Annotated in this window: 101 protein-coding genes, 2 pseudogenes and 1 riboswitch (2 of these 104 only partly in view); of the genes and pseudogenes, 67 read left to right on the forward strand and 36 right to left on the reverse strand. The window is 60.9% G+C overall.

Annotated elements, in window-relative coordinates; genetic code table 11:
• From SOP95_RS02845 to SOP95_RS02855, 3 genes are all read left to right on the forward strand, one after another.
• Positions 1-694, forward strand: the 3' portion of a protein-coding gene (locus SOP95_RS02845; protein ID WP_442967715.1) for a Dyp-type peroxidase. It extends 254 nt beyond the left edge of the window; 694 of the gene's 948 nt are visible here — the last part of the coding sequence; its start codon lies off the left edge, out of view; its stop codon occupies positions 692-694.
• A gap of 176 nt (positions 695-870) precedes the next feature.
• Complete coding sequence (locus SOP95_RS02850; protein WP_323605974.1) at positions 871-1,953, forward strand: bifunctional transcriptional activator/DNA repair enzyme AdaA; 1,083 nt, start codon at positions 871-873, stop codon at positions 1,951-1,953.
• A 39-nt stretch (positions 1,954-1,992) separates the two neighbouring features.
• Positions 1,993-2,610, forward strand: a complete 618-nt coding sequence (locus SOP95_RS02855; protein WP_274076345.1) for a DNA-3-methyladenine glycosylase family protein — start codon at positions 1,993-1,995, stop codon at positions 2,608-2,610.
• 113 nt (positions 2,611-2,723) lie between these two features.
• Here the strand turns inward: SOP95_RS02855 and SOP95_RS02860 are convergent, their stop codons facing one another.
• From SOP95_RS02860 to SOP95_RS02870, 3 genes are all read right to left on the reverse strand, one after another.
• Positions 2,724-3,821: an extracellular solute-binding protein gene (locus tag SOP95_RS02860; RefSeq protein ID WP_323605976.1), complete on the reverse strand. Its 1,098-nt coding sequence runs from the start codon at positions 3,819-3,821 to the stop codon at positions 2,724-2,726.
• Between the two features lie 3 nt (positions 3,822-3,824).
• The gene (gene aguA, locus SOP95_RS02865; RefSeq protein ID WP_323605978.1) at positions 3,825-4,934 is read right to left on the reverse strand and encodes an agmatine deiminase; all 1,110 of its coding nucleotides are present in this window, start codon (positions 4,932-4,934) and stop codon (positions 3,825-3,827) included.
• Positions 4,935-5,034: 100 nt separating this feature from the next.
• Positions 5,035-5,919 (reverse strand): LysR substrate-binding domain-containing protein, encoded by an 885-nt coding sequence (locus tag SOP95_RS02870; protein WP_274076342.1) that lies wholly within the window; start codon positions 5,917-5,919, stop codon positions 5,035-5,037.
• A gap of 202 nt (positions 5,920-6,121) precedes the next feature.
• Between SOP95_RS02870 and SOP95_RS02875 the strand changes: the two genes are divergently transcribed.
• A complete protein-coding gene (locus tag SOP95_RS02875; protein WP_274076341.1) occupies positions 6,122-6,526 on the forward strand; it encodes a PaaI family thioesterase in 405 nt (134 codons plus the stop codon).
• 45 nt (positions 6,527-6,571) lie between these two features.
• Positions 6,572-7,060: a GFA family protein gene (locus tag SOP95_RS02880; protein WP_323605981.1), complete on the forward strand. Its 489-nt coding sequence runs from the start codon at positions 6,572-6,574 to the stop codon at positions 7,058-7,060.
• Here SOP95_RS02880 and SOP95_RS02885 read toward each other — a convergent pair.
• The gene (locus SOP95_RS02885; protein ID WP_323605982.1) at positions 7,049-7,663 is read right to left on the reverse strand and encodes a tRNA-(ms[2]io[6]A)-hydroxylase; all 615 of its coding nucleotides are present in this window, start codon (positions 7,661-7,663) and stop codon (positions 7,049-7,051) included. The two genes, SOP95_RS02880 and SOP95_RS02885, sit on opposite strands and share 12 nt — an antisense overlap.
• A 161-nt stretch (positions 7,664-7,824) precedes the next feature.
• Between SOP95_RS02885 and SOP95_RS02890 the strand changes: the two genes are divergently transcribed.
• Positions 7,825-8,688 (forward strand): universal stress protein, encoded by an 864-nt coding sequence (locus SOP95_RS02890; protein ID WP_274076338.1) that lies wholly within the window; start codon positions 7,825-7,827, stop codon positions 8,686-8,688.
• Positions 8,689-8,774: 86 nt separating this feature from the next.
• On the opposite strand, the gene SOP95_RS02895 is transcribed toward SOP95_RS02890, so the two are convergent.
• Positions 8,775-9,245: a DUF1289 domain-containing protein gene (locus SOP95_RS02895; RefSeq protein WP_274076337.1), complete on the reverse strand. Its 471-nt coding sequence runs from the start codon at positions 9,243-9,245 to the stop codon at positions 8,775-8,777.
• Positions 9,246-9,652: 407 nt separating this feature from the next.
• On the opposite strand from SOP95_RS02895, the gene acnB reads away from it, so the two are divergent.
• Positions 9,653-12,253: a bifunctional aconitate hydratase 2/2-methylisocitrate dehydratase gene (acnB, locus tag SOP95_RS02900; RefSeq protein WP_274076361.1), complete on the forward strand. Its 2,601-nt coding sequence runs from the start codon at positions 9,653-9,655 to the stop codon at positions 12,251-12,253.
• Between the two features lie 154 nt (positions 12,254-12,407).
• Here acnB and SOP95_RS02905 read toward each other — a convergent pair whose 3' ends face one another.
• Positions 12,408-13,688 carry a serine/threonine transporter gene (locus SOP95_RS02905; protein ID WP_323605985.1) on the reverse strand — a complete coding sequence of 427 codons (1,281 nt, stop codon included), beginning with the start codon at positions 13,686-13,688 and terminating at the stop codon, positions 12,408-12,410.
• Positions 13,689-14,030: 342 nt separating this feature from the next.
• Between SOP95_RS02905 and SOP95_RS02910 the strand changes: the two genes are divergently transcribed.
• From SOP95_RS02910 to SOP95_RS02930, 5 genes are all read left to right on the forward strand, one after another.
• Positions 14,031-14,414, forward strand: coding sequence for a tautomerase family protein (locus tag SOP95_RS02910; protein WP_323605987.1), 384 nt, complete (start codon positions 14,031-14,033; stop codon positions 14,412-14,414).
• A gap of 29 nt (positions 14,415-14,443) precedes the next feature.
• Positions 14,444-15,037, forward strand: a complete 594-nt coding sequence (locus SOP95_RS02915; RefSeq protein WP_323605989.1) for a TetR/AcrR family transcriptional regulator — start codon at positions 14,444-14,446, stop codon at positions 15,035-15,037.
• Between the two features lie 138 nt (positions 15,038-15,175).
• On the forward strand, positions 15,176-16,138 hold the full coding sequence (locus tag SOP95_RS02920) for a 2-hydroxyacid dehydrogenase (protein ID WP_323605991.1): 963 nt from the start codon (positions 15,176-15,178) through the stop codon (positions 16,136-16,138).
• 146 nt (positions 16,139-16,284) lie between these two features.
• Positions 16,285-17,352 (forward strand): phosphotransferase family protein, encoded by a 1,068-nt coding sequence (locus SOP95_RS02925; protein WP_274076333.1) that lies wholly within the window; start codon positions 16,285-16,287, stop codon positions 17,350-17,352.
• Between the two features lie 116 nt (positions 17,353-17,468).
• On the forward strand, positions 17,469-18,236 hold the full coding sequence (locus tag SOP95_RS02930) for an SDR family oxidoreductase (protein WP_007976320.1): 768 nt from the start codon (positions 17,469-17,471) through the stop codon (positions 18,234-18,236).
• A 487-nt stretch (positions 18,237-18,723) separates the two neighbouring features.
• Here the strand turns inward: SOP95_RS02930 and SOP95_RS02935 are convergent, their stop codons facing one another.
• The 5 genes from SOP95_RS02935 to SOP95_RS02955 all read right to left on the reverse strand — a co-directional run bounded on the left by SOP95_RS02935 (position 18,724) and on the right by SOP95_RS02955 (position 24,274).
• On the reverse strand, positions 18,724-18,975 hold the full coding sequence (locus SOP95_RS02935; protein ID WP_323605999.1) for a DUF1652 domain-containing protein: 252 nt from the start codon (positions 18,973-18,975) through the stop codon (positions 18,724-18,726).
• A gap of 172 nt (positions 18,976-19,147) precedes the next feature.
• A complete protein-coding gene (locus SOP95_RS02940) occupies positions 19,148-20,644 on the reverse strand; it encodes a helix-turn-helix transcriptional regulator (protein ID WP_323606000.1) in 1,497 nt (498 codons plus the stop codon).
• Positions 20,645-20,691: 47 nt separating this feature from the next.
• The gene (locus SOP95_RS02945; protein ID WP_323606001.1) at positions 20,692-21,600 is read right to left on the reverse strand and encodes a LysR substrate-binding domain-containing protein; all 909 of its coding nucleotides are present in this window, start codon (positions 21,598-21,600) and stop codon (positions 20,692-20,694) included.
• A gap of 5 nt (positions 21,601-21,605) precedes the next feature.
• Entirely contained in the window at positions 21,606-23,810 is a 2,205-nt protein-coding gene (locus SOP95_RS02950; RefSeq protein ID WP_323606002.1) for a xanthine dehydrogenase family protein molybdopterin-binding subunit, read from the reverse strand.
• A complete protein-coding gene (locus tag SOP95_RS02955) occupies positions 23,810-24,274 on the reverse strand; it encodes a (2Fe-2S)-binding protein (RefSeq protein ID WP_323606003.1) in 465 nt (154 codons plus the stop codon). The genes SOP95_RS02950 and SOP95_RS02955 overlap by 1 nt, the downstream gene beginning before the upstream one ends.
• Positions 24,275-24,392: 118 nt before the next feature.
• On the opposite strand from SOP95_RS02955, the gene SOP95_RS02960 reads away from it, so the two are divergent.
• The 9 genes from SOP95_RS02960 to SOP95_RS03000 all read left to right on the forward strand — a co-directional run bounded on the left by SOP95_RS02960 (position 24,393) and on the right by SOP95_RS03000 (position 34,992).
• Positions 24,393-25,283, forward strand: a complete 891-nt coding sequence (locus SOP95_RS02960; protein WP_323606004.1) for a LysR substrate-binding domain-containing protein — start codon at positions 24,393-24,395, stop codon at positions 25,281-25,283.
• 305 nt (positions 25,284-25,588) lie between these two features.
• Entirely contained in the window at positions 25,589-26,518 is a 930-nt protein-coding gene (locus tag SOP95_RS02965; protein ID WP_323606005.1) for an amidohydrolase family protein, read from the forward strand.
• A gap of 4 nt (positions 26,519-26,522) precedes the next feature.
• Complete coding sequence (locus SOP95_RS02970) at positions 26,523-27,428, forward strand: amidohydrolase family protein (protein ID WP_323606006.1); 906 nt, start codon at positions 26,523-26,525, stop codon at positions 27,426-27,428.
• Between the two features lie 126 nt (positions 27,429-27,554).
• A complete protein-coding gene (locus tag SOP95_RS02975; RefSeq protein ID WP_323606007.1) occupies positions 27,555-28,940 on the forward strand; it encodes a UbiD family decarboxylase in 1,386 nt (461 codons plus the stop codon).
• The gene (locus SOP95_RS02980; protein WP_274076324.1) at positions 28,937-29,575 is read left to right on the forward strand and encodes a UbiX family flavin prenyltransferase; all 639 of its coding nucleotides are present in this window, start codon (positions 28,937-28,939) and stop codon (positions 29,573-29,575) included. The genes SOP95_RS02975 and SOP95_RS02980 overlap by 4 nt, the downstream gene beginning before the upstream one ends.
• A gap of 73 nt (positions 29,576-29,648) precedes the next feature.
• Complete coding sequence (locus SOP95_RS02985; protein WP_323606008.1) at positions 29,649-30,695, forward strand: CobW family GTP-binding protein; 1,047 nt, start codon at positions 29,649-29,651, stop codon at positions 30,693-30,695.
• 245 nt (positions 30,696-30,940) lie between these two features.
• The gene (locus tag SOP95_RS02990) at positions 30,941-32,302 is read left to right on the forward strand and encodes a nucleobase:cation symporter-2 family protein (protein WP_274076322.1); all 1,362 of its coding nucleotides are present in this window, start codon (positions 30,941-30,943) and stop codon (positions 32,300-32,302) included.
• Positions 32,303-32,314: 12 nt separating this feature from the next.
• Positions 32,315-33,703: an amidohydrolase family protein gene (locus SOP95_RS02995; RefSeq protein ID WP_323606009.1), complete on the forward strand. Its 1,389-nt coding sequence runs from the start codon at positions 32,315-32,317 to the stop codon at positions 33,701-33,703.
• A 143-nt stretch (positions 33,704-33,846) separates the two neighbouring features.
• A complete protein-coding gene (locus SOP95_RS03000; RefSeq protein WP_323606010.1) occupies positions 33,847-34,992 on the forward strand; it encodes an XdhC family protein in 1,146 nt (381 codons plus the stop codon).
• A gap of 53 nt (positions 34,993-35,045) precedes the next feature.
• On the opposite strand, the gene SOP95_RS03005 is transcribed toward SOP95_RS03000, so the two are convergent.
• Both SOP95_RS03005 and SOP95_RS03010 read right to left on the reverse strand, forming a co-directional pair.
• Positions 35,046-36,329, reverse strand: a complete 1,284-nt coding sequence (locus SOP95_RS03005) for a Zn-dependent hydrolase (protein WP_323606011.1) — start codon at positions 36,327-36,329, stop codon at positions 35,046-35,048.
• A 141-nt stretch (positions 36,330-36,470) separates the two neighbouring features.
• Positions 36,471-37,955: an NCS1 family nucleobase:cation symporter-1 gene (locus SOP95_RS03010; protein WP_274076318.1), complete on the reverse strand. Its 1,485-nt coding sequence runs from the start codon at positions 37,953-37,955 to the stop codon at positions 36,471-36,473.
• A 541-nt stretch (positions 37,956-38,496) separates the two neighbouring features.
• Here SOP95_RS03010 and hydA point away from each other — a divergent pair.
• The 4 genes from hydA to SOP95_RS03030 all read left to right on the forward strand — a co-directional run bounded on the left by hydA (position 38,497) and on the right by SOP95_RS03030 (position 44,057).
• A complete protein-coding gene (gene hydA, locus SOP95_RS03015) occupies positions 38,497-39,936 on the forward strand; it encodes a dihydropyrimidinase (RefSeq protein WP_323606012.1) in 1,440 nt (479 codons plus the stop codon).
• Positions 39,937-40,089: 153 nt separating this feature from the next.
• The gene (locus tag SOP95_RS03020) at positions 40,090-41,457 is read left to right on the forward strand and encodes an NAD(P)-dependent oxidoreductase (RefSeq protein ID WP_274076316.1); all 1,368 of its coding nucleotides are present in this window, start codon (positions 40,090-40,092) and stop codon (positions 41,455-41,457) included.
• Complete coding sequence (gene preA / locus SOP95_RS03025) at positions 41,458-42,732, forward strand: NAD-dependent dihydropyrimidine dehydrogenase subunit PreA (RefSeq protein WP_323606013.1); 1,275 nt, start codon at positions 41,458-41,460, stop codon at positions 42,730-42,732. It begins immediately after the preceding gene.
• Positions 42,733-43,028: 296 nt separating this feature from the next.
• Entirely contained in the window at positions 43,029-44,057 is a 1,029-nt protein-coding gene (locus SOP95_RS03030; RefSeq protein WP_323606014.1) for an RHS repeat-associated core domain-containing protein, read from the forward strand.
• Positions 44,058-44,072: 15 nt separating this feature from the next.
• Here the strand turns inward: SOP95_RS03030 and SOP95_RS03035 are convergent.
• Positions 44,073-44,384: pseudogene (locus SOP95_RS03035) on the reverse strand (TetR family transcriptional regulator C-terminal domain-containing protein); the annotation flags it as partial.
• Between the two features lie 194 nt (positions 44,385-44,578).
• Between SOP95_RS03035 and SOP95_RS03040 the strand changes: the two are divergent.
• A complete protein-coding gene (locus tag SOP95_RS03040; protein ID WP_323606015.1) occupies positions 44,579-45,514 on the forward strand; it encodes an RHS repeat-associated core domain-containing protein in 936 nt (311 codons plus the stop codon).
• Positions 45,515-45,669: 155 nt separating this feature from the next.
• On the opposite strand, the gene SOP95_RS03045 is transcribed toward SOP95_RS03040, so the two are convergent.
• Positions 45,670-46,290, reverse strand: a complete 621-nt coding sequence (locus tag SOP95_RS03045) for a TetR/AcrR family transcriptional regulator (protein ID WP_046817413.1) — start codon at positions 46,288-46,290, stop codon at positions 45,670-45,672.
• Positions 46,291-46,428: 138 nt separating this feature from the next.
• On the opposite strand from SOP95_RS03045, the gene copC reads away from it, so the two are divergent.
• From copC to SOP95_RS03090, 9 genes and pseudogenes are all read left to right on the forward strand, one after another.
• Positions 46,429-46,794: a copper homeostasis periplasmic binding protein CopC gene (gene copC / locus SOP95_RS03050; protein WP_323606109.1), complete on the forward strand. Its 366-nt coding sequence runs from the start codon at positions 46,429-46,431 to the stop codon at positions 46,792-46,794.
• 3 nt (positions 46,795-46,797) lie between these two features.
• A pseudogene (locus SOP95_RS03055) lies at positions 46,798-47,139 on the forward strand (copper homeostasis membrane protein CopD); the annotation flags it as partial.
• A gap of 301 nt (positions 47,140-47,440) precedes the next feature.
• Complete coding sequence (locus SOP95_RS03060) at positions 47,441-48,739, forward strand: OprD family porin (protein ID WP_442967717.1); 1,299 nt, start codon at positions 47,441-47,443, stop codon at positions 48,737-48,739.
• Between the two features lie 276 nt (positions 48,740-49,015).
• Positions 49,016-49,840, forward strand: coding sequence for an NAD-dependent epimerase/dehydratase family protein (locus tag SOP95_RS03065; protein WP_323606017.1), 825 nt, complete (start codon positions 49,016-49,018; stop codon positions 49,838-49,840).
• Between the two features lie 38 nt (positions 49,841-49,878).
• Positions 49,879-50,766 (forward strand): SMP-30/gluconolactonase/LRE family protein, encoded by an 888-nt coding sequence (locus tag SOP95_RS03070; protein WP_323606018.1) that lies wholly within the window; start codon positions 49,879-49,881, stop codon positions 50,764-50,766.
• Positions 50,767-50,826: 60 nt separating this feature from the next.
• Entirely contained in the window at positions 50,827-51,798 is a 972-nt protein-coding gene (locus SOP95_RS03075; RefSeq protein WP_323606019.1) for a TRAP transporter substrate-binding protein, read from the forward strand.
• A gap of 78 nt (positions 51,799-51,876) precedes the next feature.
• The gene (locus tag SOP95_RS03080) at positions 51,877-52,404 is read left to right on the forward strand and encodes a TRAP transporter small permease (protein ID WP_323606020.1); all 528 of its coding nucleotides are present in this window, start codon (positions 51,877-51,879) and stop codon (positions 52,402-52,404) included.
• Complete coding sequence (locus SOP95_RS03085; RefSeq protein ID WP_056852883.1) at positions 52,405-53,685, forward strand: TRAP transporter large permease; 1,281 nt, start codon at positions 52,405-52,407, stop codon at positions 53,683-53,685. It abuts the gene before it with no gap.
• A gap of 130 nt (positions 53,686-53,815) precedes the next feature.
• Complete coding sequence (locus SOP95_RS03090) at positions 53,816-54,682, forward strand: aldose 1-epimerase (RefSeq protein ID WP_323606112.1); 867 nt, start codon at positions 53,816-53,818, stop codon at positions 54,680-54,682.
• Between the two features lie 67 nt (positions 54,683-54,749).
• Here the strand turns inward: SOP95_RS03090 and SOP95_RS03095 are convergent, their stop codons facing one another.
• Positions 54,750-55,556 (reverse strand): sulfite exporter TauE/SafE family protein, encoded by an 807-nt coding sequence (locus tag SOP95_RS03095; protein WP_274076359.1) that lies wholly within the window; start codon positions 55,554-55,556, stop codon positions 54,750-54,752.
• A gap of 161 nt (positions 55,557-55,717) precedes the next feature.
• Between SOP95_RS03095 and SOP95_RS03100 the strand changes: the two genes are divergently transcribed.
• Entirely contained in the window at positions 55,718-56,581 is an 864-nt protein-coding gene (locus SOP95_RS03100) for an MBL fold metallo-hydrolase (protein WP_323606021.1), read from the forward strand.
• A 121-nt stretch (positions 56,582-56,702) separates the two neighbouring features.
• Here the strand turns inward: SOP95_RS03100 and bkdR are convergent, their stop codons facing one another.
• Positions 56,703-57,191 (reverse strand): Bkd operon transcriptional regulator BkdR, encoded by a 489-nt coding sequence (gene bkdR / locus SOP95_RS03105; RefSeq protein ID WP_008005367.1) that lies wholly within the window; start codon positions 57,189-57,191, stop codon positions 56,703-56,705.
• Between the two features lie 185 nt (positions 57,192-57,376).
• Between bkdR and SOP95_RS03110 the strand changes: the two genes are divergently transcribed.
• The 5 genes from SOP95_RS03110 to SOP95_RS03130 all read left to right on the forward strand — a co-directional run bounded on the left by SOP95_RS03110 (position 57,377) and on the right by SOP95_RS03130 (position 63,607).
• Complete coding sequence (locus tag SOP95_RS03110; RefSeq protein WP_323606025.1) at positions 57,377-58,612, forward strand: 3-methyl-2-oxobutanoate dehydrogenase (2-methylpropanoyl-transferring) subunit alpha; 1,236 nt, start codon at positions 57,377-57,379, stop codon at positions 58,610-58,612.
• Between the two features lies 1 nt (position 58,613).
• A complete protein-coding gene (locus tag SOP95_RS03115) occupies positions 58,614-59,672 on the forward strand; it encodes an alpha-ketoacid dehydrogenase subunit beta (protein WP_274076305.1) in 1,059 nt (352 codons plus the stop codon).
• The gene (locus tag SOP95_RS03120) at positions 59,673-60,944 is read left to right on the forward strand and encodes a dihydrolipoamide acetyltransferase family protein (RefSeq protein WP_323606027.1); all 1,272 of its coding nucleotides are present in this window, start codon (positions 59,673-59,675) and stop codon (positions 60,942-60,944) included.
• An 18-nt stretch (positions 60,945-60,962) separates the two neighbouring features.
• Positions 60,963-62,345 (forward strand): dihydrolipoyl dehydrogenase, encoded by a 1,383-nt coding sequence (lpdA, locus tag SOP95_RS03125; protein WP_323606028.1) that lies wholly within the window; start codon positions 60,963-60,965, stop codon positions 62,343-62,345.
• A gap of 242 nt (positions 62,346-62,587) precedes the next feature.
• Positions 62,588-63,607: a branched-chain amino acid aminotransferase gene (locus SOP95_RS03130; protein WP_274076302.1), complete on the forward strand. Its 1,020-nt coding sequence runs from the start codon at positions 62,588-62,590 to the stop codon at positions 63,605-63,607.
• A 62-nt stretch (positions 63,608-63,669) separates the two neighbouring features.
• Here the strand turns inward: SOP95_RS03130 and SOP95_RS03135 are convergent, their stop codons facing one another.
• A complete protein-coding gene (locus SOP95_RS03135; protein ID WP_274076301.1) occupies positions 63,670-64,011 on the reverse strand; it encodes an FKBP-type peptidyl-prolyl cis-trans isomerase in 342 nt (113 codons plus the stop codon).
• Positions 64,012-64,156: 145 nt separating this feature from the next.
• On the opposite strand from SOP95_RS03135, the gene SOP95_RS03140 reads away from it, so the two are divergent.
• The 4 genes from SOP95_RS03140 to SOP95_RS03155 all read left to right on the forward strand — a co-directional run bounded on the left by SOP95_RS03140 (position 64,157) and on the right by SOP95_RS03155 (position 68,594).
• A complete protein-coding gene (locus SOP95_RS03140; RefSeq protein ID WP_323606030.1) occupies positions 64,157-65,212 on the forward strand; it encodes a M4 family metallopeptidase in 1,056 nt (351 codons plus the stop codon).
• Entirely contained in the window at positions 65,209-65,532 is a 324-nt protein-coding gene (locus SOP95_RS03145) for a protealysin inhibitor emfourin (protein WP_323606033.1), read from the forward strand. The genes SOP95_RS03140 and SOP95_RS03145 overlap by 4 nt, the downstream gene beginning before the upstream one ends.
• A gap of 104 nt (positions 65,533-65,636) precedes the next feature.
• A complete protein-coding gene (locus SOP95_RS03150) occupies positions 65,637-67,445 on the forward strand; it encodes a monovalent cation:proton antiporter-2 (CPA2) family protein (protein ID WP_323606035.1) in 1,809 nt (602 codons plus the stop codon).
• A gap of 48 nt (positions 67,446-67,493) precedes the next feature.
• Positions 67,494-68,594, forward strand: coding sequence for a DNA alkylation repair protein (locus SOP95_RS03155; RefSeq protein ID WP_323606036.1), 1,101 nt, complete (start codon positions 67,494-67,496; stop codon positions 68,592-68,594).
• A gap of 180 nt (positions 68,595-68,774) precedes the next feature.
• On the opposite strand, the gene SOP95_RS03160 is transcribed toward SOP95_RS03155, so the two are convergent.
• A complete protein-coding gene (locus SOP95_RS03160) occupies positions 68,775-69,680 on the reverse strand; it encodes a LysR family transcriptional regulator (RefSeq protein WP_274076296.1) in 906 nt (301 codons plus the stop codon).
• Between the two features lie 120 nt (positions 69,681-69,800).
• On the opposite strand from SOP95_RS03160, the gene SOP95_RS03165 reads away from it, so the two are divergent.
• Positions 69,801-71,447 (forward strand): GMC family oxidoreductase, encoded by a 1,647-nt coding sequence (locus SOP95_RS03165; RefSeq protein WP_323606037.1) that lies wholly within the window; start codon positions 69,801-69,803, stop codon positions 71,445-71,447.
• 204 nt (positions 71,448-71,651) lie between these two features.
• Positions 71,652-73,274, forward strand: coding sequence for an MFS transporter (locus SOP95_RS03170; RefSeq protein ID WP_274076294.1), 1,623 nt, complete (start codon positions 71,652-71,654; stop codon positions 73,272-73,274).
• A gap of 167 nt (positions 73,275-73,441) precedes the next feature.
• Here SOP95_RS03170 and SOP95_RS03175 read toward each other — a convergent pair whose 3' ends face one another.
• On the reverse strand, positions 73,442-73,810 hold the full coding sequence (locus SOP95_RS03175; RefSeq protein WP_272606185.1) for a DUF427 domain-containing protein: 369 nt from the start codon (positions 73,808-73,810) through the stop codon (positions 73,442-73,444).
• A 243-nt stretch (positions 73,811-74,053) separates the two neighbouring features.
• Here SOP95_RS03175 and SOP95_RS03180 point away from each other — a divergent pair, with 243 nt between their 5' ends.
• A complete protein-coding gene (locus SOP95_RS03180; RefSeq protein ID WP_323606041.1) occupies positions 74,054-75,997 on the forward strand; it encodes a DNA topoisomerase III in 1,944 nt (647 codons plus the stop codon).
• Positions 75,998-76,091: 94 nt separating this feature from the next.
• On the opposite strand, the gene SOP95_RS03185 is transcribed toward SOP95_RS03180, so the two are convergent.
• The gene (locus tag SOP95_RS03185) at positions 76,092-76,967 is read right to left on the reverse strand and encodes a LysR substrate-binding domain-containing protein (protein ID WP_323606043.1); all 876 of its coding nucleotides are present in this window, start codon (positions 76,965-76,967) and stop codon (positions 76,092-76,094) included.
• A 109-nt stretch (positions 76,968-77,076) separates the two neighbouring features.
• Between SOP95_RS03185 and SOP95_RS03190 the strand changes: the two genes are divergently transcribed.
• The 8 genes from SOP95_RS03190 to SOP95_RS03225 all read left to right on the forward strand — a co-directional run bounded on the left by SOP95_RS03190 (position 77,077) and on the right by SOP95_RS03225 (position 87,560).
• Complete coding sequence (locus SOP95_RS03190) at positions 77,077-78,603, forward strand: ABC transporter substrate-binding protein (RefSeq protein ID WP_323606044.1); 1,527 nt, start codon at positions 77,077-77,079, stop codon at positions 78,601-78,603.
• Between the two features lie 75 nt (positions 78,604-78,678).
• Positions 78,679-79,350 (forward strand): dimethylsulfonioproprionate lyase family protein, encoded by a 672-nt coding sequence (locus SOP95_RS03195; protein WP_323606046.1) that lies wholly within the window; start codon positions 78,679-78,681, stop codon positions 79,348-79,350.
• The gene (locus SOP95_RS03200; protein WP_274076289.1) at positions 79,347-80,300 is read left to right on the forward strand and encodes an ABC transporter permease; all 954 of its coding nucleotides are present in this window, start codon (positions 79,347-79,349) and stop codon (positions 80,298-80,300) included. The genes SOP95_RS03195 and SOP95_RS03200 overlap by 4 nt, the downstream gene beginning before the upstream one ends.
• On the forward strand, positions 80,297-81,190 hold the full coding sequence (locus tag SOP95_RS03205; RefSeq protein WP_274076288.1) for an ABC transporter permease: 894 nt from the start codon (positions 80,297-80,299) through the stop codon (positions 81,188-81,190). The genes SOP95_RS03200 and SOP95_RS03205 overlap by 4 nt, the downstream gene beginning before the upstream one ends.
• A gap of 23 nt (positions 81,191-81,213) precedes the next feature.
• The gene (locus SOP95_RS03210; protein WP_323606047.1) at positions 81,214-83,256 is read left to right on the forward strand and encodes an ABC transporter ATP-binding protein; all 2,043 of its coding nucleotides are present in this window, start codon (positions 81,214-81,216) and stop codon (positions 83,254-83,256) included.
• A 275-nt stretch (positions 83,257-83,531) separates the two neighbouring features.
• The gene (locus SOP95_RS03215) at positions 83,532-85,271 is read left to right on the forward strand and encodes a dipeptidase (protein WP_323606049.1); all 1,740 of its coding nucleotides are present in this window, start codon (positions 83,532-83,534) and stop codon (positions 85,269-85,271) included.
• A 479-nt stretch (positions 85,272-85,750) separates the two neighbouring features.
• On the forward strand, positions 85,751-86,728 hold the full coding sequence (locus tag SOP95_RS03220; protein ID WP_323606051.1) for an alpha/beta fold hydrolase: 978 nt from the start codon (positions 85,751-85,753) through the stop codon (positions 86,726-86,728).
• A gap of 271 nt (positions 86,729-86,999) precedes the next feature.
• Positions 87,000-87,560 (forward strand): lipid-binding SYLF domain-containing protein, encoded by a 561-nt coding sequence (locus tag SOP95_RS03225; RefSeq protein ID WP_274076284.1) that lies wholly within the window; start codon positions 87,000-87,002, stop codon positions 87,558-87,560.
• Between the two features lie 74 nt (positions 87,561-87,634).
• Here the strand turns inward: SOP95_RS03225 and SOP95_RS03230 are convergent, their stop codons facing one another.
• The 4 genes from SOP95_RS03230 to SOP95_RS03245 form a co-directional block, all read right to left on the reverse strand.
• The gene (locus SOP95_RS03230; protein ID WP_323606052.1) at positions 87,635-88,888 is read right to left on the reverse strand and encodes an OprD family porin; all 1,254 of its coding nucleotides are present in this window, start codon (positions 88,886-88,888) and stop codon (positions 87,635-87,637) included.
• A gap of 92 nt (positions 88,889-88,980) precedes the next feature.
• A complete protein-coding gene (locus tag SOP95_RS03235) occupies positions 88,981-90,285 on the reverse strand; it encodes a CitMHS family transporter (protein WP_323606054.1) in 1,305 nt (434 codons plus the stop codon).
• 125 nt (positions 90,286-90,410) lie between these two features.
• Positions 90,411-91,730: a dicarboxylate/amino acid:cation symporter gene (locus tag SOP95_RS03240; RefSeq protein WP_323606055.1), complete on the reverse strand. Its 1,320-nt coding sequence runs from the start codon at positions 91,728-91,730 to the stop codon at positions 90,411-90,413.
• A gap of 42 nt (positions 91,731-91,772) precedes the next feature.
• Entirely contained in the window at positions 91,773-92,855 is a 1,083-nt protein-coding gene (locus SOP95_RS03245; RefSeq protein ID WP_323606056.1) for a 4-oxalomesaconate tautomerase, read from the reverse strand.
• Positions 92,856-93,015: 160 nt separating this feature from the next.
• Between SOP95_RS03245 and SOP95_RS03250 the strand changes: the two genes are divergently transcribed.
• Entirely contained in the window at positions 93,016-93,906 is an 891-nt protein-coding gene (locus tag SOP95_RS03250) for a LysR family transcriptional regulator (protein WP_274076279.1), read from the forward strand.
• Positions 93,907-93,956: 50 nt separating this feature from the next.
• Here SOP95_RS03250 and SOP95_RS03255 read toward each other — a convergent pair whose 3' ends face one another.
• From SOP95_RS03255 to SOP95_RS03270, 4 genes are read right to left on the reverse strand one after another with little or no spacing between them, the layout of a single operon-like run.
• On the reverse strand, positions 93,957-94,850 hold the full coding sequence (locus SOP95_RS03255) for a polysaccharide deacetylase family protein (RefSeq protein ID WP_323606059.1): 894 nt from the start codon (positions 94,848-94,850) through the stop codon (positions 93,957-93,959).
• Positions 94,851-94,902: 52 nt separating this feature from the next.
• The gene (locus tag SOP95_RS03260; protein WP_323606061.1) at positions 94,903-95,811 is read right to left on the reverse strand and encodes an NAD-dependent epimerase/dehydratase family protein; all 909 of its coding nucleotides are present in this window, start codon (positions 95,809-95,811) and stop codon (positions 94,903-94,905) included.
• Positions 95,812-95,861: 50 nt separating this feature from the next.
• Entirely contained in the window at positions 95,862-96,596 is a 735-nt protein-coding gene (locus tag SOP95_RS03265; RefSeq protein WP_323606062.1) for an SDR family NAD(P)-dependent oxidoreductase, read from the reverse strand.
• Between the two features lie 42 nt (positions 96,597-96,638).
• Positions 96,639-98,057: an APC family permease gene (locus SOP95_RS03270; protein ID WP_323606063.1), complete on the reverse strand. Its 1,419-nt coding sequence runs from the start codon at positions 98,055-98,057 to the stop codon at positions 96,639-96,641.
• Positions 98,058-98,490: 433 nt separating this feature from the next.
• On the opposite strand from SOP95_RS03270, the gene SOP95_RS03275 reads away from it, so the two are divergent.
• The 6 genes from SOP95_RS03275 to SOP95_RS03300 all read left to right on the forward strand — a co-directional run bounded on the left by SOP95_RS03275 (position 98,491) and on the right by SOP95_RS03300 (position 102,421).
• Positions 98,491-99,306: a winged helix-turn-helix domain-containing protein gene (locus SOP95_RS03275; protein ID WP_274076274.1), complete on the forward strand. Its 816-nt coding sequence runs from the start codon at positions 98,491-98,493 to the stop codon at positions 99,304-99,306.
• Positions 99,303-99,785 carry a hypothetical protein gene (locus tag SOP95_RS03280; protein ID WP_274076273.1) on the forward strand — a complete coding sequence of 161 codons (483 nt, stop codon included), beginning with the start codon at positions 99,303-99,305 and terminating at the stop codon, positions 99,783-99,785. The genes SOP95_RS03275 and SOP95_RS03280 overlap by 4 nt, the downstream gene beginning before the upstream one ends.
• Before the next feature lie 153 nt (positions 99,786-99,938).
• Complete coding sequence (locus SOP95_RS03285) at positions 99,939-100,211, forward strand: hypothetical protein (RefSeq protein ID WP_323606064.1); 273 nt, start codon at positions 99,939-99,941, stop codon at positions 100,209-100,211.
• A gap of 83 nt (positions 100,212-100,294) precedes the next feature.
• Positions 100,295-100,666 (forward strand): hypothetical protein, encoded by a 372-nt coding sequence (locus SOP95_RS03290; protein ID WP_323606066.1) that lies wholly within the window; start codon positions 100,295-100,297, stop codon positions 100,664-100,666.
• Complete coding sequence (locus SOP95_RS03295) at positions 100,663-101,649, forward strand: AraC family transcriptional regulator (protein ID WP_323606068.1); 987 nt, start codon at positions 100,663-100,665, stop codon at positions 101,647-101,649. Before SOP95_RS03290 ends, SOP95_RS03295 begins: the two co-directional genes overlap by 4 nt.
• A gap of 271 nt (positions 101,650-101,920) precedes the next feature.
• Complete coding sequence (locus SOP95_RS03300) at positions 101,921-102,421, forward strand: outer membrane beta-barrel protein (RefSeq protein WP_274076269.1); 501 nt, start codon at positions 101,921-101,923, stop codon at positions 102,419-102,421.
• Positions 102,422-102,480: 59 nt separating this feature from the next.
• Here SOP95_RS03300 and SOP95_RS03305 read toward each other — a convergent pair whose 3' ends face one another.
• From SOP95_RS03305 to mhpA, 7 genes are all read right to left on the reverse strand, one after another.
• Positions 102,481-103,800 (reverse strand): OmpP1/FadL family transporter, encoded by a 1,320-nt coding sequence (locus SOP95_RS03305; RefSeq protein ID WP_323606069.1) that lies wholly within the window; start codon positions 103,798-103,800, stop codon positions 102,481-102,483.
• A 148-nt stretch (positions 103,801-103,948) separates the two neighbouring features.
• On the reverse strand, positions 103,949-105,841 hold the full coding sequence (locus SOP95_RS03310; protein ID WP_323606070.1) for an acyl-CoA synthetase: 1,893 nt from the start codon (positions 105,839-105,841) through the stop codon (positions 103,949-103,951).
• Entirely contained in the window at positions 105,841-106,797 is a 957-nt protein-coding gene (locus SOP95_RS03315) for a fumarylacetoacetate hydrolase family protein (protein ID WP_274076266.1), read from the reverse strand. Before SOP95_RS03315 ends, SOP95_RS03310 begins: the two co-directional genes overlap by 1 nt.
• A gap of 64 nt (positions 106,798-106,861) precedes the next feature.
• On the reverse strand, positions 106,862-107,953 hold the full coding sequence (locus tag SOP95_RS03320) for a VOC family protein (protein ID WP_274076265.1): 1,092 nt from the start codon (positions 107,951-107,953) through the stop codon (positions 106,862-106,864).
• An 88-nt stretch (positions 107,954-108,041) separates the two neighbouring features.
• On the reverse strand, positions 108,042-108,656 hold the full coding sequence (locus SOP95_RS03325; RefSeq protein ID WP_323606073.1) for a TetR/AcrR family transcriptional regulator: 615 nt from the start codon (positions 108,654-108,656) through the stop codon (positions 108,042-108,044).
• Positions 108,657-108,847: 191 nt separating this feature from the next.
• A complete protein-coding gene (locus tag SOP95_RS03330) occupies positions 108,848-109,492 on the reverse strand; it encodes a TetR/AcrR family transcriptional regulator (protein WP_323606074.1) in 645 nt (214 codons plus the stop codon).
• Positions 109,493-109,494: 2 nt separating this feature from the next.
• Positions 109,495-111,153: a bifunctional 3-(3-hydroxy-phenyl)propionate/3-hydroxycinnamic acid hydroxylase MhpA gene (gene mhpA, locus SOP95_RS03335; RefSeq protein WP_323606076.1), complete on the reverse strand. Its 1,659-nt coding sequence runs from the start codon at positions 111,151-111,153 to the stop codon at positions 109,495-109,497.
• A 231-nt stretch (positions 111,154-111,384) separates the two neighbouring features.
• Between mhpA and SOP95_RS03340 the strand changes: the two genes are divergently transcribed.
• The 4 genes from SOP95_RS03340 to SOP95_RS03355 all read left to right on the forward strand — a co-directional run.
• Entirely contained in the window at positions 111,385-112,557 is a 1,173-nt protein-coding gene (locus SOP95_RS03340) for a DUF1624 domain-containing protein (protein WP_323606079.1), read from the forward strand.
• Positions 112,558-112,590: 33 nt separating this feature from the next.
• A riboswitch (cobalamin riboswitch) is annotated at positions 112,591-112,785 on the forward strand.
• A gap of 138 nt (positions 112,786-112,923) precedes the next feature.
• Entirely contained in the window at positions 112,924-113,937 is a 1,014-nt protein-coding gene (locus SOP95_RS03345) for an ABC transporter substrate-binding protein (protein WP_323606080.1), read from the forward strand.
• 8 nt (positions 113,938-113,945) lie between these two features.
• A complete protein-coding gene (locus SOP95_RS03350; RefSeq protein WP_323606114.1) occupies positions 113,946-114,950 on the forward strand; it encodes a FecCD family ABC transporter permease in 1,005 nt (334 codons plus the stop codon).
• Positions 114,947-115,343: the 5' portion of an ABC transporter ATP-binding protein gene (locus tag SOP95_RS03355; RefSeq protein ID WP_323606083.1), read on the forward strand. Its footprint extends 395 nt past the window's final position; 397 of the gene's 792 nt are visible here — the first part of the coding sequence; it begins with the start codon at positions 114,947-114,949; its stop codon lies off the right edge, out of view. The genes SOP95_RS03350 and SOP95_RS03355 overlap by 4 nt, the downstream gene beginning before the upstream one ends.

Raw genomic sequence — 115,343 nt, forward strand, 5'->3', positions numbered from 1 at the left:
CCGCGAATTCGGGCCGGAGGAACGTCGCGCCATTTCCACCCCTGGCGACCTCCTGCTGCACATCCGCGCTGAACATATGGACTTGTGCTTCGAACTGGCGACGCAACTGCTCTCGGCGCTTGACGGTGCGGTTGCGGTCGTCGATGAAGTCCAGGGTTTCCGCTACTTCGACATGCGCAGCATCATCGGTTTTGTCGATGGCACCGAAAACCCCATCGGGCGCAAGGCTGTCGGCTTCACGATTGTCGGCGATGAAGACCCGTCGTTCAGCGGCGGCAGCTATGTGCTGGTGCAGAAGTACCTGCACAAGATGAATGCCTGGAACGCGTTATCCGTCGAGGCGCAGGAGGGCATTATCGGGCGCACCAAACTGTCGGATATCGAACTCGACGACTCGATCAAACCGGACAATTCCCACAGCGCCCTGACGACCATCACCAACGATGGCGAAGAAGTGAAGATCCTGCGCGACAACATGCCGTTTGGCCGGCCCGGTGCGGGAGAATTCGGCACCTATTTCATCGGCTATGCGCGCTCGCCCGATCCGCTGGAACAGATGCTTGAGAACATGTTTGTCGGCAAGCCTGCGGGTAATTACGACCGCTTGCTGGATTTCAGCACCGCTGTCACTGGCGGCTTGTTTTTCACGCCCTCGGCGGATCTGCTGGAAGAACTGGCGGATCGCGAACCCTGAGACTGAAAAGGTTACCCTTGTAGGAGCTGCCGAAGGCTGCGATCTTTTGATCTTTTTTTTCAAGATCAAGATCAAAAGATCGCAGCCTTCGGCAGCTCCTACAGGTCATTGCAAAACCGGAATTCTCTGTTCATTTTCCGGTGGAGACTGTCCCTGCCCCGTTCTATGCTTCGCCCATGAACCTACCACACACGCTGCTTCCGCCCCACGCAGAGATGGTCCGCGCCATGCTCGAACGAGACACCACCTACGAAGGGGTGTTTTTTACTGCGGTCAAGACCACCAGGATCTTCTGCCGCCCCGGTTGCACCGCGCGCAGCCCGAAACCGGAGAACGTCGAGTTCTTCGCTCACGCCGACGAGTGCCTGGCGGCGGGCTACCGAGCCTGCCTGCGATGCAAACCCATGGACGCCGCCGCGATTGCGCCGGACTGGGTGCAGAAGCTGCTTAAATCGGTAGAGCTTGATCCGGACATTCGCTGGACCGACGCCCAATTGCAGGCCGAAGGCATCGAAGCGCTGAAATTGCGGCGCTGGTTCAAGCAGCATTTCGGCATGACTTTCCACGCTTGGCTGCGCACCCGCCGCCTGGGCATGGCATTGGGCGGCATCAAGCAGGGCGACTCGATTGACAGTGCGGCGTTTGACTCAGGCTACGAATCCTTGAGCGGCTTTCGCGATGCGTTTCAAAAGTCCTTCCACATCACCCCGGGACGCGCCGCCAACAGTGAGCCGCTGCTGTTCACCCGGTTGACGACGCCGCTGGGGCCGATGATCGCCATGGCCGAGCGCCGTGGGCTGGTGCTCCTGGAATTTCTCGACCAGCCTTCGCTGACCCGCGAAGTGCAAAGCCTGCAAAGTCGCCATGGTTATGCCGTGGCGCCGGGACACAACGGGCATTTGCAGCAAGTCGAAGAGCAACTGGCCGAGTATTTCGCCGGCGAGCGTACTGAATTCAGCGTGCCCCTGCACATGCCCGGCAGCGAGTTCTCCCGCCAGGTATGGGCCGAGCTGGCCCACATCCCCTACGGCCACACCACCACCTACGGCGCAATTGCCGCCACCCTGGGCAAACCCGGCGCCAGCCGCGCCGTCGGCCTGGCCAACGGTCACAACCGACTTTCGATCATCGTGCCCTGCCATCGGGTGATCGGCGCCGATGGCTCGCTGACCGGCTACGCTGGAGGCCAGCCGCGCAAGGCGTTCCTGCTCAGGCTGGAAAAGGCCGCGGTGCAGATCACCGAGCAATTGGCCTTCTGATCACAGGCTGCGTTCGCCCAGCCCCGCCAAGGATGCTTCATGCCTGACCCCTACCGCCTGGCCAGCCAATGGCTGGCAAATCTGGATGATGACTGGCGTCGGCACATCGACGCTGTCGGCCCGTGCCTGCATCAACCCCACGCCGCCCGCGATCCCTATGAGTCGCTGGTGCGGGCGATTGCCTACCAGCAACTGCACGCCAGGGCCGGGGATGCGATTGTCGGTCGATTGCTGGCGCTGTACCCCTCGGTGGCGTTTCCGCGGCCTGAGCAGATCGTGGCGACAGATTTTGATCGACTGCGCAGTTGCGGCTTTTCCGCCAGCAAGATTGCGACCATCCAGGGCATCGCCCAGGCGGCGCTCGATGGCGTAGTACCGGATTACGCCACAGCGCTGGCCATGGACGATGAAGCGCTGATCGAGCGCCTGGTCACCCTGCGCGGCGTGGGTCGCTGGACCGTGGAAATGCTGCTGATCTATAGCCTGGAACGGCCGGACATTTTGCCAGCCGATGACTTTGGCGTGCGCGAGGGCTATCGACGGCTCAAGGGGCTTGAGGTGCAGCCGACGCGCAAGCAGATGATCGAAATCGGCTTGGCGTGGAGTCCGTATCGGACTGTGGCTGCCTGGTATTTGTGGCGCGTGCCTAACAGGTAGACCGCGTTATCGTTCATCGCCAGCAGGCTAGCTCCCACAGTGTACCGCCTAACCTGTGGGAGCTAGCCTGCTGGCGATGACGGCATTCCAGGCGACACATCACCCGACGCCAATCACAACCCTGATTTCAACCGTGTAAACGCCCGGATCAACGCCTTGTTGAACGCCTTGCCATTGTCATTCTTGCTGTACAACGAAGCCCGCACCGCCTGCGCCGGATAGGTCCCCGGATCATTGCGAATCGCCGGGTCGATCAAGGTGTCCGCCGCCGTGATCGCATTGGCGTAGTGGATGGTGTCGGTGATCGGCGCGATCACTTCAGGTGTCATCAGGTAATCCATCAAGGCCAGCCCTGCCTCGGGGTGCGGGGCGTCCTTGGGGATGACCATGGCATCGAACCAGATCAGCGTACCCTCCCTGGGTATCCGGTACTGCAACGAAAACGGTTTGCTAGCCGCTTGCGCCTGCCCCGCCGCAATGGCCACGTTGCCATTCCACGACATCGCCACACAGGTATTGCCGTTCGCCAGGTCGCTGATGTTCAGGTCATTGTCGAAGTAGCGAATGTACGGGCGGATCTTCGCCAGTTGCTGCTCGGCCAGTTTCAGGTCATCGAGGCTCTGGCGGTTGATGTCCAGGCCCATGTACTTCATCACGGCAGCGAACACTTCATTGGGATCGTTGAGCAGGCTGACCCCGCAATCGGCGAATTTTGAGACCACCTCCGGATCGAACAGCATGGCCCAGCTGTCCGTTGGCGCATCGGCCAGGCGCTGCTTCACCGCCTCTTCCTGATATCCCACGCCAGTGGTGCCCCAGGCGTAGATTCCGGCATAACGGTTGCCCGGATCGAACACCGCCATGTGCTGGCGGAACTCTTCGCCGACTCCGGCGAAGTGCGGTATCTGCTGCTTGTCCAGGGTCTGGATGGCACCGCTCTGGATCGCCCGGGACAGATGCTGTCCCGCCGTCAACACCAGGTCATATCCGCTGCGACCGGTGAGCAATTTGGTCTCGACGGTTTCCAGGGAGTCGAAGTGATCGGCGACGACATGGATACCGGTTTTTTTCTCGAAGTTGGTCAGCGTGTCCGGGGCCAGGTACTCGCCCCAGATGTACAGGTTTACCACCGGTTTGGCGGTGTCGGCGGCCTGCACACACAGGGGGGCAAGCACCAGCATTAACGCTTGGGTCAGTTTGTGCAGGCGCATTTTTTAAACTCCTTTGCCGGCGTACTGCGGCATGGTGATGCAGGCGACGTTGCCGCCACCGAGAAGAATTTCCCGGGAGTTTTCGATGCCGACGATCTTGTGCCGGGGGAACAGTTCGGCCAGGGTCGCCAGCGCGACCTGATCATTGCGGTCGCCAAACAGCGGTACCACGATCGAGGTGTTACCGGCGTAGTAATTGATATAGGAGGCGCATATTTTCGTACCCGCCTGACGGGTATGGGTGCTGTCCTGCTGATCCAGGCCCTCGGCCTCCTCCAGGGTCCACTCCAGCACGTCCGGTTGCGGCAGCTTGTGCACGATCAACTCGCGACCACGACTGTCGCGGGTACTGCGCAGGATGTCGTAGGCCTCCTGGTAGATTTCCCACTGCGGGTCGTCGCGATTGTCGGTCCATTGCAGCACCACTTCACCGGGGCGCACGAAGCACGCCAGATCGTCGACGTGGCCGTCGGTTTCGTCAAACTTGCACCCCCGTGGCAGCCAGATGACCTGTTCGGCGCCGAGGTAATCGGTCAAGCGGCGAGTGACTTCGTCCTTGCCCAGGTGCTGGTTGCGATTACGGTTGAGCAGGCATTGCTCGGTAGTGAGGATGCTGCCCTGGCCGTCGCTCTGGATGCCGCCCAGTTCGGCAATCAACGGTGCGCGGTAGCGATCGAAGCGTTCGATTTCGAGGATTTTGCTGGCGATCTGGTCGTCCTTGTCCCAGGGGTAGTACAAGCCGCCGTCGAGGCCGCCGTAGGCGTTGAACTCGAAGTCGACGCCGCGCACTTCGCCGCTCTGGTCATTGACCACAAAGCACGGCCCGCTGTCACGGAACCAGGTGTCGTTGCAGGTCATTTCCACCACCCGTACCTGCGGCGGCAATTGTCGGCGGGCGGTGGCGAATTGCGCGGCCGAGGCGCAGACGGTGACCGGTTCACTCTGGGCGATGGCGCTGACGATCTGCACCCAGACTTTCTGTGCCGGCTTGGCACCATTGCGCCAGACATCGGTGCGCTCCGGCCAGCCGAGCCAGCAGCCGGACTTGGCTTCGAATTCTCCGGGCAAACGGAAGCCGTCGGATTTAGGCGTGGAATCGAGCAAACGAGCCATGGGCAAACCTCATCAGTGAGCATTGGAATGACCACAGGCTAAGGTGGCTGGCCCTCTGCTCGCCAACGATGATTATTTCGGAATACTTGAATTCAACTCATCAATCAACCAGTTGATCGTTGAACCATTCCAGCATCTGCGTAACCGCTGGCCGCTCCAGGCGCACGCGCTCACACACCAGCGCGTATTGACCCAGGGCGGTCATGCTTGAGGTGAAAGGACGGACCAGGCGACCGCTGAGCAGATCTTCCTGGGCCGTCAGGTTATCGCCCATGGCCACGCCCTGCCCTTGGGCCGCGGCTTCCAGAGCCAAGCCGGCGTGGGCGAAGTACAGTTGCCGTTCGGGGCGCTGATCACCGGCATGGCTGGTGAGCCAGGCGGTCCAGGTCTTGCCGTCCTGATCGTCGTGCAGCAGGCAGTGGCGCGCCAGGTCCCTGGGGTTTTTCAGGGTGCCCTGGTTGAACAGCCCGGGACTGCACACCGGGAAAAACTGCAACGCCGGCAAGGGCCGGACGAAATAGGCACTGCTGTCCACGGGACCCGTGCCATAGGTGATCGCCAGGTCGATGTCCTCGCCCGGCGCCGTGGCGTCGATCGGTTGCTCGTAGAGGTGCAAGGTGATGTGCGGATACCGCGCGTAAAAATCCGTGAGACGACTCATCAACCACTTCTGCGCGAGTTCAGCGGTGACCGCCAGGCGCAAGACTGCCAGGGACGATGGATCGCGTAGCTCGTCGCAGGCATCGCCGATCAGCTCGAAGGCTTGCTGCAGGCTTTGCATCAGCCGTCCAGCGGCCATGGTCGGGCGAATCTGCCGGCCTTCACGGACGAACAGCGACACACCGAGTTGTTCTTCCAATTGGCGGATCTGGTGGCTGACGGCGCTGTCGGTGACGCACAGCTCCGCCGCCGCCCGGCCGAAATGGGCGTGGCGGGCGGCGCATTCGAAGGTTCGCAGGGCTGCCAGGGAGGGTAGACGTCGCATGAGGGTCTTGTCCGGGTTCGAGGCGTCCATGCTGACCCGGTGGATCGTGGGCGTCCAGTGAGTCCGCGTTATCGTTCATCGCCAGCAAGCCGGCTCCTACAGGCCATTCACCGCTCACCCAACTGCCCATCACCCAGGCTAATGGTCGATGACGCCCCCGGAGTTGAGGCGCATGGTCAATCCTCAATCGGAGGGATTCGCGATGCTCAACACACTCAAACAGATCAATTCAACCTCAGCTTTCAACCGCTGGGCCGGCTTCGAGGTCACCCGCGCCGAATCGGGCGAAGCCGAAATCACCCTGGCTTTTCGCGAAACTGACATGGCGCAGTATGCAGGTTTCCTGCATGCCGGGCTGATCGGCGCATTGCTCGATACGGCCTGTGGCTTTGCCGCTGGAACGGTGGCCGGGAACGTATTGGCATCGCACTTTTCAGTCAACTGCCTGGCGCCCGCGGTCGGTGAAGTGTTCATTGCCCGGGGTCGCGTGGTGAAGGCTGGCAAGAAGCAGGTATTCGCCCATGCCGAGTTGTTCGCGCAAACCGGCGATCAACTGAAACTGGTGGCGACCGGTGACGCGATTCTGGTGCCTGTCGAGGAGCGCTGAGGGTCTAGGCTGTCTTGAGCTCGCTCAAGACAGCCGGAGGTTCTCATGCAACTCGAAGGTTCCTGCCATTGCGGCACGGTGTCGTTCAGCCTCACCAGCGCCCACCCCTACCCGTACCAGCGCTGCTATTGCTCGATCTGCCGCAAGACCCAGGGCGGTGGCGGTTATGCGATCAACATCGCCGGTGACGCAAACAGTCTCAAAGTGCGCGGGCGCAAGAACATCGCGATCTACCATGCCCTGCTCAAGGGCGAAGGCGAGAAACGCGCCCATCGCAGCAGTGCCGAACGGCATTTCTGTTCGCTGTGCGGTTCGGGATTGTGGCTGTTCAGCCCGGAGTGGCCCGAGTTGATCCATCCGTTTGCGTCGGCCATCGATACACCGCTGCCGGTGCCGCCGGAGCACACGCACTTGATGCTCAGTTCCAGTGCGCCCTGGGTGGAAGCCGAGGTGCGGCCGGGGGATAAACAGTTTGATGTTTATCCCGAGGAGTCTATCGCCGAGTGGCATGAACGTCTGGGTTTAAGCCGCTGATGCTGCGGGGACACCGCTGTGGAAACGAAATTCCACATCCGGCGACTCGATCAAGTCCTGCTCGGCGGCGCGGACCTTGTCGATCACCTGGGCGATGTCCTTGGCGTCCCCGTACTGATAGGCCAGCTTCAGGTACCCCTGGAAATGCCGGGCCTCGCTCTTGAGCAGGCCGAAGTAGAACTTGCCCAGTTCGTCGTCCAGATGCGGCACCAGTGCTTCAAAACGCTCACAACTGCGGGCCTCGATGAATGCGCCAACCACCAGCGTATCAACCAGTTTCACCGGCTCGTGACTGCGCACCACCTTGCGCAGCCCCGAGGCGTAACGCCCAGCGGACAGCTGGCGCAGCTCGATCTTGCGTTTTTTCATCAGGCGCATGACCTGCTCATGGTGCACCAGCTCTTCCCGGGCCAGGCGCGACATCATGTTGATCAATTCGACATGGGAGTGATACTTGGCAATCAGGCTCAACGCCGTGCTGGCGGCCTTGAATTCGCAGTTCTTGTGGTCGATCAGCAGGGTTTCCTCATCGGCCAGCGCGGCTTGAACCCAGCCGTCAGGGGTGCGGCAGCCGAGGAACTCGTGAATTTCGGGAAGGATCATGGGGCTCACGGAAAAATAGGTATAAATCGAAGGGCGCCGATTATACCGGCCTGCCCGCAGACCACCAGCCACTACCGTTGATATGCATCAAGTCACCGAATGTCGCGCAGCAACTATAGTTGTGCAACGCCATGCTTTTTCATTTTCAGGAGATCCCGATCATGCAAGCCATTCGCAGCATCCTGGTGGTCATCGACCCCGAGCATTCGGAAAGCCTGGCACTCAAACGCGCCAAACTGATTGCTGGCGTGACCCAGGCACACCTGCACCTGCTGGTCTGTGATCCCAAGCATGATCACAGCGCCATGCTCAGCGTGCTCAAGGCGGCGTTGCTGGAAGACGGTTACAACGTCACCACCGAGCAGGCCTGGAACCAGAGCCTGCACGAAACCATCGTCGACGTGCAGCAGGCGGAAGGCTGCGGGCTGGTGATCAAGCAGCACTTCCCCGACAGTTCGCTGAAAAAGGCCCTGTTGACGCCGGTGGACTGGAAACTGCTGCGCGCCTGCCCTACCCCGGTACTGCTGGTGAAAACCTCCGGTTCCTGGAAGGACAAAGTGATTCTGGCGGCCGTCGACGTGGGCAATATGGAAAGTGAGCACCGCCATTTGCACGACACCATCATCGATTACGGCTATGACATCGCCAGCCTGGCCAAGGCGCATCTGCATGTGATCAGTGCTCACCCGTCGCCCATGCTGTCGGCGGCCGACCCGACCTTGCAGCTCAGCGAAACCATCGAGGCGCGCTATCGCGAACAGTGCCGGGCGTTCCAGGCGGAATTCGACATCGACAACGAACACCTGCACATCGCCGAAGGCCCGGCGGATGTATTGATTCCGTTCATGGTGCACAAACTGCAGGCGGCCGTGACGGTGATCGGCACGGTGGCGCGTACCGGGTTGTCAGGGACCTTGATCGGCAATACCGCGGAAGTGGTGCTCGATGCGGTGGAGAGCGATGTGCTGGTGCTCAAGCCGCAGGAGGTTGAGGACCACCTGGAGGAGTTGGCGGTGAAACATTGATTTGAAGATCAAAAGATCGCAGCCTTCGGCAGCTCCTACAAGGTGAACGCATTTCCCTGTAGGAGCTGCCGCAGGCTGCGATCTTTTCAGGCGCCAAAGGCGTCTTTCAGAAACCCGGGCGCGATATAGCGCTGATAATGCGCCTCAGACAGCAAAAAGAATTCCCGATCAATGGCATCGCGCAGTTCCGGCAGGTTCCAGTCGCGAAATTCCGGCAACAGCACCATCCCGTAGGCTTCCAGATTGTTGATCACCCGGGCGCCCCGGGCGATCAACTGGTAGGCCCAACAATACTCGGACTGATGCGGCACGAAGCGGATCTTGCGCTGTTCCAGCTGGCTCCTGAGCAGCGCCGGATCGAAAATTTCCACCTTGGCGGCCATCACCTGGGACAACAACTGCTCCAGGCGCAGCCATACGGCGCGTTTTTCTTCCTCGTTGTAGCCGTTCCAGCGGATCACTTCGTGGTGGAAACGCTTGCAGCCACGGCACACCAGATCACCGTAAACGGTGGAGCAAAGGCCGACGCAGGGGGTCTTGATGGTCTGATTGGGCATAGGTAGGCAGAACGCGAAAAGCAAAACAGGATGGCATGTTAGCCCTTTGTCTAACATTGATCACCCCTCAAAGTTTCATGAGCCAACTTACCTTTAATTTTTTTTTGCCGTAGAATCAGCCTGCCTTTTTAGGCGCCAATGTCCGTTAGAAGCTGTTTTCAAAGCGTCACGAGCACAGTCGTTCCTTCAGAGCGGTGTTGGCGAAGGGTTTTTCCAGCGGGGAAAAGCCCAGCGCCAACCCTCATCAGCTCCCGTTCTGCAGGCGTAAAACTTTGAAAGCAGCTTCTGTAAGGAATTGTCGGTAATTCTGGCTAAGTGGCTCACAACGCCATGCAGCGCATGAGTACGGCAATTTCGGGATGAGCGTCCCGGACACCCATTTGGGACCACTGATGAGGGTAATAACTGTGCTTGAAGCCTACCGCAAACATATCGAAGAGCGCGCAGCACTGGGTATCGTTCCCCAGCCGCTAAACGCCGAACAAACTGCAGGCCTGGTCGAGCTGCTGAAGAATCCCCCGGCTGGCGAAGAAGCATTCCTCGTTGACCTGATCACCAATCGCGTTCCGCCTGGAGTGGACGAAGCAGCCTATGTCAAGGCCGGCTTCCTGTCCGCCATCGCCAAAGGCGAAGCCACCTCCCCCCTGATCGACAAGAAGCGCGCTGTTGAACTGCTCGGCACCATGCAGGGCGGCTACAACATCGTGACCCTGGTGAACCTGCTGGACGACGCCGAACTGGCGCCAGTGGCCGCCGAAGAACTCAAGCACACCCTGCTGATGTTCGATGCCTTCCACGACGTCGCTGAAAAAGCCAAGAACGGCAATGTACACGCCAAAGGCGTGCTGCAATCCTGGGCTGACGGCGAGTGGTTCGTGAAGCGCCCGGTGCTGGCCGACAAGATCAGCCTGCGCGTGTTCAAGGTCTCCGGCGAAACCAACACCGACGACCTGTCCCCTGCTCCGGATGCCTGGTCCCGTCCGGACATCCCGTTGCACGCCCTGGCCATGCTGAAAATGGCGCGCGACGGCATCGTGCCGGACGCACAAGGCGTCACCGGTCCGATGAAGCAGATCGAAGAAATGCGCAACGCCGGCTTCCCGATCGCCTACGTGGGCGACGTGGTCGGTACCGGTTCTTCGCGTAAATCGGCGACCAACTCGGTGCTGTGGTTCTTCGGCGACGACGTTCCTTACGTGCCGAACAAGCGTGCCGGCGGTTTCTGCTTCGGCAACAAGATCGCTCCGATCTTCTACAACACCATGGAAGATGCCGGCGCACTGCCAATCGAATTCGACGTTTCCAACATGAACATGGGCGACGTGATCGACCTGTACCCTCATGCTGGCAAAGTCTGCAAGCACGGCACCGACGAAGTCCTGACCACCTTCGAAATGAAGACCCCGGTGCTGTTGGACGAAGTCCGTGCTGGCGGCCGTATCCCGCTGATCATCGGCCGTGGCCTGACCGAGAAGGCTCGTACCGAGCTGGGCCTGCCACCTTCGACCCTGTTCAAGAAGCCAGAAGCTCCGGCTGAAAGCACCAAGGGTTTCACCCTGGCGCAGAAAATGGTCGGCAAGGCTTGCGGCGTGACCGGCGTTCGTCCGGGCACCTACTGCGAACCGAAGATGACCACCGTGGGTTCCCAGGACACCACCGGTCCAATGACCCGTGACGAACTGAAAGACCTGGCGTGCCTGGGCTTCTCGACCGACCTGGTGATGCAGTCCTTCTGCCACACCGCGGCATATCCAAAGCCGATCGACGTGACCACCCACCACACCCTGCCTGACTTCATCATGACCCGCGGCGGCGTTTCCCTGCGTCCGGGCGACGGCATCATCCACTCGTGGCTGAACCGCATGCTGCTGCCAGACACCGTCGGTACCGGTGGTGACTCCCACACCCGTTTCCCGATCGGCATCTCGTTCCCGGCCGGTTCCGGCCTGGTGGCGTTCGCCGCCGCCACTGGCGTCATGCCGCTGGACATGCCTGAGTCGGTGCTGGTTCGCTTCAAGGGCGAACTGCAGCCAGGCGTCACCCTGCGTGACCTGGTTCACGCCATTCCTTACTACGCGATCCAGGCTGGCCTGTTGACCGTAGAGAAGAAAGGCAAGAAAAACGCCTTCTCCGGTCGCATCCTGGAGATCGAAGGCCTGCCCAAGCTGACCGTCGAGCAAGCGTTCGAACTGTCCGACGCCTCGGCTGAACGTTCGGCTGCCGGTTGCACCATCCAGCTGTCGAAAGAGTCGATCGCTGAATACCTGCAATCGAACATCACCCTGCTGCGCTGGATGATCGGCGAAGGCTACGGCGATGCCCGTACCCTGGAGCGTCGTGCCCAGGCGATGGAAGCCTGGCTGGCCAACCCTGAACTGATGGAGGCGGACAAGGACGCCGAGTACGCCGAAATCATCGAGATCGACCTGGCCGACATCAAGGAGCCAGTACTCTGCGCTCCGAACGACCCGGACGACGCTCGCCTGCTCTCCAGCGTTGCTGGCGAGAAGATCGACGAAGTGTTCATCGGTTCCTGCATGACCAACATCGGCCACTTCCGCGCTGCCGGCAAGTTGCTGGAACAGGTCAAGGGTCAGCTGCCAACCCGTCTGTGGCTGTCGCCGCCGACCAAGATGGACGCTCACCAGCTGACCGAAGAAGGCTACTACGGCATCTACGGCAAGGCTGGCGCGCGCATGGAAATGCCGGGCTGCTCGCTGTGCATGGGTAACCAGGCACGTGTAGAGCCGAACTCGACTGTTGTGTCGACTTCGACCCGTAACTTCCCGAACCGTCTGGGTGACGGCGCGAACGTCTACCTGGCTTCGGCTGAGCTGGCGTCCGTGGCTTCCATCCTGGGTCGCCTGCCGACCGTCGAGGAGTACATGGAGTACGCTGGCAAGATCGACAGCATGGCGGCCGATGTCTACCGCTACCTGTCCTTCGACCAGATTGCCGAGTTCCGTGAAGCTGCTGCGAACGCCAACATCCCGGTCGTTCAAGCCTAACGCTGCAACGCAATGAAAAACGCCGCCCCTCGTGAGAGGGGCGGCGTTTTTTTATGCCCTTGAATCAAAAGATCGCAGCCTGCGGCAGCTCCTACAGGACTCACTTGTCCCTGTAATTGGAGCTGCCGCAGGCTGCGATCTCTTGATCTTTACATTACGCGCTCAATGAGTAGATCAACGCCGAAATCGCCACCAAACCCACTGCAACCACAAACACATTGGAAGCCTGGCCACGATAACGCGCCATCGCCGGCACCTTGCGGATCGCATACATCGGCATCAGGAACAGGATCGCCGCGATCACCGGGCCACCCAGGGTTTCGATCATGCCGAGGATGCTCGGGTTCAGCGTGGCGACGATCCAGCACACCACCAGCATGAACGCCGCGACGATACGGTCCAGGGTCTTGGCCGCCGGACGCTTGCCGCTCTTGACGATCAGGCCCTTGAGACCTTCGCTCGCGCCGATGTAGTGGCCCAGGAACGACTTGGAGATGGCCACGAAGGCAATCAACGGCGCCGCGAAGGCGATGGTCGGGTTGCTGAAGTGGTTGGCCAGGTACGACAGGATCGACAGGTTCTGTGCTTTCGCCTCGGCCAGTTGCGCCGGCGACAGGGTCAGCACGCAGCTGAACACGAAGAACAGCACCATCACCACCATCAAGGCGTGGGCCCGGGACAGGATCTGCGAGCTGCGTTCCTCTGCGTGTTCGCCGTAACGACGCTTCTGGTCCACGGCGAACGCCGAGATGATCGGCGAATGGTTGAACGAGAACACCATCACCGGAATCGCCAGCCACAGGGTGTGCAGCAACGCCGACGGCTCAGGCAGCGTGCTGGCCGTGCTGAGGATGCCGCCGTTCCAGTGCGGAATCAGGAACACCGCCAGGAACAGCAAGGCCACGATGAACGGGTAGACCATCAAGCTCATGGCCTTGACGATCACCTGCTCGCCGCAGCGCACCACGGCCAGCAGGCCGAGGATCAGCACCAACGACAGGACCGCACGCGGTGGCGGCATGATGTGCAACTGGTGTTCGAGGAAACTGCCCACGGTGTTGGTCAGGGCCACGCTGTAGATCAACAGGATCGGGAAGATCGCGAAAAAGTACAGCAAGGTGATCAACGCGCCGGCCTTGAGACCGAAATGCTCTTCCACCACTTCGGTGATGTCCGCGCCTTCACGGCCGGACAGCACGAAGCGGGTCAGGCCGCGGTGTGCGTAGAAGGTCATCGGGAACGCCAGCAGCGCCAGCACCAGCAGCGGCCAGAAACCGCCCAGGCCCGCGTTGATCGGTAAAAACAGGGTGCCCGCACCAATCGCCGTGCCAAACAGGCCCAGCATCCAGGTGGTGTCCTGGCGATTCCAGCTCGAAAGCGTTGCGGGTGTCGCTGCTACAAAGCGTTCGTTAACGCTATTGGCCTGATCATTCATCCGGTGGGATCTCCACATTCCGGTCACTTGCCACCCGGCCAGAACGCGTCGGAATACCCGACAGGCAGCGCCCTGGCCGAAACAGGGGCGCGATTCTGGAGGATTAATTAACAGAAGCAAAGACTTAGGTGAGGAACGGTGGTGCCAGATTGGCGTTTTCTCCCCCTGTAGGAGCTGGCTTGCCAGCGATTGGCCCTCAAGCCATGCGTCGATCGCACCGACGCAATCGCCAGCAAGCCGGCTCCTACATATGGCGTTTCATCGCGCGATCGTATGATCGGTTTGATAAAGGTCATCCATCATGTATTTTAAATGAACCTGCCCACCTTCCGGAGTCTTCCCATGCCACTGGTTCGCGTCGATCTCAAAAAACAGCAGGACCCCACCTACGCCAAACGTATCGGCCAACAGATCTACGCCGCCCTGCGCAGCGCGATTGGCGTGCCGGAAAACGATAACTTCCAGATCCTCGCCGAACACGACGAACAGCATTTCATCTTCGACCCCCAATACCTGGGCATCCAGCGCACCGACACCCTGGTGGTCATCCAGATCACCCTCAGCGAAGGCCGTACCCTGGAGCAGAAGAAGCTGCTGTATAAAACCATCGTCGAAAACCTCAACACGCAACTGGCCGTGCGCCTGGAAGATGTTTTCATTAATCTGGTGGAAGTGAAGAAAGAGAACTGGTCGTTCGGCAACGGCATCGCCCAGTACGCCCTCTGACAGCCAACCCATAGACCTGTGAGCCGCCCATGCCCCGCGTTTCCCGCAAACAAGCCGACCTCAACCGCGAAATCATCGTCGAGGCCGCCACCCGGCTGTTTCGCGAACGCGGCCTGCACGGGATCAGCGTCGTCGACGTGATGGCGGCGGCGGGCCTGACCCATGGCGGTTTTTATGGCCACTTCGAATCCAGGGAAGCGCTGGCCAGAGAGGCCAGCGAGCGGGCATTCAAGGAGGTGGGGGCGAAATGGCGCGAACGGATCACCGGCGAAGACAAAGCGCAGGCGCGGCGAGCCTTGATCGAACCTTACCTTTCGATCGAAAGCCGCGACAATCCCGGTGAAAGCTGCCCGGTGGTGGCCTTTGCCGGCGACATGTGCCACGAACCCACCGACAGCAGCTTGCGCGAACCCTTCATGGCCGGCCTGAACCGGCTGCTCGAGGCCTTCGGCAAACTGATGGACTCGGACGATGCCGCGCAAAACCGGCAGCAGGCGCTGGTGCAATATTCGCTGATGGTTGGCGCGCTGACACTGGCACGGGCTACCCGCGGCGACGCCCTGTCTGAGGAAATCCTCGAGGCGGCACAGACCTTCCTGACAGAGCCCCCTGCTCCGGTTTGAAATTTCGGTGCGATCAAAAAAGATCGCAGGCTGCGCCAGCTCCTACACTGAGGAGCATGGCTGTTGCCAATCTGCCCCGCAGCCAGCACTCTCAACCGACTTTCGAGCCCGACGTTCCGCTGCCCACAGGAGCAAAGCATGCCTGCAACCGTTCTGGTACTGGTTGAAACCATCAATGATTACCTGCCCATTCTCGAACGCCAGGGCTTTCACCTGATCCTGGCGCCCACGCCCGCCGAGCGCGCCGAGGCCATCAGCCGGCACAGTGGCCAGATCGATGCGGTCCTGACCCGTGGCCCGCTCGGCCTGTACGGCGATGAAATCGCCGCCCTGCCCAACCTCAAGATCATCTGCGTGATTGGCGCGGGCTATGAACAGGTCGACCTGCAAGCCGCCGCCGACCGGGGCATCACCGTCACCAATGGCGCCGGGGTCAACGCCTCCTCGGTCGCGGACCATGCCATGTCGCTGCTGCTGGCGCTGGTACGTGACATCCCCCGCTGCGATGCCGCCGTACGCCGGGGTGAATGGCCGAAAATCATGCGCCCTTCCCTCGCCGGCAAGCGCCTGGGCATTCTCGGCCTCGGCGCGGTCGGCATGGCCATCGCCAAACGTGCCGGCGCGGGCTTCGACATGAGCGTGAGCTACCACAACCGCCAGCACCGCAGCGATGTACCCTACAAGTTCTGCTCGACACCCACTGAACTGGCCCGGGCCTCGGACTTCCTGATCGTCGCCACCCCGGGGGGGCTGGGCACCAAGCACCTGATCAACAAGCAGGTACTCGAGGCCCTCGGGCCCAACGGTTTTTTCGTCAACATCGCCCGGGCCAGCGTGGTGGTCACCGCCGACCTGATCAGCGCGCTCGAGCAACGGCGCATTGCCGGTGCCGCCCTGGATGTCTTCGATGCCGAGCCCAAGGTGCCGGATGCCCTCAAGGCCCTGGCGAACGTCATCCTCAGCCCGCACGTAGCCGGACTGTCCCCCGAGGCCACCCAGGGCACCGTGGAACTGGTGGGCCGTAACCTCGTGGCGTTTTTTTCCGGCCAGCCGGTGCTGACCCCCATCGAGCTGCCGAAGGGCGTGACCCAGGCCGTCTAGCCGGACAATTCAAACAGGTGTATCAAAAGCAATGATTGCCCGGCAACACGCTCACCTATAAGGGCGGGCGGAGGTTGTGGGTGCCGGGTGCGCGCATTAGATTAGCCAATAGTTTCAGGCCACCAGAATAAGCAGAAGGGATAAGCATGGCGCTTACTGACCAATCCACCCGCACCCGCACCGGCGAAGAACTCGATGCCAGCCTGATCGACCCCTACCTCAAGGCCCACATTCCGGGCCTGAGCGGCCTGCCACGGATCAGCCAGTTCCCGGGCGGTGCGTCCAACCTCACCTACTTGCTCGAATACCCGGAACAGGAATTCGTCCTGCGTCGGCCGCCCTTCGGTCACAAGGCCAAGTCCGCCCATGACATGGGCCGCGAATTCCGCATTCTCAATCAGTTGCGCGACGGTTTTCCGTACTGCCCGAAGGCCTACGTGCACTGCACCGACGAAGCGGTGATCGGCGCCGAGTTCTATGTGATGGAGCGGGTCAACGGCATCATCCTGCGCTCCGAACTGCCGCCGGAACTGGGGCTGGACTCGGCGAAAACCCAAGCCCTGTGCAAAAGCTTCATCGACAAGTTCGTCGAGCTGCACCGGGTCGATTACAACGCCTACGGCCTGGGCGACCTGGGCAAGCCGCAAGGCTACGTGGCACGGCAGATCAAAGGCTGGAGCGAGCGCTACGAGAAAGCCCTGACCCCCGACGCGCCGCACTGGGAAGCGGTGAAAGCCTGGCTCAACGACAAGATGCCGGCCGATCACCCGACCTCCAGCATCGTGCACAACGACTACCGCTTCGACAACGTCATCCTCGACCCGAACAATCCGATGCAGATCATCGGCGTGCTCGACTGGGAACTGACCACCCTGGGCGACCCGCTGATGGACCTGGGCAACACCCTCGCCTACTGGATCGAAGCCGATGACCCGGCGCCGGTACAGCTGATGCGCCGCCAGCCCAGCCACGCACCGGGCATGCTGACCCGCCGCGAGTTCGTCGATTACTACGCCGAGCGTTCAGGCATCAAGATCGACAATTTCGACTTCTACTACACCTACGGCCTGTTCCGCCTGGCCGGCATCGTGCAGCAGATCTACTACCGCTTCTACCATGGCCAGACCCAGGACAAACGCTTCGCGCAGTTCATTCACATGAACAAACTGCTGGAGCAGATGAGCCTGCAGGTCATCCAGAAATCCAGCCTCTGATACGACACAGCACTTGTAGGAGCCAGGCTTGCCTGCGAAGGCTGCCTCAAGTACGCCTTCGCCGGCAAGCCGGGCTCCTACGAACAGCGATTTCGGCTCCATAACAAGGAAAAACCATGTCCAAGACTCAGTTGTTCGACCTCGACGGCAAGATCGCTTTCGTCTCCGGCGCCAGCCGCGGCATCGGTGAAGCCATTGCCAAACTGCTGGCCCAGCAAGGCGCCCACGTGATCGTCTCGAGCCGCAAGCTCGAAGGCTGCCAGCATGTGGCCGACGCGATCATCGCCGCCGGTGGCAAGGCCACTGCCATCGCCTGCCACATCGGCGAGATGGAACAGATCAGCCAGGTCTTCGCCGGCATCAAGGAACAGTTCGGGCGCCTGGACATCCTGGTCAACAACGCCGCGACCAACCCGCAGTTCTGCAACGTGCTGGACACCGACCTCAGCGCCTTCCAGAAAACCGTCGACGTCAATATCCGCGGTTATTTCTTCATGTCGGTGGAAGCCGGCAAGCTGATGCGCGAAAACGGCGGCGGCAGCATCATCAACGTGGCCTCGATCAACGGCGTGTCGCCGGGTATTTTCCAGGGCATCTACTCGGTGACCAAGGCCGCGGTGATCAACATGACCAAGGTCTTCGCCAAGGAATGCGCGCAGTTCGGCATCCGCTGCAACGCCCTGCTGCCGGGACTGACCGACACCAAGTTCGCTTCGGCGCTGGTGAAGAACGAGGCGATCCTCAACACCGCGCTGCAGCAGATCCCGCTCAAGCGCGTGGCTGATCCGAGCGAGATGGCCGGCGCGGTGCTGTACCTGGCGAGCGATGCATCGAGCTACACCACTGGCGTTTCGCTGAACGTGGATGGTGGCTTCCTGTCCTGACGCTGACTTCCCGAATCACACCCACACTGTAGGAGCTGCCGCAGGCTGCGATCTTTTGATCTTGTTCTTTAAAGCAAAATCAAAAGATCGCAGCCTGCGGCAGCTCCTACAGGGGGGCATCGTCGTTCGGGTTATTGGGTGACACATCGCGTCACGGTGGTTTCGCGTGTCACTTGCCCTTCCGCCCGCACATCGCCCATCACCTGGGTGCTATCGGAGGTCTGGCAGGTCTTTTCAGGCGGTGGCGGTGGCGCGGCAGGTGGTGGCGGTGGCGGACTGCTGCAGCCGCCGAGAATGATTGCACAGAGCGACAGTGGTGCAAAAATGCGTTTCCCAAGACTTTTCATAGGATGACCCGCGAATAGGATGGACACATTTCTGTGACAACAGAACACCGCCGTAAAGTTCACGGGTGGTCGCAGAAATATCACTTCTGTCCATTTTTATCGCGTATTCAGTCGTCCGGGCAGGGCAAACCTGACAATTCCTACACTACCGGGTCTGGTCGTTGCAGGCTGTTGCTTTGCAACTCGTAGCGCAGTTCTTCGAGGAGCGCGGCCACTGATTCGGGGGACTGCAACCTCGCCACGTTCAAACCGCTGACCACCAGATCGACTTGTCCGGACACCGGGTGGTAGAGCTTGATGGTCAATGAGTGATCGCCACTGACAGTGCACTCACAGGCCAGGGGCGAGAAGGTCCGCTCGATTTGCGTGCGCAACTGGGACACCTGGATCATTGCGATAGCCCGGTGCGGCAATCAAAGGTGCGGGTAATAAGCATGGCTGTTCCTTTTGCGGTTCAAGGCAGACGAATGCTCCGAAACTGTCATTCGCCCGCTCTTAGCCTAAGGTTTACCTCCTGCTTGCCAGAACCTGAATTTGCACCCCGGCGACTAGTGCATTTGCACCTTAACGCTGGCCCTTCGGACCCCATGCACTTGAAAACAACCCACGCTCGCGCGCCCAGACTATCGCCTCGCTGCGACTGTGCACATCGAGCTTGGAATACACCGTCGCAACGTGATTGCGCACGGTATTGGGTGCCAGTTTCAGGCGCGCGGCGATCTCTTTGTCCGCCAGGCCTTCACAGATCAATTCCAGCACATCGCGCTCCCTGGCCGTCAGGTCGGTAAAGGACACGCTGGGTAACTGCGGCGACTTGACGTGCTTCACGTTGGCGAGTTTCTCGATCAGCGTACGGCTGAACCACGAGGCGTCTTTCATCACCTCTTCAATGGCCGACAGCAACTCAAGCTCGGTGCGCTTGCGCTCGGTGATGTCCATCAGCACCAGCAGATAGCAAGGGCTGTCCTGGATGTTCACGGTATCGGCACAAACGACACAATCGATCAGTTCCTCGTCTTTCCTGCGCACGCGTATATCAACGCGGTCCAGGCTTGCGGCTTTCTCCAGGGCGGTAAAGAGCCGTGTCCGCGCGCCTTTGTCATGGAAGAAGTCAATCTCGACGATGGTTTTGCCGAGCACTTCCTCGTTGGCGTAGCCGAGGGTAACGAGGAACGCCTCATTCACATCCATCACCACCTGATCGCTGGCGCCGCACACCAGAATCGGTACCGGGCTCAGGCGAAACGCCTTGGCAAAGCGTTCCTCGCTCTGGCGCAGGGCGACCTCGGCCTTGTGCCGGGGCTCCATGTCGACAAAGGAAAACAGCATGCAGGCTTCGTCATTGAGCTCCAGCGGCTGGCCGGCCACTACCACTTGCTTGCTGCCACCGTCGGACAAACGCAACTCGGCCTGCATCTGCGGTATGGTCGCACCTTCCAGAAGGCGCTGCCTGGCCAGTTCCTTTTTTTCCGCCTGCTCCAGCACATCCAGTTCATAGGTCGAAGTGCCGATCACCTGGTCGCGGGAGTAACCGGTCATTTCGAGGAAACCGGGGTTGACCTTGATGTAGCGCAAATCGCTGAGGCGGCAGATCACCGCCGGTGCCGGGTTGGCGGCAAAGGTTTTCTCGAAGCGTTGCTCGGCGCTGGCCCAGTCAGTGACGTCGTCCATGATCAACACCAGCGATTCCGGCTCATCCTCACTGTCGGCCAACACCATGCTGCGTACGCTATGGACCCAGGTGCGCTCTTCGTCCACAACCGACGTCACTTCCACCAGTACATCGCTGAACGTCTCGCCCCGCGCCACCCGGTTGATCGGGTAGCTGTCGGCCGGCACCGGGTGATGGTTGCGATAGCGCAAGGCAAAACGCTTGGCGTACGCCTTGGCATCGGCACCGAGTTCGCTGACCTGCGCGACTCCGTGCATGGCCAGCGCCGCGTCATTGGCCCACAGGATGCTCTGGTCGGGATCGAGCAGAATCACCCCGTCGGACAGACCGGCGATGATCTGCTGCAACTGGCGGCGGTTGGTTTCCCGGGTCAGGACGTCCTGGCTCATTGGATCTCCACGTGTAGTGCCTTTGTGAAGATTACGACCACAGGCGTTCATGATCGTGCAGCCTGCCCATCGCGGCCTTGCAGGACCAGTTCACGCAGCGTATCGAGAAACAGCTTGAGCACCGGCGAATCATCATCCGCACGGTAGGTGGCGTATAACGGCACCTCCGGCAACGCCGGGGTCAGGCGCCGGAATACCAGCCCGGCGGGTGCCAACTGCTCGATGGACGCCGGCAGCAGTGCCACGCCAAAGCCGGCCCTGACCAGGCTGAGCAAGGTTTGCACTTCGATCACCTGTTGGCGGATCTGCGGTGTGAAGCCGGCCTGGATACAGCACTGGTAAAGAAAGTCGGCAAACCGCGACTGCTTCAGTTCCAGCGCCACGAACGGCTCCTGGGCAAGGTCCGCCGGTGCCAGGCTGTCGCGGCGGGCCAAGGGGTGGTCGAGTGGCATGACCACCCGGATCGGCTCGTAGATCAGCAGCTCGTTGCGCAGTTGCGGATCGTCATAGCCGACCCGGAACACACAGGCATCGATGCGTTTTTCCTTGAGCGCCTTGACCTGTGCGGCAGGGGTCATTTCATGCAGGCGCCAGTTCACCTGCGGGTAACGCTCGCGAAACAGGTGCAGGGCCCGTGGCAACACCCCGACCATCACCGAACTGATCATGCCGATTTCCAGCTCGCCCAACTGACCGCGGCCGGTTTGCCGCGTCAGGTCGAGGGCACGGTTAAGCTGCTCGAACACCAGCGGCGCCTGTTCCTTGAGCATCTGCCCGGCGGCGGTCAGCTCGACCCGGTGGTGGCTGCGCTCGAACAGCGGCGTGCCCAGTTCCTCTTCCAGCAACCGAATCTGCTGGCTCAGTGGCGGCTGGCAGATGTGCAGGCGGGTGGCGGCCCGGCCGAAATGCAGCTCTTCGGCCAGCGCCATGAAGTAACGCAGCAGTCGCAAGTCCATGCCGGTTATCCCAGGTTCAGCGGTGTAGAGCGCTGCCGCACCCCGGTCAGGCTGAACAGGGCATTGGCGATGGCCGGGGCCACCGATGGGCTGCCCAGTTCACCGACACCCCCGGGCTTGGCCGGATCGCCCTCGACCAACAGGATGTCGACCTCTGGCATGTCCGACATGCGCGTCACCCGATAGTCATGGAAATTGCTCTGCACCACCCTGCCCTGCTTGATGTCCAGTCGATCGAACAGGGCATGACCGAGGCCCCACATCAGGCCACCGTAGATCTGTTCTTCGACACCGCCGGGCGACACCGCCAGACCGCAATCGACCACGCAGGTGAGCTTCTCGACCTTGATGGCGCCGTCCTGTTTCGACACGCGCGCCACGATGGCGATGAAACTGGTGTAACCCTGATTGGTGGCGATCCCCAGCGCCGTGCCATCGGGCAGCGGCTGATCCCAACCGGCACGCTCGGCGGCGCTTTTCAACACGGCGACATGCCGTGGCCGGTCCTGCATGTTGGCCAGGCGGAAGGCCAACGGGTCTTGCCCTGCGCCATGGGCCAGCTCATCCATGAAGCTCTCTACGGCGAACACATTGGGAATGAAGCTCACCGAGCGATACCAGCCACTGGGCACCTGGCTCTCGTGCCTGACCCAGGTCAGGTCGAGGTTGGCCGGGCGATAGGCGAAATCCCAGGCGGTGATGGCTTCCGTGGTGCTGTAGTCCATCTTGTCCGGACGCTCGAAATAGCCTGGCTCCCACTGTTCCGGCGAGGCTGGCGAGACCGCCTCCAGCTGCAACGCGGTCAGACGGCCCTGAGCATTCAGCGCTCCTTTGGCCCGATGCAGCGTGGCCGGGTGCATGAACAATGAACGCATTTCGTCTTCGCGGCTGTTCATCAGTTTCACCGGCACCCTGGCCTGCTGCGCCAGGTAAGCCACTTCGAACAGCCAGTATTTGGCCTCCCGCGCACCGAAACTGCCGCCCGACACCATCTCGTTGATGGTGACCTTGTCCTTGGCGATCCTGCACACCGTTTGCGCCGCTTCCAGCGCCGACGACGGCACCTGCACCCCACCCCAGTAAGTGATGGCGCCGTCCTTGACCTGTGCGGTGATGCAGATCGGCTCCAGTGGATTCTGCACCTTGAAGGGCATGCGGTAATCGGCTTCGATCAGCATCGCGGCATTCGGCCATTGGCTGTTCACATCCCCGGCGGCCATGGCGGACACCCTTTGCGCGCCTTTGTCAGTCAATGCCGCTGCCTGGGCCTTGGCCAGTTCATCGCTGTCGAACCCGGCCAGTGGCGAGTCGCTCCACTGCACCTTGAGCAATTGGCGGCCCTGGTGCGCGGCCCAGTAATTGTCCGCCAACACCGCCACACCCGCGACGTTACCGCCCAGGACATCGGGCCGTCCCGGCACCTTGATCACCTTGCGCACACCCGGTACTTGCAGCGCCGCCGCGCTGTCCACCGACACCACATTCGCGCCCACCACGGGAGCCCGTTGAATCACCGCCACCAACATGCCCGGCAGCACCACGTCGATGCTGTACTCGAAGCGCCCGCAGACCTTGGCCTGGGCATCGCGCTTGTGCCGCAGCTTGCCGATGTACTTGAACTGCGCCGGGTCCTTGAGCGTGACCTTGGCCGGCGCCGGCAAATGCGCGGCGACGCCCACGAGTTCGCCGTAGCCGAGGCTGCGTTTGCTCGGCGCATGAACGACGCGGCCTTCTTCGGTACTGCAGCTGTCGGGGCTGACCTTCCACTGTCTGGCCGCCGCCGTTATCAACAGCGAACGCGCCGTCGCGCCGGCCATGCGCAGACGGTCGTACTCCAGCGACACACTGGTGCTGCCGCCCGTGGAAAAGACTTTCCAGATCGGGTGAATGTAGGTGTCGAAAAACGGATCCTCCGGCGAGATCACCTGCACGGTCATCGGGTTGACGTCCAGTTCCTCGGCCACGCAAGCGGCCAGCGCGGTATGCGTGCCGGTACCGGAGTCGTGCTTGTGCACCACCAGTTTCACCGTGCCGTCAGGCAGGATGCGCACCCAGGCGTTGGGTTCGAATTCACCGGCGGGCGCCGGGGCTTCAGGGTCCGTCGCAGCCATGCTCGAAGGCAGGTAAAACGCGACGGCCAGTCCAGACGCAACGGTCGCCGATTGCTTGAGAAACACACGACGCGAAAGATTCACCTGAGAGATCGTCATCACGCCTCCTTCGGCGCAGACGCCGCTCGCTTGATCGCCTTGTTGATCCGCCCGTAGGTTCCGCAGCGGCACAGGTTGCCGGACATGGCATTGCGGATCGAATCGTCGGTGACCGCCGCCCCGGTGTTGAGCAACGCGGCGGCGGACATGATCTGACCGGATTGACAGTAGCCGCATTGCGGCACATCTTCGGCAACCCAGGCCAGTTGCAGCGGATGCTGTGCGGTGGGCGACAAGCCTTCGATGGTGGTGATGCTGTGCCCCGCCACGGCGGCGACCGGCAACTGGCAGGAACGCACCGCGACACCGTCCAGGTGCACGGTGCAGGCACCGCACAGGCCCATGCCGCAACCGAACTTGGTACCGGTGAGTTTCAAGTGGTCACGCAACACCCATAACAAGGGCGTGGAGGGCGAAGTCTCTACCAGCTCGCGTCGTTCGCCGTTTACCGTGAATTCGATCATTGTCAGGCTCCAAGAGAGCGGCCCGTCTTTGTGCAGGCCTGGTACTCGATTATTGGGAGCCTTGGGAAAATCGGGCCAGCGACGATTTCTGCCATCCTGTGTAAGTAGGACTAACAGCATGTACAAGCGATACCCGTCGGTGCAGTCCATGAGTGCTTTCATCCAGGCAGCCCGCAGCGGCAGCTTCTCCAGCGCTGCGCGCAAGCTCGACCTCACCCACAGCGCCATCAGCCAGCAGATCCGCGCCCTGGAAGACTTCATCGGCCAGCCACTGTTCGTGCGCGAAGGCGGCGGCAGCAACCTGACCGACGCCGGGCAACTGTTCGCCAGCGTGCTGTCCGACGGCCTGGCGCAGATCGATCGGGCGCTGTCTTCGGTGAAAAATCGCAGCGTGGCGCAGCGGCTGACCCTGGATGTCGACAGTGAGCTGGCCCAGAGCTGGCTCAATCCGCGCTTGCCGCAGTTGCTGGATCTGCTGCCCGAGCATGAGGTGGTGCTGCTATCGATGCCACGCTCGGATCGCAGTGCGTTCGAACGCGTGGACCTGGCCTTGCGCTACGGTTATGGCGACTGGGAAGACTGCGAGATGACGCAGATTTGCGGGGATCGGGTGATGGCGGTGGCTGCGCCGGCACTGCTGGAACGCCAGGGTGTGCAACTGCCATTGAGTGCGCAGCAGATCCTTGAACTGCCGCTGTTGGGCTATACGCGACGGTCGTGGATTCCGTGGCTGGATGCGGCGGGTTTGCCTGCGGTCGAGCCTTCGGCACGGGTGGTGTTCGACAATGCGGCGAACCTGATTGCTGCAGCTGAAGCGGGTGTCGGTGCTGGGCTGGTGCGCGGTTTGCTGGCCGCCGATGCCTTGCGCAGCGGGCGGTTGGTGGTGTTGAACGAGGCGCAGATTGCGGCGCATTACAACCTGTATGCGGTGTGGCCGCCGGGGCATGGTGAGCGGGTGGCGCCGGTGGTTGAGGCGATCAGGCAGTTGGCTTTGCGTACACATTACTGACGCCATCGCCAGCAGGCTGGCTCCCACATTGGAATGCAATCCCCTGTGGGAGCCAGCCTGCTGGCGATGAGGCCGGCCCAGCCAATACAAAACCATATCGAACGCATATCAAACCCCCGCCCAATTAATATTGTACGAACCCCACACCCCCTTCCAATACTTCCCCCCAAGCAGCCAGCGTCCCGAGCCGGATGCGACCAGGCGAGGGAATGCGTGAGTCTTCACGCATAGAAATGGCCGATTGCCCGGACGTGGCTGCTTGTGAACCGCAAGGTTCCCTTCCCGCTATCAGGAGATCGACTTCAATGATCATCGATATCAGTTGCTATCCCACGGATCTCGTGGACCTCGCCTGGAGGCATGACGGTGACCCGTTCACCGGCGAGCGTCTGCTGCAGATGATGGATGGCCCGTACATGGTCAACGGCAAACCTCGCCGCATCGACAAAGCCTTCATCCAGCCGCCCCAGGGCAACACCATCTACACCTGGACCGACGGCGATCTTAGCGGCCGCGAGTCCATCGACGCCTACATGGCCTACACCCTGAAGATGGTCCAGACCTACCCGGACCGCTTCATCGGCTGCTTCGTCTACAACCCGCGCTGCGGCGTGGAAAACGGCGTCGAGGCGATCGAGCGCTACGTCAAGGAACACGGTTTCAAGATGGTGCAGATGCAGGCCAACATGCACGCCTACCGTCCCGACCGCGCCCTGGACTGGGTGCGTCCGGCCTTCGAGAAGTGCGCCGAGCTGGGCATCCCGGTCAAGCTGCACACCGGCGACGGGCCCTACAGCATCCCGTCGGAATGGGTGCCGATGATCAAGGAGTTCCCTAACGTCGATTTCATCATGGCTCACTTCGGCGTGCAGACCGGCGGCGTCTATGTGTTCGAACCGATGCAGTGGGCGATGGAGTTGCCCAACGTCTACTGCGAATCCGGCTGGTGCCTGCAATCGCGGATCGTCGAGTTCGCCAAGGTCCTGCCGACCCACAAGATCCTCTTCGGCACCGACACCCCGCCGAACGAACCGGGCATGTGGCTGCGCCTGCTCGAAGTGCTGTGCCACGAACCGCCCCAGGGCCTGAACCTCGACGAGGACACCCTCGAGGAATACCTGGGCAACAACACCGCACGGATGATCGGCCTCGAACCGACCCCGCCGCCACGTTCCGTTTCCGAAGCAGAGGCGCAACTCAAGCGCCCCGTCACCACACAACTGGCCAGGAGCTGAACCGATGATCATCGACACCCATCTGCACCCCACCAACCTGGTCGACGAGGCCTGGCGCCACACCGGCGAACCCTTCACCGGCGAGCGCATGCTCAAGCTGATGGACGGCCCGTACATGATCAACGGCAAGCCGCGCCGCATCGACATGGGTTTCATCCAGCCGCCACCGGGCAACACCGGTTATCGCGACGGCAACCGCCGCGGCCGTGAAGGCGTGCGTGACTACATGTCCTACGTCGCCGAACTGTGCGTGAAGTACCCCGACCGCTTCATCGGCAACTTCAACTTCAACCCGCGCTGGGGACCGGAAAACGGTGCGGCGGAGCTGGAATTCCACATCAAGGAATACGGCTTCAAGATGCTCAAGCTGCACGCCAACATGCACGGTTATCGCCCGGACCGGGCGCTGGACTGGCTGCGTCCGGCGATGAAGGTCTGCGCCAAGTACAACATCGTGGTGCTGATCCACACCGGCGACGGCCCGTACACCATTCCGACCATGTTCTACCCGATCATCCGCGAGTTCCCGATGGTCAATTTCATCATCGGTCACTTCGGCATCCAGACTGGTGGCAACTACTCGTTCGAAGCGTTCTGGATGGCCATGGACACGCCGAACGTGTACTGCGAATCCGGGTGGTGCTTCCAGTCGCGGATCGTCGAGTTCGCCAAGGACCTGCCGCGCAACAAGATCGTGTTCGGCACCGACTCGCCGCCGAACGAACCGGGCATGTGGCTGCGCGAACTGGAGGTGTTGTGTTCACCGGCACCACAAGGGCTGGGCATCGACGAGGTTCACCTTGAGGACTACCTGGGCAACAACATCGCCCGGTTGTGCGGCATCGAACCGACGCCGCCGCCCAAGGACCTGGCCGAGGCGGACATTCGTCTGACCACGACCTACCTCTAGCGCCACCCTTGTAGGAGCTGGCTTGCCAGCGAAGAAGCCCGTGAGTCGTGTGCTGCTTTAACGGACGCCTTCGCCGGCAAGCCGGCTCCTACAAAAAAACCGCACCGTTTTCTACGAGGTGAAACCATGACCCTCTCGACGCTCGGCGATTCCCAGGATTTCCACGATTTTCTTGACGCCTATCGCCGGCAATACCCGGACGATGTGCTCACCATCGCGCAATCCCTTAGCGCCGATCAGGACGTCACCGCCCTGGTCGACGCCCTGGCCACCCAGGGCCGCGACCCGCTGTTGATCTGCGAAAAAGTCGGCAACTTCGGCGCGCCGGTGGCCACCAACCTGTTCGCCTCCCGGACCCGCATCGCCCGGATGTTCGGCGTGCCCCCGGCGCAATTGCACGAGACCTTCCAGAAACGCGCCAACAACCCCATCGCCCCGCGCTACGTGGAAACCGGCCCGGTGCTGGATGAAATCTTCGAAGGCGAAGCCGTGGACCTCGCACTGCTGCCGATGCTCAAGCATTTCGCCAGCGACCGCGGCCCCTACATCACCAACGCGATCATCATTGCGCAAGACCCTGTCACCGGCATCGCCAACATGAGCTATCACCGCTCGATGCGCCACGCCCGGCAGACCCTCGCCACCAGCCTGCACTCGCGCGGTCACCTGTGGCGCATGCTGCAAACCGCTCGCGAGCGCGGCGAGGAATTGCACGTGGCCATGGTGGTTGGCGCGCATCCGCTGTTCATGCTCGCCGCGGCGGCACGCCTGCCCTTCGGCAGCGACGAACGCGCGGTGGCCGGCGGTCTGTTTGGCGAGCCGCTGCAACTGGTCAAGACGCCCCGCTATGGCATCGGCGTGCCGGCCTTCGCCGAGTTTGTGCTGGAAGGCGCCATCGACCCGACGGCCTACGCCGAAGAAGGCCCGTTCGGCGAATTCAGCGGCTATTCCTCGGACCGCTCGACCAACAATGTGCTGCGGGTCGACACCCTGATGAGGCGCAAGGACGCCTGGCTGGTGGACGTGGTCGGCGGGCGCTACGCCGAACACCTGACCCTGGCGCGGCTGCCCCGGGAAGCGGAAATGAGCGAGAAACTCAAGGCGCGTTTCCCGGCCGTCACCGCCGTGCACTACCCCAATTCCGGCACCCACTTTCATTGCTACGTGGCCCTGGAGCAGAGCCGCGACGGCGAAGCGCGGCAGATCATGCTCGCCCTGCTCGGCTGGGACCCGTACCTGAAAACCGTGATCGCGGTGGACAGCGACATCGACATCAGCGACGACAGCCAGGTGCTGTGGGCGCTGGCCACGCACTTCCAGCCGCACCAGGACATCTTCGTCATCGATGGCTTGCCCGGCAGCCCGCTGGACCCGTCGTCCTCGGTCAACGGCACCACCTCACGCATGGGCCTGGACGCCACGCGCGGTTCGGGATTCGACGGGATCAAGGCGCAGCTGGACCAGGACGTGGTCGAGCGTGCCCGTGATCTGCTCAAGAGCTTTGAGTCATGAACCGCCAGCGCCTGGTGGTCGGCATCAGCGGGGCGTCGGGTTTCATCTACGGCGTGCGCCTGCTGCAACTGCTCGCCGAACTCGACATCGAAAGCCACCTGGTCATCAGCCGCGCCGCACTGCTGACCATGGCCCACGAAACCGACTACAAACTGGCCGACGTCACCGCGCTGGCCAGCCATTACCACCGCGCCGATGACGTGGCCGCCGGGATCGCCAGCGGTTCGTTCCGCTGCCTGGGCATGGTGGTCGCGCCCTGTTCCATGCGCACCCTGGCAGAGATCGCCACCGGCACCTCATCGGGCCTGATCGGCCGCGCCGCCGACGTCACCCTCAAGGAGCGTCGCACCCTGGTGCTGATGGCCCGGGAAACCCCGCTGACCCTCGCCCACCTGCGCAACATGACGGCGGTCACCGAAATGGGCGGCATCATCGCCCCGCCTGTTCCGGCCTTCTACGCCCGCCCGCAGGACCTGGCGCAAATGGTCGACCACAGCCTCGGCCGCGTCCTCGACCTGTTCGGCCTCGACGCCGGTACGGCAACGCGCTGGCGAGAACCATCAGTCACACAAATCCCCTGTGGGAGCCAGCCTGCTGGCGATGGCGATAGATCAGTCGCCATCGTCGCTGAATGACCCACCGCCATCGCCAGCAGGCTAGCTCCCACATTTGATCGCATTTCGGCAAAACACAGGTAAGGAGCTCTACATGAACACCCCCTTCAACGCCCCAACCCCCAACACCAAGATCCCGGTGACTATCCTCACCGGCTTCCTCGGTGCCGGCAAAACCACCCTGCTCAACTACATCCTCAAGGAAAACCACGGGCGCAAGATCGCCGTGATCGAGAACGAGTTCGGCGAAGTCGGCATCGACGGCGACCTGGTGCTCAGCTCGGAAACCGAAGAAATCTACGAGATGGTCAACGGCTGCGTGTGCTGTACCGCCGAGGTCCGCGAAGACCTGGTGCGCATCGTCCGTGAGCTGGTGGCGCGGCCGGTGCGGCTCGATCACATCCTGATCGAGACCAGTGGCCTGGCCGACCCGTACCCGGTGGCCCAGAGCTTCTTCATCAACGACCCGATTGCCGATGAGGTGGAACTGGACGCCATCGTCACCATGGTCGATGCCAAGCACATCGCCCAGCACCTGGAAGACCTGCAACTCGATGGCGTGGACAACCAGGCCGTGGACCAGATCGTCTGCGCCGACCGCATCGTCATCAACAAGGTCGACCTGGTCAGCGAGGCCGAAGTGGAGGCCCTGAGCAAGAAAATCCGCGGGCTCAATGCCACGGCGGAGCTGGTGACCTCAAGCTATGCCGAAATCGACCTGTCGAAAATCCTTGGCATCGGCGCCTTCGAGTCCACGCAAAAACTCATGGAGATCGGCGCCGGGCACGATCACCACGCCGATGAACATCACCATGCCCATGACGAACCCGACCATGAGCACGACCCGAGCGTGACGTCGGTCGGCATCGCCGTGGATGGCGCGGTGAACCTGGGCGACTTCCATCGCTGGATTACAAAGTTGCGCACCGAACAGGCCGACAACCTGTACCGCATGAAGGGTGTACTGGCGGTGGCCGATCAAGACCAGCGCTACGTGCTGCAGGGGGTGCACAGCCTCGTCGAGTTTCGCGCGTCAACCCTGTGGGGCAGCGAACCCCGCTCAAGCAAGATTGTGTTCATCGGCCGCGACCTGGACCGCGCGGCCTTGAACCAGGGCTTCGCCGCCTGCCTGGCAGGCTGAACAAGGCATCGGAGCCGGTGGATGGCGGTTCCGGGCACATGAATGATTGATGCCCATCTTTCAGGACGACACAAACCCTGTAGGAGCTGGCTTGCCAGCGAAAGCGGTGCGTCTGTTGGCATGGATGTCGACTGATACGCCGCCTTCGCTGGCAAGCCAGCTCCTACAGGGGATGAGGCGCACTGAAAGGGCATCAGAACGAATACCCCTCTGTACCGAATAACAACAGCTAGAGGTGATTCCCCATGTCGTCAGCCAATACCCCCGCAACATCCACCGTCCATCCCGTCGACCGGATTCTGCCGGTCCGGCAAATGCTCACCCTCGGCCTGCAACACATGGCCGTCTCGTACATCGGCGCCATCGCCGTGCCGTTGATTGTCGCCAGCGCCCTGAAAATGTCTCACGCCGACACGGTAGTGCTGATCAGCACCACGTTGTTCTGCTCAGGCATCGCCACCCTGCTGCAAACCGTCGGCTTCTGGAAATTCGGTGTGCGCCTGCCGATCCTCCAGGGCGTGGCGTTCAGCAGCGTGGGGCCGGTGATCGCCATCGGCACCAATCCGGAGGTCGGTTTCGCCGGGGTCTGCGGGGCCGTAATAGGCGCAGGGATTTTCACCATGTTGATGGCGCCATTCGTGGGTCGATTACGCCGGTTTTTTCCGCCGGTGGTTACTGGCTGCATCGTCACCGTGATCGGCCTGCAGCTGTTTCCCATCGCCTATGAGTGGGTCGGCGGTGGTCGCCATGCCAGCGACTTCGGCGCACCGGCGTACCTGGCAGTCGCCGCCGTGGTGTTGCTGAGCATCCTGCTGGTCAACCGCTACGGCAGCCCGATGCTGCGCAACATGGCGGTGCTGGTGGGCATGCTGGTGGGCGCGGCGCTGGCTTACGGGCTGGGCATGGGCAGTTTTCACAGCGTGCAGGAGTCGCCGTGGCTCACCGTGCCCTACCCGTTCTACTTCGGCCTGCCGACCTTCAGCCTGATCCCCATCGCCACCATGGTGGTGGTGATGATCGTACAGATGGTCGAGTCCATGGGGCTGTTCGTGGCCATCGGTGACATCGTCGAAAAACCGGTCGAAGACAAGCAGGTGATCAACGGCCTGCGCGCCAACGGCCTGGCGAGCACCATCGCCGGCATGTTCGCGGCGTTTCCGTTCATTGCCTTCATGGAAAACGTCGGGCTGGTGATCCTCACCGGCGTGCGCAGTCGTTGGGTCGTCGCCGTCAGCGGCTTGCTGATGTGCTCGGTGGCGCTGGTGCCCAAGGCCGGGGCGATCATCGCCTCGATGCCGACCGCGGCCCTCGGCGGTGCCGGGGTCGCCATGTTCGGCGTGGTCGCCGCGGCAGGGATCCAGACCCTGGCCAAGGTCGACTACGAGCGCAATCGCTACAACGTGCTGATCGTCGGCTTCACCCTCGCCGCCGCCCTGGTGCCGGTGCTGGCGCCGGCCCTGTTCAAGCAATTGCCCGAGTGGTCGCAGCCGTTCCTGCACAGCAGCGTGGTCATCGCCTGCCTGGTGTCGGTGCTGCTCAACGCCACCCTCAACGGTGTCAGCGTGCCTGATGCCGCCGCCAGCAAATCCGCCACCCACAGCCTCTGACCGGAGCCGACCATGACTCAACTGCAAAACATCCTGATCAAGAACCCGGCGGCAGTGATGACCGGCCTGCGTGGCCCACGGGCCAGGGCCGGCGCCGTGGACATCCGCATCGTCAACGGGCGTATCGCCGAAATGGCCGCAGGCCTTGAAGCGCAACCCGGTGAGCGGGTGATCGACGCGCGCCATTCGTTGGTGTATCCGGGCTGGATCAACACCCACCATCACCTGTTCCAGAACCTGCTCAAGGCCGTACCCGAAGGCCTGAACCAGGACCTGCAAGGCTGGCTGGCCAGCGTGCCCTACCCGCGCCTCAACCGCTTCCCCCCGCAACTGGCGCGGATCGCCGCGCAGCTGGGCATGGCCGAATTGCTGCTGTCGGGCGTGACCACCTGCGCCGATCACCATTACCTCTACCATGCCAACGGCACCACCGAGACCGGTGACCTGCTGTTCGACATGGCCGAAGCATTCGGCCTGCGTTTCGTCCTTTGCCGGGGCGGCGCGCTGGAGTCGGCCAGTGCCCATCCGGGGTTCTCGAAAACCGCGCTGCAACCGGAAACCCTCGACCAGATGGTCGGTGACATCGAACGGCTCAAGTCGCGCTATCACCAGGACACCCCGGACGCCCTGCGCCGGGTGGTGGTCGCGCCGACCACGCCGACTTTTTCGCTGCCGCCGACGCTGCTGCGGGAACTGGCCCACACCGCCCGTGGCCTCGGCTTGCGCCTGCACACGCACCTGTCGGAAACGCAGAACTATGTGAATTTCTGCCGCGAGAAATACAACTGCCTGCCGGTGGAATTCGTCGCCGAACACGAATGGCTCGGCCCGGACGTGTGGTTCGCCCACGCGGTGCACCTGCAACCCGGTGAAATCCGCATGCTCGCACAAACCGGCACCGGCATTTCCCACTGCCCGGTGAGCAATGCGCGCCTGGGCAGCGGCGTGGCGCCAGTGCCGCAGATGTTCGAGGCCGGGGTGCCAATTTCCCTTGGCGTGGATGGCGTGGCGTCCAACGAGTCCGGGAGCATGGTCGGCGAAGCCAACACTGCGTGGCTGATTCACCGGGCGGAGCAAGGCGCCTCGGCGACCACCGCCGAAGATGTCATCCACTGGGGCACGGCCGGCGGCGCGCAGGTGCTGGGGCTGGGGGCGGTCGGCACGCTTGAGATCGGCCAGGCGGCGGACCTGGTGATCTACGGTCTCGACCATCCGCGCTTCTTCGGTTTCCACGACATCGCCGTGGCGCCGGTGGTGGCCGGTGAGCCCATTGCGGTGAAGTACAGCCTGGTCGGCGGCCGGGTGGTGGTGGATGACGGCGTGATCCCGGGGCTGGATGTGCAGCGGATGCGGGCCGAGGCGTGGGAGGGAGTGCGGCAGTTGATGAAGGTAGACGACTGACCCTCTGCCACCCCAAATCCCCTGTAGGAGCTGGCTTGCCAGCGAAAGCGGTGTGTCAGTTAGCAGAGATGTTGCCTGACACACCGCTATCGCTGGCAAGCCAGCCCCTACAGGGTATCTCCGTCATTTTCGGGAGCGATTACATGTCCGGCCTCAACGAACTCTTGCAAGCCATCGACACCGCCGCCCAGGCCGGCGAAGAAACCATCCTCGCCACCGTGGTCAAGGTCGAAGGCTCTGCCTACCGCCGTCCGGGTGCGCGGATGCTCATTCCCTTGCACGGTCGCACCGTCGGCACCGTCAGCGGTGGTTGCCTGGAGCAGGACCTGGCAAAAAAAGCCTGGTGGCTGACCGACTCCGGCGAACCGCTGGTGCGCCGCTACAGCACCGGCGCCACCGAGGACGAAGACGATGAGCAAAGCGCCCTGACCTTTGGCCTGGGTTGCAACGGCACGGTATTCGTCATGCTCGAGCGCCTGCGCGCAAAATCCCCTGCACCGGCCATCGAACTGCTGCGCCGTGTGCGCGACCGTCAGCAACCGGCCGCCATGGCCACGGTGATCGGCACCTCTCGTTATGCCAGTGTCCGGGTCGGTGACCGCTTGCTGTCCGACACCGAGGGAAGCCTGCGCAACCTGCAACTGACCCATGGGATTCGTCGTGACCTGCACAAGACACTGACGCAGAAAAAGTCCTCGACACGGCTCTACAGCGACGCCCGTGGTGAGGTCGAGGTGTTTTTCGAGTACATCGCCCCGCCGCCGCGCCTGGTGATTTTCGGCGCCGGTCACGACGCACAGCCGCTGGTGCGCATGGCCAAACTATTGGACTGGCACGTTAGCGTCGTCGACAGCCGCAGCCACTTCGCCCGCGCCGAACGTTTCCCGCAAGCCGACGCCGTGGTCTTCGCCAGTCTCGACAACCCGTTCGACCTGTCCCCGCTGATCGATGGCGCCTTTGTGGCGGTGATGACCCACAGCTACCGCCAGGACCGGCACTGGCTTGGGCTGGCCCTGCAAGCCTCGCCCGCCTACCTCGGCCAGCTCGGCCCCAGGGAGCGCACCGAACGCCTGCTGGCCGAAATCGACCTGGGCACCTCAGCGCTGCACTACCCGATGGGTCTCGACCTGGGTGGCGATGCGCCGCAGAGCGTGGCGCTGGCGATACTCGCCGAGATGACGGCGGTGATGAACCAGCGCCAGGGCGGGATGCTCAGGCATCGGAGCAAACCGATTCATCAGGTGGATCTGGTGGTCAGTGAAAAGCTTGAGCAGGCGGCAAACGTTTGATGATCAGGAAATCGCAGCCTGCAGCTGCTGCTGCAGGCTCGATCCTTTGTGTTTCAAGCAGCCTTCGCCCCCTTGGCCACCGCCGCCGAAGCCGCCAGCATCGCCCGCAACAACACCGCACACCCCGCCGCCAAGTCGTCCGGGGCGGCGTTCTCGATTTCGTTGTGGCTGATGCCGCCTTCGCACGGCACGAAGATCATCCCGGCCGGTCCCAGCTCGGCCAGGAAGATCGCGTCGTGCCCTGCGCCGCTGACGATATCCATGTGCGAAAGGCCGAGCCCTTGCGCCGCGCCGCGCACCGCCTCAACGCAGCCCTTGTCGAAATACAGCGGCGGGAAGTCGGCGGTGGGGGTCAGTTCATAGGTCAGGCCGTGTTCTTCGCAGGTGGTTGCTATGACCTCGCGCACTTCGGCGATCATCGAGTCCAGTCGCGCCGGTTCGAGGTGGCGGAAGTCCAAGGTCATGCGCACTTCGCCGGGAATGACGTTGCGCGAGCCGGGATAGGCTTGCAGGCAACCGACGGTGCCACAGGCGTGAGGCTGATGACCGAGGGCGGCGCGGTTGACGGCGCCGACGATCACCGCGGCGCCGACCAGGGCGTCCTTGCGCAGGTGCATCGGCGTCGGGCCCGCGTGGGCTTCGACGCCGCGCAGTTTCAGGTCGAACCATTTCTGGCCGAGGGCGCCCATGACGACGCCGATGGTCTTGCGTTCGTCTTCGAGAATCGGCCCTTGTTCGATGTGCGCTTCGAAATAGGCGCCAACGGCGTGGCCACTGACTTTGCGGGTGCCCGCGTAGCCAATGGCGTTGAGCGCTTCGCCCACCGTCACGCCCTCGGCGTCGACCTTGGCCAGGGTTTCTTCCAGGGTGAATTTTTCCGCGAACACACCGGAGCCCATCATGCACGGGGCAAAACGCGAGCCCTCTTCGTTGGTCCAGACCACCACTTCCAGCGGCGCTTCGGTCTCGATGCCCAGGTCATTGAGGGTACGCAGCACTTCGACGCCGGCCAGCACGCCGAAGCAGCCATCGAACTTGCCGCCGGTGGGCTGGGTGTCGATGTGGCTGCCGGTCATCACCGGTGGCAGGTCCGGATTGCGTCCGGGACGGCGGGCGAAGATATTGCCGACGGCGTCGATGCTGACAGTGCAGCCGGCCTCCTCACACCACTTGACGAAAGTGTCCCGGGCCTGGCGATCGAGGTCGGTCAGGGCCAGGCGACACACACCGCCCTTGACCGTGGCGCCGAGCTTGGCCAGTTCCATGAGCGACTGCCACAGACGGTCGCGGTTGATGTGCTGATGGGTGGACTGCAGAACGTCTACGGCCGCGTTCATGGGGATCTCCTCAGGCTGTTCTTATGGATTTTCTTCAGGCAATTCTGCGGTGTGTTTGAGGCCGCCTTCGCTGGCAAGCCAGCTCCTACAAGGGATCGCGATCACCTGTAGGAGCTGGCTTGCCAGCGAAGAGGCCCTCCCTTACACCGCAGATTTCACGACAGATGGACTGGGCCGCATCACGCACAACCCGTAGTAAATCAACCCGCCAAGGGCCGAGCCGGTGAACCAGCCATAGCTGTAGAACCAGCTGAACACATCGCTGCCCAAAGACAGCAGCGTCAACACCACCGGCACGCCGAACGCGAGAAAACCGTTCCAGTTCCACGCCGGGTACACGTCGTCGCGGTAGAGGCCGGCCAGGTCCAGCTGCTGTTTCTTGATCAGGAAATAGTCCACCACCATGATCCCGGCAATCGGCCCCAACAGACTGGAATAGCCGAGCAACCAGTTGGAATACACCGTTTCCAGGCTGACATCGGAAACAATCAGGCCAAGCTTTTTCAGCAGTTCATGGGCCATCAATGCCAACCCCACGAACCCCGTGAGCATCACCGCTTTGGTCCGGTTGATCGCCTTGGGTGCGATGTTCTGGAAGTCGTTGGTGGGTGAAACGATGTTGGCCGCGGTGTTGGTCGACAGCGTCGCGATGATGATCAGCGCCATGGCCAGCGCCACCCAGACCGGGCTCTGGATGTGTCCGATCAGGGTCACCGGGTCGGACACCGTCACACCCACCAGCTTCACCGAGGCAGCGGTCATTACCACACCCAGGGAGGCAAACAGGAACATGGTCAGTGGCAGGCCGATGATCTGCCCGACGATCTGGTCTTTCTGGCTTTTCGCGTAGCGGCTGAAGTCGGGGATGTTCAGCGACAGCGTGGCCCAGAACCCAACCATCGCGGTCAGCCCGGCCGCGAAATAGCTGGCCACACCCGCGCCTTCTGGACGCTTGGGCGGGATCGCCAGCAGCTCGGTCATCGACACATTGGGCATGGCCCACACCAGCAACCCGACCCCCACCAGCACCAACAGCGGCGCCGAGAGGGTTTCCAGCCATTTGATCGACTCGGCGCCGCGAATCACCACCCACAGGTTCAGTGCCCAGAACACCATGAAGCCGATGACTTCGCCTGTGCCGCCCAGGGACTTCCAGCCCTCGAACACCGAGCCCAGGAACAGGTGGATCGCCAGGCCACCGAACATCGTCTGGATGCCGAACCAGCCACAGGCCACCAGGGCGCGGATCAGGCACGGGATGTTGGAACCAAAGATACCGAAGGACGAGCGCAGCAACACCGGAAACGGAATGCCGTACTTGGTGCCGGGAAAGGCGTTGAGCGTCAGCGGGATCAACACAATGATGTTGGCAAACAGGATGGCCAGCAGCGCCTCACCGACACTCAGGCCGAAATACGCCGTCAGCACCCCACCTAGGGTATAGGTCGGCACGCAAATCGCCATGCCGACCCATAACGCCGTGATGTGCCATTTGTTCCAGGTGCGTTCGCGCACCTTGGTCGGTGCAATGTCGTGGTTGTAACGGGGACTGTCGAGGACATCGCTGCCGGCTTCCAGCTCGAACAAGCCGTCGCGCTCGGTCACTTGCGATCTGATCTGTTGCATGGCCGCTCCACTGTTCTTTGAGTTATTTTTTGCTCATCGAGGGCTGGCGGCATCAATAAACGTGCCGGGTGCCCCGCTTGCGCATCGGGCAGTTCCATAAACACTCTGCAACTCACTGATGTTTATCAGTTTTATTGGGTCACCTCGGTTACTCGGCATGCCTCTCAGGCCAAATGCCCGCCAAGTTGTCCGAACAGTCAGGACTCAAACTGGTGCATCGATATTTTTTTCAAAGTCGCGCATCAACCATAGACCATCCTCAAACGGCTGATTTCACATAAGAAATCTTGACCATATTTGGATCCTGTCAAGTGCGTCAAAATGGTGAGAGGCCGCACCATTTTGCTGTTTTTTGTTTTTATTTGTTATTTATCAAACAGTTAAAACAGTCATAAGCTTATAAAAAATAATCTTGCTCATTCCTATAACTAAGACTAGCTTTTATTCCTGACAGCGTTGACAGGATTAAGCCGGTTGCCGCTCACGTCTATAAAACATCTAGAACCGGCATCAGCCGGTCATTGCCTGCGAGGAACTCGGAATGTCTCTGTTGATCCGTGGCGCTACCGTTGTTACCCATGATGAAAGTTATCGCGCCGATGTGTATTGCGCAGACGGCGTGATCAAGGCCATCGGCGAAGACCTCGACGTTCCCGCAGGTGCCGAGATACTCGACGGCAGCGGCCAATACCTGATGCCTGGCGGCATCGACCCGCACACCCACATGCAACTGCCCTTCATGGGCACCGTGGCCAGCGAAGACTTTTTCAGCGGCACGGCGGCGGGTCTTGCCGGCGGCACCACGTCGATCATCGATTTCGTGATTCCCAATCCGCAGCAGTCATTGATGGAGGCCTTCCATCAGTGGCGCGGCTGGGCCGAGAAGTCGGCGTCCGACTACGGCTTCCACGTCGCCATCACCTGGTGGAGCGAGCAGGTTCGCGAAGAAATGGAGGAGTTGGTGATTCATCACGGGGTCAACAGCTTCAAGCATTTCATGGCCTACAAGAACGCCATCATGGCGGCCGACGACACCCTGGTGGCGAGTTTCGAGCGCTGCCTGGAACTGGGCGCGGTGCCGACCGTGCATGCGGAAAACGGTGAGCTGGTGTATCACTTGCAACGCAAGCTCATGGCCCAGGGCATGACCGGGCCGGAAGCGCATCCGTTGTCGCGCCCTTCGCAGGTGGAAGGCGAAGCGGCGAGCCGGGCCATCCGCATTGCCGAAACCCTCGGCACGCCGTTGTATCTGGTCCACGTCTCGACCAAGGAAGCCCTCGACGAAATCACCTACGCCCGCGCCAAGGGCCAACCGGTCTACGGCGAAGTGCTGGCCGGCCACCTGCTGCTGGACGACAGCGTCTATCAGCACCCGGACTGGCAGACCGCCGCAGGGTACGTGATGAGCCCACCGTTCCGTCCACGAGGCCATCAAGAAGCCCTGTGGCACGGTTTGCAGGCGGGTAACCTGCACACAACCGCCACCGATCACTGCTGCTTCTGCGCCGAGCAGAAAGCCGCCGGCAAGGACGACTTCAGCAAGATCCCCAACGGCACTGCCGGCATCGAAGACCGCATGGCGGTGTTGTGGGAGGAAGGCGTGAACACCGGGCGTTTTTCGATGCAGCAATTCGTCGCGCTGACCTCCACCAACACCGCGAAGATCTTCAACCTCTATCCACGCAAAGGCGCGATCCGCATCGGCTCCGATGCCGACCTGGTGCTGTGGGACCCGCAAGGATCGCGGACGATTTCCGCCAAGACCCATCACCAGCAGGTCGACTTCAATATTTTCGAAGGCAAGACCGTGCGCGGTGTACCCAGCCACACCATCAGCCAGGGGCGCGTGGTCTGGGCCGACGGCGACCTGCGCGCCGAGCGCGGTGCCGGGCGGTACATCGAACGGCCGGCGTATCCGGCGGTGTTTGATTTGCTGAGCAAGCGGGCGGAGTTGAACCAGCCGGTTGCGGTGAAACGCTGAGAGCGGCCTGCGGCCTTTCGCGAGCAAGCTCGCTCCTACAGTTTGAAATGCATTCCCCTGTAGGAGCTGGCTTGCCAGCGAAGAGGCCGGCCCAGTCAACACAAAAACAATGCCCGACAGAGGCAGCACCTCAATTACCGTGAGGCCAACACCGTGATCAAGACCCTGACCCACCTCCCGCATCCCCATGAGAACGCGGCCGCACTCGCCGGCCATTTCACCGACCTGGCGCCGCCACTCAACGATCGCCAGGCGCATCTGGAAGCCTCGCGTTGCCTGTATTGCTACGACGCGCCCTGCGTGAATGCCTGCCCGAGCGAAATCGATATTCCCTCGTTCATCCGCAACATTCACCAGGACAACGTCCAGGGGGCGGCGCAGAAAATCCTCTCAGCCAACATCCTCGGTGGCAGTTGCGCCCGGGTCTGTCCGACCGAGATTCTTTGCCAGCAGGCCTGTGTGCGCAACAACGCCCATGAATGCGCGCCGGTGCTGATCGGCCTGCTGCAACGTTACGCCGTGGACAACGCGCACTTCAGCGAACACCCGTTCGCCCGCAGTGCCGCCACCGGCAAGCGCATTGCCGTGGTCGGTGCCGGCCCCGCCGGGTTGTCCTGCGCCCACCGCAGTGCGATGCACGGCCACGACGTGGTGGTTTTCGAGGCCCGGGAAAAAGCCGGAGGCCTGAATGAATACGGGATCGCCAAATACAAACTGGTGGACGATTACGCACAGAAGGAACTGGATTTCCTCCTGGAAATCGGCGGTATCGAAATCCGCCACGGGTACAAACTCGGGGATAACCTCAGCCTCAGCGACCTGCATCAACAATTCGACGCCGTGTTCCTCGGCATTGGCCTGGCGGCCAGCAAACAGCTGGGCCTGCCGCATGAAGACGCGCCCGGCCTGGTGGCGGCCACCGACTATATCCGCGAACTGCGCCAGGCCGATGACTTGAGCCAGCTGCCGCTGGCCGACCACTGCATCGTGCTCGGTGCCGGCAACACGGCTATCGACATGGCGGTGCAGATGGCCCGGCTCGGCGCCCGCGACGTCAACCTGGTCTACCGCCGTGGCGCCGAGGACATGGGAGCGACTCACCATGAACAGGACATCGCCAAGGCCAATCAGGTACGCCTGCTGACCTGGGCCCAACCGGAAGAAGTCCTGCTCGACGACCAGGGCCAGGTGCGCGGCATGCGCTTCGCTCGCACACACCTGGTTGAAGGTCGCCTGCAAACCACCGGCGAAACCTTTGAACAGGCCGCGGATGCCATCTTCAAAGCCATCGGCCAAAGCTTCGATTCCAGCGCCCTCGCCGATCCTTTAGCCCGAGAACTCAAGCGTCAGGGCGATCGCATAGAGGTGGACGAACACCTGCGCACCAGCATCCCCGGGGTGTATGCCGGCGGCGACTGCACCAGCCTCGACCAGGACCTCACCGTGCAGGCAGTACAGCACGGCAAACGCGCCGCCGAGGCGATCAACGCGCAACTGATGCTCAACGTGGAGGCTGCATAAATGGCCGATCTGTCGATTGTCTTCGCCGGCATCAAGTCACCCAACCCGTTCTGGCTGGCCTCCGCGCCGCCGACCGACAAGGCCTACAACGTGGTCCGCGCCTTCGAGGCCGGCTGGGGCGGCGTGGTCTGGAAAACCCTCGGGGAAGACCCGGCGGCGGTCAACGTGTCATCGCGCTATTCGGCGCACTTCGGGGCTAACAGAGAGGTCCTCGGTTTCAACAACATCGAACTGATCACCGACCGCTCGCTGGAGATCAACCTGCGGGAAATCACCCAGGTCAAGAAGGACTGGCCGGACCGCGCGCTGATCGTGTCGCTGATGGTGCCCTGCGTCGAAGAGTCCTGGAAACACATACTGCCCCTGGTGGAAGCCACCGGTGCCGACGGCATCGAACTCAACTTCGGTTGCCCCCACGGCATGCCGGAGCGCGGCATGGGCGCGGCGGTCGGCCAGGTGCCGGAATACGTCGAGCAGGTCACCCGCTGGTGCAAGACGTATTGCTCGCTGCCGGTGATCGTCAAGCTGACGCCGAACATCACCGACATCCGTGTGGCGGCCCGCGCGGCGCACCGTGGCGGCGCGGATGCGGTGTCGTTGATCAATACGATCAACTCCATCACCAGCGTCAACCTGGAGCGCATGGTCGCCAATCCCATCGTCGGCAGCCAAAGCACCCATGGCGGCTATTGCGGCTCGGCGGTCAAGCCGATCGCCTTGAACATGGTCGCCGAAATCGCCCGCGACCCGCAGACCCGTGGCCTGCCAATCAGCGGCATTGGCGGCATCGGCAACTGGCGCGACGCCGCCGAGTTCATGGCCCTGGGCAGCGGTTCGGTGCAGGTGTGCACGGCGGCGATGCTGCACGGCTTTCGCATTGTCGAAGAAATGAAGGACGGCTTGTCACGCTGGATGGACAGTCAGGGCTACGCCAGCATCGCCGAGTTTTCCGGGCGTGCGGTGGGCAATACCACCGACTGGAAGTACCTGGATATCAACTATCAGGTGATCGCGAAGATCGACCAGGAGGCGTGCATTGGTTGTGGGCGCTGTCATATCGCTTGTGAGGACACTTCGCACCAGGCGGTGGCCAGCCTGAAAAAGGCCGATGGTACGCACGCGTATGAAGTGATCGATGAGGAATGCGTGGGTTGCAACCTGTGCCAGATCACCTGCCCGGTCGAGAACTGCATCGAGATGGTGCCGGTGGACACTGGCAAGCCGTTTCTGGACTGGAATCATGACCCGAGAAATCCCTATCACGTCAGTCCTTGAAATCTGCGGCGTCTGAACCGACGCCATCGCGAGCAAGCTCGCTCCCACAGTGGATTTGTGTCGTACATCAATCCTGAGTACACCAATGATCCCTGTGGGAGCGAGCTTGCTCGCGATAAAGCCGGTACAGCCACCACAAACCTCAAGCCTTCAATCCAATCTTCTGCGACTACACCCAGCGCTGATACCCCTGATTATCGCCGACACACCTCCCTGACTATCAGTTCTGCTAGTAGACGCCCCCCGAATTAACTACGAAACTGACACGCATTCATTTCGCCAGCGAGGTCTGCGTCATGTCAACCCCATCAATGAAGATATTGCGCCGTTATATATACGACCCATTGGATCGACTTATTGGTGTGGGGCTTTTGCAGACCGACAGCACCCAGCGCTTCTATCAAGAAGACCACCTGACTACCGAGCTGGGGCAGCAGATAGAACGCAAAATTCTGCGCCATCAAGCCCAACCATTGGCGCAGAGTCAAAGTGAAGCCGGTATGTCCGAAACCATGCTGCTGGCAACCGACCAGGCGCATTCGCTGCTGAAAACGGTCTCAAGCACTAGTCCGCGGCAATTTGCCTATACCGCTTACGGTCATCATCCGGCTGAAAGTGGATTAAGTCATTGGCTCGGGTTTAACGGAGAGAGTCCTGACGAGATTACGGGTACCTATCCACTTGGAAAAGGCAACCGTTTTTATAACCCTTGTTTGATGCGTTTTACGACCCCGGATGATTTTAGCCCTTTTGATGAAGGGGGGATTAATGCCTATGCTTATTGCGGTAACGATCCAGTTAATAATTTCGACCCATCCGGAGAAGCTCCTATTTGGCGACCCTGGCTGTCATCAGTTATCGTCAAAAACCCACTAAAACAAATCAGACCAACAACCGCAACCATTAGCAAACAATCATCAATCAACTTGGGAAATCATCCAATAAGTAAACCCTCACCTCGACATCCTACTTTACCATTGGTTGATGAAGTTACTTTGCTTGAGCCAAATTTCAAGCCTACACAAAGTTCTGGGAATAAAAAGTTAAAACCTACTCAACCGGCCTTAGACAATAGAAAGAGTGTTAGAGACGCAATACGCTATGATGAGATAATAAAAAAAACCCCAGACTTCAACACAGTTGCAACGACAAGAATGGTAGATCGCTTGAACTACTACGATCAAGAAGTAAAGAATTTTTTTACGTCGGGTAGACCTCGCCATGAGTTAAGTAAACTAAATTCTATTCTCCGAAATGTTGAAGCTGAAATCAAGCAATACAGCGTCAAACAGCACATGAAACGTATACGCAATCTTAAACGATAACGCCGTACATACCACCTACGGCTCCAACCCAATCCCCCGCAAAATCACACTGGTCACCGTCTGCACCGCCCGTTCAAACTGCATGTCCGACAGCGGCTGGTGATCATTGAGAATATTCACCTGATGATCAAAGTCGGCGTAGTGCCGGGTCGAGGACCAGATCATGTAAGCAGGCTTGAAGGCTCCACCGGCAGGATGCGGTCGTCGTCGACCCACTGGCGGATCTTCGCTTCCTTCATCTTGACCGTACAGGCTCCCGTCGAGCTTCTCGCCGAGGGTCGGCGCGCCGTGGATGATTTCGTTGGCCCAGACTTTAGAGCCGTTCGTTGCCGTTTCATTTTCAAGATCAAAAGATCGCAGCCTCGTTTCACTCGGCAGCTCCTACAGGTGAAACGAGACTGCGATCTTTTGATTCATCCGTTCCCCTTCGCATCAAATCTACCTATCAGTTCTGCTAGTAGACACCCCCCGTATTATCTACGAAGCTGACAAGCATTCATTTCGCCCGCGAGGACCGCGCCATGTCGGCCCCAGCATTGAAGATTTTGCGCCGTTATGTATACGACCCATTGGATCGAATTATTGGTGCAGGGCTTTTGCAGACCGACAGCACCCAGCGCTTCTACCAGGAAGACCACCTGACTACTGAGCTGGGACAGCAAACGCAACGCACAATCCTGCGTCATCAAGCCCAACCATTGGCGCAGAGTCAAAATGAAGCTGGTGTGAGCCAAACCACGTTGCTGGCAACCGACCAGGCGCATTCGCTGATGATAACGGTGTCACGGATTAATCCACAGCAATTTGCCTATTGCGCCTACGGGCATCATCCTGTGAAAAGTGGTTTAAGTGCCTTGATCGGGTTTAACGGGGAATGTCCTGACGCTACAACGGGTCACTACCCACTAGGACAGGGCAATCGCTTTTTTAATCCTGTTCTGATGCGTTTTAACAGCCCGGATGAGCTCAGCCCTTTTAGTGAGGGCGGCATTAATCCTTATGCGTATTGTGGATGGGACCCGATCAACTTCGGAGACCCTACCGGAAATTCTCGCCTCGCGCACCTCAAAGCTCTATGGAGGAAAGCATCGCAAACCGCAGATGTTAACCGCGCGTCGGTTACCACAGCCACTTCTAGTGCCCGAGCAAATGCACCAACACCCAATGCCATCGGCCAGGCCACCTCGCTAAGTTCTGGCAGTTCACAAACAAAGTACCGGATACTGCCTCAGGAAGCGTCAACACCTAGCAGTTCGGCGCAACCATTTCCGCACCAACTAGGTCCTTTTAAACTGGACTCAAAAACCAAAAAAATATCAAAAAAAACATCAAAAAAAAATATATCCAATACAAGCACAAACTCTACAACAACGCACAAAAGTACGAAGAACTCAAAGAATCGTCGAATCTTCAGGCAATGTATACTGGATCACAAAAAACACACTGGGAAGACTTAACAAGTCAAATAGCATCTGAACCGAGTTCAATAAAGCGATGGAAACTAAGACAAAAGAGGATCTTCCTGGAGGTTAAGATCAGAAGCGTTACCATCGAAGAACTTGAAAGAACCAATAAATCAATCAGAAATTAACACTCTACAGAAGTATTAATCTCAAGGCTCCAACCCAATCCCCCGCAAAATCACACTGGTCACCGTCTGCACCGCCCGTTCAAACTGCATGTCCGACAGCGGCTGGTGATCATTGAGAATATTCACCTGATGATCAAAGTCGGCGTAGTGCTGGGTCGAGGCCCAGATCATGTACAGCAGGCTTGAAGGCTCCACTGGCAGGATGCGGCCGTCGTCGACCCACTGGCGGATCTTCGCTTCCTTCATCTTGGCCCAGTCGTACAAGCTCGCGTCGAGCTTCTCGCCAAGGGTCGGTGCGCCGTGGATGATTTCGTTGGCCCAGACTTTCGAGCCGTAGGGGCGGCTGCGCGAGTGGTTCATCTTGGCGCGGATATAGCTGCTGAGCACCACGCGCGGGTCGTCGAACATCTCGAAGCACAGCGCATCCTGCTTCCACACTTCCAGCAGGTCGAACAGCACGGCGCTGTACAGTTCGGTCTTGGTGCTGAAGTAGTAATGCAGGTTGGAACGCGGCAGTTGCACTTCGGCGGCGATATCGGCCATGGCGGTGCTGCCAAAGCCTTTTTCGGCGAAGACCTTCTCGGCCCCCAGCAGAATTTTCTCGACGTTACTGCGACGGATCTCGATCTTGTGATTGCCCATGAGGGCTCCCTGACAACAACATTGAACAAGACTAGCACCGCTCTACGGCGCGGCGACAGAGGACAACCAAACTTCGTATAACCGCTCTGGCGCGGCTAGACTGACCACCACTTGAAACGTGCCGCCGAGGGACTCGACATGCGCTTGAAGAACACCCTGACCACCACCGCTCTGCTCGGCGCGCTCCTGTGCGCCTCATCCGTATGGGCTCACGCCCACCTGCAAAGCCAGACACCTGCTGCCGACAGCACCGTGAAGCCTCCCGCGGAACTGAGCCTGGTGTTTTCCGAAGGCGTCGAGGCTGATTTCTGCAAGGTCACGATCAGCCGCGACGGTGACGAGATACTGGTCAAAAGCCTGGTCACCCAGGGTCCTGATAAAAAGACCTTGATTGTCACGCCGGCGGTCCCCTTCACCGCTGGAGACTACAAGGTCGAGTGGCATGTGGTGTCGGTCGATACCCACAAAAGCGAAGGCGCCTACGCGTTCAAGGTCGGCCAGTAATACATGGCGGATGCGATGGTGCTGTGCCGCTTCGTGCATTTTTGCGTGGTGCTGATGTTGTTCGGGGCGTGGGTGTTCCGGCCGCTGCTGTTGGGTCACCTCACAACGCTGGATCAGCCACTGTTGCGCCTCAGTCAGTGGCTTGCAGCCGTGGCGCTGGCCAGCGGTGTCGGCTGGTTACTGCTGGTCACCGCGAGCATGGCGGGCACCTGGGCGGCGGCGTTCGAACCGGCGATTTTGCTGCGGGTGCTTGGTCGTACTTTTTTCGGTGAAGTCTGGGGCTGGCACCTGCTGCTCAACGCATTGCTGGTGATCCTGCTGCTGACGCCATGGCGCTCCAGCCTCCCCTTGGCGCGGTAGCTGCCGTCTCTTTGCTGGGCACCTTGGCACCCATGATTTCCAGCTGACAAACCCTGTCCCCTGTGGGAGCCAGCCTGCTGGCGATGGCGGAGTATCAGCCTGCATCAATGTTGAATGTGAGATGGCTATCGCCAGCAGACTGGCTCACACAGGTTTTAAACCATGCCTTTAAGTCATCGTATAACTTCCGATTGACAACCCCTTAAAATCCCGCAAATATCTGCGCCAATGTTGTACGACGACGTATGACAAAAATAAAAACAAAAAGCAGCAAGGGAGCGTCACAGTGAGCAAGCTCGTCCGCGATTCGTCCGCCCGTACCCCACGCCCGTCCTTTACCCGATTGCAGACGCTGAGCCTGATCGGTTGCAGCAGCCTGACCCTCGCCCTGCCCATCGCCTGCCAGGCCGAAGGCTTCACCGATGACGCCAAAGCCACGCTGAACCTGCGCAACGCCTACATCAATCGCAACTACACCAACCCGGCCTACCCCCAGGGCAAGGCGGAAGAATGGACACAGAACTTCATCCTCGACGCCAAGTCCGGCTACACTCAGGGCCCGGTCGGCTTCGGTGTCGATGTGCTTGGCCTGTACTCGCAGAAGCTCGACGGCGGCAAAGGCACCGGGGGTACGCAGTTGCTGCCGATCCACGGTGACGGCCGCCCGGCCGACAACTTTGGGCGCCTGGGCGTGGCTCTCAAAGGCAAGATCTCGAAAACAGAACTGAAGGTCGGCGAATGGATGCCGGTGCTGCCGATCCTGCGTTCCGACGACGGTCGCTCGCTGCCGCAAACCTTCCGCGGCGGCCAGGTGACCTCCACCGAGATCAGCGGCCTGACGCTCTACGGCGGGCAGTTCCGCCAGAACAGCCCGCGCAACGATGCGAGCATGGAAGACATGTTCATGAACGGCAAATCGGCCGCCTTCACCTCGGACCGATTCAACTTCGGCGGCGGCGAATACGCCTTCAACGACAAACGCACCCAGGTCGGCGTCTGGTATGCCGAACTCAGCGATATCTATCAGCAGCAGTATTTCAACCTCAGCCACAGCCAGCCCATCGGCGACTGGACCCTGGGCGCCAACCTCGGCTACTTCATCGGCACGGAAGACGGCAGCGCCCTGGCCGGCGACCTCGACAACAAGACCGCGTTTGCCCTGCTCTCGGCCAAATACGGCGGCAACACCTTCTACGTCGGCCTGCAAAAACTCAGCGGCGACGACGTGTGGATGCGGGTCAACGGCACCAGTGGCGGGACCCTGGCCAACGACAGCTACAACTCCAGCTATGACAACGCCAAAGAGAAGTCCTGGCAGGTGCGTCACGACTACAACTTCGTCGCCCTCGGCATTCCCGGCCTGACCCTGATGAACCGCTACATCAGCGGCGACAACGTGCACACCGGCACCATCACCGACGGCAAGGAATGGGGCCGTGAATCGGAACTGGCCTACACCGTGCAGAGCGGTGCGCTGAAAAACCTCAACGTGAAATGGCGCAACGCGAGTATCCGCAAGGATTTCAGCACTAACGAATTTGATGAGAACCGGATTTTCATCAGCTATCCGATTTCGTTGTTGTAATTCCCGAAGATCGACCTCGTACCTGTAGGAGCCGGCTTGCCGGCGAAGGCGATCTCGCGGACGCCTTCGCTGGCAAGCCAGCTCCTACAGGTCCGAGTGCCATCAGGGATCAATCACAGGGATCGAGATTTTCTCGGAGAATTGATCGCGACAACCCTCCGTCAAATTCCACCAAAGTCGCGTTGACAAAAACCGGAAAGCCTAACGATACTTCCACTTAGTCGTACGACAACCTACAACGACCCAATAATAACAACTGCTTGTCCAGGAATTCCCATGACAACCACTGCAACCGCCCAAACGCCCTTCAATCGCCTGCTGCTGACCGGTGCCGCCGGTGGCCTGGGCAAAGTCCTGCGCGAGAGCCTGCGCCCGTACGCCAATGTCATTCGCCTGTCGGACATCGCCGACATCGCCCCTGCCATTGATGATCGCGAAGAAGTCGTGCCCTGCGACCTCGCCGACAAAAACGCCGTGGATCAACTGGTCGAAGGCGTGGACGCGATCCTGCATTTTGGCGGCGTTTCGGTGGAGCGCTCGTTCGAAGAAATCCTTGGGGCCAATATCTGCGGCGTGTTCCACATCTACGAAGCGGCCCGCCGCCACGGCGTCAAGCGCGTGATCTTCGCCAGTTCCAACCATGTGATCGGCTTCTACAAGCAGGACGAAGTCATCGACGCCCACTCCCCTCGCCGCCCCGACAGCTACTACGGTTTGTCCAAGTCCTACGGCGAAGACATGGCCACCTTCTACTTCGATCGCTACGGCATCGAGACGGTCAGCGTGCGCATCGGCTCTTCGTTCCCCGAACCGCAGAACCGCCGGATGATGAGCACCTGGCTGAGCTTCGGCGACCTTACCCAGCTGCTGGAACGTGCGCTCTACACCCCGAACGTCGGCCACACCGTGGTCTATGGCGCGTCCGACAACAAGGACGTCTGGTGGGACAACCGTTACGCCAGCGCGCTGGGTTACAAGCCCAAGGACACCTCCGAAGTGTTCCGTGAAAAAGTCGAAGCCCAGCCGCTGCCGGCCGCTGATGACCCTGCGCGGATCTACCAGGGCGGTGCCTTTTGCGCGGCCGGCCCGTTCGGCGACTGATCGTCCTGATCCCCCCACAACCAAGGGAATGAGTTGCCATGAAAGCCGAATTGATTGTCGATGCGCGCAACACGGTAGGTGAAAGCCCGGTGTGGGTGCCTGAGGAAAACGCCCTGTATTGGGTCGACATTCCCGCCGGCGGCCTGCAGCGCTGGAGCGCGCTGACCGGTCATGTGCACGCCTGGAAAACCCCGCAAATGCTCGCCTGCATCGCCCGCCATCCCGACGGTGGCTGGGTCGCAGGCATGGAGAGCGGGTTCTTCCATCTGCATGCGCATGCCGACGGCAGCCTCGACAGCGAACCCCTGGCCCAGGTCGATCACGCCCGCCCGGACATGCGTCTCAACGATGGTCGCTGTGACCGCCAGGGCCGCTTCTGGGCCGGCAGCATGGTGCTGGACATGGGCGCCAATGCCGCCGTGGGCTCGCTCTATCGCTACAGCGCCGGCGAGCAAGGACCGCTGCCGGCGCAATTGAACGGCCTGATCGTGCCCAACGGCCTGGCCTTCAGCCCGGACGGCCGGACCATGTACCTGTCCGACTCCCATCCGCTGGTGCAGCAGATCTGGGCCTTCGATTACGACATCGACAGCGCCACCCCTACCAACCGCCGCCTGTTCGTCGACATGAACCAGCACGCCGGTCGCCCTGATGGCGCGGCGGTCGATGCCGAAGGTTGCTACTGGATCTGCGGCAACGATGCCGGGCTGATTCACCGCTTCACCCCCGACGGTCGACTGGACCGCTCCCTGGCCGTCCCGGTGAAAAAACCGAGCATGTGCGCCTTCGGTGGCACTCGCCTGGACACCTTGTTCGTGACCTCGATCCGCCCGGGAGACGACCAGGATGAACAGTCCCTGGCCGGGGGCGTGTTCGCCCTCGATCCCGGCGTCAAGGGTCTGCCGGAGCCGCACTTCAAGCAATAAACGCAAACGTTTCACCGCTGTGCCTTGAATAAAAAAAACAACAAGACTGGAGACACCCCCATGGACTTCAAACGCACCTTGCTCGCCGCAACACTCCCCCTCGCCTTCTCCCTCAGCAGCGCCGCCCATGCGCTGGAAATCAAATTTGCCGACATTCACCCTGCGGGCTATCCCACCGTGGTCGCCGAAGAACAGCTGGGCAAGACCCTGGTGGCCGACAGCGACGGCAAGCTGACCTTCAAGATGTTCGCCGGTGGTGTACTCGGCTCGGAAAAGGAAGTGGTCGAACAGGCCCAGGTCGGCGCCATCCAGATGGCCCGGGTCAGCCTCGGCATCGTCGGCCCGGTGGTACCGGACGTTAACGTGTTCAACATGCCGTTCGTGTTCCGTGACCAGGCGCACATGCGCAAGGTCATCGATGGCGAAGTGGGCGACGAGATCCTCGCCAAAATCACCGATTCCGAATTCGGTCTGGTGGCCCTGGCCTGGATGGATGGCGGCACGCGCAACATCTACACCAAGAAACCGGTGCGCAACCTGGAAGATCTCAAGGGCATGAAGATCCGCGTGCAAGGCAACCCGATGTTCATCGAAACCATCAACGCCATGGGCGGCAACGGCATCGCCATGGACACCGGCGAAATCTTCAGCGCCCTGCAGACCGGCGTGATCGATGGCGCGGAGAACAACCCGCCGACCCTGCTCGAACACAATCACTACCAGAACGCCAAGTTCTACAGCCTGACCGGGCACCTGATCCTGCCTGAACCTATCGTGATGTCGAAAATCACCTGGGAAAAACTAACCCCCGAGCAACAGGCGTTGGTGAAGAAAACCGCCAAAGCCGCGCAGGCACAGGAACGTACCCTGTGGGACGCAAAATCGGCCAGCAGCGAAGAAAAACTCAAGGCAGCCGGCGTCGAGTTCATCACCGTCGACAAGAAACCTTTCTATGAGGCGACCGCCTCGATTCGCGAGAAATACGGCGCACCTTACGTCGACCTGATCAAGCGCATCGAAGCCGTTCAGTAACCCTCCCTGCACTCAAGAAAGGCCCGGCGCCACTGACGTGGGTATCTGTCAGTGCGCGCCCGGTTACGGTGGAACCCGATGAAGAATCTGCTGCTACGTTTCAATGACAAGCTCTACATGACCTGTATCTGGGTCGCCGGGCTCTCCGTGCTGGCCATTTCGCTGATCATTCCCTGGGGCGTGTTTGCCCGTTATGTGCTCGGCACCGGCTCCAGTTGGCCCGAACCTACTGCAATCCTGCTGATGATGGTCTTCACCTTCATCGGCGCAGCGGCCAGCTATCGTTCCGGCTCGCACATGGCAGTGGCGATGCTCACTGATCGGATGTCGCCGCAACTGCGCCAGGCCATGAGCGTGTTTGCACAATTACTGATGGCGACCATCAGCCTGTTCATGGCGATCTGGGGCACCAAGCTTTGCTTGTCGACCTGGAACCAGTTCATGAGCGCCCTGCCGACCCTGCGAGTGGGCATCACCTACATGCCGATTCCCGTGGGCGGCGTGCTGACGCTGATTTTTGTTCTGGAAAAACTCTTGCTCGGCGATCAGAGCAACCGTCGGGTCGTGCGTTTCGACCTCGTTGAAGAAAACGAAGGGGCTGCCTGAATGGACGCTTTTATTCTGTTGGGCAGTTTTATCGCGTTGATCCTGATCGGCATGCCGGTCGCCTACGCACTGGGGCTCTCGGCGCTGATCGGCGCGTTCTGGATCGACATTCCGTTCCAGGCGCTGATGATCCAGGTCGCCGGTGGCGTGAACAAGTTTTCCCTGCTGGCGATTCCGTTCTTCGTGCTGGCCGGTGCGATCATGGCCGAGGGCGGAATGTCCAGGCGTCTGGTGGCGTTTGCCGGGGTGCTGGTCGGGTTCGTGCGCGGTGGCCTGTCGCTGGTCAATATCATGGCTTCGACTTTCTTCGGCGCGATCTCCGGCTCTTCGGTAGCGGACACCGCCTCGGTCGGTTCGGTGCTGATCCCGGAAATGGAGCGCCGCGGCTATCCCCGTGAGTTCGCCACCGCCGTGACCGTCAGCGGTTCGGTGCAGGCCCTGCTGACCCCGCCGAGCCACAACTCGGTGCTCTACTCGCTGGCCGCTGGCGGTACGGTGTCGATTGCCTCGCTGTTCATGGCCGGCGTGGTACCGGGCCTGTTGATGAGCGCGTGCCTGATGGTGCTGTGCCTGATCTTCGCCAAGAAGCGTGATTACCCCAAGGGTGAAGTCATCCCGATGCGCGAAGCGCTGAAGATCTGCGGCGAAGCGTTGTGGGGCCTGATGGCGATGGTCATCATCCTCGGCGGCATTCTCTCGGGGATTTTCACCGCGACCGAGTCCGCGGCCATTGCCGTACTCTGGTCGTTCTTCGTGACCATGTTCATCTACCGCGACTACAAATGGAGCGAGCTGCCGAAACTGATGCACCGCACGGTGCGCACCATCTCGATCGTGATGATCCTGATCGGCTTCGCCGCCAGCTTCGGCTACATCATGACCCTGATGCAGATCCCGGCGAAGATCACCACGATGTTCCTGACCCTGTCGGACAACCGTTACGTGATCCTGATGTGCATCAACGTCATGCTGCTGTTGCTCGGCACCGTGATGGACATGGCGCCGCTGATCCTGATCCTCACGCCGATCCTGATGCCGGTGATTCTCGGCATTGGCGTGGACCCGGTGCAGTTCGGCATGATCATGCTGGTGAACCTGGGGATTGGTTTGATAACACCGCCGGTGGGCGCGGTGCTCTTTGTGGGGTCGGCCGTGGGTAAAGTCAGCATCGAATCTACCGTCAAGGCCCTGCTGCCGTTCTACGGCGTGCTGTTCCTGGTGCTGATGGCCGTGACCTACATTCCTGCGCTGTCGCTGTGGTTGCCGCATCTGGTGTTGTAACCCGACTGATCTTGCAACGCTTTGACTGTAGGAGCCGGTTTGCCGGCGAAGGCGTACTCAAGGACGCCTTCGCCGGCAAGCCGGCTCCTACATAGGGTAATCCGTGCATCTCTTTCCCTTGCTGGTGAACATGAAACCCACACTGCTCGAACTCGAAGACTCCTTCACCCGCCTCACCCTCGCCCCCGAACTCGGCGGCAGCATCGTCAACTGGACTGTGCGCAGCACTGGCCAGCCCTTGTTGCGCCACGCCGATGAGCAGGCCTTGAACACCGGTCTTCCCGGCAAACTGGGCTGCTTCCCGTTGGTGCCGTGGTCCAACCGCATCGCCGAAGGCGGCTTCGATTGCCCGCACGGCTGGCTGGCCCTGACGCCCAACAGCCCCGATCCGTTACCGATTCACGGCAGCGCCTGGCAGCAACGCTGGCAGGTGGTCTCCACAACCGCTGACGAAGTGGTGCTGCAACTCGATAGCACCGAGCCCTTTGCCTATTGCGCCCGTCAACGATTCCATCTGAGCGAAGGCAAGCTGAGCATCGAATTGAGCGTCACCCATCTGGCCGAACAGGCAGCCTGGCATGGCCTCGGGCTGCACCCCTACCTGCCGCGCAACGCCAACACTCTATTGCAGGCTACCGCCCGACAGGTCTGGTTGTGCGATGAGAGAAAACTGCCGACGCAACTGAGTGCGTTACCTGCCGAATGGGATTTCCAGCAGCCCAGGGCCCTGCCCCCCGCACTGGTCGACAACGGATTCTGCCAATGGGATGGCCACTGCCTGATCCAACAACCCGACCTCGGTTACGAGCTGGACTGTCAGGCCAGTGGTAGCGATTACTATTTGCTCTATTGCCCGCCAGGCCTGGCGTTTTTCTGCATCGAACCGGTCAGCCACCCGGTCAACGCCCATCACTTGCCCGGTCGCCCGGGGTTGCGATTGCTGGAGCAGGGGCAATCCACTGAACTGGCCTTCACGCTGCAGTACCGCCCCTTGTAGGAGCCCGGCTTGCCGGCGAAGGCGTCCTGAAGTGCGCCTTCGCCGGCAAGCCGGCTCCTACAATATTTCAGAGGCCCGCCCGGAACAGCATGTAGGCTGAAACCACCAGGCAGATGCTCGCAAACCCAACCTGCAACGCCCGCGCCGGCACGCGCGCGCAAAGTCTGCGGCCGACGATCATGCCGACGATGCTGGAAACGATGAAGGCCACGCCCAGGCCGTCGATGCGCACCCCGGCATGCAATGCGCCGATCACGCCGATGGCCGAAATCAGGCTGATGACCATCAGGGACGTGGCGATGATGCCGCGCATCTGCACGTCGGTCAGCTGCTTGAACGCCGGCACGATCAGAAATCCGCCGCCCACGCCCAGCAATCCCGAGACCACACCGGTCACCGCACCCAGGGCCGCAAGGGTCGCGGTGCATTTGGCAGTCCAGGAGAAGCGCCCGGTTTGCTGGTCGAGCATGCAGTTCTTCTGGCCCCAGTTGGCATGGCCGTGGTCGCTCGGGCCTTCATCCTTGCGCTCGCGGCGCAACATCCGCGCGGCCACCATCACCATCAGCAGGCTGAACAGGATCATCAGGATTTTTTCCGGCAGCTGATGGGCGAAATAGATGCCCAGCGGCGAAAAAATCGCCCCCAGCAGGGCAATCAACAGCGCCGCGCGATAGCGCACCAGGCCATGGCGCAAGCCATCGATGGCACCGACCGCTGCCGCGCTGCCCACCGCAAACAACGCGACTGGCGCGGCCGCGGTCATGCTCCAACCCAGCCCCAGCACCAGCGCCGGCACCGCCAGAATGCCGCCCCCTGCCCCGGTCAAACCGAGCACCAGGCCCATGACCACCCCAAAAAAACTCGCCAGCAACATATAACGCTCGTAATCCATGACAGAGGCCGGGAACGCCCGGTATCGATAGAATGACAGGATAGAGTCCGTCCGGATTTTTCGTTAGCAGAATTGTCGCAGGGCTGGTCAGCGCAGGGAAAATGAAACTACCCTCATGACTTACCCTTGAAGAAACAATCCACATGCCTGCCCTGATTGAAGCCTTTTTCGACGATGCCTCGTCCACCTACAGCTACGTGATCTACGAAGATAACGGCGGGCAGTGTGCGATCGTCGACCCGGTGCTCGACTACACCCCGGCAGCCGGACGCACCGGCACCCAACAGGCCGACCGGATCATCGCTTTCGTGCGCGAGCACCGCCTGCAGGTGCAATGGCTGCTGGAAACCCACGCCCACGCCGATCACCTGTCCGCCGCGCCCTACCTGCGGCGGGAACTGGGCGGCAAGATCGCCATAGGCCAGTCGATCTGCAAGGTACAGGGCGTGTTCAAGACCCTGTTCAACCTTGAGCCGGAGTTTTGCATCGACGGCTCACAGTTCGATCACCTGTTCGCCCCGGACGAGTCATTTTGCATCGGCAACCTCAAGGCCACCGCCCTGCATGTGCCGGGCCATACCCCGGCGGACATGGCCTACCTGATCGGCAACGACCTGATCCTGGTCGGCGATACCCTGTTCATGCCGGACGTCGGCACCGCCCGCTGTGACTTTCCCGGCGGCGACGCCCACCAGATGTTCGCCTCGATCCACAAGCTGCTGGCCTTCCCCGCCAGCGTGCGCCTCTACGTCTGCCACGACTACCCGCCCGAGGGCCGTGAACCGCACTGCATGACCACCGTGGGCGAGCAACGCAAAAACAATATCCACGTGCGCGACGGCATCGACGAAGCCGCGTTCGTCGACATGCGCACCCGCCGCGATGCCGGGTTGGGCATGCCGACGCTGCTGCTGCCGGCGATCCAGGTGAATGTGCGGGCGGGGAATCTGCCGCCGGCGGAAGACAATGGCGTGACTTACCTGAAGATTCCCCTGAATAAATTCTGACCTGTGGGAGCGAGCTTGCTCGCGGAAAACCTGAGAACACCGCGGGGTGTCAGGCTCCCCACGTCATCGTTGACCTTCATCGCGAGCAATCGAGCGTCGACCGGCTGCTCCTACAGGAGCTTCAATTATTCAAGGTCAAGCCATTGGCCGGCAACGGCAGCGCCGTCTTGTACCGCACCTGCTTGAGCGCAAAGCTCGACCGGATGTTCGCCACCCCCGGCACCTTGGTCAGGAAGTCCATCATAAAGCGCTCCAGCGACTGAATGGTCGGCACCAGCACCCGGATCAGATAGTCCGGATCGCCAGCCATCAGATAACACTCCATCACTTCCGGGCGATCGGAGATGGCCTCTTCGAAATGCTGCAACGCCTCCTCCACCTGTTTTTCCAGGCTGACATGGATGAACACATTGACGTGCAGCCCTAGCAAGTCGGCATCCAGCAGGGTCACCTGCTCACGAATCAGCCCCAGTTCCTCCATCGCCTTGACCCGGTTGAAACACGGCGTCGGCGACAGGTTGACCGAGCGTGCCAGGTCGGCGTTGGTGATGCGTGCGTTCTCCTGAAGGCTGTTGAGAATGCCGATATCGGTACGGTCCAGTTTGCGCATGAGACAAAAACACCTGTTTTTTATGTTTATGCAGATTTTTTATCTGCAAATGATCTTGAGCGCAATGAAACAGAGAGAAATATTCTTCTTGGCCGGGCCTATGATTGTTGTAGGACAAGATTTCTTCCACAGAACGAAATCTGTCAGCTCACTACAAGAAATTCACAAGATCGAGCGTAGAAGCCATGACCCAAGCGTACGAACCGCTTCGCCTGCACGTTCCCGAACCCTCGGGCCGTCCCGGCTGTAAAACCGACTTCTCCTACCTGCACCTGACCGACGCCGGCACGGTGCGCAAACCCCCTGTTGACGTTGAACCGGCTGACACGGCTGACCTGGCCCGTGGCCTGATTCGCGTGCTCGACGACCAGGGCAACGCCTTGGGGCCGTGGGCCGACGGCGTGCCGGTGGAGATCCTGCGCAAGGGCATGCGCGCCATGCTCAAGACACGCATCTACGACAACCGCATGGTGGTCGCCCAGCGTCAGAAGAAAATGTCGTTCTACATGCAGAGCCTCGGCGAAGAAGCCATCGGCAGCGCCCAGGCCTTGGCCCTGAACATCGACGACATGTGCTTCCCGACCTACCGTCAGCAAAGCATCCTCATGGCCCGCGAAGTGCCGCTGGTGGACCTGATCTGCCAACTGCTGTCCAACGAGCGCGATCCGCTCAAAGGCCGTCAGTTGCCGATCATGTACTCGGTGAAAGAGGCCGGTTTCTTTACCATTTCCGGCAACCTCGCCACCCAGTTCGTCCAGGCTGTGGGCTGGGGCATGGCCTCGGCGATCAAGGGCGACACCAAGATCGCCTCGGCCTGGATCGGCGACGGCGCCACCGCCGAGTCGGACTTCCATACCGCCCTGACCTTCGCCCACGTGTACCGCGCGCCGGTGATCCTCAACGTGGTCAACAACCAGTGGGCGATCTCCACCTTCCAGGCCATCGCCGGTGGTGAAGCCACCACGTTCGCTGGTCGTGGCGTCGGTTGCGGCATCGCCTCGCTGCGAGTCGATGGCAACGATTTCTACGCGGTCTACGCCGCTTCCGCCTGGGCCGCCGAACGTGCGCGCCGCAACCTCGGCCCGACCATGATCGAGTGGGTCACCTACCGCGCCGGCCCGCACTCCACCTCGGACGATCCTTCGAAATACCGTCCTGCCGACGACTGGAGCCACTTCCCGTTGGGCGACCCGATCGCGCGCCTGAAGCAGCACCTGATCAAGGTCGGCCAGTGGTCCGAAGAGGAACACGCCGCCGTCAGCGCCGAACTGGAAGCCGAAGTGATCGCCGCACAGAAAGAAGCCGAGAAATTCGGCACCCTCGCCGGCGGCCAGATTCCAAGCGCCGCGACCATGTTCGAGGACGTCTATAAAGAGATGCCGGAGCACTTGAAGCGCCAGCGTCAAGAGTTGGGGATCTGACATGAACGATCACAACAACAATATCGAGCTGGAAACCGCCATGACCACAACCACCATGACCATGATCCAGGCCCTGCGCTCGGCCATGGATGTGATGCTTGAACGTGACGACAACGTCGTGGTCTTCGGCCAGGACGTCGGCTACTTCGGCGGCGTGTTCCGCTGCACCGAAGGCCTGCAGACCAAATACGGCACCTCCCGCGTGTTCGACGCGCCGATCTCCGAAAGCGGCATCGTCGGCGTGGCCGTGGGCATGGGTGCCTATGGCCTGCGTCCGGTGGCCGAGATCCAGTTCGCCGACTATGTGTACCCGGCGTCCGACCAGATCATTTCCGAAGCCGCGCGCCTGCGTTATCGCTCGGCCGGCGAATTCACCGCACCGATGACCCTGCGCATGCCCTGCGGCGGTGGCATCTACGGTGGCCAGACCCACAGCCAGAGCATCGAGGCGATGTTCACCCAGGTTTGCGGCCTGCGCACCGTCATGCCGTCCAACCCCTACGACGCCAAGGGCTTGCTGATCGCCTCCATCGAAAACGATGACCCGGTGATTTTCCTCGAGCCCAAGCGCCTGTACAACGGCCCGTTCGACGGCCACCACGACCGCCCGGTGACCCCGTGGTCGAAACACCCCGCCGCGCAAGTGCCGGACGGCTACTACACCGTGCCGCTGGACGTCGCCGCCATCACCCGTCCGGGCAAGGACGTGACCATCCTGACCTACGGCACCACCGTGTATGTCTCGCAAGTCGCCGCTGAAGAAACCGGCATCGACGCCGAAGTGATCGACCTGCGCAGCCTGTGGCCGCTGGACCTGGAGACCATCGTCAAGTCGGTGAAGAAAACCGGCCGCTGCGTCGTGGTTCACGAAGCCACCCGTACCTGCGGTTTCGGCGCCGAACTGGTGTCGCTGGTGCAGGAGCACTGCTTCCACCACCTGGAAGCGCCAATCGAACGCGTCACCGGCTGGGACACCCCCTACCCGCACGCGCAAGAGTGGGCGTATTTCCCTGGCCCGTCCCGAGTGGGCGCGGCTTTGAAACGGGTCATGGAGGTCTGAATGGGCACGCACGTCATTAAAATGCCGGACATTGGCGAAGGCATTGCAGAAGTTGAATTGTCGGTATGGCACGTCAAGGTCGGCGACATGGTCGTCGAGGATCAGGTGCTGGCCGATGTCATGACCGACAAGGCGATGGTGGATATTCCTTCGCCGGTGCATGGCAAGGTCATCGCCCTGGGCGGCCAGCCCGGTGAAGTGATGGCGGTCGGCAGTGTGCTGATCAGCATTGAAGTCGAAGGCGCGGGCAACGTTAAGGAATCGGCGCAACCGGCTCCGGTTAAAGAAGCGCCAGTTGCTGCGCCGAAAGTCGAAACCGTGGTGGAAACCAAACCGGTCGCTGCCCCAGCGCCGAAAGCTGCCGTCTGCCAGGGCCCGATGGTGGCCCGCGAAGCCGATGAGCGTCCGCTGGCCTCTCCCGCCGTGCGCAAGCATGCGCTGGACCTCGGTATCCAGTTGCGTCTGGTCCGTGGCACTGGCCCTGCCGGTCGGGTGCTGCACGAAGACCTCGATACCTATCTGGCCCAGGGTCAGTCCAATGCGTCGACCGTCAGCAGCGCTTACAGCCAGCGCACTGACGAAGAACAGATCCCGGTGATCGGCATGCGCCGCAAGATCGCCCAGCGCATGCAGGACGCCACCCAGCGTGCCGCACACTTCAGTTATGTCGAGGAAATCGACGTGACTGCCGTGGAAGAACTGCGCGCGCACCTCAACGAAAAACACGGTGCCAGCCGCGGCAAGCTGACCTTGCTGCCGTTCCTGGTCCGCGCCCTGGTCGTCGCCCTGCGGGATTTCCCGCAGATCAACGCCCGCTACGACGACGAAGCCCAGGTCATCACCCGCCTCGGCGCGGTGCATGTCGGCATTGCCACCCAGGCGGATATCGGCTTGATGGTGCCGGTGGTGCGTCACGCCGAAGCCCGCAGCCTGTGGGACAGCGCCCAGGAAATCTCCCGTCTGGCCACGGCTGCCCGTAACGGCAAGGCCAGCCGCGATGAACTGTCCGGCTCGTCCATCACCCTGACCAGCCTCGGCGCGTTGGGCGGCATCGTCAGCACCCCGGTGCTGAACCTGCCGGAAGTGGCGATCGTCGGCGTGAACAAGATCGTCGAACGGCCGATGGTGATCAAAGGCCAGATCGTGATCCGCAAGATGATGAACCTCTCCAGCTCCTTCGATCACCGGGTGGTCGACGGCATGGACGCGGCGCAATTCATCCAGGCCGTGCGTGGCCTGCTCGAACAACCCGCCACCTTGTTTGTGGACTGATTTTTGTTGGAGAGCATCATGCAAACTCTGAACACCACGCTGCTGATCATCGGCGGCGGCCCTGGCGGTTATGTGACGGCGATCCGTGCTGGCCAGTTGGGCATTCCGACCATCCTGGTGGAAGGCCAATCCCTGGGCGGCACCTGCCTGAACATCGGCTGCATTCCGTCCAAGGCGCTGATTCACGTCGCTGAACAGTTCCACCAGACGCAGAACCATAGCCAGCATTCGGCCCTGGGCATCAGCGTTGCGGCGCCGACCCTCGACATCACCAAGAGCGTCGAGTGGAAGGACGGCATCGTCGACCGCCTGACCACCGGCGTCGCAGCCCTGCTGAAAAAGAACAAGGTCCAGGTCATTCAAGGCTGGGCCAAGGTTGTCGACGGCAAAACCGTCGACATCGGCGACACGCGCGTTCAGTGCGAGCACCTGGTGCTCGCCACCGGGTCGAAAAGCGTGAACCTGCCGATGCTGCCGATTGGCGGGCCGATCATCTCCTCCACCGAAGCCTTGGCTCCGACGTCGGTGCCCAAACGCCTGGTCGTGGTGGGTGGCGGCTACATCGGCCTGGAGCTGGGCATTGCCTATCGCAAGCTCGGCGCCGACGTCAGCGTGGTCGAAGCCCAGGAGCGCATCCTGCCGGCCTACGACGCCGAACTGACCCAACCCGTGCACGACGAACTGAAAAAGCTCGGCGTAAAGCTTTACTTGAAGCACAGCGTGCAAGCCTTTGATTCACAAGCCAATACCCTGCAAGTTCTTGACCCGAATGGCGACACCCTGAACCTGGAAACCGATCAGGTGCTGGTGGCCGTCGGTCGCAAACCCAACACCCAGGGCTGGAACCTCGAAGCGCTGAACCTGGACATGAACGGCGCGTCGATCAAGATCGACAGCCGCTGCCAGACCAGCATGCGCAACGTGTATGCCATCGGCGACCTCAGTGGCGAACCGATGCTCGCCCACCGGGCCATGGCCCAGGGCGAGATGGTGGCTGAGCTGATCAGCGGCAAGCACCGCGAATTCAACCCCACCGCCATCGCCGCCGTGTGCTTTACCGACCCGGAACTGGTGGTGGTCGGCCAGACCCCGGACGACGCCAAGGCCGCTGGCCTGGACTGCATCGTCTCGAACTTCCCGTTCGCCGCCAATGGCCGGGCGATGACACTGGAGTCCAAAAGCGGCTTCGTGCGCGTGGTCGCTCGTCGGGATAATCATGTGATTGTCGGCTGGCAGGCAGTGGGTGTCGGCGTCTCCGAATTGTCCACGGCGTTCGCGCAAAGCCTGGAAATGGGCGCGCGGCTGGAAGACATTGGTGGCACCATCCATGCGCATCCGACCTTGGGCGAAGCCGTTCAGGAAGCGGCGTTGCGTGCCTTGGGGCATGCGCTGCACCTGTGATTCGGAAAAATTGATGGCGGCAGGGATGGCCCCATCGCCAGCAGGCTGGCTCCCACATTTGCAATGCGTTCCCCTGTGGGAGCCAGCCTGCTGGCGATTTCTTGAGGCCAACCCGATTTATCTGCCTGTCATCCGATAGTCCGGGCTGCGAAATGGGCCCGGAATGAAGTATTGTTGTCCCCATCCAGAAAACGTCAGAAACATTGAACCGTTTCGGCGGTTGTTAAGTGATAGAGGGTGTCATGGGTAACGAAAGCATCAATTGGGACAAGCTGGGTTTTGACTACATCAAGACCGACAAGCGCTATCTGTCGAACTGGCGTAATGGCGAGTGGGACAAGGGCACCCTGACAGAAGACAATGTGCTGCACATCAGCGAAGGCTCCACGGCCCTTCACTATGGCCAGCAATGCTTCGAAGGCCTGAAGGCCTATCGTTGCAAGGACGGTTCGATCAACCTGTTCCGCCCAGACCAGAACGCCGCACGCATGCAACGCAGCTGCGCGCGCCTGCTGATGCCGCAAGTGTCCACCGAGCAGTTCATCGAAGCGTGCAAGGAAGTGGTCCGCGCCAACGAGCGTTTCATCCCGCCTTACGGCACCGGCGGCGCGCTGTACCTGCGTCCGTTCGTGATCGGCGTGGGTGACAACATCGGCGTGCGTACCGCCCCCGAGTTCATCTTCTCGATCTTCTGCATCCCGGTCGGCGCCTACTTCAAGGGCGGCCTCACCCCGCACAACTTCCTGATCTCCAGCTACGACCGCGCCGCGCCACAAGGCACCGGTGCGGCCAAGGTCGGTGGCAACTACGCCGCCAGCCTGATGCCAGGTTCCCAGGCCAAGAAAGCCCACTTCGCCGACGCCATCTACCTGGATCCGATGACCCACACCAAGATCGAGGAAGTCGGTTCGGCCAACTTCTTCGGGATCACCCACGACAACAAGTTCGTGACCCCGAACTCGCCGTCGGTGCTGCCGGGCATCACCCGCCTGTCGCTGATCGAGCTGGCCAAGTCGCGCCTGGGCCTGGAAGTGATCGAAGGTGACGTGTTCATCGACAAGCTGTCGGACTTCAAGGAAGCCGGCGCTTGCGGTACGGCTGCCGTGATCACGCCGATCGGCGGCATCAGCTACAACGACCACCTGCACGTATTCCACAGCGAAACCGAAGTCGGCCCGATCACCCAGAAGCTCTACAAAGAGCTGACCGGCGTGCAAACCGGCGACGTCGAAGCGCCAGCCGGCTGGATCGTCAAGGTCTGACCTGACGCCCCCTGCCATAAAAAACGCCGCCCTCGAATTCGAAGGCGGCGTTTTTTTATGCCTCATCCATCATCCCGCGTCAGCACTTCCAGCAACTCGATCTCGAATATCAGGTTCGAATTGGGCGTGATCCTGCCCATCGTGCGCTCGCCGTAGGCCAGGTGCGCCGGGACCAGCAGTTTGCGCTTGCCACCGACCTGCATGCCCATCAGGCCCTGGTCCCAGCCCTTGATCACCCGCCCGGTGCCGATCACGCACTGGAACGGCTTGCCTCGACTGTAGGAAGAGTCGAATTCGCTACCGTCTTCCAGCCAGCCACGGTATTGGGTGGTGATCAGCGCGCCTTTGACGGCGGCCTTGCCGTCACCCGGCTCAAGATCAATGATTTGCAGTTCGTCGTTCATGTTCTTAACTCATCTACAGTGCCCTGGACTTGCGGGCGCGGACGCAGGTTTTCGCAGAATCCGCCGCGGATGGCAACCGGCGGAACCGCAAGAGCCCGTTCCGCTCAGAATAAGTATCGATTTCGCGCTCAGAAAGGATGCTCTGATGAACGATCTGCGCAGTTTCATTCCGCCGTACATTCTGCATCGTATCGTCGCGCACGGCTCTGAACGCCAGCGTTCCAGCGCCATGAGCACGCTGGCCCACGTGCGCACCCTGTGGCACCCGCCTGGCCCACCGGTGCGCACTGCTGCTGCCGCGATCCTGCCAGCCCCCGGCAAACCTGGCCAGGCACAGCGCAGCGTGCATGATGCCCAGGGCAAGATGCTCTTGCCCGGCATGCCGGTACGCCTTGAAGGCCAGGCAGCGAGCGGCGATCCGGCGGTCGATGAAGCTTACGACGCCTTGGGAGCCAGCTACGATTTCTTCTGGAAGGTGCTGGGTCGCGACTCCATCGACGGCAAGGGTTTTGCCCTGATCGGCAGCGTACATTATGGCCAGGACTACGAAAACGCCTTCTGGAACGGCTCGCAAATGGTCTTCGGCGACGGCGATGGCGAGATATTCGAACGCTTCACCCGCTCCCTCGACGTGGTTGCGCACGAGCTGACCCACGGCGTGGTCGAGAGTGAAGCGGGCCTGGTGTATGCCGACCAGTCCGGGGCATTGAACGAATCGCTGTCGGACGTGTTTGGCGTCCTGACCAAGCAATATCTACTGCAGCAGACCGCCGAGCAGGCGGACTGGCTGATCGGCGCGGATTTGCTGACACCGCGCATCAAGGGCATCGGTTTGCGCTCGATGGCCCACCCGGGCACCGCCTACGACGACCCGCTGCTGGGCAAGGACCCGCAACCGGATCACATGCGCAAATTCGTCATCACCCAGGAAGACAATGGCGGCGTGCACATCAATTCAGGCATACCCAACCGGGCGTTTTACCTCGCCGCCAAGGGTTTGGGCGGCTTTGCCTGGGAAAAGGCCGGGCTGATCTGGTATGACGCCCTGTGTGACAAGCGCTTGGGCCGCGAGACGTCGTTCAGCGCCTTTGCAGAACTGACCGTGGAGCATGCGCGGCGGCGCTTCACGGCCAGGGAAGCCCTGGCGGTGCAGCATGGCTGGTCGCAGGTGGGTGTCGATTCGACACAGGAGGAACCATGAAAACCCTGCCAACACTGGACGACCGGGCGGTTGTGCGCCTCTCTCGCCAGGGCGGCTTTGCCGCGATCCAGGCCACGACTCGGCCCCGGGAGATTGCATTCGCGCGATGCAGTATCGATCAACGCACTCGTATCTGTAGCTTGCTTGAAGGTTGCGTGCCGCTGGCCAGCCCGGTCGCAGGCGGGGGCGACCAGCGTTTCTACCAGATCGAACTGCGCTACCGCGAAGGCGATCAGGATGACCAAATGGTGATGAAGGTCCCGGAAGACCAGGCTCCTGCTGAGCTGGTACGGCTCTGGAACCTGGGCGAATTGTTGTAGCGGCGCGGCATTGCCCGCGCAAAACTTCCCTCCTGCGATAGCGTTGACCCAAGACCAGCCTTTATCCTTGTCGACCGCCGTACCGAGTTGATGGAGTTTTTCTCATGCCCCATGAAGGCAGTCTGTTGCAAGCCGCAGTCGTATTCCTGCTCGCGGCCGTACTCACCGTTCCCCTGGCCAAGCGCCTGCAACTGGGCGCGGTGCTGGGTTATCTGTTTGCCGGGGTGATCATCGGCCCCTCGGGCCTGGGCCTGATCGGCAATACGGAAAGCGTTGCGCACATCTCGGAACTTGGCGTGGTGTTGCTGCTGTTCATCATCGGTCTTGAGTTGTCGCCACGCCGCTTGTGGGTGATGCGCAAGGCGGTGTTCGGCGTCGGCTTGGCGCAGGTGCTGCTGACCGGAGCGCTGCTGGGCGCGTTGGCCCTGTATGTCTTCGGGCAACCCCTGAACACCTCGATCGTGCTGGGCCTCGGGCTGGCCCTGTCGTCCACCGCCTTCGGCCTGCAGAGCCTGGCCGAACGCAAGGAACTGACCAGCCCCCACGGGCGCCTGGCGTTCGCGATCCTGCTGTTCCAGGACATCGCCGCGATTCCGCTGATTGCCATGGTGCCGCTGCTGGCGGGCAGCGCTGAAAACGTCAGCGCGGCCGACGATGTGAACCAAGGCCTGCGCGTATTGATCAGCATCGCCATCGTGGTGGTCGGCGGACGCTACCTGCTGCGTCCGGTGTTCCGCGTGGTGGCCAAGAGCGGCTTGCCGGAAGTGTCCACCGCGACTGCGTTGCTGGTGGTGATGGGCACCGCCTGGCTGATGGACCTGGCCGGTATTTCCATGGCCCTCGGTGCCTTCCTGGCCGGCCTGCTGCTGGCGGACTCCGAGTATCGCCACGAACTGGAAGCGCAGATCGAACCCTTCAAGGGCCTGCTGCTGGGGCTTTTCTTCATGAGTGTCGGCATGGGCGCCAACCTCAGCCTGCTGCTGAGCGAGCCTATCGTGGTGCTGGGGCTGACCCTGCTGCTGATCGCCGTCAAGCTGCCGTTGCTGTTCATCGTGGGCAAGCTGGCTGGCGGTTTGAACCGGATCAGCGCCATTCGCCTGGGCATCGTGCTGGCCGCCGGTGGTGAGTTTGCCTTCGTGGTGTTCAAGATCGGCCGTGACCATGGCTTGTTCGATCCGCGCCTGTACGACTTGCTGGTGCTGGCGATCACCCTGTCGATGGCGATGACGCCACTGTTGCTGCTACTGTGCGCCCGCCTGGCCAGCCCAAAGGTACAACCGGTGGTGGTGCCGGAGCAATTTCGCGAAATCGATGCCGATGAACCCCGGGTGGTGATCGCCGGCATGGGCCGCATGGGGCAGATCGTTGCGCGTATCCTGCGGGCCCAGAACATCAAGTTCGTGGCGCTCGACACCTCGGTGGAAACCATCGAACTGTCGCGCAGCTTCGGCGGCGTGCCGGTGTACTACGGCGACCCGATGCGCCCTGAAATCCTCAACGCGGCCAAGGTCGGCGATGCCGAATTCTTCATCATCGCCACCGACGACCCGGACACCAACATCAAGACCGCTGAGCTCGTGCACAAGCTCTATCCGCACATCAAGATCATTGCCCGCGCGCGCAACCGCCAGCATGTGCATCGCCTGGTGGACCTGGGCGCTCACGCGGTGCGCGAAACCTTCTACTCCAGTCTGGAAATGAGTCGGCAGACCTTGATCGGCCTGGGGCTGACCCCCGAGCAGGCCGATGCACGGATCAAACGGTTCAAGCATCACGACGAGCAGGTGCTCGAAGCCCAGCATGCGATCTACGACGACGCGGTGAAGGTCAAGCAGACGGCGCAGGAAGCGCGGGCGGAACTGGCACGGCTGTTCGAGTCGGACCAGCTCGAAGAGCAAGCGAAGAACGGTTGAGATGAACCTGGCCTCTACGCGATAAACCACAATCACAGGGATCACACCATGGCTGGCGATACCGCCTCCCCCGCGCTCAAGGAAATCTTCAACGCCGAACGCCTGCGGCACATCGCCGCCGAGATGACGGCGGTGTATCCCGGCTTCGATGCCAAAGAATTCCTCAAACTGGCCAACGACGGCCTGGCCGAGCTGTCAGTGATGCAGCGCATGGCCCGCGTCAGCGAAAGCCTGCACGCGGTACTGCCAGCCGGTTATGAAGCGTCGCTGGGGCTCTTGCGCGCCCTCGCCCCGCGCCTCAACAGCGGCTTTGTCAGCATGTGCCTGCCGCAGTACGTGGCGACCTATGGCGCGGACCGCTTCGAACTGTCGATGGAGGCGCTCAAGTACTTCACCGCGTTCGGCTCCTCGGAATTCGCCATCCGCCATTTCCTGCGCGCCGATCTGCAGCGCTCGCTGCAGCTGATGCATGACTGGTCGCTGGACGCCAACGAACATGTCCGGCGCCTCGCCAGCGAAGGTAGCCGGCCACGCCTGCCGTGGTCGTTTCGCCTGGAGCAGATCCAGGCCGACCCGCGCCTGGCCGCCGGCATCCTCGATAATCTAAAGGCCGACCCCAGCCTTTACGTGCGCAAATCGGTGGCCAACCACCTCAACGACATCACCAAGGACCATCCCGAGTGGGTGCTGGAGCTGATCGAGGGCTGGTCGCTGGACAACCCGCACACCGCGTGGATCGCCAGGCATGCCCTGCGCAGCCTGATCAAACAGGGCAACCTGCGTGCGCTGGCAATCATAGGTGCCGGCGGCAAGCCTGAAGTGCAGATCATCGACGTGCAGGTCAATCCGCCGGTAATTGGCCTCGGAGAAAAGATCACCCTGTCCTTTGCGGTCAAGTCCACGGTCCACACCAGCCAGCGTCTGGTGATCGACTACGCCATCGATTACGTCAAGGCCAACGGCAGCACCTCGGCCAAGGTCTTCAAGCTCAAGGCCCTGACGCTGCCGGGCAACGCCACACACGCCATCGCCCGAGGCCAGCACATCAAGGAACTCACCACCCGCCGGCATTACGCGGGCAAGCACGCAGTGCATGTGCTGGTGAATGGGGAGCGGCTGGCCAGTACGGCGTTTGAAATACTGGGCTGAGATGCGCTACTGAACCCTGCGCTGCTCTTTCGGACGCCCCCTCAAAGCTACACCCGATCTACTGTGGGAGCTGGCCTGCCGGCGATGGCGCCCGAAAGATCAACGCAATGTTCAAGACCGCCATCGCCGGCAGGCCAGCTCCCACAATGGATCGAGTCCAGCCCGCAAGTGACAGGATCTTCACCCGCCGTGAGGGGGATTGGGCCCCAGCAACAATTCCTGCTCCCGCTCGCACAACTCCACCACGTAATCCCACATCACCCGCAGCCGCACCGACTTGTGCAGCTCGCGGCGTGTGCTGATCCAGTAGCTGCGCAGGATGCTCTCCTGGGGGAACAACGGCACCAGCGCGGAATCGGCGCTGGCCATGTAGCACGGCAGCACGGCGATGCCCAGTCCCGCGCGCGCAGCCTGTTGCTGGGCGATGACGCTGGTGCTGTGGAAGACCACCCGGGGGTTGCGGCAGAAACTGTTGAGGAACATCAGCTCCTGGCTGAACAGCAAGTCGTCGACGTAGCCGATCCAGGCATGCCGCCCCAGGTCTTCGCGATTGCGCAGCGGCGGCGAACGATCGAGGTATTCCTGGCTGGCGTAGAGCGCCAGGCGATAGTCGGCCAGTTTGCGCGTGACCAGCATGTCGGCGGCCGGGCGCTCCAGGTGGATGCTGATTTCCGCCTCGCGGTTGAGGATGCTGACGAAACGCGGCACCGCCACCAGCTCCACTTCCAGCCCCGGGTAACGCTCGAACAGGCCGTTCATGCGGCTGGCGAGGAACATGATGCCCAGCCCTTCCGTCACCCCCACGCGGATCTTGCCCAGCGGCGCCGTGGACTGGGTAATTTCTTCCTGCGCCAGCAGCGCGACGTTCTCCATGGCCTCGGCGTGCTTGAGCAAGGCTTCGCCGGCCGGGGTCAGCTCGTAACCCTGGGCATGCTGCACGAACAGTGCCGTGCCAAGGCTCTTTTCAATGGCCTCGATGTGCCGCGCCACGGTGGCATGGGTGGTGTTCAAGCGCCGCGCGGCGGTGAGCAAACGCCCGCTACGCTGGAGCTCGAGAAAGAAGCGCAGGTCATTCCAGTCGAACATCGTCCATCCTTAGGTCAGCGTTGTTTAAAAACGCACAGCAGCTGGGTAAAAACTAACATTCTTTAAACGAAAGCTAACAACTAGGATGAACTCCAACAAGAACAACAAGCGAGGTCAGGGATGCACGCTTCCCTTGATGAATTCGACTACATCGTGGTAGGGGCCGGTCCCGCCGGTTGTCTACTGGCCAATCGCCTGTCGGCCAACCCGCAACACCGCGTCTTGCTGCTCGAAGCCGGCGGTCGCGACAACTATGCGTGGATCCACATCCCGGTGGGCTACCTGTTCTGCATCGGCAACCCACGCACCGACTGGTGCTTCAAGACCGAGGCGCAACCCGGCCTGCAAGGCCGCACCCTGAGTTACCCACGTGGCAAGGTCCTCGGTGGCTGCTCGTCGATCAACGGCATGATCTACATGCGCGGCCAGGCCGGCGACTACGATGGCTGGGCGGCCGAGGGCAACCCCGGCTGGCGCTGGCAAGACGTGCTGCCGTTGTTCAAGAAAAGCGAAAACCATTTTGCTGGCGAATCAGATTTTCACGGCGCCAGCGGCGACTGGCGGGTGGAACGCCAGCGCCTGTCCTGGCCGATCCTCGATGCCTTCCAGAGCGCCGCCGAGCAGAGCGGCATTGCCCGAATCGACGACTTCAACCAGGGCGACAACGAAGGCTGTGGCTACTTCCAGGTCAACCAGAAAGCCGGCATCCGCTGGAATGCCGCCAAGGCGTTCCTCAAGCCGATTCGCCAGCGCCCCAACCTGACGGTGCTGACCGGCGTCGAGGTCGACCGCGTGCTGCTGGAAAACGCTCGCGCCTCGGCGGTCAGCGCCCGTTGGCAAGGTCAGGCGAAAACCTTCAAGGCGCGCAAGGAAATCATCCTGTGCGCAGGTTCCGTCGGCTCACCGAGCATCCTGCAACGTTCCGGCATCGGTCCGCGCCCGCTGTTGCAGCGCCTGGGCATCGGCGTCGCGCATGAACTGCCCGGCGTTGGCGGCAACCTGCAGGATCACCTGCAACTGCGCCTGATCTACAAACTGGAAAACGCCCGCACCCTGAACCAGATCGCGGGCAGCCTGTGGGGCAAGATGGGCATGGGCCTGCGCTACCTGTATGACCGCAGCGGCCCGTTGTCCATGGCGCCGAGTCAACTGGGGGCCTTCGCCCGTTCCGGGCCGGAGCAGACTTCGGCCAATCTGGAGTACCACGTGCAACCGCTGTCGCTGGAGCGTTTCGGTGAACCGCTGCATGCCTTCCCGGCGTTTACCGCCTCGGTCTGCGACCTGCGCCCGCAAAGCCGGGGCCGGGTGGAGATCCAGTCAGCCAACCCGCAGCAGGCGCCCCTGATCCAGCCCAATTATCTCAGCCATCCCGAGGACTTGCGCGTCGCCGCCGACGCCATTCGCCTGACCCGGCGCATCGTCGCCGCGCCGGCCCTGAAGGCGTTCAAGCCGGTCGAGTACCTGCCCGGCGACAGCCTGCAAACCGAAGAACAGCTGCATGAAGCCGCCGCGCGGATCGGCACCACCATCTTCCATCCCGTCGGCACCTGCCGCATGGGCAATGACGCGGACGCGGTGGTCGATGCCGAACTGCGCGTGCACGGCATCCCCGGCCTGCGCATCGCCGACGCCTCGATCATGCCGCGCATCACTTCGGGCAACACCTGTTCGCCTACGCTGATGATCGCGGAGAAAGCCGCACAACTGATCCTTAACCCCGCCACAAGGAGCATCACCGAGACAGAGGAACTGGTCACAAACGCCTGAACGCACTCACACGGACATGTAGGAGCCGGCTTGCTGGCGATTACGGTGGATCAGTCAACGTCAATGTCGCCTGATTCGCCGCCATCGCCGGCAGGCCGGCTCCCACAGGGAACGCGTACACCCGCATCGACAGTAGCGGCACCCGCCCACAAGGCCGGCGCCGACAGTGGAACAACAAAAACAATCACTGTGAGGGATACCGATATGTCAGAACACGTTCAACCCCTGGAAGCCGTGCGCAGCGCGGGCACCAGCCAGGAAACCCAGAAAGTCATCTTCGCCTCGTCGCTCGGGACGGTCTTCGAGTGGTATGACTTCTTCCTCTACGGCGCCCTCGCGGCGGTGATCAGCAAGCAGTTCTTCGCCGGGGTCAACGACACCACGGCGTTCATCTTCGCCCTGATGGCGTTTGCCGCCGGTTTCATCGTCAGGCCGTTCGGTGCCCTGGTGTTCGGCCGGTTGGGGGACATGATCGGGCGCAAGTACACCTTCCTCGCCACCATCGTGCTCATGGGCCTGGCCACCTTCTGCGTCGGCTTGCTGCCCACCTACGCGAGCATCGGCATCGCCGCGCCGATCATCCTCGTGGTGCTGCGCATGCTCCAGGGCCTGGCACTGGGGGGTGAGTACGGCGGCGCCGCGACCTACGTGGCAGAGCACGCGCCAATGGGCAAACGCGGATTCCACACCAGCTGGATCCAGTCCACCGCCACCCTGGGCCTGTTGCTGTCGCTGCTGGTGGTGCTCGGCTGCCGCTACTTCACGGGCGATCAGTTCGAAGTCTGGGGCTGGCGCATTCCGTTCCTGTTCTCGATCATCCTGCTGGGCATCTCGACCTGGATTCGCCTGAGCCTGCACGAGTCGCCTGCGTTCGTGAAAATGAAAGAGGAAGGCAAGCTCTGCAAGTCGCCGATCCGCGATTCCTTCGGTAAGTGGGAAAACCTCAAGGTGGTCCTGATCGCCCTGTTCAGCATCAACGCCGGGCAAGCGGTGACCTTCTACGCGGCGCAGTTCTATGTCCTGTTCTTCCTCACCCAATTCCTGAAAATGGACCCCGCCGTGGCCAACGGGCTGCTGATCGTCAGTGTGACCATCGGCGCGCCCTTCTTCATTTTCTTCGGCTGGCTGTCGGACAAGGTCGGGCGCAAACCGGTGCTGATGCTCGGCCTGCTGCTCGCCACGGCGTTGTACTTCCCGATCTTCAAGACCCTGGCCCACTACGCCAACCCGGCTATCGACCAGGCCAGCCGCCAGGCCCCGATCACCGTGCTGGCAGACCCGGCCACCTGCACCTTCCAGTTCGACCCGGTGGGCAAGGCGAAATTCGACAGCCCCTGCGACAAGGTCAAGACCTTCCTGGTCAAGCAGGGCCTGCCGTATCAAAGCGAAGCGGCCCCGGCCGGCAGTGGCGTGCAGGTCAGTGTCGGTGACGTGAAGATCGACGGTTTCGACGAAGCGGCCCTGCGTGGCGCGGTGACCCTGGCCGGTTACCCGCAACAGGCCGACATGCAGCAGATCAACAAGCCGATGATCGTGGCGCTGATCGTCGCCCTGATCATCATCTCCGCCATGTGCTACGGCCCGCTGGCGGCGCTGATGGTCGAACTGTTCCCGACCCGCATCCGCTACACCTCGATGTCCCTTCCCTACCACATCGGCAACGGCTGGTTCGGCGGGTTCCTGCCGACGGTGTCGTTTGCCCTGGTGGTCTATACCGGCGATATCTTCTACGGGCTGTGGTATCCGGTGGTGATCACCGGGGTGAGCCTGGTGGTGGGGCTGCTGTGCCTGCGTGAGACGCGTAACGTCGACCTGGATAAGAACTGACGTAAACCCTCAATGAGCCTTCGCCTGCAGGAACCAACTGCCGGCGAAGGCGGACCTATAGCCGCTACGGCCGCACCCGATCCCACTGTAGGAGCTGGCTTGCCAGCGATGGGGCCCGAAAGACCAGCGAAAGGTTCAAGACCGCCTTCCCCGGCTTGCCCGCGAACTCACTCATCAATATCAATCAACTCAAACGTCACCTGATCCGGATAGAACGCCACATACTCCTGGATCTGCCTGACCGACACCTTGGGGTTCTCATAGCTCCACACCGCATTGGCGCCCTCATGTCCCGGCACCTGCAAACTGAAATAACTGGCATCGCCCTTGTACGGGCAATAGCTGGTGTGGTCGGTACGGGCGTAATACTTTTCGTCGATGTCCTCACGCGGCACGTAGTACACCGGAGGGTAATTGGCTTCCAGCAGCACCAGCGCACGAGCGGACGCTGCCACTTGAAAGCCGTGGAATTTCACCAACAGGCAGCCGGGCTGCTCGGCGATGGTGATGACAGGGCTGGGACCGGAGCTTTTCATGGAATGCGCACCTCTCACGGTGATGGACCTGTAACAGCAGGGCTGCACAACGCCCCGGAAATCTCGGTTTATCAGGTATAACCCAAGTTGCGGACCTGCGACGACTGCGCAGCCGAACGGATTCATCCGGTTGGGTAACCACGTGCAACGCTTTTGCTGTACATCCATACAGATAAAGATTGCTCTCGCGCCCGACTCCCGCCATCCTGTGCTCCTCCCGGACACTGATCGACGATGGTGGTTATGCGGCTGTACCTCTGTGAAAAACCTTCCCAGGCCAAAGACATTGCGGCCGTGCTCGGCGCGCGGCGGCGCGGTGACGGCTGCTGGCTGGGAACGGACGTCACGGTAACCTGGTGCATCGGCCACCTGCTGGAAACTGCGCCCCCGGATGCCTATGACGCGCGCTACAAGCGCTGGGTGCTGGCCGACCTGCCGATCATTCCCGACAAATGGAAAATGACCGTCAAGCCGCGCACCGCCAGCCAGTACAAGGCGGTCAAGCGCCTGCTCGGCGAAGCGTCCGAGCTGGTGATTGCCACGGACGCCGACCGTGAGGGCGAAATGATCGCCCGGGAACTGGTGGAGCATTGCCGCTATCGCGGGCCGATCCAGCGGTTGTGGCTCTCCGCGCTGGACGATGCCTCGATCCGCAAGGCCCTCGCCGCACTCAGGCCCGGTGCGCAGACCTTCAGCCTTTATCATTCGGCACTGGGACGCTCCCGGGCCGACTGGCTGATCGGCATGAACATGAGCCGGCTGTTCACCTTGCTGGGACGCCAATCCGGTTATCAGGGCGTGCTGCCGGTCGGCCGGGTGCAGACGCCTACCTTGCGCCTGGTGGTGGATCGCGACCGCAGCATTGCCGACTTCGTGCCCGTGCCCTACTGGGCTGTCGAGGTGCAGTTGCTGCACGACGGCAGCACCTTCACCGCCCAATGGCGGGCCGCCTCCGACGTGTGCGACGACCAGGACCGCTGCCTCAACCAGGCCCTGGCGCAACAGGCGGCAGAGGCCATGCGCGCCGCCGCCAGCGCCAGGGTGGTCAAGCTGCGCACCGAGCGGATGCGCGAAGTGGCGCCGCTGCCCTTCGATCTCGGCACCTTGCAGGAAGTCTGCTCGAAAAAGCTCGGCCTCGGAGCCCAGGAAACCCTCGACATCGCCCAGGCGCTCTACGAAACCCACAAGGTCATCACCTACCCGCGCAGCGACTGCGGCTACCTGCCCCTAAGCCAGCACAGCGAAGCACCGGGCATCCTCGCAGCGCTGCGCCAGGCCGATCCGGCACTGAACGCCTTGCTCGACTACCTGGAACCCCAGCGTCGTTCACGGGCCTGGAACGATGCCAAGGTCAGCGCGCACCACGGCATCATCCCCACCGCCGCGGCGAAAAACCTCGATCGCCTGGTGGGCAAGCAGCGCGCGGTCTACACCTTGATCCGCGCCCGTTACCTGGCGCAGTTCCTGCCCAACCACGAGTTCGACCGCACCCAGGCCGACTTCGATTGCGCCGGCGAGGCCTTGCGTGCCGTGGGCAAGCAAATCGTCGAACCGGGCTGGAAACGCGCCCTGCCCGAAGCCCTCGCACCGGCCAAGGGCCGCGAGGCCCCCGCCCCGCAAACCCTGCCCAGCCTGCGGGAAGGACTCGATTGCGCGGTGGCCGACGTGCTACTCAAGGACCTCTGGACGCAACCGCCCAAGCCGTTCACCGAGGGCGACCTGATCAAGGCCATGAAAAACGTCGCCAAACTGGTGGAAGATCCCTTGCTCAAGCAAAAGCTCAAGGACACCACCGGCATCGGCACCGAAGCGACCCGCGCCTCGATCATCCAGGGCCTGCTCGACCGTGGCTACCTGATCAAGAACGGCAAGGCGCTGGCGGCGACCCCGGCCGCGTTCAGCCTGATCGACGCGGTCCCGCGCGCCATCGCCGACCCCGGCACCACGGCCATCTGGGAGCAGGCCCTGGATATGGTGCAGAGCGGCGAAATGAGCCTGGACGAATTCGTCACCAAGCAGGCGGCCTGGATGAGCAAACAAGTCAGCCGCTGCGCCGGCCTGAGCCTGACCATCAGCGGTCCTGCCAGCCCTGCGGGGCGCGGTGCGCCGCCGTGGAAAAACAAGCGCAAGCCGGCCAAGCGCAAACCGGCGGGCACCCCCAAACGCAAGGCAAAAGCGCCCTTGTAGGAGCTGGCTTGCCAGCGAAAGCGGAGCTACAAACGACACAAATGTCGCCTGACAAACCGCCATCGTCGGAACGCCGCCCGCAGGAAGCCGGCTCCTACACCGACTGTATCCACTCAAGGAAACAGCGGATCGGCGGCTCCTGGCCCCGGCGTTGCACATGCGCCAGGTACCAACCTCCGGCCTGCATCACCTGCGTCTGCACCGGTATGACCAGGCTGCCCGTGCGCAGATCGGCCTCCACCAGGAATTCAGGAACCACCACCACGCCCTGTCCGCTGATGGCCGCTTCAATCGCCAGCAAACTGCTGTCGAATCGTGGCGCGTTCTTTTGCACAAGGTCGGGAAGACCGATGCTCTGCGCCCACATCAACGAATCTTCATTGGTGCCCGATATCGCCAGAAACGGAACCTGGCGCAGGTCCTCTGGTGTGGTTATCACCTTGGCAACGTCCTTTGAGCAAACTGCCACCAGCCGCTCCTGCTTCAACAACGTGTACGCAAGGTTCGGTCGATCAGGCGTGCGCGTGTAGATGATCCCTACATCGGCGCGAGCTGGATTGAACTCCCAATCCAGCAGGCTGGCATCCAGGCTGACCGCAATCCCGGGCGAGGCTTCCTTGAATGCCTGGAGCCTCGGGATGAGCCAGCGCACGGCCACGGTGACATAGACCTGCACGGTCAAGGCCGTCTGTGTCTGCTTCTCACGGATGAGGTCGGTGGTGAGCGCGATGCGATCCAGCGCATCCTGGATCACCGGAAAGTACAGTTCGCCCTTTTCATTGAGTTCTACCCGGCCGGGCAATCGGCAAAAGAGCGCCGTCCCAAGGTAACGCTCAAGCGAAGCGATCTGGTGACTGATCGCCGACTGGGTCAGGCTCAGTTCCTCCGCAGCGCCTTTGAAGCTGCGCAATCGCGCAGCGGATTCGAAGACTTTCAGCGTCGACAGGGGGGGTAGCGATCTTTGAATCATGCTTGCTCGCGACGTTATAAAAATTCAAGCGGGGGTTAAATATACTCGTTTGCCCAGCCATCAACGCAATCACATACTCGGCCCATAAAAATAAACCAGGGGCACAGAAATGAAACGTAGTTTGCTTGCATCCTCAGCTTTTGCACTGGCTTTCGGAACATGTTTCCTGTCGTCACCCACGGTCTTGGCCACCGAGCAATGCGTGCGCGTACTGGGGTATGAATCGGACGGCGAGAAACAGACGATGGACCCCGCCGCGTTGATCGGCACCGACAGCGTCTATCACATCCGCGCCGTCTATGAGCCCCTGGTCGACCGTAGCAACACCATGATGCCCATACCGGTCCTGGCGCAATCCTGGGAATCGAACGCCGATGCAACCGAATGGACGTTCCATTTGCGCGAAGGCGTGAAGTTCCACGACGGCTCCGATTTCGATGCCGCGGATGTGGCCTATTCCTATCGTCGCCTGCTGGACCCAGCCATCTCGCCCGGCGGTTTTTCCACCCTCTCCTTCCTCGACCCCGCCGGTATCACCGCGGTCGACAAGAACACCGTGCGCTTCAAGGTCAAGTCCCCGGTGGTCGAACTGCCGATGCTGATCGCGACCAAGTATGCATTGATGGTTCCCGAGGGCGCCAAGGGCACGGACCTGCGCATCCAGGGCAACGGAACCGGGCCATTCGTTCAGCAGACCTTTACCACCAACGGTCCGGTGCGGGTCATGCAGCGCAACCCGCATTACTGGCGCGCCGGCTTGCCCAAGGCGGACTGCCTGGAGATCACCACCAGTCTCGAAGCCACCTCACGGCTGTCGGCGCTCTTGTCAGGCTCCATCGATCTGTCGCTGGTGGTCGATCCGGCGAGCCTGATCACGCTCAAAGGCAACCCGGCGGTCGATCTCGTATCGACGCCTGGGGCAACCTCGCTGTACATCGCGGTCTGGACCGACACGGCGCCCTTCGACAACGTGAAGGTGCGTGAGGCGATGAAGCTGGTCATGGATCGTCAAACCATCCTCAATACCGTGCTGCTGAGCTATGGCGAGGTCGGTGTCGATACACCGATACCACCGAGTTCGCCGCTGGGTCTCAATACACCAGCGCCCGCAGAAGACATCAAACGGGCCAAGGCCTTGCTGGCCGAGGCGGGTCATCCTGACGGCATCGCCTTCGATCTCTATACGTCCGACTCCTACCCCGGCATGTTGTTGCTGGCGCAGGTCTATGCCCAGATGGCCGCGTCGGCCGGCATAAAAGTCAACGTCATTACCTCGCCGGCCGAGGGTTACTGGGACACCATCTGGCTGAAAAAGCCGGCGGTCATTTCCTACACCAGTGCGCGTCCACCGGCAGAAGCCTTGACGCTGTCGCTCAACAGCGCATCGGAATGGAACGAGACTCACTGGAAACGCGCGGATTTCGACGCGCTGGTGGCCAAGGCCGGGCAAACCCCGGATGAACAAGCGCGCAACCAGCTCTATCGCGACGCCCAACGCATGGTTGCACAGGAAGGCGGCATGATCCTTCCGGTGTTTTCATCGGTCGTGGCGGGCCTGCGCAAAGGCTGCAGCGGCTACTCACCGAACGTCGACGTCAACCGCATCGATTACGCGCAGCTGGACTGCGCAAAGTAGCCCCTCGCCCCACTCGTCCCCTTTGAATTCAATCCAATCCCGGAGCCCGCTGGCTCCGGGGAGGAGCCTGTGCGAATGACACACTCTAATCTGTCCCGATTTCTCCAATGCTTTGCCGACGTGCTGGATCGCGAGGGTCAGCCCGTCGCAAAATCCCACGCCAAACGCCTGCGCTATTTGCAATCGCGCCTGTCGGCCCTTCAGGACGTGCCTGCCGCACGGGTGCCTGTGCAAACATCCTGTGAGGCCGAGCTACGGACTTATGCCTCGGGTTGCCCATTGGCCGACGCGCTGTCCAGGCTCATGCCCGCGCTCCACCTGACTCGCAGCGAGACCTACCTGGCCGCCCCGCCCAGCGCGGACTTTGGCAACAACTACGGCTACGGCGTTATCTGCGGGCCCGAGAGCGGACCACCGGCGCTGATCGAGGACAGCGAAATCTCCTTCGGCCTGATGTTCCTCGGCCCTGCAACCCACTATCCGCTGCATAGCCACCCGGCCGACGAAATCTATTACGCCGTCACCGGACCGTCGTTCTGGCGAACCGGTGACGACGCGTGGTCATCACGGCAGGCCGGTGAGATCATTCATCATCCTTCGTGGATCCCCCATGCCACGCTCGCAGCAGACCGGCCTTTGGTGCTCCTGTACGTCTGGCAAGGCGATCTGGACACCGATGCGGCCTTTCTCCCGGACTGGATGGCGTCGGACTCAACCTTGACCACTCAGGGGGCTGGATCGAAATGACCATTGTGCGGCTTGTCATCAGTAGGATCATGCTGTCGGCGCTCACGCTGCTGCTGGTCTCTGTGCTGATTTTCGTGATTCTCGAAGCCCTGCCGGGCGATGTGGCGACCCGTATCCTCGGCCGCGACGCCACCGCCAAGGCGCTGGAAGTGCTGCGTGCGCAACTGCACCTGGGTGATCCCCCGTTCAGTCGTTACCTGCACTGGCTAGGGGATTTGCTCCAGGGCAACCTGGGGGTTTCGATTGCAACCGGGCGACCGATCGCCGACGTGCTGGGCCCACGCATCATCAACACGCTGTTGCTGTCGCTTCTGGCCTTCGCTCTGTACCTGGTACTGGCCATCGTGCCGGCGGTGATTCAAGCCACACGGCGTGGCAGCAAGGTCGACCACATCATATCGGTGGTAACACTGGTACTGCTGTCGCTACCCGACTTTCTGCTGGCGACGATCTTGCTGTTCATCTTCGCCGTGGCCATGCCCATCCTGCCCGCACTGGCCACGGTTTCCGATGCCAGCACCTGGCTGGACAACCTGCGCGCCATGATCCTGCCGGCCGTGACCCTCGCCATCATCATGGCGGTGTATGCCATCCGGGTGTTGCGCGACAGCCTGATCGAAGTCCTGCGCTCCGACTACGTGCGCCTGGCCGAACTGAAAGGCCTGCGCCCCCATGCGGTGCTTTGGCGCCACGCGATGCCCAATGCGATCGTTCCGGCGCTCAACATCACTGCGCTCAACCTCGGCTTCCTGATTGGCGGCGTGGTCATTGTCGAGCGGGTTTTCTCCTACCCGGGCTTCGGCACCCTGCTGATCGATGCCCTGCAACTGCGTGACCTGCCCTTGATCAAGGCCACCGTGATGATCAGCGCGGCCGTCTACATCGCCGCCAATCTGGTGGCCGACATCGGCGCGGTTCTTCTTCAACCTCGCCTGAGGACAACTCGATGAGTCTCACCAACGCGATGTCCGGATCGCCCACGCAAACATTCCGGGCTTGTCTCGCACACTGGCAAGCGATGCCCGGTGCCTTCAAGGTCGGCTCGATCATCCTCGTGGCCCACGTGCTCTTTGCCCTCCTCGGCGTGTTCTGGACACCCTACGGGTTTGCGCAAATGGGCACCGGCATGCCGCTCTCCGGCATGTCGTGGCTACACCCCATGGGCGTCGATCAAATCGGCCGCGATGTCCTCAGCCGGTTCATGCATGGCGCGCACATCGTCCTGCTGCTGGCCCTGGCCGGCACGACGCTGGGCATGCTCGCCGGTACCACGCTGGGGCTGGTGTCCGGCTATCTCGGCGGCCTGTTCGACGAGATCGTGCAGCGTCTGGTCGAAGCCATGATCAGCATTCCGTTCCTCGCCTTGGCGCTGGTGACGATCATTGCTGCCGGCCCTGCCTTGGCCGGTGAACCGGCGTTGATCGTGCTGGTGGTCGGGCTGGTCTACGCACCGCGGATTGCCCGGATTGCACGGGCGGCCTCGATGGAAATCGCCACGCGCGAGTATGTCGCGGCAGCCCAACTGCGGGGTGAGGGAACCTGGTCCATCGTCCTGCGGGAAATTCTCCCCAACACCGCCAACGTGCTGCTGGTCGAGTTCTCCCTGCGGATCAGCTATGCGCCCATCCTGATCGGCGCACTCGGGTTCCTCGGTTTCGGTATCCGCCCGCCCACACCGGAATGGGGCCTGATGATCAGCGAGAACCGTGGCCTGCTGATCGCTTCGCCGGTGACGGTGTTCGGCCCGGGCCTGGGCTTCGCCTCCCTGGTGGTGGGCCTCAATCTCTTTACCGACGGGTTATCGAGAATGCTGGGCCAACGCTCAGTGGTCGGTGCATGAATAACAATAAAGAGGTTGGAACCATGACCAAGCTGATCGAGATTCAAAACCTCGGCATCGCCTACGCCGGCCAAACCGGATGGACCGATGTCGTGGAAGGGGTTTGCTTCGACATTGCCCGGGGCGAGACATTCGGCCTCGTCGGCGAGTCGGGTTGCGGAAAATCCACGGTCGCCTATCGGCTGCTCGGCTATGGTGCCGGCAACAGCCGCGTGCAGACCGGCCAGGTGGTGTTCGAAGACACCGACCTGCTCAAGCTCGACACCCGTGCGCTGGCAACGCTTCGCGGCAACCGCATCGCACTGGTCCCGCAGAATCCGACGACCGCGTTGAGCCCGGGCATGCGCGTAGGTCGGCAAATCCGCGAGATGATTGCGACCCACCGCGCCTTGCCCGACGGCATATCCATGGACAAGCGCATCACCGAGCTGTTTGCCCTGGTCGGGCTGCCCGATGTCAGCCGGCGCTATCCCCATGAGTTGTCCGGCGGTCAGCAGCAACGTGTGACGATCGCCATGGCCGTGGCCTGCAACCCGGATCTACTGGTGCTCGACGAGCCGACCACGGGACTGGACGTCACCACTCAGCGCCAGATCATCCAGCTGCTGTCAGATCTGCGCAGCCGCATCGGCATGGCGATGCTCTACGTCACCCATGACCTCGCGTTGCTCGCGCAAATCGCCGATCGCATTGGCGTCATGTATGCCGGCAAACTGGTCGAGGTCGCGCGTTGCGATCAGTTGCTGGCGCACCCAGCCCACCCCTATTCGCGCGGGCTGATCGCCTCGATCCCCACAGTCCTGCACGGCCATGGCGGTGCGCGCGGCCTGCGCGGCATGTTGCGGCGCGACCAGATGGCCGAGGGCTGCAAGTTCGAACCGCGCTGCGACTTCGCCACCCCCGACTGTCGCACGACCCCGCAGCACCTCATACCGGTGGCCGATGCGCAATCGGTCGCCTGCATGCGTTGGTCCGACGTGGCCGCCGCCCAAGCCCCGACACCTGCGCCGGTGATCGCCCTCGCTACCAAACGCGATGCGCACAAGGTGCTGTCGGTGGACGAACTCTCGCTGTCCTACGCGCAGCCGGGCTGGTTCACCCAGTGGCTGGGCAAGAAAATCGTCCCCATCGCGCGTGACATCGACCTTGAGTTGCACACCGGTGAGATCGTGGCGTTGGTGGGCGAATCCGGCAGCGGCAAATCCACCATCGCCCGCGCCATCAGCGGCCGGCTCGCGCCGGTGTCAGGCAGCATCAGCGTCGACGGCCAGACCCTGGCCCCGACACTCGCCGGCAGGTCCGTCCAGCAGTTGCGGCAGATTCAGTACATCTTCCAGAACCCCGATGCGTCACTCAATCCGCGCCGCAGTATCCGCGCCATCCTTGAGCGGCCACTGCGTCATTTCGGCATCGAATTGAAACCCGACACCCTGGAGACGGTGCTGGAAAGTGTCGGATTGCATGCGGGGTACCTCAGTCGGTTTCCCGAACAGTTGTCCGGCGGCGAACGGCAACGGGTGGCAATTGCACGGGCGTTGCTGGTCAATCCAAAGCTGTTGATCTGCGATGAAATTCTTTCGGCGCTGGATGTATCGGTGCAAACCAGAATCGTCGAACTGCTGCTGGCGCTCAAGCAGCAGCACGGCGTTGCGATGCTGTTCATCTCCCACGACCTGGCGGTCGTGCGGCAATTGGCCGACCAGGTCGCGGTGCTGTATCACGGGGAACTGATGCAGCGGGTCGCCACCGACGCGCTCTTCGATTCGCCCTTGCACCCCTATACCGAAATGCTCCTGCACGCGGCCCCGGGCCTGTGCAAGGATAACTACGTGCCGCCACCGCCAGCCATGCCAGGCTCGCCCTCCATTGCGGGTCAGGGATGCCCCCTGGCGGGTCGCTGCCCCAGGCAGCTCGGAGAGCTATGCGCGCAGGTGCGTCCGCCTTCGCAGAAAACCCGCAGCGGGTTCATTCGTTGCCATATCCCGGTCGCCGAACTGGCACAGCAAACGGGAGGCGCAACGATTTCTGCACCTACTCAGGCATTGTCATTTCGGTTGAGAGGCTGATGGGCAATATGTAGGCGCACGGCTTGCCGGCGATAGCGATCCTGTGGCCGCCATCGCCGGAACGCCGCGCAGCAAGCCGTGTTCCTGCACGCTGTTGAACGAGATTAAACATCGACACTCAGGTTTTTCGATTCTGCGCCGCTTTTGCATTTCTGTGCGACAGATCCCACTTCAGGGGCTGCCCCATCCCACCTTCGCGGTGTAAGTTTGCAGATCTTTCTGACTAAACGATCAGAAGTTTCCTACAACCCACCTGCAAAGGAATGCCTCCAGCAATGGACTTTTCACTCAAAAAACTGGCCGCGGCCACCCTGATATTCGCCAGCCTGTCGTCGTTCACCCTTGCTGCACAGGCCAACATCACCCCGCAACAGAGCGCGATTATCCTCAAGACGTTCAGTGATGCCTCGGTCACGGATTTCCGCCAGTTCCTGGCCAGCCTGGCCAAGAGCGACGTCGCCAAGACGGACAACCTCGGCCCGGCCATCAGTGCCTTCCAGGACAACAAGACGCTGACGCCTGAACAGCAAAACGAAATCCACCGCCTGCTCGGCCTCTATACCCGGATCAAGTACGGCAGCGCGGCCACCGAAACCCTGCGTGAACTGGTGGCCATCCCAACCGTGCGCGTCGAGGGCGTTGCCCAGCACGACAATCCCGAGTTCATCAAGATCGCCGGGAAGATCGAGAGCTTGGCCAAGGCGTTCAACCTGAACTTTCGCAACATCGACAACCGCGTCTATGAGATCTCCCTGGAAGGTACGGGCGATGAAGTCGTCGGTATTCACGCCCATGCCGACGTGGTACCGGTGACGCCAGAGAACTGGGTGCTGCAGGATGGCACCCGGCTCGATCCGTTCAAGGTGACCCTGGTCGGCGACCGCATGTATGGCCGGGGCACCGAGGATGACAAGAACGGCATCGTGGTCGCGCTGTACGCCATGAAGGTCATCAAGGAAGAAAAGCTGCCGCTGGCACGCAACTTCAAGCTGCTGGTAGACACCACCGAGGAAACCACGGGCGACGCCATCCCCTACTACTTCGAACGCAACCCGACGCCCAACTACAACCTGGCGCTGGACGGCGGCTACCCGGTGGTGATCGCCGAGAAAGGCTACGGCACCGTCATGGCCAGCTTCGCCAAGCGCAAGGGTGAGGGCAAGGGCGCCGAAATCACCTCGATGACCGGCGGCCTGGCCACCAACCAGATTCCGTCGACCTCGGTCGCCACCCTGGTGACAGACAAGCCCGCAGAGCTGGCCGCCAGCCTGCAACAGGCCGGCAGCGAGTATGCCAAGCGCAATGGCGGCAACTTCGAAGTCACCGCCAAGGTGGACGGCAAGGACGTCAAGCTGACCGTCACCGGCGTCTCCGCCCACTCCTCCGAGCCCGAGTCCGGTGTCAACCCGGTGGCCAGGATGCTCGACTTCATCAACAGCCTCGACGGCAAGGTCGCACTCAAGCACAACCACATCACCGACGCCGCCCGCTACGCCGCCGACAACTGGGGGCTGGACTACCTGGGTGGCAAGTTGGGGGTGGGTTTCTCCGATGAGTTCATGGGCCCGCTGACCACCTCCCTGACCTATGTCGGGATGGATGAAAAAGCCTTCAAGCTGGCGGTCAACCTGCGCGTGCCGAAGGGCAAGTCGCCGGAAACGCTCAAGACTGAAATCGCTACAAAACTGGATGCGTGGAGCAAGCAGAGCAAGATCGCCCCGGCCTTCGACTACTCCATCGCCGAACCGATGTTCCGCAATCCCGAGGGCGAATGGGTCAAGGCCCTGCTCGCCGTGGCCAGCGAAAACCTCGGCATGGAGCACAAGTTCGGCACCTCCGCCGGCGCCACCTCGGTGCATGAACTGCCCAACGGCGTGCAGTTCGGCCTGGCCATGCCGGACGTCAAGTACACCGGTCACAACGACAACGAGTTCAAGACCACCGAGCAGTTCCTGCTCGACCTGCAGATCGTGACCGAGATGATGGGGCGTATCGGGCAGTTGCCGAAGCTTTGATCCACCTGGCGTCCCGCCTCCTCAGTAAATTGTAACCACACAAGTACCCCTCTCCGAGGGGTATTTTTTTCGCTAATGTGCTGATTAGTTGGCCCGGTTCACAGGCGCTGCCGAGGGGTGGATAGCGATTGATATTGGCGGGGACAATCTCAGGCCGCAAGCATTCGTTTCGGACAGGCCCACGCTTTCCGGGAAAGCTCGGATACAGGTCCACATCCCGCCCGGTAAATTGGAACGCTCCGACGATGGACGCTAACGATGACGCGGGAAACCTGACGCACCGTGGCGTTCTCTGGTTTTTCGCGAGCAAGCTCGCTCCTACAGGGGGGTTGCCCATACCAAAGCGTTAATCCCACACACCCATGTCCAGTGTTCAGTGCCTTGGTTTGCCCATAAATTCCGAGCTGCCAAAGCGTCGCCGGATGGCCTGTCCCGGGCCCCGCCGGCGCTACCTTCAAAACACACATGAGGTATCGATCATGACTGATGAGACAAGCGGAACTACCCGCAGAGGATTGATGACCACCGGTGCCATGGCCGCCGCCCTGGCCGTGACGCTACCTGTGCTCGCAGCGCAATCGACCCCGGCAGCCGTGCCTGCGGGCAGCAAGAACGACGGCCATGCCAGCGGGTCGGGGATACTCACCGTCAAGGACGGCACGCAGATTTTCTACAAGGATTGGGGCACCGGACAGCCGCTGGTGTTCCATCATGGCTGGCCCCTGTCCAGTGACGACTGGGATGCACAGATGCTGTTTTTCTCAGGCAAGGGCTTCCGTGTCATTGCCCACGATCGCCGCGGCCACGGTCGCTCGTCGCAGACCACTGTGGGCAACGAGATGGATACCTATGCCGCCGACGTGGCGCAGCTGATGGCGCATCTCGACATCAGGAACGCCGTGCACATCGGTCACTCCACCGGTGGCGGTGAGGTGGCGCGTTATGTGGCGCGTCATGGCCGCGGTCGCGTCGCCAAGGCGGTGCTGATCGGCGCCGTGCCGCCGATCATGCTGCGCACCGCGAACAATCCGGGCGGCCTGCCTCTGGACGTCTTCGATGGTCTGCGCAAGGCCCTGACCGACAATCGTTCAGGATTTTATCGTGATTTTCCGAGCGGTCCCTTTTATGGCTTCAATCGCCCGGGCGCGAAAGTCTCCGAGGCGATCATCGACAACTGGTGGCGCCAGGGCATGAATGGTGGGGCCAAGGCGCAGTACGACTGCATCAAAGCCTTCTCGGAAACCGACTTTACCGACGACTTGAAGGCCATCGACGTGCCGACCCTGGTGCTGCACGGCGAAGACGACCAGATCGTGCCGATCGCCGATTCGGCGCACCTGGCCATCAAGCTGCTCAAACAGGGCACGTTGAAAACCTACCCCGGCCTGCCCCATGGCATGTGCACCACCCATGCCGACGTGATCAACCAGGATCTGCTGTCCTTCATCAAAGGCTGACGCTCGCTTCGCAGGTGCCCGATCGCAATGAACCGGCACCTTGCGCGCCCACCGGGAACAGACAATACGAACGGCAGTGATGAACTGCTGCCATCACTCAGTGGTCACAACAAGTGATGGCATCGCAACTGATCACTTGTTCCACTCAGCCGCGACGCTTGAAATCCACACATTCCAGGGTGCGCCGGATAACGCTCAGTGATTTCGGTTCCTACCGCAAGTAGGCGCTGACTGCTACTGCCATCCAATGCTCCCTTATCGGAGTACGCAAATGACTCAATCCATACGGATGTTCCTGACGGCTTTGCTTGCAGTTGTCGCATTGGCCTCGGCCAGTTTCCTGAATACGGCAGGCGCCGCGACCGCCGAGGACCTCACCACCGACTCCAAGCAAGCGCTGCAAACCCTGTACAAGACCAATCCCGCTGCCGAAACCATTGGGAAACAAGCCAAGGCGATACTGGTCTTCCCGAAAATCATCAAGGCGGGCCTGGTGTTCGGCGGCAGCTACGGCGAAGGCGTCTTGATGAAAGGCAACACAGCAGTGGATTACTACAACTCCGTCGGCGGCTCCTGGGGCTTGCAGGCCGGCGCCCAGTCCTATGGCTATGTGGTTTTCCTGATGACCGACAAAGCGGTGAAATACATCACTGAAACCAAAGGTTGGGAAATCGGTGTAGGGCCAACGGTGGTCGTGGTGGATGAAGGGCTTTCGAAGAACCTGTCCAGCTCGACGCTGAAAGACGACGCCTACGCGTTCATCTTCTCCCAGCAAGGTTTGATGGCCGGGATCAGCATCGAAGGTACGAAGATTTCCCTGATCAAGCGCTAGAACCGGCAGTTCAGTGGATCGTCGGACGAGTGAAGGCAGCCTGGTCCAATCAGGCCAGGCTGCCAACGTGCGCTCTACCAGAGCGCGATGTCATAGGTGATGTAAATCCGGTTGCTGTCGCGCCCACGTGCGAAGTCCGCGCGGTAGACATAGTTGCGCAGCTTTACACCGACGCCTTTGAACGCACCGCTCTGGACCACGTAGGCCAGTTCGGTGTCACGTTCGGATTCCTTGATCCGGGTGTCGGACTTGCCATCGTTACCCTTCAGGTATCGGGTCAGGAACGTCAGGCCTGGCACGCCCAGGGGCGCAAAGTCGTACCCGTAGCTGAGCATCCAGGTTTTCTCGTCCTCCTCGATGAACTTGCCGATACCGGCGTTGCTGAACGAGAACACCGTGGCACCGCTGATGTAGGGCAGCCCTGCATCACCGCTGAGGGTTTGATAGCCGCCGCCAAAGGTGTGCCCTGCCACCGCGTAGGACATCAGGACACTGAGCATGTCGTTGTCAATCTTCGAGGCGTAGGCGCGGCCCGCGTCGTGGCTGTTGAAGTAGCGCAGGTCGCCGATCAGGGTCCCGCGACCTAACGCCAGATCGTGCTGGATGCCGGCGAAGTCCTGGCGATAGAAGTCTTCCAGCTCGCCGTGGAAGTAGCTCAGGCGCGTGTTCTTGCCGAGTTTGTAGTCGGCGCCGGCGTAGGTGAAGTCCCCGCCTCTGTCGCCCGAGAAGCCATCAGGCACGATCGACACACTGTCCGTGGAATCACGCTGCTTGAAGCGGTCCAGGCGTCCGCCGGTCAGGGTCAGGTTGTCGATATCCGTGCTGGTCAGCTGGCCGCCCTCATAGGTCTGCGGCAACAGGCGTGCATCGTTGTAGTTCAGTACGGGCGTCCTGGGCAGCAGTGTCCCGTACTTGAGGGTGCTCTTGGCCAGCCTGATCTTCGCCGTGGCGCCGGCGCTGGAGAATTCATCGGCGGCGCGGCCATCGTCATGCACCGGCAACAGGCCGGTACCGCTGCGCCCTCGCCCCGAGTCCAGCTTCACCCCCAGCAATCCCAGTGCATCAACACCCAGACCCACTGTCCCCGGGGTAAACCCCGACTGGTAATCCAGCAGGAAGCCCTGCGCCCATTCGGTGCGCTCACTTTTTGCGGTGCTGGCCGCACGGGCACTCAGGCCATGCTCATCACGAAAGTTTTCATTGAAGTAGACATTGCGCAGCTGCAGCTTCAGCTTGCTGTCGTCGATGAAATCGCTGGCATCAACCACGGCAATCGGGAATACCCCAAGGAGAGGTAAAAGCGCCCTGCCAATCAGAGAATGGGTCATGCGGAACTACTCTTGTTGTTTTTCAGGATGCAGGAATTCGCGCGCCGGCGAACGGCGCGTGGACAGGCGTCTAGCCGTGCGTCAGGGATAACTCAGGAGAACAGCGTCAAGGCGCCGGTCAGCAGGGCCAGTGCGGTGATCACCAGGGAGGTGAGCACGGCCCATTTCACGGTGGCGCGCTGGAAGTCGCCGATATCGCGATCGACCATGCCCACCAGCAACAGGGTCGACGCTACCAAGGGGCTCATCAGGTGCACCGGTTGTCCCAGCACCGATGCCCGGGCGATTTCCACCGGGTCGATGCCGTAGGCGGCCGCTGCGTTGGCGAGAATCGGCACTACGCCGAAGTAATAGGCATCGTTGGACAACACGAAGGTCAAGGGCATGCTGGTAATCGCCACCACCAGCGGAAACAGGTGGCCCCAGGACGGTGGAATCCACTCCACCAGCGTCTGGGCCAGGGCATCGACCATTTTCGTGCCGGAGAAAATCCCGGCGAAAACCCCGGCGGCGAACACCAGCAGGACCACGGTCATGGCGTTGCCGGAATGGGCGAGGATGCGTTCCTTTTGGATGTCCAACTGCGGGTAGTTGATCATCAGCGCCAGGACAAAACCGATCAGGAACAGGATCGCCGAATGGGCCAGGCCCATCACCAGCGCGATCATCACGCCGATCACCAGCATCAGGTTCACGTAGGCCAGCTTCGGGCGTTTGTGCGGTGTGTCTTCAAGAATGGCCTTGATGTAGCAATCACCTCCGCCGCTCTGCAGTTGGGTATCGCCGATGCGCTTGCGCTCGGCGCGACCCAGCAGAAATGCCGTGAACACCACCCAGGCGGCGCCGCCGATCATGGTCGGCAACAACGGGATGAAATACTCTCCGGCATCCACCCCCAGCGCGGCAATCGCCCGGGTGGCCGGCCCGCCCCAGGGGCTCAAGCCGCTCATGATGCTCAGCGACAACATGGCAATGGTCGCCAGGATCATCGGATTCATGCCGATGCGCTTGTACAACGGCAGCATCGCCGCGCAGGTGATCATGTAGGTGGTCGTGCCATCGCCGTCCAGTGCGACCGTCAACGACAGCAGCGCGGTGCCGATGGCGATTTTCATCGGGTCGCCGTTGACCCGCTTGAGAATCTTGCGGATCAGCGGGTCGAACAGGCCCGAGTCGATCATCAAGCCGAAAAACAGGATCGCGAACAGCAGCAACGCGGCCGACGGCGCGACCATCTTCAGGCCGTCGAGCATCATTTTCCCGGTGGACCCGCCAAAACCGCCGATCAAGGCAAAGACGATCGGCACAACGGTCAACGCAACGATGGGCGACAAGCGTTTGGACATGATCAGGTAGGTGAACACTACCACCATGGCCAGGCCGAGTAAGGCGAGCATAGGGCATCTCTCTTGTTGTTATTGATGGCGAGATCGACGCGCAGGCGAACGACCCCGAGACTACCAGACGTTGCAATCGGCAACGTCCGGCAATGGGCGGCGATGAACGGTTTTGCGGGTAGCGGTCAGCTGCGGTGGGCGACTTCCACCGGCTCCCAGGCCTGGTTCCCGGCCAGCGGCGTCGAGGTTTTTCCGTCCAGGGTATCGAGCAGCACCTGACGGTCGCAGGCGTTCTCGGAGATGGCGATGACCACGGTCGCCACGGCATTGCTGGCCAGGCTGGTCAATGCACGGGCTTCGGACATGAAACGATCGATGCCGATCAACAAGGCCAGGCCCGCCAGCGGAATGTCATGGATCACCGACAGCGTCGAGGCGAGGGCCACAAAGCCGCTGCCGGTGACCCCTGCGGCGCCCTTGGAGGACAACAGCATGATTGCCAGCATGGTCAGGGTCTGCGTGAGGCTCAGCTCGATATTGCAGGCCTGGGCAATGAAGACCGCCGCCAGCGACAGGTAGATCGCCGTGCCATCGAGATTGAACGAATACCCCGTCGGCAACACCAGCCCCACGACACCCTTCCTGCACCCCAGCGCCTGGAGCTTTTCCAGCATGCGTGGCATCACCGGTTCCGTGGAAGACGTGCCCAGCACCACCAGGAACTCTTCGCGCAGGTAGCGCAGCAACTTCCACAGGCTGAAACCATGGGCGCGACAAATGCTCCCCAGCACCACAAAGACGAAGAAAGCGCAGGCGATGTACAGGGTCATGATCAACTTCGCCAGGGAGCCCAGCGAGGTGATGCCGTACTGTCCGACCGTGAACGCCAGCGCCCCGAAGGCACCGATCGGCGCAAAGCGCATCAGGTAGGAAAAAATCTTGAAGACCATCTGCGATGCGGCCTCCAGTACATCGAGCACGGGCTTGCCGCGCTCACCCAGGGATGACAGGGCAAACCCGCACAACACTGCGATAAACAGCACCGGCAGCACTTCGCCTTTGCTGAACGCACCGATGAACGTATCGGGGATGATGTGCATGAAAAACTCGACGACCCCGAGTTTGGCTGCCGACTCCGTGTACTGGGACAACCCTGCGGTGCTCAACTGGCTGGGATCGATGTTCATTCCCGCGCCCGGCTTGAACAGGTAGACCGCCACCAGGCCGATGATCAGGCTGACCACCGTCAGCCCGAGGAACAGCAGCATGGTCTTGCTCAACAAGCGCCCGAGCGAGCGCTTGTCGCTCATCCCGGCAATGCCGGTGACGATGGTGCAGAACACCACCGGGGCAATCATCATCTTCACCAGTTTGATGAAGGCATCCCCCAATGGCTTGAGGGCGACGGCTTGCTGGCCCCAGAAATGCCCGACCACGACACCGAGCAGGACCGCGCAGAGGATTTGAAAGTAGAGCGATTTTACGATTTTCATGGCATCACCCATTTTTAGAATTGTGCTGATGCAAACCCAGGCAGCGTCAGATCACTACCCGGCGAGTCGCTGGGAAGCCGGGGCATAGACGAAACCGGAAAACAGCCGTCGCGCGGTGCGCACAACCGAGGCACGGATGGTCTGGCCGTTGTCGCCGATGTAGGACAACACCACATCGATGCCGCCGCTCGGGTGCTCGATACGCACCTGTTGCAGGCGCGGACCACCGCTGTTGCCGAGCATCCGTGCGACGACGCTGCCTTCGCTGACACAGGCCGTCGCCAGGCCGATGGAGCCGGTAATGGCCAACGCGCGATGGCAGTTGTGGGGCATGAAGTAGCGAACCTGCAGGGTGCCACCGGCCTTGGCCGGGGACACCAGCACCGGCTTGGGGATGACCTTGTCGCTGACATCGCCCAGCCCCATCGCCCTTCCCGCCTGCAACCGCAAGGCTTCGAGCCGATGCAGGAAATCCTTGTCGGCGTCCAGCTCGGCCGGGGTTTCATCGCCGCGCTTGTGCAGATGACGGGCCTCGATGATCACCATCGGCATGGCCATGTCGATGCAGGTCACAGGCACCCCGTCGAACACATCCAGGGTGTTGCCGGTGGGGAAAAGCTTGCCGGTCTTGCTGCCGGCCGCATCGAGGAAGGTCAACTGCACCGGGGCCGCGCTGCCCGGCACGCCATCGATGACCGTGTCACCCTCGTAGCTGACTTTGCCGTTGGGCGTCAGCACGTCGGAGGTGACGAAGGTGCCAGTGTTGAGGTTGCGAATGCGCACCCGGGTGGAGTCGCCGGCTGCCTTGACCAGGCCCTGCTCGATAGCAAACGGGCCGACGGCGCAGAGCATGTTGCCGCAGTTGGGCGCCGTGTCGACCCGACGCTGGGACACCATGACCTGGACGAACAGGTAATCGACGTCCGCCTCGGGATGCAACGAAGGGCTGACGATCGCGACCTTGCTGGTCTGCGGGCTGCCGCCGCCGATGCCGTCAATCTCCAGTTCGTGACCGGAGCCCATCACCGAGAGCAACAGTTCATCGCGCTCTTTAACGCAGACCGGTAGATCCCAAGCGAGAAATACCGGGCCCTTGGAGGTACCACCGCGCATGAGAACACAAGGAATACGTTGCATGGCTTATCACTCTTGTTGATCAATCGGGTTAATTGATGTCTTGCAAACAAGAGTGACAGGGAAGCACTGGTGTTTCCAATGCAAAGATTGGCGCTATTATTCCACTTCACGAATGAATCTTTCCGGCCGTGGCCAAGCCTCTTTTGGGTGAGACAAGCACATGGAATATGAGCTTCAGGACATCAGGTCCTTTGTAAAAATCGCTGAGCTGGGCAGCTTTCACGAAGCCGCAGAAGCCTTGCATCTGTCGCAGCCCGCCTTGAGCCGGCGGATCAAGAAACTCGAGGAGGGGCTGGGCACCGCGCTGCTCGATCGAACAACGCGCAAGGTCAGCCTGACCAGCGTCGGACGTGATTTCCTGCCCAAGGCACGTCGATTGCTGGACGACTTCGACGACTCGATTCTCAATATCCGCGAATTGGCGGAACGGCAGATCGGTCGGGTAACGCTCGCCTGCATCCCCACCGCGGCGTTCTACTTCCTGCCCTCGGTGATCCGCATCTACAACGAACGTTACCCGAAAATCCGCATTCGCCTGCTCGACCTGAGTGCCAATGAAGGCCTGGAAGCGGTGCTGCGCGGTGAAGCGGATTTTGGCATCAACATGATGAGCGGCCAGCACCCCGACATCGAGTTCGTGCCCTTGGTTAACGAACCCTTTGTCCTCGCCTGCCGGCGCGACCATGAGTTGGCCGGGCGCAGTTCGGTCAGTTGGTCTGAACTGGGCGACTATCGGTTGATCGGCGTGGGCCGGCTGAGCGGCAACCGCATGCTGCTGGATCACGCGCTGTCAGGCCTGAGCTGGCGTCCTCAGTGGTTCTACGAAGTGCAGCATCTTTCCACGTCATTGGGATTGGTCGAAGCAGGGCTAGGCGTGTCGGCGATGCCTAGCCTGGCGATGCCCGCAGGCGATCATCCAACACTGGTCAGCGTTCCTCTCATCGACCCCGTGGTCAATCGGTCGTTGGGCCTGGTTTATCGACGGGGCGCTTCGCTTTCCCCGGCCGCAGAAAAGTTCGTGTCGATACTGCTTGAGCAGTGGCCGCAATGACCGGGGATCAGGCAGAGCAGCGACCCTCCCTCGAGGGTCGCCTCCCCCTGCTATCGGTGAGCTATTACCGGTCCCTGGTAATACGGCAGCTTGTCGATCCGTGGTTTGTAGGCCTCCGTGGCGACACTGCGCTGGACATGCGCGGCGATCTCGTCCATCCGGGCAAACCAGACATCACCCTTGGCCATCATGTATTCGATCAGCTTCGACACCTCATGCCAGCGTGACAATCGACCGGAAAGGAACGGATGCCAGACCGGCACGAAAAGCGCGCCATACTCCCAGGCGGCATCGAACTCGGCCTTGAACACCTCGACGGCGCGTTGCGGCGACTGGATCGGCATCTGGAAATCCAGGTCGATGCTGTGCATGTACTGCGGCCAGTCATCCAGCGCCCAGCTTGACGGCAACTCCACCAGATCCCCCGCTCCCGTGCGCAACAGATAAGGCACATCATCGCCCATCAAGGAGGCGTCATAACTGAAGCCGCGTTCGATCAACAGGTCAGCCGAGTGCTCGGACATGTTGTACAGGGGCGCCCGCCAGCCGCGCGGTGCCTGGCCGGTAAAGCGCTTGATGGTGTCGCAACCGCGGTCGAGCCAATAGGCTTCCTCTTCCCGGCTCAGCTCGTTGGGATGCTCATGGATGTAGCCGTGGTGGGCAATTTCGTGCCCACCTTCGACGATCGCCTCGATGGCCTGCGGGTATTGCTCGATGCACCAGGCTGGAATGAAAAAAGTCTGCTTGATCTCGAAGCGTCGATAGGTTTCCAGGATCCTTGGTATCGCCACTTTAGGGCCGTAGTGCAGCATCGAAATACTCGCAACCCGTGTCGCGGAATCCTTGGGGTGCGCCACATGCAGAATGCTGTCTGCATCCATATCAAAGGTAAAGGCCACGGCGCAGCGTGCACCGTTTGGCCAGACAATCGGATTTTCAATCATGCGTAATCACCCGTGAGTATTGAACGTTCACCAACAGCGACCCAGCGCCCGATCAATACTCGTGATCGATCAGCCAGTTGGAATAATGGGTGAGGCCTTTTTCCAGCGACCACTGCGCGCGATAACCCAACTCCCGCTCGGCGGCACTCAGGTCCCATTCGCCATGGCGATCGAGATGCCAATAACCGCCGCCCACTTCGATGCGTGCTTGGGGAATGATCTTGCGGATGATTTCAACGGCTTGATGCAGCGTCCAGGAGCGATCACCGGCAATGTTGAAGACGCCGCCTTTGAGGTCCCGGGTTTCAGCTGCCATCAATACGGCACGCACGACGTCTTCCACGTGGATGTAGTGAAACCGGTGATCGCCGCCCGAAGCCAGGGTAAATGTTTCACCACGGTGGACGGTTTTGAGGATGTCCCTGAGCACTTGCGGCATCTTGTTTTCGGGGCCATACACTTCGGCGATTCGCAGGGAAATCACTTCCATGCCATAGAGGTCGTTGTAGACCCGGCCAAAGTGCTCGGTGGCAATCTTGGTGACGCCGTAGGGAGTCGTTGGGTAGGTCGGTGTTTGCTCATTGATCTCTCCTTCGTAATGTCCATAGACCGTTTCCGAAGAAAAGTTGACCAACTTCTTGATGCCCGCCAGGCGCATGGCTTCAAGCAAATGAATGGTGCCATCGATGTTCGCCGTCACCGTCGTGATGGGCAGGTCGATAGACAGGTCGGGATGGGACATGGCCGCCGTGTGAATGACTCGATCAACGCCATGTTCCTTGATGGTTCGGACAATCCTCGGTATGTCGAATAACTCCCCCTGCACAGGCGTCATGAATTCAGACCTGGCTTCGGAGTAGTCACGGTTGTAACTCACCACCTTGACGCCTTGCTCGCTGAGCTTCCTGGTCAGGTATCTGCCCACATAGCCCAAACCACCGGTAATCATTACAGCGCTCATGTTGTTTCCCTCTTGTTATTAGCGGTGAAGTCAAACTTCAAGACACTCAGCTAGATCGCAGCGCCGCCATTGGGGCTGATGATCTGTCCAACCATGTAATCACCGGCGGGCCCGGCCAGGGCTTCGACCATGGCGGCGATTTCATCCGGCTTGCCGAAGCGCCTCAACGGCAGGCTCGCACGGGTTTCATCGTTGAATTCGAGGGTGTCGTTGATCAGCATGTCGGTCTCGATCGGCCCCGGCGCCACCGAGTTGACCAGTACACCTTTGGGGGCCACTTCCTTGGCGACCGCCTTGGTCAGCGCGATCACCCCGCCCTTGGAAGCGCAATACGCGGCGTAGGTCGGGAAGCCGATCAGCCCCAGCTCGGAGCTGATGTTGATGATCCGCCCCTGACCGCGTGCCAGCATGCCCGGTAACACCGCCTGCATGCAGGCCCAGGTCCCGCCGAGGTTGGTACTGATCATCTGCTCCCACTGCGCCCAGGTCGTTTGCTCGACTGTCGCCGACACCAGTCTCCCGGCATTGTTGACCAGGATATCGACCCGGCCGTAGCGGCTCTCCGCCTCGCGAAGAATGCCGGCTGCGGATTCGGGGTTACTGATATCCGCCTGAATGGTGATCCCGTCGCCACCGTTGGCTTCGGCTGTGCGGATGACCTCGTCCAGTTGATCCTTGGTGTCGAAGTAGTTGAGCACCAGATGATCACCACTTGCCGCAAAACGCCTGGCGATGGCCAGCCCAATACCCCTTGCAGCGCCCGTGATAACGACTACACGTTTCATAAGTTCTCCCATGATTTTTTAGATGAAAGCCGTGCGTGCAAATCAGGCTTTGGAAAGTACGGGTTTCCTGGAGACACGCGATTGCCAGACCAGGATCAGTGCGCCAGACAGTATCGTCAGCGCGCCCAGGTACCAGGCCGTGTATTGATCCTCTGGCGAGACCGGATTGGCGCCGGCGGTGTAACCGATGTATCCCAGGACGAGAATGGCGAGAGTTGCAGGGATCGACAGTGCGAACGCGATTGCGAAACGCTGACGGCGGAACGTCATGACAATGAAGGCAGCAATGGCGGCCATGTAGGACATCACCAGCGTGATAGTCACCACGTCGTAGTACCAGACGATCTTGTCCAGCGGCTTCCACCACAGCAGTGCAATGGCGACGGCCGCGACGATCACGCTGGCGAGCCAGGGCGACTTGGTCTTGTTGACGGCACTGAGCGCCAACGGCAGATGCCCTTCTTCACTCATGCGATAAAGCGTGCGCGCCGCTGCACTCGAAGAGATCTGCATGCCGGCACAGGCCGACGTAATCACCACGAACAAGGCAATCCAGGCCATGGCCGGTGGCAAGTAGACGTTTGCCACCGCAGCGATTGGCCCACCGTTGCCGTCCTCGATGATGGCCGCCAGTGTCTCCACGGGCACGGCGTACTGCCAGCCGATGGCCGCGAGGGTGTAGATGACGAAGGCGGACGTCAGCACGAGCAACATGGAGCGTTGCACGGTACGAACCGGAATCCGCGACTCCTCGATGTAGTTGATCGCCGAATCGAAGTTGGCGAGCATCCATACACCGAACAGCACCCCTGGCCCGATGGCTGACCAACCGTCCGCCCCTTCTGGCGTGTACATGGACAGCACCGACAGGTCCGGTACCTGAGGGTCGATGATGCCCATCAACCCGAGCCCGGCAACGACACCGATCTCGAAAATCAGGAAGATGCTGGCGATTTTCGCGGTGGCATTGACGCCCTTGCAGGAAATGGCCAGGAAGACCAGGACCATGCCCGTACCAATCAGTTTGGCGTTGAGCGCACCCGCCAGGGCCGGGAACAGCGCCTGGATATATTCGGTGCCGATGATTGCGCACATGGCCATTACTGCCGTACAGGCAACGGAGTAGGCCCAGCCGAGAATGGTCCCGACGCTGGTATGCAGGAAACGCGAGGTGAAGGTAAAGACGCCGCCTGCCGAGGGGGCCTGGCGAGTGAGGGAGATCATGCAGAACGCCATGACCAGCATGGGGAAGAAGTACGCAATCAATATGGCCAGCGGCGCATGGTGGCCCGATATCGAGTAAAGAATCGACATCGAAGAGGCGGCAATCCAGCCCGGAGCATTAAAACCAAGTGCGGAAAACGTTACATCCCTGGTGGTGAGCGTCCCCTTGTTCAGCGCTGTATCAAGTTCACGAACAGTTCCGTCACGGTCATAACCGATGATTTCATAGAAGTTCATTTGTCAGGCTCTGATTAATAGCTATAGAAGATCTTGTAGCGTCAAGCCGTGGGAATCGGTTTGAACACCGCTCTTATTATTCAACTATGCAAAATGCAGATACTCACAACCCGAACAAGCCAATCAAATAGCTTATTCAGAGTTGACTTGCAGCTTTGTTGTTTTTATCGCTGTGGTTTTTAAACCTTTGAATGGGTGGCCAGTATAGAAACAGCCAAAAAAAACCTACCATCAGGAATTTCCGATCTTTGCATCTGAATGGGCGAAGTAAGGCTCGCCCACCTTGCAGTTTTCGGATAGCGCCGGTCATTCGATCCGCGCATCATCACCGCCCCCGCTCATAGCCGTTCCTTTCGACAAGAATGCACTGCGTCAAATCGGCCTCTTAAACCGTCTCTATACTCAGCCAGAACCACCTGAACGGAGGACTCCCATGCGCTACGCCTTCACATTGAAAAATGGTGCCATGGCCCTTTTCGATCCAGACACCGCCTTGCTTACCCTCACCACGCCCCATGGGGAAGTACAAAGCACTACGATAGGCAGAGCAGAATCGCGTCTATTGGAGCTGCTGCTCATGGAGCCCGGGCAGACTAAAAGTCGTGAAGAGATCATCGACTACACCTGGAATGACCGCGTCGTCGCCTCCGGCAGTTTGAACCAGGCGGTTTTCTCCCTTAGAAACATTCTCAATGACAGCCGTGATCACGAGATTCTGATGACGGTTCCGCGAAGAGGTTATTGCTTCAACCGTCTTTATGTAGTCGATGTCCCCACAAATCCCCCAACGCCCTCGGAAGAAGCTGCGCCTGTGCTCGCCGTTGAAGAGCCGGCACCGTTCGGGAATGACGATCTTGCGGTGCCTTCAGCAAAGACCAGGAAATCAACTTACCTGACAAAAGCCCATTTAATCGGCTATGTGCTGACCTTGGCAGTCTGCGCCTACACGGGTTTCCACTCAGGTTTCGACACATCGAAAATAGAAGTCTCCACCCTCAAACAAAATGAACTGGTCATCCATGCATTAGGCGAGAGTGTCGCCGAAGCTGAATCGCTGAGGGATCTCTCGGCGACCCAAGTGCAACAGCTACCGCCAAACTTGAAAGGCGAAGTCTGGTTGAACCTGTTTAAAACAAACTACTCTGTTTCGTGCGTTCGTCCGGATCTAAGCACTGCAAACCTGCAATTGAATAGCGGGCAAAAAGACCTTGCCCCGATGATCCGGCAATGTTTGGAAGCCACCCTATGAAGTCAATGACCTCTTCAACTGTTCACTGGATCGTGCTTGCAATCATCAACGCCGCCTGTGTCTTTTCCCTGACCTATTCGCCCTCTTATTACATGGAAAATATCAGTTATCAAACCATGACTCGTCAATGGCTGGAGGACTCCAATCAACTCAATACCGAAGAGTACCTGACCATCGGCCATGGCCGACTGACACAAACCACGATTGAAAGCCTGAACGGAAAGATTCGTAATGCAACCATCTCGGCGCAGATTGTCCGGGAAAGCAAACACCATGTGCAAATAAAGATCAGCAACGTCAAACTCAGCCAGGACACTGAATTATTCGCCATTGAAAAGACGCCGGATCTGTTTTTCAGGCGTCAATTCGTTCTACAGGAAGGCGCCGTTCTCAACTATGAGTTGCTCCCCACCTCCAACAAAAACGCCGTATGCTTTTATGTACATGACATTGGCCGCTTGCGCTGCATGAATCACTGAGACATCTGCAACCCATCACATCAGAACAAAAATAATAATTACTAATTTGAATCAAACCCCCTCCCCCCGCAACATCCCGCCTTTGTAGCGCTCGAAGTCGTTCCTGCTGACATCAGCGTTGAAAACATACATTTTCCGCGAGTCGTCAAATCAATGATAACCAGGATCCTGGCAGCTCTAGCGCTGGCTGCTCTATCGTTTGCTTCAGCGGCACACAATGAATATTCGGTCGGCAGTACGGAAATCGAACTCTACGAATTGGAAATGAGCCCCAACGAAACAATCAAGCTCAAGCACTTGAAAATCTACTCTGAAAAGCAAGCCCATGACGATGAAGACGCTTTTGACAACGCCTTGCCTGCCCCGCCACAAAATCAACAATCGGAGTCACGACCTGTCGCTGACTCCAGTTTGAGCGAAATATGAGTTTTTGACTTCAACCAGCATCGTGGGAGCAGGACTATCCGCAGGCACTGCCTGAAAACATCATCAACAAGGAACGCACGTCAATGCTGCTAAGAAACCTCGCTACCGTATCCTTTGGTGTATTGCTGTCTCTCAAGGCCTTGGCTGATGACAAGGAACTCTATGGCGCCGACCTGACGCGTCTTGAAAGCAACACGAACAAGCTGAGCGATGAAAAGTCCGATTACAGGATTGTCACAGCCTATCGTGCTGAGGATTTTTTTGCTTTTGATGCGGCAGCCATCGGCCCGGCCAGCCAGAAAACCGCGATCTTTGGATCGAACCTGGCACCCGATAAACTTCAAGGCCTGGTGGAGTTATCCTCGAGCGACGCGTACGTCTTTACTGCGGCATTGTCGATGCCTGAGAAAAACCCGGGCACTGTCCAATTAGCTGAAGAGCAATCTATTCCATGAGCATCATGATCCCTGATGAAGTCTTTCACGTAACGGCCACGCCTGCGGACCAAACCGATAGAACAGTTGGCCGTTGGCAGCTGAGCCTCGCACCGTTGGAACACGAAGCAAACATCAGGCAGCACAAGCTCTTTCAGGGTTCCAGGCTGCAATGCAGTCGTCTGGAGTTTGACTCAACCGTCACCTTGATGGGTTGTGTCCCTCAGGGCTTTGTAACCCTTGCCATTTCACAGGCTTTGGTGGGTCGACCCACGGTCAATAATCATCATTTGTGGCCTAACGAAATCATCGTGTTGTATAGCGGTGAGCCCGTGCACTACACCTGCGAGCCGAATGAAACGCTTTTCACCCTGACCACGACTCTCGAACATTACGTACATTGCCTTGGAAACCATTCTTCCATCGATATGCTGCGGGATAGAAAGGAGCAGCGCTTTCAGGTTGCACATTACCAGTTGGTGCAATCCGCCATTCAGGCGATCAACGCCTACTCCATGGACGCCACCCCGCCTCGTTTGCAACCGCTCAGCTGCGCTGAAACTTCAGCGGCTGAAAGTGCGTTGCTGATTTCTCTGCTACGGGCCCTGATACCTGTTGGCCGATCCGCGCTTACTCCCCCGCGAAGAAGAAAGATCGCAATAGAGGCCATGCAATACATTCATGAAAACACCAAAAAATCCCTCAGCGTGAAGGCGTTGGTCAAACAACTTCAAACCACAACTCGCAGCTTGCACCATGGCTTCGTCGAAACGTTCGGGATTTCGCCGATCGCTTACATCAAGAACCTGAGACTCGCTCGTGCCCGTCGGGACTTGATCCGCAACACTTGGCCGACGGTCACTGAAACCGCCATGTATTGGAATTTTCACCATCTGGGCCGGTTTTCCAAAGCGTATCAGGATGCTTATGGAGAAACCCCCTCGGAAACGGCCAGGCGTAATTCTGCAAAACTGGCCACGGCCGCCAAAAATAACAATCAATAATTTTCATCCCACAGCCTGAATGGTCAGCATGCTTGTTTCTACCCAAGGGGATAAGCATGCGCTATCGACTGAATTCGCTACCACTCAAACAGAAAGTCATCTTTTGCCTGGCCGCCTATTTATCGGGCGTTGCCTTAGCCTGGCTGGTTAACACCTATCAAACCCTTTGAAGCCATTCATAAATATCAATCAATGACTTCAATCATTCTTCACGTTCATTCAAATTCTCGGCCAACACCCATCGACAACCCGTAGAAGGACCCTGCCTCACATGCTATTTCGAAACCTTGGCTTCGTTTCACTGCTTTCGTTACTGTCTTTTCAGGCGCTCGCTGATGACAAAGGTTTATATCTTGGCGCTGGCGTCAGCAGCATTGAAACCGACAAAGTCCATTTGAACGATGAAGACACCAGTTATAAGGTTTTTGCAGGTTATCGCCTCAACAACTATCTGGCCTTCGAAGGCGCCTTCGTTGATCTCGGCCAATTCGAAGACAGCAATCTGGATTTCGACGGTAAGTCTGTCCAGGCCAGTGCCCATCTCGGCTTTCCGTTAGGAGACCGAGTGCGAGTATTCGGCATTGTCGGTGCCCATGCCTGGGATGCCGACGGCAATGCCGCCGATGACGATACGGGCGTGGACCTGACCTACGGTGCCGGCGTTGAACTCGATGTATTTCGCAACATCGGTGTCCGCGCTGAATATGAAGTACTGCAGGTCGGTAACATGGACCTGAATCAAACAACGGCATCCGCTTACATTCTCTTCTAAACCCCTCCTGAATTGAGCGGCCAAGCGGGTCGCTCAACCTCAAGCCTTCTTCTCACCGATCAGTACCGCCAGGTCGCCTGCACAGAAAGACCATTCGCACTGTTTTCATAGTTGGCGCTGTATTGCGGCTGAAGACCTGTGTTGTTCGACTGTTTCACCGAGACTTTGGAATCCCAGAGATAACCGTAGGCAAAGTCTATTGTCAGGTCGGCATTCGGCGAATAAGCACCACCCAGGGTCACGGCCTGGCGATTGCCAACCGGTATGCGCACGCTGCGATCGGCATTCCTGATGGGTGACGGATCATAGGCATAGCCTGCCCGCAGCAGCCATTGCGGGTTCAGTTGAAAGGCTGCGCCAACCGCGGAGGACCAGGTGTCGCGCCAGTTCATTTCTTCGGTTACACGTCCCAGGCCAGCCGCCTCGCCCAGGGGCGAAAGTCCACTGTTGACAGCCTCGACCTGCTGGATCCGGCTCCAGCGTTTCCAGGTAGCCCCCAGGTATCCCGTCCAGCGACTATTGAAATGATGGGTGATGGACGTATCCACCGATTCGGGCATCGTGAGGTCTATCTTGTTGTCATACTTTCCGTCCAACGGAATGGCGCTTGGGGAGCCAGACACCTCGGTATGCCCTTCAAGTGTGTAGTCCACCTTCGAGTGATAGTTGATCCCCCAACTCGTTGCCTCGGTAAAGTCGATCAGGATGCCGACGTTGTAGCCAAGCGCCGTGTCATCGCCCTTGATGGTCACCAGTGTGTCCTGGCCGTTGTTAAGGGCGCCGGTAGCCAAATAATTCTGCAGCTTTGCATTGAAGCGGTTGATCGTCGGTCCGCCACCAATGGACAGGTAATCATTGACCCGATAGGCAATGGTGGGCTGCAGGGTTATTTCCCTGGTCGTGCTATAGGAGCCATGGTAGCGACCTTGAAAAGAGCCCTCGTAATCGTTGATCAAACCACTCGGCGCATAGAGGCCCAGCCCTATCGAAAGACGATCATCAAGCGGCGTCGACATGTAGGCGAAAGGGACAACGCCCAAGGGTACCGAGTCCCCCTTGTTCGTACCCGTGGCACTGCTCTGCGCATCGCTGATGTCGTCGCTCACCGAGACGACGGCGGCGCCGCCGGAAATCTCACTGCGCTTTAACCTGGTCAAGCCTGCGGGGTTGCCAAAGATGGTGCTGGCATCCAGCGCCGAAGACGACCTTCCCGCATAAGCGGTTCCCGCACTGCTTGCGCTTTGCTCGTTCAGGGCAATGCCATTGGCGCCTGCAGTTGTTGATGCGCCAATCAGGGCTAAGGCACCGGTTAACCTGACCCAGGATGCAAACGCTTGCCAAGCAGAAAAACACGGGAGCGCAGGGTTATTCACTTTCATTGTCCACCTCTTGTTCTTTTTGTGGGTTGAATGCGGGCAAGGCTTCGCCTTCCCGTGCACTTGGCAGTGCGGGTTGGCGTTGATCGAAGTTGTGAAAATGGCCCTGGTTACCAGGGCATCAGTTTGACTTAGGGAGGCGTACTCACACTCATTCAAGCCACTCCACTTGAAAGCTGAAGCGCCCTAGAAGAAGCGCCAGGGTTTGTTGGTTGTCTCCCGCGCGGATGCAGGCGACCAACCCGCGTCGTGCATCCTGTACCACCTCTACTTCCACTCCCTGCAGACACATTCGTTGCACTTCCTGCTCGACTACCCTGGCAATCTCCCGCTGCTGCAAAGCGGGCTTGAATATCTTGCCCACGGCAGTCAGGGGCAACGCGTCGAGGATTTCAATGCGCTTGGGCACGGCGGCCCGTTCGCTGATGTTGAGATGGGCGAACGCCTCCAGTTCTTCGGCGTTGCAGCCGTGCCCGGGACGCAGTTGAACATAGGCGACCGGCACCTCGCCCGAGTAGGCATCGGGGCTGCCGATGGCAGCAGCCAAGGCGACGGCGGGATGCGCCTGCAGAGCCTCCTCGATTTGCTTGGGATCGATGTTGTGGCCGCCACGAATGATCAGCTCCTTCCTGCGTCCGGTCAGCCAGAAGTAACCCTGGGCATCCTGGCGGCCCAGATCGCCGGTATTGAGCCAGCGCTGACCGTCGATATCGATCCACAGGCCCTGGTTATGGCGCGCCTCCAGATAGCCATTGAAGAGGTTCGGGCCACTGATCGTGATCAGACCGATTTCATCCACATCGGCATCGCGCAGGTACTCCCCGCAATCATCGAGCACGACCGCGCGCATAGGCTGGTAGGCGATCCGCATGCCGATGGAGCCGATACGGCGCTCGCCATGGGGCGGATTGATCGAGGAAACGCAGGTGCCCTCGGTAAGACCGTAACCTTCAAGGATCCTTACCCCTGTGCTGCGCTCGAATTCGCGCAAGAGCTCGGCTGGCATTGGCGCGGCACCACATATGGCAAAGCGCAGGCTGGACAGGTCGCGGCCCTGCCATTCATGTTGCAGCAGTGCTGCATAAACAGTCGGCACGCCGGAAAAGAGGTTGATACCGAAGTGCTCGACCATCTCCCAGAATCGTGGGATGACTCCCTCGCCACGGTACCCATGGGGCGTGCCGAGGATCACATGGTCGCCTTGGGTCCAGGGCATCAGCCCGGTCACCAGTTGGCCATTGACATGGAACAGCGGCAGGCCACAAAAGATGACCTGGCCACCACTGCGTGGCTGCAAATGAGCAGACACAGACCATGCGTTGAATACTTCCGAACCATGGGTACGCGCGGCGATCTTGGGCAGCCCGGTGGTGCCGCCTGTACAGATGTAGGAGGCGCATTCGTCCGGGCGAATTTGCCGACCGCTCTTGAGGTGTGTGTGCGGCTGGGCATCCATCAACGATTGCCAATCGTGGATCGCGATATCGTCTCGTTCCTGCAGTGCCGTGGCTTCGGAAGTCCCACATATTGATGCGTCGACACAGGGCTCCATGCTGACCCAGACCACGGACTTGACCGTGGGCAACTGGTCCAGCTGCGAAGCCAGCTTGGGCCACAGATCACTGCCCGCCGTCGGCGCGAGTGTCACCACCACGGATGCCTTCGCTGCATTCAGCAAGTCAGCCATCTGCCTGGCCTCAAGCAGCGGATTGATCGCCATGACGATGCCTGCGGCCTCCCCGCCCCAGATCGTGAAATGGGTTTGCGGCAGGTTGGGCAAGATAAAGGCAATCACCTCACCCGGTCTAATGCCCAGGTCATGGAAGGCATTGGCCGCGCGGGTGATATCGGCGAACAGCTGGGAGTAGTTCCACTCCAGGGTGTGTTTGAAATGGGCGGCATCGGCGAAGAAGCTCAGCGCCGGTGCCTGCGGGGTGCGCTCGGCCGCCTGGCGTAGTGCTTCATACGTGCTGGAGGACAGACCTCGCTCCGTCAAGGGGACTCGCTCGAGACTTTCGATGTCGTTCAGGGTCTGCATCACCATCAGGCTTGCTCCACGACACGGTTGCGCTGCACACCGAGGTCGATCACGCCATCGGCGCTGCGAATACGCGCCTCGACCACGTCACCGGGCTTGAGATATTGCGTGCGGCCCTCCTGCGCCTTGAGAAACAGTTTCCACTTGGTAGCTTCCGGCAGCAGCGCCGCGATGCGCTGTTTGGCAGGCGAAGGAATCGTCAGCGCACAGCCGGCAGGCGTACCGGTGGCAATCAGGTCGCCGACGGCGAGATCTTGCACTTCGGAAAGTTCGGTAAGGGTTTCGGCGGGACCGTAAACCAGGTTGGCCGTGCTGTCGCTCTGTCGCAGCTGGTCGTTGACGGTCAGGCGCAGCTGCAGTGCCTTGAGGTAATGCATGTCCCTGGCACCCAGCAGGCAGAGGTAAGGACCAACCGGGCCGAACGTGCGGAAGCTCTTGCCCTTGTAGAACTGCATCTGGGGAATCTGGATGTCGCGGGCCGAGTAGTCATTGACGATGACGACGCCGGCAATGAACTCATGCAGATTGGCGTCGGTGACAGAAACAGCCCCGCTGATCGCGCGCTTCATCACCAGCCCCAGTTCGATCTCGTAGTCGAGGAAGCGCACGGTGCGCGGCTTGATCAGGTCGCTGTCAGCTGCCACCAGGCAACTGGTCGCCTTGGTGAAGATCATGTTGAATTTCTTCGCGTCCGGGTCCATGCCCGACTCGATCATGTGCTGACGGTAGTTGGCACCCTGGCAGACGAACTGCTGGTTACGGGTCACCGGCGACAGCAGTTTCACTTCTTCCTGCGCAAGCTCCGGGCCTTCGAGTTGAGCGAGGTCGTCGATACTGTTCTGGGCAATGAAGTCACCGGTGGTTTCGAAAACACCGGGGACAACCGTGATACGGCCCTGGCGAAGCACGCCCCAGTGGATACCGTTCTGAAATTCAAAGCGGACTACGTGTACAGCAGACATTGAAGGTACTCCTGGAGCAGGCTTGGTGGTGTTGTTCTGTGGGGGGACCGTCATGGCGGTGGCGCTACCCGAACATCCGCATGAGGGTTATCAACTTGCGAATGGACAAGTCCGGGCTGCGTCGCAAGTTGCGGATCAGCGCCAGCAGATGGGTGAAGCTCAGTCTGGGTTTGGTAAAACTCCTGGGCATGCGCTGCCCCCACTGCGCCATGGCTTCGGGGCTTACAGGGTGAATGCCGATAGGGTGTGCGGCCGTGAAGATGTCCCCGTCGCAGTAATGCTCGTGCTTGTCACCCCAGGGGTCTTGCCAGTAATCGAAGATCTGACTGCCCAGAATGTGTCGACCGATGCCCCAGGAGTGCTTCCAGCCGCGCTCGCGCAGGACGCGCTGGCCCATGCCCACAGCGTCTGCATCGACGACCTCGAAGGCGCTATGGCTGTAGGCAGCCATGAACCCCTGCGCTATCGCGAGCGTATGGTGCGCCGTTGGCGTTCCACCCAGGTCAAGGCGCATGAAGGTGACGATGGGGGTGCCATCGGGGAGCGTCTGCACATCGCTGGGAATGAAGCCGAAATGCCGCGTGTACCAGGCACAGGTCGCCTGGTAGTCGGCCACTTCAATCACGATGTGGCCAAGCTTGAGGACATCGGGCGGCGCAACGGGCGGGCGTTGCGTGGCATTGATACGCGGTTGCTCGTGCGCCAGGTTCCAGCGCAGAGGCGCTCTGTGATCCAGCGCTTTGCCTGGAGACTGCTCGCAAACCGCTTCCACCATGAAGCCGGAAGGATCGGTCAGTCTGACGTAACAGCCTTTGCCAGGATGTTCCGACTTCTGCACCGGTGACGCACCCGGGATTCGAGAGAGTTTTTCCAGATCGCCGATGGACTGGACCGCCAGGCCGAACCCGACAAAACGCGAACGTTCGGCACGCTCGACACGGTAACAGTACGAAGTGGCATCGGTGGCGCGCAGATAGAGCGTATCGGCGTCCTGGCGACTGACCTTCAGGCCGAAGTCGGTGAGGAAACCCGCAGCCTCATTCAAGTCCGGCCTTTGAAAGATCAGATGCGTCAGGTCCCGGGCCTTCACCGTCGGCTGCGGATGCCGGGCGGGTTGTTGTGTCGTCAACCGGTGCAATGGTTTTTTGTCGTTCATTGTTGTTGTTTTCCGGGTTTTTAGGGCGAAGCAGTCCCGACCCCCTGTAAAAACAGGGGTTTTGTCTGGTTGAGTCAGTGAGGGGGCGTCAGTCGAGAGGCGGCAGTGCCGGCAGCTCCAGAGTCGCCAGCACACGCGCCTCCTCGGGTGGTACCCCCAAGGCGCGCAGCACCAGCTCGGCGGTGTCGGAACCCGATTCGCGCCAGGTCCGGTGACCCTCCAGCACGAGGAAAATCGAACCCAGGACGCTGCTCGATATCAGGGTCAGCACTGAGAGCAATTGCTCCTGCGCAAACCTGTAGCGCCCGCTGGAAAGCCCGCTGAGAAGATCCGTGGTCGCCTGGCTGCTGAACATTTCGCGCAACGCAGAATTGCTCATGGCGAACTTGTGGATGAATGCGCCCCATTGGGAGTCTTCGTGGGCTCGGCGAATGAACAGGCGAATGCCATTGGCCAGGCGCTGGGCGGGATCGGACACTGAGTCGAAGCTCTTGTTGACGCGCTCATGCATCTCCTTCGCAAGCTGGCTGGCGACCGCCTCGAACAGGCCTTCCATGCTGTCGATGTTGCTGTAGACCGTTCCGCGCGCCACGCCGGCCGCTTGTGCGAGGTCGAGGATATTGACGTTTGAGGTGCCTCTTTCAGCGAACAGGCGAAAGGCGGCTTGATGAATGCGGCGCTGTGTTGGATTCAGGGATTGCACGGTTCACTCTCCAGAATTACCTTATGGAGCAATTGAACACGCGTGTTCAGTTGACGTCAACAAGGTTTTTCAATAAGTGAATTTTTCCCGACGAAAACCGGCATCCACCCTCTTATTCCACCGAGAAGGCAGGATCAATTGATGAACACACATGTTCATTGCGTTAAGCGTCTTCGGCAGGAGGAGAAAGATCAGGCAGGTAGCGGCTTGCCCGCGATTTTCCTGGCCTTGGCAGGTGTTACACCCAAAGCCTGGAGAACCATTTCGGCGACCCGCACATCGTGTTCCGCCACTGCACGTCCCTCGACAACCGCGCGCATCGCCCCGGTTGTGCATGACAAGACCAGGTCCAGGGCGATCCCTTCGTCCGCGTAGGCAAAAGTGCCCGCAAGCAGCCCCTCACGCAGATCGCCCAGCACATGGGCCGCCAGGCGCGAGCGCATGGCCTGGTCGAAATGGATGATGCGCAGCAGCGCATTCGCCCATGGGTGGTCGGCGGCGGCCCGACAGACGAACAGGCGAACGCCAATCGACAGCCGCTGCGCACCGCACTGCACGTCGGCGTTCAAGACGGAAATGGCGTCGGAGAACTCGGCGGCCATGGCGATGCCCACCGCCTCCAATACTTCGTCGCGAGTGCGAAAATAGTTGTAGATGGTGCCGTTGGAGACGTCTGCCTCCGCGGCCACTTCGAGCAGTGCGATCTCCCCCACCTCCTTGCGTGCGACAAGACGCAATGCCGCGTCCACCAGGCCGCGCCGGGTGCGCTCACGCTTCTTGTGGCCTCGCGTGAGAGGTGGTGGCGCAGTCGCTTCTACAGGAATGGGGGAATGCATGATCAAGCTCGTAATCGGGTGGGCTCGTCGATGGTAACGGAAATGCCGTCAAGGGTGACATCTTCGCTAGCCAGCAGGCCCTTGCAGTCTAGAAGCAGACGGCTTGCCTGCGCGCCAGGGACCTGGTGCATGATGATACGGTCAGGACGAACCGCAACGAGCGTCCCCTTGGCAGCCAGCGGCAGGATCTCATGGTTCATGTCTTCGATGAAATCACAGCTGCCGCCGTTACGTTGGCCTCGAGTCCTGACTTCCAGGAAGTGACCGCCCATTTTTTCCCATGAAACAATCTGCTCGGTTGTCAGCAGCGACAAGGGGTCGACACCCAATCCAACCAGGGTCAGGTTGTCGCCAAGGGCATCGTCGCTGAGTTTGATCTGCCTTTGCATGGTGCGAACCCAAGCCTGGGGGAACAGGCTGCCACAGACCAACGTTTCGCCCCGACGCTGCTGCATGAACAGGCCGTGTTTGAAGGTGTTCTTCGGCTTGATGTCCAGCTGTTCAAAGTACTTTCTGGTAGCGGGCGTCAACGCCAGGGTGCGCATCAGGCCGTGAATAAGGAAAGCGGCGACCTTGTTCTTGGGCATCACCAGGCGGCCCATGAGCTTCGCCAGATTGATCATCGCCTGGGCGTGGGGGCGGCGCTCTTCGTCATAGGTCTCGAGTATTACAGGCGCGGCATGACCGCGAAGGACCCAGGCCAGTTTCCAGGCAAGGTTGGCACCGTCTCGAAGGCCCGCGACCAGACCTTGCCCGACAAAAGGCGGTGTGATGTGCGCCGCGTCGCCTACGAGGAAAGTGCGGCCCTTGCTGAACCTGTTGCAGCAACGGGCGTGGAACCGATACACCGCCTTGCGCTCGATTTGCAGCGCCTGCGGGTTGATCCATGGCGCGATCAGCCGGGCGATGCTTTCCGGGTTTTCCAGTTCTTCCCGGGATTCACCGGGTTGCAGCATGAACTCCCAACGCTCCCTGCCGCCGGGTGCGGGCATGTGCGGTGTCGGGCGCCGTGGATCACAGAGAAATTCAATGTGATCGATCGCTGACTGATGCCGGTTCATGACATCGACAATCAGCCAATCCTGCGCATAAGTCTGCCCCTCGAACTCCTGGCCAATCAATGCCCTGACCCTGGAGCTTGCGCCGTCCGCCCCCACCAGGTACTGGGCGCGAACTTTATGCGCCTGCCCATTCTGATCCCGCACAGTGGCAATGACGCCATCCGCCTCCTCGACCAGGCTTTCAAGTTCGAAGCCGCCCAGACTGGTCACCGACTTCAACCGCGATACCTGGCCGCGCATCGCGTGCTCGAGATCGGGTTGATAGAAGGTCACGAGTTTCGGGTGGCCGTCGATGCAGCCCTGGGTATTGGCTCGACCGAATTGCCCGAGTACCGGGGAGTGCATCCTCACTTCAGGAATGACGATCTTCTCGAAAGCGTCTTCCGCCAGGCCGGCGAGCTGCAGGATGCGCAGCGCCTCGTTGTCCAGGGCAATGGCACGCGGCATCAGCAGGACCTCATGGGTCTTGTCCAGCACCAGGGTCGTTACCCCATAGCGGCCCAGCAGCGCCGCGATGGTTGCACCGACCGGGCCGTTACCGATGACCAGCACGTCGACGGTGGAAGGAAGCGATTCGCAAACTTTCTTGTTGTTGTTCATCTCGAGCCCTTGTTGTGATTGAAGTCGTGAGACGCGCAGGTCTCATCGTCAGGCAGGGTCAAGGCATGCAATATTGAGAGATATTTCAATATTGACGTAATTGTCATTTCACAAGGACCTGGCGCTGGCGTCGTGCTTTTCTTTTGCCAGGTTTTAATGTTACGTTATATCAATACCTTGGCTGCCGGTCGCATACCGACAGCGCTGTCCACTCCCTGCCTGCGACTTTCGATGACCGACCTCATACAAACCCCGCCCGTCACCCGCGCAAACCAACGCCTGATGTCCATCGACGCCCTCAGGGGATTGGTGATCATCTTCATGCTGCTGGATCACGTGCGCGAAACCTTCTTCCTGCACCGCCAGGTCACCGACCCGATGCTCATCGACAGCACTGAACCGACGTTGTTTTTCAGCCGCACGCTCGCCCACTTGTGTGCGCCGGTGTTCGTCCTGCTCACGGGCTTGTCTGCGTTTCTGTACGGTGAAAAGCATCAGGGCACGCACGCCGTGTCGACCTTCCTGTTCAAGCGTGGCCTGTTCCTGGTGGTGCTGGAGTTCACCCTGGTGAATTTCGCCTGGACCTTCCAGTTCCCGCCCACCGTGATTTACCTGCAGGTGATCTGGGCGATCGGCGTCAGCATGATTGCCCTCGCGGCACTGGTCTGGCTGCCGCGACCCATCCTCTGCGGCCTGGGGCTGGTCATAGTCGGCGGGCACAACCTGCTCGACACCCTGCACTTCCCGGTTGGTTCGGCGCTGCACATCCCTTGGGCCATTCTGCATGATCGCGGCTGGATCGAATTCTCCGACAGCCTGCGCCTGCGCACGTCCTACCCGGTGCTGCCGTGGATCGGGGTCATCGCCCTGGGTTACTGCATCGGCCCCTGGTTCGCGCGCCCCGCCTCGACCGCCCAACGTCAGCGTTATCTGTTGCTGGCGGGGGCCGGCGCACTGATCGGTTTCGTCCTCCTGCGCCTGGTGAACGGTTATGGCGAGGCACACTGGGCGGTCCATGAAAGCACCACATACACCCTCATGAGCTTCTTCAACATCACCAAATACCCACCTTCCCTACTGTTCCTGGGCCTGACGCTGGGCATTGGGCTCTTGCTGTTGCTGGGCTTCGAGCGCGCCCAACAACGCAAGTGGATCAGCACCCTGGCGGTCTTTGGCGCGGCACCGATGTTCTTCTACCTGCTCCATCTTTATGTGCTGAAAGTGCTGTACCTGGTCAGCGTGGCGTTGTTCGGTCTGAACCACGGCGACTACTTCGGGTTCGATGGCATTTGGGCCGTGTGGCTGACCGCCGTGCTGCTGGCTGCGGCGCTGTATCTGCCGGTGCGCTGGTTCGCCGCATTGAAGGCGCGTCGGCGTGATATCGGTTGGCTTAAATACTTCTGATCAGGAGATGGGTTCGCCTCGGGCGGCATGATCGACTACCATGCCGCCGCCGGTTTCCACATGGGATTAATAGGGAATCCGTGATGCTGCCAACGCATCAAACGGAACTGCCCCCGCAACTGTAGGTGCTGAGCCTGCTCCTCAATTGCCACTGGGATCGAATCCCGGGAAGGCTGGAGCAGGCGATGACGCACCAGTCAGGAGACCTGCCGGCCAAGCAACAATCACTAACCGGCGGGGTGTCCGGGGAGGACATCCTTGTGCGCGCGTCACCCAGGTGACGGGCCCTGCTCTGCCTTTCCGGCAGCGTTCGATGATGTGTTTCCAGACCCTTGCGCCGTGTACGGTTCAAATGGAGATTGCATCATGCTGCTGCCCCGCTTTGTCGCCCTCGTCACTGGCCTGGGTCTTACTTCCCTCGCCTGTGCCTCCCCTACTCATTACCCGCTTACAGTCGAGAACTGCGGCAGCACGCTGACCTTCGCCCACGCCCCTGCCCGGGCGGTGACCATCGGCCAGGCCGGCACCGAGATGCTCTTCGCCCTGGGATTGGGCGACAAACTGGTCGGTACTTCGCTGTGGTTCAATGATGTGCTGGCTCAGTACAAGGCGCAGAACGACAGGATCGAACGCCTGGCCGATAACGAGCCGAGTTTCGAATCGGTGATCGGCAAGCGCCCGGGGCTGGTCGCCGTGGAGCTTGAGTGGATGGTCGGCCCGCAAGGCGCAGTCGGTACTCGCGAGCAGTTTCACGAGCTGCAGATTCCCACCTACCTGATGCCCTCGGACTGCGAGTCCAAGGACAACCTGGTCGGGGCCGACGGCACTCGCCTGCAGCCGTTTCGGATTGAAAGCATTTACAAAAGCGTCACCCAACTGGCCGAGATCTTCGACGTCCAGGCCCGTGGGCAGCAGCTGAACGCGCAACTGCAGGCCAGCCTGGCCAGCTCCATGGCCCTGGTGCAAGGCAAGGACCTCAAGCACACCAGCGCGCTGGTCTGGTTCTCCAGCGCCAGCCTGGATATCGACCCCTATGTCGCCGGGCACAAGGGCATTCCCGACTTCATGCTCAACACCCTGGGCGTGCGCAATGTGGTGCAGTCCGACGAAGAGTGGCCAACGGTTGGCTGGGAAACCATCGCCAAGGCCAACCCGACGTTCCTGGTGATCGCGCGCATGGATCGCCGGCGCTTCCCCGCTGACGACTATCAAAAGAAACTGCAATTCCTGCGCAGCGATCCTGTGACCCGCAACATGGACGCGGTGAAAAACAACCGCATCATCATCCTCGACGCCATGGCCATGCAGGCCAGCCTGAGAACGTTCGACGGTCTCGAGGCGTTGGCCACCGCCATCAACGGCTACGACCTGCCGCAATGACCAGGACGTTGATTCGCACCCTGCTCGCGTTGCTGATACTGCTGCTGGCCGTGAGCGCCGGTGTGGCCATCGGTGAAACCAACATTGAACCGGCGGTGGTGTTCCAGGTGCTGGCCAACAAACTGTGGTCTGCAGGTTTTGCCGTCGATCCCATCGACGAGGGCATCGTCTGGAACTACCGCCTGACCCGCGCGCTGGTGGCGGCGGCTTGCGGTGCGGGCCTGGCGACTTGCGGGGTGATCCTGCAATCGCTGCTGCGCAACCCCTTGGCCGATCCTTACCTGCTGGGCATTTCCGCAGGGGCCTCGACGGGCGCGGTGCTGGTGGCGTTGCTGGGCTTGGGCGCCGGAGCCATTTCGATGTCGGCCGGGGCGTTTGCCGGGGCCGTTACGGCCTTTGCCGTCGTTGTCTTGCTCGGCCGGGCCAGCGGTTCGCCTGGCAGCACCTCGCAGATCATCCTGGCGGGGATCGCCGGTTCGCAGCTGTTCAATGCGCTCACGGCGTTCCTGATCACCAAGTCGGCCAGTTCCGAACAGGCCCGCGGCATCATGTTCTGGTTGCTGGGCAATCTCAGTGGCGTGCGTTGGCCTTCGGTGTGGCTGGCGGTGCCGGTTGCGCTCGCCGGCCTCGCGGTTTGCCTGTGGCACCGGCGTGCGCTGGATGCCTTCACCTTTGGCGCGGATTCTGCGGCCTCGCTCGGCATCGCAGTGCGTCCCGTGCAATTTCTGTTAATCGGTTGTGCCGCCCTGGTGACGGCGGTGATGGTGTCGATCGTCGGCTCCATCGGTTTCGTTGGATTGGTCATTCCCCACGCCGCCAGGCTGTTGCTGGGCACTGGGCATACGCGCCTGCTGCCGGCGAGTGCGCTGGGTGGCGCGGTATTCCTGATCGCCGCCGATGTGCTCTCGCGCACGCTGATCAAGGGCCAGGTGATACCGGTCGGTGTGATTACCGCATTGGTCGGCGCGCCGGTGTTCGCGCTGATCCTGGTCGGTCGGAGGAATGCCCGATGAACGCGGCTGCACCTGTTCTGCACGACCCCGTGCTGAGTTGCGCCGGTCTCGGGTTCTCGATCCGCGATGCCGAGTTGCTGCGCGACATTCACCTGGACATCCACCCCGGCGAGACCCTGGGCCTTGTGGGGCCCAACGGCTCGGGAAAATCCACGTTGCTCAAACTGCTGGCCGGCGTGCGCAGCCCCAGCCGGGGGGACATCCACCTCAACGGCCAAAACCTCAAGACCCTGTCACGGCGAACCATCGCGCAAACCCTGGCGGTGGTTGAACAGCAGGCCGACACCCTGGATGCGATCAGTGTGTTCGATGCCGTGGCCCTGGGCCGCACGCCGTGGCTGTCGGCCCTGAGTCCGTGGTCGGCTGTAGACGATGACATCGTCCATCAGGCCT

Source organism: Pseudomonas sp. YuFO8 (genome assembly GCF_035065025.1).
GTDB classification, from domain to species: Bacteria; Pseudomonadota; Gammaproteobacteria; order Pseudomonadales; family Pseudomonadaceae; genus Aquipseudomonas; species Aquipseudomonas putida_AE.

Coding starts and splice junctions, on each gene's coding strand:
- SOP95_RS03040 (WP_323606015.1), top strand. CDS start 44,579: ATGTCGGCCCCAGCATTGAAGATTTTGCGCCGTTATGTATACGACCCA.
- SOP95_RS02930 (WP_007976320.1), top strand. CDS start 17,469: ATGTCCAAGACTCAGTTGTTCGACCTCGACGGCAAGATCGCTTTCGTC.
- SOP95_RS03290 (WP_323606066.1), top strand. CDS start 100,295: ATGCTGCTAAGAAACCTCGCTACCGTATCCTTTGGTGTATTGCTGTCT.
- SOP95_RS03175 (WP_272606185.1), bottom strand. CDS start 73,810: ATGAAAAGCTCCGGTCCCAGCCCTGTCATCACCATCGCCGAGCAGCCC.
- SOP95_RS03100 (WP_323606021.1), top strand. CDS start 55,718: ATGCCTGCCCTGATTGAAGCCTTTTTCGACGATGCCTCGTCCACCTAC.
- SOP95_RS02915 (WP_323605989.1), top strand. CDS start 14,444: ATGCCCCGCGTTTCCCGCAAACAAGCCGACCTCAACCGCGAAATCATC.
- SOP95_RS03190 (WP_323606044.1), top strand. CDS start 77,077: ATGAAACGTAGTTTGCTTGCATCCTCAGCTTTTGCACTGGCTTTCGGA.
- aguA (WP_323605978.1), bottom strand. CDS start 4,934: ATGGCTCGTTTGCTCGATTCCACGCCTAAATCCGACGGCTTCCGTTTG.
- SOP95_RS02850 (WP_323605974.1), top strand. CDS start 871: ATGAACCTACCACACACGCTGCTTCCGCCCCACGCAGAGATGGTCCGC.
- SOP95_RS03095 (WP_274076359.1), bottom strand. CDS start 55,556: ATGTTGCTGGCGAGTTTTTTTGGGGTGGTCATGGGCCTGGTGCTCGGT.
- SOP95_RS02935 (WP_323605999.1), bottom strand. CDS start 18,975: ATGATCCAGGTGTCCCAGTTGCGCACGCAAATCGAGCGGACCTTCTCG.
- SOP95_RS03220 (WP_323606051.1), top strand. CDS start 85,751: ATGACTGATGAGACAAGCGGAACTACCCGCAGAGGATTGATGACCACC.
- SOP95_RS03110 (WP_323606025.1), top strand. CDS start 57,377: ATGACCCAAGCGTACGAACCGCTTCGCCTGCACGTTCCCGAACCCTCG.
- SOP95_RS03225 (WP_274076284.1), top strand. CDS start 87,000: ATGACTCAATCCATACGGATGTTCCTGACGGCTTTGCTTGCAGTTGTC.
- SOP95_RS02910 (WP_323605987.1), top strand. CDS start 14,031: ATGCCACTGGTTCGCGTCGATCTCAAAAAACAGCAGGACCCCACCTAC.
- SOP95_RS03140 (WP_323606030.1), top strand. CDS start 64,157: ATGAACGATCTGCGCAGTTTCATTCCGCCGTACATTCTGCATCGTATC.
- SOP95_RS03215 (WP_323606049.1), top strand. CDS start 83,532: ATGGACTTTTCACTCAAAAAACTGGCCGCGGCCACCCTGATATTCGCC.
- SOP95_RS03205 (WP_274076288.1), top strand. CDS start 80,297: ATGAGTCTCACCAACGCGATGTCCGGATCGCCCACGCAAACATTCCGG.
- SOP95_RS02940 (WP_323606000.1), bottom strand. CDS start 20,644: ATGAGCCAGGACGTCCTGACCCGGGAAACCAACCGCCGCCAGTTGCAG.
- SOP95_RS03185 (WP_323606043.1), bottom strand. CDS start 76,967: ATGATTCAAAGATCGCTACCCCCCCTGTCGACGCTGAAAGTCTTCGAA.
- SOP95_RS03170 (WP_274076294.1), top strand. CDS start 71,652: ATGTCAGAACACGTTCAACCCCTGGAAGCCGTGCGCAGCGCGGGCACC.
- SOP95_RS03005 (WP_323606011.1), bottom strand. CDS start 36,329: ATGAACGCGGCCGTAGACGTTCTGCAGTCCACCCATCAGCACATCAAC.
- SOP95_RS02925 (WP_274076333.1), top strand. CDS start 16,285: ATGGCGCTTACTGACCAATCCACCCGCACCCGCACCGGCGAAGAACTC.
- SOP95_RS02975 (WP_323606007.1), top strand. CDS start 27,555: ATGACCCTCTCGACGCTCGGCGATTCCCAGGATTTCCACGATTTTCTT.
- lpdA (WP_323606028.1), top strand. CDS start 60,963: ATGCAAACTCTGAACACCACGCTGCTGATCATCGGCGGCGGCCCTGGC.
- SOP95_RS02905 (WP_323605985.1), bottom strand. CDS start 13,688: ATGAATGATCAGGCCAATAGCGTTAACGAACGCTTTGTAGCAGCGACA.
- SOP95_RS03330 (WP_323606074.1), bottom strand. CDS start 109,492: ATGCATTCCCCCATTCCTGTAGAAGCGACTGCGCCACCACCTCTCACG.
- SOP95_RS02955 (WP_323606003.1), bottom strand. CDS start 24,274: ATGATCGAATTCACGGTAAACGGCGAACGACGCGAGCTGGTAGAGACT.
- SOP95_RS02890 (WP_274076338.1), top strand. CDS start 7,825: ATGCAAGCCATTCGCAGCATCCTGGTGGTCATCGACCCCGAGCATTCG.
- SOP95_RS03135 (WP_274076301.1), bottom strand. CDS start 64,011: ATGAACGACGAACTGCAAATCATTGATCTTGAGCCGGGTGACGGCAAG.
- SOP95_RS03265 (WP_323606062.1), bottom strand. CDS start 96,596: ATGAAACGTGTAGTCGTTATCACGGGCGCTGCAAGGGGTATTGGGCTG.
- SOP95_RS03345 (WP_323606080.1), top strand. CDS start 112,924: ATGCTGCTGCCCCGCTTTGTCGCCCTCGTCACTGGCCTGGGTCTTACT.
- SOP95_RS03080 (WP_323606020.1), top strand. CDS start 51,877: ATGAAGAATCTGCTGCTACGTTTCAATGACAAGCTCTACATGACCTGT.
- SOP95_RS03085 (WP_056852883.1), top strand. CDS start 52,405: ATGGACGCTTTTATTCTGTTGGGCAGTTTTATCGCGTTGATCCTGATC.
- SOP95_RS03065 (WP_323606017.1), top strand. CDS start 49,016: ATGACAACCACTGCAACCGCCCAAACGCCCTTCAATCGCCTGCTGCTG.
- SOP95_RS02920 (WP_323605991.1), top strand. CDS start 15,176: ATGCCTGCAACCGTTCTGGTACTGGTTGAAACCATCAATGATTACCTG.
- SOP95_RS03000 (WP_323606010.1), top strand. CDS start 33,847: ATGTCCGGCCTCAACGAACTCTTGCAAGCCATCGACACCGCCGCCCAG.
- SOP95_RS02895 (WP_274076337.1), bottom strand. CDS start 9,245: ATGCCCAATCAGACCATCAAGACCCCCTGCGTCGGCCTTTGCTCCACC.
- SOP95_RS03045 (WP_046817413.1), bottom strand. CDS start 46,290: ATGGGCAATCACAAGATCGAGATCCGTCGCAGTAACGTCGAGAAAATT.
- SOP95_RS02960 (WP_323606004.1), top strand. CDS start 24,393: ATGTACAAGCGATACCCGTCGGTGCAGTCCATGAGTGCTTTCATCCAG.
- SOP95_RS03315 (WP_274076266.1), bottom strand. CDS start 106,797: ATGTCTGCTGTACACGTAGTCCGCTTTGAATTTCAGAACGGTATCCAC.
- SOP95_RS03300 (WP_274076269.1), top strand. CDS start 101,921: ATGCTATTTCGAAACCTTGGCTTCGTTTCACTGCTTTCGTTACTGTCT.
- SOP95_RS02995 (WP_323606009.1), top strand. CDS start 32,315: ATGACTCAACTGCAAAACATCCTGATCAAGAACCCGGCGGCAGTGATG.
- SOP95_RS03235 (WP_323606054.1), bottom strand. CDS start 90,285: ATGCTCGCCTTACTCGGCCTGGCCATGGTGGTAGTGTTCACCTACCTG.
- SOP95_RS02985 (WP_323606008.1), top strand. CDS start 29,649: ATGAACACCCCCTTCAACGCCCCAACCCCCAACACCAAGATCCCGGTG.
- SOP95_RS03075 (WP_323606019.1), top strand. CDS start 50,827: ATGGACTTCAAACGCACCTTGCTCGCCGCAACACTCCCCCTCGCCTTC.
- SOP95_RS02970 (WP_323606006.1), top strand. CDS start 26,523: ATGATCATCGACACCCATCTGCACCCCACCAACCTGGTCGACGAGGCC.
- SOP95_RS03210 (WP_323606047.1), top strand. CDS start 81,214: ATGACCAAGCTGATCGAGATTCAAAACCTCGGCATCGCCTACGCCGGC.
- SOP95_RS02880 (WP_323605981.1), top strand. CDS start 6,572: ATGCAACTCGAAGGTTCCTGCCATTGCGGCACGGTGTCGTTCAGCCTC.
- SOP95_RS03285 (WP_323606064.1), top strand. CDS start 99,939: ATGATAACCAGGATCCTGGCAGCTCTAGCGCTGGCTGCTCTATCGTTT.
- SOP95_RS03295 (WP_323606068.1), top strand. CDS start 100,663: ATGAGCATCATGATCCCTGATGAAGTCTTTCACGTAACGGCCACGCCT.
- SOP95_RS02870 (WP_274076342.1), bottom strand. CDS start 5,919: ATGCGACGTCTACCCTCCCTGGCAGCCCTGCGAACCTTCGAATGCGCC.
- SOP95_RS03145 (WP_323606033.1), top strand. CDS start 65,209: ATGAAAACCCTGCCAACACTGGACGACCGGGCGGTTGTGCGCCTCTCT.
- SOP95_RS03130 (WP_274076302.1), top strand. CDS start 62,588: ATGGGTAACGAAAGCATCAATTGGGACAAGCTGGGTTTTGACTACATC.
- SOP95_RS03280 (WP_274076273.1), top strand. CDS start 99,303: ATGAAGTCAATGACCTCTTCAACTGTTCACTGGATCGTGCTTGCAATC.
- SOP95_RS03030 (WP_323606014.1), top strand. CDS start 43,029: ATGTCAACCCCATCAATGAAGATATTGCGCCGTTATATATACGACCCA.
- SOP95_RS03160 (WP_274076296.1), bottom strand. CDS start 69,680: ATGTTCGACTGGAATGACCTGCGCTTCTTTCTCGAGCTCCAGCGTAGC.
- SOP95_RS03090 (WP_323606112.1), top strand. CDS start 53,816: ATGAAACCCACACTGCTCGAACTCGAAGACTCCTTCACCCGCCTCACC.
- SOP95_RS02950 (WP_323606002.1), bottom strand. CDS start 23,810: ATGACGATCTCTCAGGTGAATCTTTCGCGTCGTGTGTTTCTCAAGCAA.
- SOP95_RS02860 (WP_323605976.1), bottom strand. CDS start 3,821: ATGCGCCTGCACAAACTGACCCAAGCGTTAATGCTGGTGCTTGCCCCC.
- SOP95_RS02945 (WP_323606001.1), bottom strand. CDS start 21,600: ATGGACTTGCGACTGCTGCGTTACTTCATGGCGCTGGCCGAAGAGCTG.
- SOP95_RS02980 (WP_274076324.1), top strand. CDS start 28,937: ATGAACCGCCAGCGCCTGGTGGTCGGCATCAGCGGGGCGTCGGGTTTC.
- SOP95_RS03240 (WP_323606055.1), bottom strand. CDS start 91,730: ATGGGTGATGCCATGAAAATCGTAAAATCGCTCTACTTTCAAATCCTC.
- SOP95_RS03260 (WP_323606061.1), bottom strand. CDS start 95,811: ATGAGCGCTGTAATGATTACCGGTGGTTTGGGCTATGTGGGCAGATAC.
- SOP95_RS03270 (WP_323606063.1), bottom strand. CDS start 98,057: ATGAACTTCTATGAAATCATCGGTTATGACCGTGACGGAACTGTTCGT.
- SOP95_RS03255 (WP_323606059.1), bottom strand. CDS start 94,850: ATGATTGAAAATCCGATTGTCTGGCCAAACGGTGCACGCTGCGCCGTG.
- SOP95_RS03120 (WP_323606027.1), top strand. CDS start 59,673: ATGGGCACGCACGTCATTAAAATGCCGGACATTGGCGAAGGCATTGCA.
- SOP95_RS03195 (WP_323606046.1), top strand. CDS start 78,679: ATGACACACTCTAATCTGTCCCGATTTCTCCAATGCTTTGCCGACGTG.
- bkdR (WP_008005367.1), bottom strand. CDS start 57,191: ATGCGCAAACTGGACCGTACCGATATCGGCATTCTCAACAGCCTTCAG.
- SOP95_RS02875 (WP_274076341.1), top strand. CDS start 6,122: ATGCTCAACACACTCAAACAGATCAATTCAACCTCAGCTTTCAACCGC.
- SOP95_RS02965 (WP_323606005.1), top strand. CDS start 25,589: ATGATCATCGATATCAGTTGCTATCCCACGGATCTCGTGGACCTCGCC.
- copC (WP_323606109.1), top strand. CDS start 46,429: ATGCGCTTGAAGAACACCCTGACCACCACCGCTCTGCTCGGCGCGCTC.
- SOP95_RS03275 (WP_274076274.1), top strand. CDS start 98,491: ATGCGCTACGCCTTCACATTGAAAAATGGTGCCATGGCCCTTTTCGAT.
- SOP95_RS03070 (WP_323606018.1), top strand. CDS start 49,879: ATGAAAGCCGAATTGATTGTCGATGCGCGCAACACGGTAGGTGAAAGC.
- SOP95_RS03165 (WP_323606037.1), top strand. CDS start 69,801: ATGCACGCTTCCCTTGATGAATTCGACTACATCGTGGTAGGGGCCGGT.
- SOP95_RS02885 (WP_323605982.1), bottom strand. CDS start 7,663: ATGATCCTTCCCGAAATTCACGAGTTCCTCGGCTGCCGCACCCCTGAC.
- SOP95_RS02990 (WP_274076322.1), top strand. CDS start 30,941: ATGTCGTCAGCCAATACCCCCGCAACATCCACCGTCCATCCCGTCGAC.
- SOP95_RS03245 (WP_323606056.1), bottom strand. CDS start 92,855: ATGCAACGTATTCCTTGTGTTCTCATGCGCGGTGGTACCTCCAAGGGC.
- SOP95_RS03250 (WP_274076279.1), top strand. CDS start 93,016: ATGGAATATGAGCTTCAGGACATCAGGTCCTTTGTAAAAATCGCTGAG.
- SOP95_RS03310 (WP_323606070.1), bottom strand. CDS start 105,841: ATGGTGATGCAGACCCTGAACGACATCGAAAGTCTCGAGCGAGTCCCC.
- SOP95_RS03340 (WP_323606079.1), top strand. CDS start 111,385: ATGACCGACCTCATACAAACCCCGCCCGTCACCCGCGCAAACCAACGC.
- SOP95_RS03150 (WP_323606035.1), top strand. CDS start 65,637: ATGCCCCATGAAGGCAGTCTGTTGCAAGCCGCAGTCGTATTCCTGCTC.
- SOP95_RS03200 (WP_274076289.1), top strand. CDS start 79,347: ATGACCATTGTGCGGCTTGTCATCAGTAGGATCATGCTGTCGGCGCTC.
- SOP95_RS03180 (WP_323606041.1), top strand. CDS start 74,054: ATGCGGCTGTACCTCTGTGAAAAACCTTCCCAGGCCAAAGACATTGCG.
- SOP95_RS03155 (WP_323606036.1), top strand. CDS start 67,494: ATGGCTGGCGATACCGCCTCCCCCGCGCTCAAGGAAATCTTCAACGCC.
- SOP95_RS02855 (WP_274076345.1), top strand. CDS start 1,993: ATGCCTGACCCCTACCGCCTGGCCAGCCAATGGCTGGCAAATCTGGAT.
- hydA (WP_323606012.1), top strand. CDS start 38,497: ATGTCTCTGTTGATCCGTGGCGCTACCGTTGTTACCCATGATGAAAGT.
- SOP95_RS03010 (WP_274076318.1), bottom strand. CDS start 37,955: ATGCAACAGATCAGATCGCAAGTGACCGAGCGCGACGGCTTGTTCGAG.
- preA (WP_323606013.1), top strand. CDS start 41,458: ATGGCCGATCTGTCGATTGTCTTCGCCGGCATCAAGTCACCCAACCCG.
- SOP95_RS03320 (WP_274076265.1), bottom strand. CDS start 107,953: ATGAACGACAAAAAACCATTGCACCGGTTGACGACACAACAACCCGCC.
- SOP95_RS03305 (WP_323606069.1), bottom strand. CDS start 103,800: ATGAAAGTGAATAACCCTGCGCTCCCGTGTTTTTCTGCTTGGCAAGCG.
- SOP95_RS03115 (WP_274076305.1), top strand. CDS start 58,614: ATGAACGATCACAACAACAATATCGAGCTGGAAACCGCCATGACCACA.
- mhpA (WP_323606076.1), bottom strand. CDS start 111,153: ATGAACAACAACAAGAAAGTTTGCGAATCGCTTCCTTCCACCGTCGAC.
- SOP95_RS03230 (WP_323606052.1), bottom strand. CDS start 88,888: ATGACCCATTCTCTGATTGGCAGGGCGCTTTTACCTCTCCTTGGGGTA.